The 112099-nt window shown below is 69.5% G+C and carries 107 protein-coding genes, 1 tRNA gene and 1 pseudogene (1 of these 109 cut by a window edge); 53 read left to right on the top strand and 56 right to left on the bottom strand.

Features of this window, described 5'->3' with window-relative positions:
- Positions 1-199, bottom strand: the start of a protein-coding gene (locus BLR02_RS08765; RefSeq protein ID WP_090662385.1) for an FAD-binding protein. The gene continues 965 nt to the left of window position 1, outside the view; the window shows 199 of its 1164 coding nt (coding positions 1-199); the start codon lies at positions 197-199; the stop codon falls past the left edge of the window.
- On the bottom strand, positions 196-1641 hold the full coding sequence (locus BLR02_RS08760) for an FAD-linked oxidase C-terminal domain-containing protein (protein WP_090662383.1): 1446 nt from the start codon (positions 1639-1641) through the stop codon (positions 196-198). Before BLR02_RS08760 ends, BLR02_RS08765 begins: the two co-directional genes overlap by 4 nt.
- Positions 1642-1758: 117 nt before the next feature.
- Here BLR02_RS08760 and BLR02_RS08755 point away from each other — a divergent pair, with 117 nt between their 5' ends.
- Entirely contained in the window at positions 1759-2118 is a 360-nt protein-coding gene (locus tag BLR02_RS08755; RefSeq protein WP_090563562.1) for a hypothetical protein, read from the top strand.
- Positions 2119-2225: 107 nt separating this feature from the next.
- Here the strand turns inward: BLR02_RS08755 and ykgO are convergent, their stop codons facing one another.
- From ykgO to BLR02_RS08740, 3 genes are all read right to left on the bottom strand, one after another.
- Positions 2226-2351: a type B 50S ribosomal protein L36 gene (ykgO, locus tag BLR02_RS08750; protein ID WP_043337704.1), complete on the bottom strand. Its 126-nt coding sequence runs from the start codon at positions 2349-2351 to the stop codon at positions 2226-2228.
- 106 nt (positions 2352-2457) lie between these two features.
- Positions 2458-3675, bottom strand: coding sequence for a 3-sulfinopropanoyl-CoA desulfinase (gene acdA, locus BLR02_RS08745; RefSeq protein WP_090563560.1), 1218 nt, complete (start codon positions 3673-3675; stop codon positions 2458-2460).
- Between the two features lie 30 nt (positions 3676-3705).
- On the bottom strand, positions 3706-4629 hold the full coding sequence (locus BLR02_RS08740) for a hydrogen peroxide-inducible genes activator (RefSeq protein ID WP_090563673.1): 924 nt from the start codon (positions 4627-4629) through the stop codon (positions 3706-3708).
- A 168-nt stretch (positions 4630-4797) separates the two neighbouring features.
- On the opposite strand from BLR02_RS08740, the gene BLR02_RS08735 reads away from it, so the two are divergent.
- The 3 genes from BLR02_RS08735 to BLR02_RS08725 all read left to right on the top strand — a co-directional run bounded on the left by BLR02_RS08735 (position 4798) and on the right by BLR02_RS08725 (position 7675).
- Positions 4798-5373, top strand: a complete 576-nt coding sequence (locus tag BLR02_RS08735; protein ID WP_090563558.1) for a peroxiredoxin — start codon at positions 4798-4800, stop codon at positions 5371-5373.
- A gap of 128 nt (positions 5374-5501) precedes the next feature.
- Entirely contained in the window at positions 5502-6032 is a 531-nt protein-coding gene (locus BLR02_RS08730; RefSeq protein WP_090563556.1) for a carboxymuconolactone decarboxylase family protein, read from the top strand.
- A 65-nt stretch (positions 6033-6097) separates the two neighbouring features.
- Positions 6098-7675 (top strand): EAL domain-containing protein, encoded by a 1578-nt coding sequence (locus tag BLR02_RS08725; RefSeq protein WP_090563554.1) that lies wholly within the window; start codon positions 6098-6100, stop codon positions 7673-7675.
- 10 nt (positions 7676-7685) lie between these two features.
- Here BLR02_RS08725 and BLR02_RS08720 read toward each other — a convergent pair whose 3' ends face one another.
- Both BLR02_RS08720 and BLR02_RS08715 read right to left on the bottom strand, forming a co-directional pair.
- A complete protein-coding gene (locus tag BLR02_RS08720) occupies positions 7686-8555 on the bottom strand; it encodes an MBL fold metallo-hydrolase (protein ID WP_090662380.1) in 870 nt (289 codons plus the stop codon).
- A gap of 16 nt (positions 8556-8571) precedes the next feature.
- Positions 8572-9549, bottom strand: coding sequence for a 2-hydroxyacid dehydrogenase (locus tag BLR02_RS08715; RefSeq protein ID WP_090662379.1), 978 nt, complete (start codon positions 9547-9549; stop codon positions 8572-8574).
- A gap of 105 nt (positions 9550-9654) precedes the next feature.
- Between BLR02_RS08715 and BLR02_RS08710 the strand changes: the two genes are divergently transcribed.
- From BLR02_RS08710 to BLR02_RS08695, 4 genes are all read left to right on the top strand, one after another.
- Positions 9655-10446: an SDR family oxidoreductase gene (locus BLR02_RS08710; RefSeq protein WP_090662377.1), complete on the top strand. Its 792-nt coding sequence runs from the start codon at positions 9655-9657 to the stop codon at positions 10444-10446.
- A gap of 71 nt (positions 10447-10517) precedes the next feature.
- On the top strand, positions 10518-11783 hold the full coding sequence (locus BLR02_RS08705; protein ID WP_090662375.1) for a hydantoinase/carbamoylase family amidase: 1266 nt from the start codon (positions 10518-10520) through the stop codon (positions 11781-11783).
- Positions 11780-13849, top strand: a complete 2070-nt coding sequence (locus tag BLR02_RS08700; protein ID WP_090662373.1) for a hydantoinase/oxoprolinase family protein — start codon at positions 11780-11782, stop codon at positions 13847-13849. Before BLR02_RS08705 ends, BLR02_RS08700 begins: the two co-directional genes overlap by 4 nt.
- Before the next feature lie 2 nt (positions 13850-13851).
- Positions 13852-15522 (top strand): hydantoinase B/oxoprolinase family protein, encoded by a 1671-nt coding sequence (locus BLR02_RS08695; protein ID WP_090662371.1) that lies wholly within the window; start codon positions 13852-13854, stop codon positions 15520-15522.
- A gap of 15 nt (positions 15523-15537) precedes the next feature.
- Here the strand turns inward: BLR02_RS08695 and BLR02_RS08690 are convergent, their stop codons facing one another.
- Positions 15538-16770: an ABC transporter substrate-binding protein gene (locus BLR02_RS08690; RefSeq protein ID WP_090662369.1), complete on the bottom strand. Its 1233-nt coding sequence runs from the start codon at positions 16768-16770 to the stop codon at positions 15538-15540.
- Between the two features lie 135 nt (positions 16771-16905).
- Between BLR02_RS08690 and BLR02_RS08685 the strand changes: the two genes are divergently transcribed.
- The 3 genes from BLR02_RS08685 to BLR02_RS30360 are packed head-to-tail and all read left to right on the top strand — an operon-like array spanning position 16906 to position 20459.
- Complete coding sequence (locus BLR02_RS08685) at positions 16906-18360, top strand: N-acyl-D-amino-acid deacylase family protein (protein WP_090662367.1); 1455 nt, start codon at positions 16906-16908, stop codon at positions 18358-18360.
- Positions 18357-18785: a hypothetical protein gene (locus BLR02_RS08680; RefSeq protein WP_090563537.1), complete on the top strand. Its 429-nt coding sequence runs from the start codon at positions 18357-18359 to the stop codon at positions 18783-18785. Before BLR02_RS08685 ends, BLR02_RS08680 begins: the two co-directional genes overlap by 4 nt.
- Before the next feature lie 60 nt (positions 18786-18845).
- Entirely contained in the window at positions 18846-20459 is a 1614-nt protein-coding gene (locus tag BLR02_RS30360; RefSeq protein ID WP_090662365.1) for a thiamine pyrophosphate-binding protein, read from the top strand.
- A 58-nt stretch (positions 20460-20517) separates the two neighbouring features.
- On the opposite strand, the pseudogene BLR02_RS08670 reads toward BLR02_RS30360, so the two are convergent.
- Positions 20518-21378, bottom strand: a pseudogene (locus tag BLR02_RS08670) (LysR family transcriptional regulator); the annotation flags it as partial.
- A gap of 136 nt (positions 21379-21514) precedes the next feature.
- Between BLR02_RS08670 and BLR02_RS08665 the strand changes: the two are divergent.
- Together BLR02_RS08665 and BLR02_RS08660 are read left to right on the top strand one after the other, a co-directional pair.
- A complete protein-coding gene (locus BLR02_RS08665; protein ID WP_176849446.1) occupies positions 21515-22684 on the top strand; it encodes an acyl-CoA dehydrogenase family protein in 1170 nt (389 codons plus the stop codon).
- A 1-nt stretch (position 22685) separates the two neighbouring features.
- Positions 22686-23813: a CaiB/BaiF CoA transferase family protein gene (locus tag BLR02_RS08660; protein WP_090662363.1), complete on the top strand. Its 1128-nt coding sequence runs from the start codon at positions 22686-22688 to the stop codon at positions 23811-23813.
- A 214-nt stretch (positions 23814-24027) separates the two neighbouring features.
- Here the strand turns inward: BLR02_RS08660 and BLR02_RS08655 are convergent, their stop codons facing one another.
- Positions 24028-24912 (bottom strand): N-formylglutamate amidohydrolase, encoded by an 885-nt coding sequence (locus BLR02_RS08655; RefSeq protein WP_090563528.1) that lies wholly within the window; start codon positions 24910-24912, stop codon positions 24028-24030.
- Positions 24913-25012: 100 nt separating this feature from the next.
- On the opposite strand from BLR02_RS08655, the gene BLR02_RS08650 reads away from it, so the two are divergent.
- Positions 25013-25087: transfer RNA gene (locus BLR02_RS08650), tRNA-Val, on the top strand.
- A 100-nt stretch (positions 25088-25187) separates the two neighbouring features.
- Here BLR02_RS08650 and BLR02_RS08645 read toward each other — a convergent pair.
- From BLR02_RS08645 to BLR02_RS08630, 4 genes are read right to left on the bottom strand one after another with little or no spacing between them, the layout of a single operon-like run.
- Positions 25188-26336, bottom strand: a complete 1149-nt coding sequence (locus BLR02_RS08645) for a thiolase C-terminal domain-containing protein (RefSeq protein ID WP_218127403.1) — start codon at positions 26334-26336, stop codon at positions 25188-25190.
- Positions 26336-26752: a Zn-ribbon domain-containing OB-fold protein gene (locus BLR02_RS08640; RefSeq protein ID WP_090563526.1), complete on the bottom strand. Its 417-nt coding sequence runs from the start codon at positions 26750-26752 to the stop codon at positions 26336-26338. Before BLR02_RS08640 ends, BLR02_RS08645 begins: the two co-directional genes overlap by 1 nt.
- Before the next feature lie 43 nt (positions 26753-26795).
- On the bottom strand, positions 26796-27665 hold the full coding sequence (locus tag BLR02_RS08635; RefSeq protein ID WP_090662362.1) for an MBL fold metallo-hydrolase: 870 nt from the start codon (positions 27663-27665) through the stop codon (positions 26796-26798).
- A gap of 51 nt (positions 27666-27716) precedes the next feature.
- Entirely contained in the window at positions 27717-30035 is a 2319-nt protein-coding gene (locus tag BLR02_RS08630) for a methyl-accepting chemotaxis protein (RefSeq protein WP_090563523.1), read from the bottom strand.
- 129 nt (positions 30036-30164) lie between these two features.
- On the opposite strand from BLR02_RS08630, the gene BLR02_RS08625 reads away from it, so the two are divergent.
- The 6 genes from BLR02_RS08625 to BLR02_RS08600 all read left to right on the top strand — a co-directional run bounded on the left by BLR02_RS08625 (position 30165) and on the right by BLR02_RS08600 (position 38478).
- Positions 30165-30803: a flavin reductase family protein gene (locus BLR02_RS08625; protein WP_090563522.1), complete on the top strand. Its 639-nt coding sequence runs from the start codon at positions 30165-30167 to the stop codon at positions 30801-30803.
- A 21-nt stretch (positions 30804-30824) separates the two neighbouring features.
- Positions 30825-32462 carry an ABC transporter permease gene (locus tag BLR02_RS08620; RefSeq protein WP_090662360.1) on the top strand — a complete coding sequence of 546 codons (1638 nt, stop codon included), beginning with the start codon at positions 30825-30827 and terminating at the stop codon, positions 32460-32462.
- A 223-nt stretch (positions 32463-32685) separates the two neighbouring features.
- Positions 32686-34224 (top strand): two-component system sensor histidine kinase NtrB, encoded by a 1539-nt coding sequence (locus BLR02_RS08615; RefSeq protein ID WP_176849445.1) that lies wholly within the window; start codon positions 32686-32688, stop codon positions 34222-34224.
- A complete protein-coding gene (locus BLR02_RS08610) occupies positions 34221-34604 on the top strand; it encodes a response regulator (protein WP_090662356.1) in 384 nt (127 codons plus the stop codon). Before BLR02_RS08615 ends, BLR02_RS08610 begins: the two co-directional genes overlap by 4 nt.
- A 56-nt stretch (positions 34605-34660) precedes the next feature.
- The gene (locus tag BLR02_RS08605) at positions 34661-36943 is read left to right on the top strand and encodes a penicillin acylase family protein (protein WP_090662485.1); all 2283 of its coding nucleotides are present in this window, start codon (positions 34661-34663) and stop codon (positions 36941-36943) included.
- Positions 36940-38478 (top strand): GH3 family domain-containing protein, encoded by a 1539-nt coding sequence (locus BLR02_RS08600; protein ID WP_218127893.1) that lies wholly within the window; start codon positions 36940-36942, stop codon positions 38476-38478. The genes BLR02_RS08605 and BLR02_RS08600 overlap by 4 nt, the downstream gene beginning before the upstream one ends.
- Before the next feature lie 19 nt (positions 38479-38497).
- Here the strand turns inward: BLR02_RS08600 and BLR02_RS08595 are convergent, their stop codons facing one another.
- A complete protein-coding gene (locus BLR02_RS08595; RefSeq protein ID WP_090662354.1) occupies positions 38498-39361 on the bottom strand; it encodes a universal stress protein in 864 nt (287 codons plus the stop codon).
- Positions 39362-39507: 146 nt separating this feature from the next.
- Here BLR02_RS08595 and BLR02_RS08590 point away from each other — a divergent pair, with 146 nt between their 5' ends.
- A complete protein-coding gene (locus BLR02_RS08590; RefSeq protein ID WP_090563512.1) occupies positions 39508-40533 on the top strand; it encodes a zinc-dependent alcohol dehydrogenase in 1026 nt (341 codons plus the stop codon).
- Between the two features lie 31 nt (positions 40534-40564).
- Entirely contained in the window at positions 40565-40714 is a 150-nt protein-coding gene (locus BLR02_RS29365; RefSeq protein WP_176849444.1) for a hypothetical protein, read from the top strand.
- Here BLR02_RS29365 and BLR02_RS08585 read toward each other — a convergent pair.
- The 5 genes from BLR02_RS08585 to BLR02_RS08570 all read right to left on the bottom strand — a co-directional run bounded on the left by BLR02_RS08585 (position 40701) and on the right by BLR02_RS08570 (position 44672).
- Positions 40701-42254 (bottom strand): serine hydrolase domain-containing protein, encoded by a 1554-nt coding sequence (locus BLR02_RS08585; RefSeq protein ID WP_176849443.1) that lies wholly within the window; start codon positions 42252-42254, stop codon positions 40701-40703. The genes BLR02_RS29365 and BLR02_RS08585 overlap by 14 nt on opposite strands.
- The gene (locus tag BLR02_RS29360; protein WP_176849442.1) at positions 42247-42465 is read right to left on the bottom strand and encodes a hypothetical protein; all 219 of its coding nucleotides are present in this window, start codon (positions 42463-42465) and stop codon (positions 42247-42249) included. The genes BLR02_RS08585 and BLR02_RS29360 overlap by 8 nt, the downstream gene beginning before the upstream one ends.
- 39 nt (positions 42466-42504) lie before the next feature.
- Entirely contained in the window at positions 42505-43221 is a 717-nt protein-coding gene (locus BLR02_RS08580; RefSeq protein ID WP_090662350.1) for a gamma-glutamylcyclotransferase, read from the bottom strand.
- A 79-nt stretch (positions 43222-43300) separates the two neighbouring features.
- Complete coding sequence (locus BLR02_RS08575) at positions 43301-44092, bottom strand: crotonase/enoyl-CoA hydratase family protein (RefSeq protein WP_090662348.1); 792 nt, start codon at positions 44090-44092, stop codon at positions 43301-43303.
- 97 nt (positions 44093-44189) lie between these two features.
- Entirely contained in the window at positions 44190-44672 is a 483-nt protein-coding gene (locus BLR02_RS08570; protein ID WP_090662346.1) for a MarR family winged helix-turn-helix transcriptional regulator, read from the bottom strand.
- A 59-nt stretch (positions 44673-44731) separates the two neighbouring features.
- Between BLR02_RS08570 and BLR02_RS08565 the strand changes: the two genes are divergently transcribed.
- The 5 genes from BLR02_RS08565 (at position 44732) to BLR02_RS08545 (ending at position 49201) form a co-directional block, all read left to right on the top strand.
- Complete coding sequence (locus BLR02_RS08565; protein WP_090662344.1) at positions 44732-45910, top strand: 4-hydroxybenzoate 3-monooxygenase; 1179 nt, start codon at positions 44732-44734, stop codon at positions 45908-45910.
- Between the two features lie 15 nt (positions 45911-45925).
- On the top strand, positions 45926-46372 hold the full coding sequence (locus BLR02_RS08560) for a DUF3237 domain-containing protein (RefSeq protein WP_090662341.1): 447 nt from the start codon (positions 45926-45928) through the stop codon (positions 46370-46372).
- Between the two features lie 31 nt (positions 46373-46403).
- On the top strand, positions 46404-46763 hold the full coding sequence (locus BLR02_RS08555; RefSeq protein WP_090662339.1) for a DUF2946 family protein: 360 nt from the start codon (positions 46404-46406) through the stop codon (positions 46761-46763).
- Between the two features lie 39 nt (positions 46764-46802).
- Positions 46803-48857, top strand: a complete 2055-nt coding sequence (locus tag BLR02_RS08550) for a TonB-dependent receptor family protein (RefSeq protein WP_090662337.1) — start codon at positions 46803-46805, stop codon at positions 48855-48857.
- Between the two features lie 89 nt (positions 48858-48946).
- Positions 48947-49201 carry a hypothetical protein gene (locus tag BLR02_RS08545; protein WP_090563489.1) on the top strand — a complete coding sequence of 85 codons (255 nt, stop codon included), beginning with the start codon at positions 48947-48949 and terminating at the stop codon, positions 49199-49201.
- 13 nt (positions 49202-49214) lie between these two features.
- Here the strand turns inward: BLR02_RS08545 and BLR02_RS08540 are convergent, their stop codons facing one another.
- From BLR02_RS08540 to BLR02_RS08520, 5 genes are all read right to left on the bottom strand, one after another.
- On the bottom strand, positions 49215-49733 hold the full coding sequence (locus tag BLR02_RS08540) for a chromate transporter (RefSeq protein WP_176849441.1): 519 nt from the start codon (positions 49731-49733) through the stop codon (positions 49215-49217).
- On the bottom strand, positions 49730-50308 hold the full coding sequence (locus tag BLR02_RS08535) for a chromate transporter (RefSeq protein ID WP_090563484.1): 579 nt from the start codon (positions 50306-50308) through the stop codon (positions 49730-49732). The genes BLR02_RS08540 and BLR02_RS08535 overlap by 4 nt, the downstream gene beginning before the upstream one ends.
- Positions 50309-50377: 69 nt before the next feature.
- On the bottom strand, positions 50378-50842 hold the full coding sequence (locus BLR02_RS08530) for a YybH family protein (RefSeq protein WP_090563482.1): 465 nt from the start codon (positions 50840-50842) through the stop codon (positions 50378-50380).
- A complete protein-coding gene (locus tag BLR02_RS08525; RefSeq protein WP_090563480.1) occupies positions 50842-51363 on the bottom strand; it encodes a demethoxyubiquinone hydroxylase family protein in 522 nt (173 codons plus the stop codon). Before BLR02_RS08525 ends, BLR02_RS08530 begins: the two co-directional genes overlap by 1 nt.
- Positions 51360-51884 (bottom strand): disulfide bond formation protein B, encoded by a 525-nt coding sequence (locus BLR02_RS08520; RefSeq protein WP_245704686.1) that lies wholly within the window; start codon positions 51882-51884, stop codon positions 51360-51362. Before BLR02_RS08520 ends, BLR02_RS08525 begins: the two co-directional genes overlap by 4 nt.
- Before the next feature lie 56 nt (positions 51885-51940).
- Here BLR02_RS08520 and BLR02_RS08515 point away from each other — a divergent pair, with 56 nt between their 5' ends.
- Positions 51941-52576, top strand: a complete 636-nt coding sequence (locus BLR02_RS08515; protein ID WP_090563478.1) for a glutathione S-transferase family protein — start codon at positions 51941-51943, stop codon at positions 52574-52576.
- Between the two features lie 10 nt (positions 52577-52586).
- On the opposite strand, the gene BLR02_RS08510 is transcribed toward BLR02_RS08515, so the two are convergent.
- From BLR02_RS08510 to cysK, 6 genes are all read right to left on the bottom strand, one after another.
- Positions 52587-53921: an alpha,alpha-trehalose-phosphate synthase (UDP-forming) gene (locus BLR02_RS08510; protein WP_090662481.1), complete on the bottom strand. Its 1335-nt coding sequence runs from the start codon at positions 53919-53921 to the stop codon at positions 52587-52589.
- Positions 53918-54661, bottom strand: coding sequence for a trehalose-phosphatase (gene otsB / locus BLR02_RS08505; RefSeq protein WP_090563476.1), 744 nt, complete (start codon positions 54659-54661; stop codon positions 53918-53920). Before otsB ends, BLR02_RS08510 begins: the two co-directional genes overlap by 4 nt.
- 60 nt (positions 54662-54721) lie before the next feature.
- Positions 54722-54934 (bottom strand): hypothetical protein, encoded by a 213-nt coding sequence (locus BLR02_RS08500; protein ID WP_090662333.1) that lies wholly within the window; start codon positions 54932-54934, stop codon positions 54722-54724.
- A gap of 102 nt (positions 54935-55036) precedes the next feature.
- Positions 55037-57052, bottom strand: coding sequence for a DUF4214 domain-containing protein (locus BLR02_RS08495; RefSeq protein ID WP_090662331.1), 2016 nt, complete (start codon positions 57050-57052; stop codon positions 55037-55039).
- A 109-nt stretch (positions 57053-57161) separates the two neighbouring features.
- Positions 57162-57956, bottom strand: coding sequence for an enoyl-CoA hydratase/isomerase family protein (locus BLR02_RS08490; RefSeq protein WP_090662330.1), 795 nt, complete (start codon positions 57954-57956; stop codon positions 57162-57164).
- Between the two features lie 5 nt (positions 57957-57961).
- Entirely contained in the window at positions 57962-58876 is a 915-nt protein-coding gene (gene cysK, locus BLR02_RS08485) for a cysteine synthase A (protein WP_090563466.1), read from the bottom strand.
- A gap of 124 nt (positions 58877-59000) precedes the next feature.
- Here cysK and BLR02_RS08480 point away from each other — a divergent pair, with 124 nt between their 5' ends.
- Positions 59001-59684 carry a DsbA family oxidoreductase gene (locus BLR02_RS08480; protein ID WP_218127892.1) on the top strand — a complete coding sequence of 228 codons (684 nt, stop codon included), beginning with the start codon at positions 59001-59003 and terminating at the stop codon, positions 59682-59684.
- 39 nt (positions 59685-59723) lie between these two features.
- Here BLR02_RS08480 and BLR02_RS08475 read toward each other — a convergent pair whose 3' ends face one another.
- On the bottom strand, positions 59724-60464 hold the full coding sequence (locus tag BLR02_RS08475; RefSeq protein WP_090662328.1) for an SDR family oxidoreductase: 741 nt from the start codon (positions 60462-60464) through the stop codon (positions 59724-59726).
- A 110-nt stretch (positions 60465-60574) separates the two neighbouring features.
- Here BLR02_RS08475 and parA point away from each other — a divergent pair, with 110 nt between their 5' ends.
- The 5 genes from parA (at position 60575) to BLR02_RS08450 (ending at position 64098) form a co-directional block, all read left to right on the top strand.
- The gene (gene parA / locus BLR02_RS08470) at positions 60575-61210 is read left to right on the top strand and encodes a ParA family partition ATPase (protein WP_090662326.1); all 636 of its coding nucleotides are present in this window, start codon (positions 60575-60577) and stop codon (positions 61208-61210) included.
- Positions 61211-61213: 3 nt separating this feature from the next.
- Complete coding sequence (locus BLR02_RS08465) at positions 61214-61675, top strand: CopD family protein (RefSeq protein ID WP_090662324.1); 462 nt, start codon at positions 61214-61216, stop codon at positions 61673-61675.
- Positions 61672-62118: a GNAT family N-acetyltransferase gene (locus BLR02_RS08460; RefSeq protein ID WP_245704685.1), complete on the top strand. Its 447-nt coding sequence runs from the start codon at positions 61672-61674 to the stop codon at positions 62116-62118. Before BLR02_RS08465 ends, BLR02_RS08460 begins: the two co-directional genes overlap by 4 nt.
- Before the next feature lie 547 nt (positions 62119-62665).
- Positions 62666-63052: a hypothetical protein gene (locus BLR02_RS08455; RefSeq protein ID WP_090563458.1), complete on the top strand. Its 387-nt coding sequence runs from the start codon at positions 62666-62668 to the stop codon at positions 63050-63052.
- Between the two features lie 14 nt (positions 63053-63066).
- Positions 63067-64098 carry a hypothetical protein gene (locus tag BLR02_RS08450; RefSeq protein ID WP_090662322.1) on the top strand — a complete coding sequence of 344 codons (1032 nt, stop codon included), beginning with the start codon at positions 63067-63069 and terminating at the stop codon, positions 64096-64098.
- Between the two features lie 7 nt (positions 64099-64105).
- On the opposite strand, the gene BLR02_RS08445 is transcribed toward BLR02_RS08450, so the two are convergent.
- Positions 64106-65041 (bottom strand): DMT family transporter, encoded by a 936-nt coding sequence (locus BLR02_RS08445; RefSeq protein ID WP_090563454.1) that lies wholly within the window; start codon positions 65039-65041, stop codon positions 64106-64108.
- Positions 65042-65078: 37 nt separating this feature from the next.
- Between BLR02_RS08445 and BLR02_RS08440 the strand changes: the two genes are divergently transcribed.
- From BLR02_RS08440 to BLR02_RS08420, 5 genes are all read left to right on the top strand, one after another.
- Positions 65079-65717, top strand: a complete 639-nt coding sequence (locus BLR02_RS08440) for an NUDIX domain-containing protein (RefSeq protein ID WP_090563453.1) — start codon at positions 65079-65081, stop codon at positions 65715-65717.
- Positions 65717-66439 (top strand): alanyl-tRNA editing protein, encoded by a 723-nt coding sequence (locus tag BLR02_RS08435; protein WP_090662475.1) that lies wholly within the window; start codon positions 65717-65719, stop codon positions 66437-66439. Before BLR02_RS08440 ends, BLR02_RS08435 begins: the two co-directional genes overlap by 1 nt.
- Before the next feature lie 5 nt (positions 66440-66444).
- The gene (locus BLR02_RS08430; protein ID WP_090563451.1) at positions 66445-67290 is read left to right on the top strand and encodes a sulfurtransferase; all 846 of its coding nucleotides are present in this window, start codon (positions 66445-66447) and stop codon (positions 67288-67290) included.
- On the top strand, positions 67290-68492 hold the full coding sequence (gene metC, locus BLR02_RS08425; protein ID WP_090662320.1) for a cystathionine beta-lyase: 1203 nt from the start codon (positions 67290-67292) through the stop codon (positions 68490-68492). Before BLR02_RS08430 ends, metC begins: the two co-directional genes overlap by 1 nt.
- Before the next feature lie 127 nt (positions 68493-68619).
- Positions 68620-69843, top strand: coding sequence for an MFS transporter (locus BLR02_RS08420; RefSeq protein ID WP_090563449.1), 1224 nt, complete (start codon positions 68620-68622; stop codon positions 69841-69843).
- A 70-nt stretch (positions 69844-69913) separates the two neighbouring features.
- On the opposite strand, the gene BLR02_RS08415 is transcribed toward BLR02_RS08420, so the two are convergent.
- The 3 genes from BLR02_RS08415 to BLR02_RS08405 form a co-directional block, all read right to left on the bottom strand.
- A complete protein-coding gene (locus BLR02_RS08415) occupies positions 69914-70630 on the bottom strand; it encodes a cold-shock protein (protein ID WP_090563447.1) in 717 nt (238 codons plus the stop codon).
- Positions 70631-70727: 97 nt separating this feature from the next.
- Complete coding sequence (locus BLR02_RS08410) at positions 70728-71987, bottom strand: NAD(P)/FAD-dependent oxidoreductase (protein WP_090662318.1); 1260 nt, start codon at positions 71985-71987, stop codon at positions 70728-70730.
- Positions 71984-72388 (bottom strand): AtzH-like domain-containing protein, encoded by a 405-nt coding sequence (locus tag BLR02_RS08405; RefSeq protein WP_090563443.1) that lies wholly within the window; start codon positions 72386-72388, stop codon positions 71984-71986. Before BLR02_RS08405 ends, BLR02_RS08410 begins: the two co-directional genes overlap by 4 nt.
- A 112-nt stretch (positions 72389-72500) precedes the next feature.
- On the opposite strand from BLR02_RS08405, the gene BLR02_RS08400 reads away from it, so the two are divergent.
- Positions 72501-73781, top strand: a complete 1281-nt coding sequence (locus BLR02_RS08400; RefSeq protein WP_090563441.1) for a family 1 glycosylhydrolase — start codon at positions 72501-72503, stop codon at positions 73779-73781.
- A gap of 27 nt (positions 73782-73808) precedes the next feature.
- On the opposite strand, the gene BLR02_RS08395 is transcribed toward BLR02_RS08400, so the two are convergent.
- The 17 genes from BLR02_RS08395 to BLR02_RS08315 form a co-directional block, all read right to left on the bottom strand.
- On the bottom strand, positions 73809-74777 hold the full coding sequence (locus BLR02_RS08395) for a Bug family tripartite tricarboxylate transporter substrate binding protein (protein ID WP_090563439.1): 969 nt from the start codon (positions 74775-74777) through the stop codon (positions 73809-73811).
- A 4-nt stretch (positions 74778-74781) separates the two neighbouring features.
- Positions 74782-75576 (bottom strand): FAD binding domain-containing protein, encoded by a 795-nt coding sequence (locus BLR02_RS08390; RefSeq protein WP_090563438.1) that lies wholly within the window; start codon positions 75574-75576, stop codon positions 74782-74784.
- Positions 75577-75591: 15 nt separating this feature from the next.
- A complete protein-coding gene (locus BLR02_RS08385) occupies positions 75592-77979 on the bottom strand; it encodes a xanthine dehydrogenase family protein molybdopterin-binding subunit (RefSeq protein WP_090563436.1) in 2388 nt (795 codons plus the stop codon).
- 96 nt (positions 77980-78075) lie between these two features.
- Positions 78076-78579, bottom strand: coding sequence for a (2Fe-2S)-binding protein (locus BLR02_RS08380; protein ID WP_090563434.1), 504 nt, complete (start codon positions 78577-78579; stop codon positions 78076-78078).
- 110 nt (positions 78580-78689) lie between these two features.
- Positions 78690-79031, bottom strand: coding sequence for a hypothetical protein (locus BLR02_RS08375; protein WP_090662316.1), 342 nt, complete (start codon positions 79029-79031; stop codon positions 78690-78692).
- Between the two features lie 3 nt (positions 79032-79034).
- Complete coding sequence (locus tag BLR02_RS08370; protein WP_090563430.1) at positions 79035-80075, bottom strand: ABC transporter ATP-binding protein; 1041 nt, start codon at positions 80073-80075, stop codon at positions 79035-79037.
- A complete protein-coding gene (locus tag BLR02_RS08365; protein ID WP_090563428.1) occupies positions 80072-81070 on the bottom strand; it encodes an ABC transporter ATP-binding protein in 999 nt (332 codons plus the stop codon). Before BLR02_RS08365 ends, BLR02_RS08370 begins: the two co-directional genes overlap by 4 nt.
- A gap of 3 nt (positions 81071-81073) precedes the next feature.
- Positions 81074-82000: an ABC transporter permease gene (locus tag BLR02_RS08360; RefSeq protein WP_090563426.1), complete on the bottom strand. Its 927-nt coding sequence runs from the start codon at positions 81998-82000 to the stop codon at positions 81074-81076.
- The gene (locus BLR02_RS08355; protein WP_090563424.1) at positions 82000-82941 is read right to left on the bottom strand and encodes an ABC transporter permease; all 942 of its coding nucleotides are present in this window, start codon (positions 82939-82941) and stop codon (positions 82000-82002) included. The genes BLR02_RS08360 and BLR02_RS08355 overlap by 1 nt, the downstream gene beginning before the upstream one ends.
- A 26-nt stretch (positions 82942-82967) precedes the next feature.
- The gene (locus BLR02_RS08350; RefSeq protein ID WP_342670564.1) at positions 82968-84605 is read right to left on the bottom strand and encodes an ABC transporter substrate-binding protein; all 1638 of its coding nucleotides are present in this window, start codon (positions 84603-84605) and stop codon (positions 82968-82970) included.
- A gap of 147 nt (positions 84606-84752) precedes the next feature.
- Positions 84753-86333: an ABC transporter substrate-binding protein gene (locus BLR02_RS08345; protein WP_090662314.1), complete on the bottom strand. Its 1581-nt coding sequence runs from the start codon at positions 86331-86333 to the stop codon at positions 84753-84755.
- Positions 86334-86397: 64 nt separating this feature from the next.
- Positions 86398-87969, bottom strand: a complete 1572-nt coding sequence (locus BLR02_RS08340; RefSeq protein ID WP_090662312.1) for an ABC transporter substrate-binding protein — start codon at positions 87967-87969, stop codon at positions 86398-86400.
- Between the two features lie 31 nt (positions 87970-88000).
- On the bottom strand, positions 88001-89578 hold the full coding sequence (locus BLR02_RS08335; RefSeq protein ID WP_090662310.1) for an ABC transporter substrate-binding protein: 1578 nt from the start codon (positions 89576-89578) through the stop codon (positions 88001-88003).
- On the bottom strand, positions 89575-91158 hold the full coding sequence (locus BLR02_RS08330; RefSeq protein WP_090563414.1) for an ABC transporter substrate-binding protein: 1584 nt from the start codon (positions 91156-91158) through the stop codon (positions 89575-89577). Before BLR02_RS08330 ends, BLR02_RS08335 begins: the two co-directional genes overlap by 4 nt.
- Positions 91159-91160: 2 nt before the next feature.
- Complete coding sequence (locus BLR02_RS08325; RefSeq protein WP_090662308.1) at positions 91161-92738, bottom strand: ABC transporter substrate-binding protein; 1578 nt, start codon at positions 92736-92738, stop codon at positions 91161-91163.
- A 98-nt stretch (positions 92739-92836) separates the two neighbouring features.
- Positions 92837-94444 (bottom strand): ABC transporter substrate-binding protein, encoded by a 1608-nt coding sequence (locus BLR02_RS08320; protein WP_090563410.1) that lies wholly within the window; start codon positions 94442-94444, stop codon positions 92837-92839.
- 101 nt (positions 94445-94545) lie between these two features.
- Positions 94546-95721 (bottom strand): GAF domain-containing sensor histidine kinase, encoded by a 1176-nt coding sequence (locus BLR02_RS08315; RefSeq protein ID WP_090662473.1) that lies wholly within the window; start codon positions 95719-95721, stop codon positions 94546-94548.
- A gap of 248 nt (positions 95722-95969) precedes the next feature.
- On the opposite strand from BLR02_RS08315, the gene BLR02_RS08310 reads away from it, so the two are divergent.
- The 6 genes from BLR02_RS08310 to BLR02_RS08285 all read left to right on the top strand — a co-directional run bounded on the left by BLR02_RS08310 (position 95970) and on the right by BLR02_RS08285 (position 100711).
- On the top strand, positions 95970-96434 hold the full coding sequence (locus tag BLR02_RS08310; protein ID WP_245704684.1) for a GtrA family protein: 465 nt from the start codon (positions 95970-95972) through the stop codon (positions 96432-96434).
- Positions 96435-96508: 74 nt separating this feature from the next.
- The gene (locus BLR02_RS08305; RefSeq protein ID WP_176849440.1) at positions 96509-98023 is read left to right on the top strand and encodes an exopolysaccharide biosynthesis polyprenyl glycosylphosphotransferase; all 1515 of its coding nucleotides are present in this window, start codon (positions 96509-96511) and stop codon (positions 98021-98023) included.
- A gap of 110 nt (positions 98024-98133) precedes the next feature.
- Positions 98134-99129 (top strand): glycosyltransferase family 2 protein, encoded by a 996-nt coding sequence (locus BLR02_RS08300; RefSeq protein ID WP_245704683.1) that lies wholly within the window; start codon positions 98134-98136, stop codon positions 99127-99129.
- Positions 99126-100169, top strand: a complete 1044-nt coding sequence (locus tag BLR02_RS08295; protein WP_090662302.1) for a glycosyltransferase family 2 protein — start codon at positions 99126-99128, stop codon at positions 100167-100169. The genes BLR02_RS08300 and BLR02_RS08295 overlap by 4 nt, the downstream gene beginning before the upstream one ends.
- Positions 100170-100216: 47 nt before the next feature.
- A complete protein-coding gene (locus BLR02_RS08290; RefSeq protein WP_090563400.1) occupies positions 100217-100507 on the top strand; it encodes a hypothetical protein in 291 nt (96 codons plus the stop codon).
- A gap of 6 nt (positions 100508-100513) precedes the next feature.
- The gene (locus BLR02_RS08285) at positions 100514-100711 is read left to right on the top strand and encodes a hypothetical protein (protein WP_090563398.1); all 198 of its coding nucleotides are present in this window, start codon (positions 100514-100516) and stop codon (positions 100709-100711) included.
- A 66-nt stretch (positions 100712-100777) separates the two neighbouring features.
- On the opposite strand, the gene BLR02_RS08280 is transcribed toward BLR02_RS08285, so the two are convergent.
- On the bottom strand, positions 100778-101527 hold the full coding sequence (locus tag BLR02_RS08280) for a WecB/TagA/CpsF family glycosyltransferase (protein WP_245704682.1): 750 nt from the start codon (positions 101525-101527) through the stop codon (positions 100778-100780).
- Positions 101517-102776: an outer membrane beta-barrel protein gene (locus BLR02_RS08275; RefSeq protein ID WP_143018075.1), complete on the bottom strand. Its 1260-nt coding sequence runs from the start codon at positions 102774-102776 to the stop codon at positions 101517-101519. The genes BLR02_RS08280 and BLR02_RS08275 overlap by 11 nt, the downstream gene beginning before the upstream one ends.
- A gap of 431 nt (positions 102777-103207) precedes the next feature.
- Here BLR02_RS08275 and BLR02_RS08270 point away from each other — a divergent pair, with 431 nt between their 5' ends.
- The 5 genes from BLR02_RS08270 to BLR02_RS08250 are packed head-to-tail and all read left to right on the top strand — an operon-like array spanning position 103208 to position 107946.
- On the top strand, positions 103208-103564 hold the full coding sequence (locus BLR02_RS08270) for a hypothetical protein (protein WP_143018074.1): 357 nt from the start codon (positions 103208-103210) through the stop codon (positions 103562-103564).
- 39 nt (positions 103565-103603) lie between these two features.
- The gene (locus BLR02_RS08265) at positions 103604-105331 is read left to right on the top strand and encodes a type I secretion system permease/ATPase (protein WP_090662295.1); all 1728 of its coding nucleotides are present in this window, start codon (positions 103604-103606) and stop codon (positions 105329-105331) included.
- Positions 105328-106737, top strand: coding sequence for an HlyD family type I secretion periplasmic adaptor subunit (locus tag BLR02_RS08260; protein WP_090662293.1), 1410 nt, complete (start codon positions 105328-105330; stop codon positions 106735-106737). Before BLR02_RS08265 ends, BLR02_RS08260 begins: the two co-directional genes overlap by 4 nt.
- A gap of 8 nt (positions 106738-106745) precedes the next feature.
- Positions 106746-107027: a hypothetical protein gene (locus tag BLR02_RS08255; RefSeq protein ID WP_090563386.1), complete on the top strand. Its 282-nt coding sequence runs from the start codon at positions 106746-106748 to the stop codon at positions 107025-107027.
- 4 nt (positions 107028-107031) lie between these two features.
- Positions 107032-107946 (top strand): cellulase family glycosylhydrolase, encoded by a 915-nt coding sequence (locus BLR02_RS08250; RefSeq protein ID WP_090563384.1) that lies wholly within the window; start codon positions 107032-107034, stop codon positions 107944-107946.
- Positions 107947-107990: 44 nt separating this feature from the next.
- Here BLR02_RS08250 and BLR02_RS08245 read toward each other — a convergent pair whose 3' ends face one another.
- Complete coding sequence (locus BLR02_RS08245; protein WP_143018073.1) at positions 107991-109109, bottom strand: acyltransferase family protein; 1119 nt, start codon at positions 109107-109109, stop codon at positions 107991-107993.
- A 148-nt stretch (positions 109110-109257) separates the two neighbouring features.
- Between BLR02_RS08245 and BLR02_RS08240 the strand changes: the two genes are divergently transcribed.
- Together BLR02_RS08240 and BLR02_RS08235 are read left to right on the top strand one after the other, a co-directional pair.
- The gene (locus BLR02_RS08240) at positions 109258-110688 is read left to right on the top strand and encodes an O-antigen ligase family protein (protein WP_090662291.1); all 1431 of its coding nucleotides are present in this window, start codon (positions 109258-109260) and stop codon (positions 110686-110688) included.
- A 5-nt stretch (positions 110689-110693) separates the two neighbouring features.
- Entirely contained in the window at positions 110694-111716 is a 1023-nt protein-coding gene (locus BLR02_RS08235) for an acyltransferase family protein (protein ID WP_090662289.1), read from the top strand.
- Positions 111717-112099 lie beyond the last annotated feature (383 nt).

The raw sequence follows: 112099 nt of genomic DNA, 5'->3' as shown, positions 1-112099 counted from the left end.
AGAGGATCAGCTCCTGCGGCCGGTAGAGGGTGATGCCGGAGAGGTTGCGGAGCGAGAGCGTTCGCGCTGCCTGCACCGGGCGCAGCAGGGCGCGCTTGGTACCGCGGCCCTCGATTGCCAGCGGCTCGCCGGCGGCGGCGGCCGCGGCAACGGCGGCCGCAACCCCGGCCTCATCGGCCGGTGCGATGACCTGCGTCATGCCGCCGGCCGCAGCGCCGGGTTGCCCTCGAGCGGAAAGACCTTGGCGGGGTTGAGCAGCCAGCCCGGATCGAAGGCCGCCTTCAGCGCCCGCATCTGGTCGAGCTCGAAGGGGGTGAACTGCACCGGCATCAGGTCCCGCTTCTCGACGCCGACGCCATGCTCGCCGGTCAGGCAGCCGCCGACCTCGACGCAGAGGGTCAGGATGTCGGCACCGAATTGCTCGGCATCGTGGAAGCTCTTGGAATCATTGGCGTCGAACATGATGAGCGGGTGGAGATTGCCGTCGCCGGCATGGAAGATATTGGCCACCTGCAGCCCGTAGCTCGCTGACATCTCGCCGATGCGCCGGAGGACGAAGGGCAGCTGGCCGGTCGGGATGGTGCCGTCCATGCAGAGGTAATCGGGCGAGATTCGGCCGACGGCGCCAAAGGCCCCTTTCCGCCCCTTCCAGATGGCCAGCGACTGCTCCGCCGTCTCGGCCACCTTCAGGCTGATCGGGTCGAACCGCTCGCAGATCGCCTTCAGCCGGCCGAGCAGCATGTCCTGCTCCTCCGTGCTGCCCTCGACCTCGATGATGAGCATGGCCTCGGCATCGAGCGGGTAGCCGGCATGGGCGAAGGCCTCGCAGGCATGGATCGCCGGCCGGTCCATGAATTCGAGCGCGACGGGGATGATGCCGGAGGCGATGATCGCATCCACCGCCTCGCCGGCGACCTCGTTCGAGCGGAAGGCGGCCAGCATGGCCCGCTGCCCTTCCGGGCTGTGCAGGATGCGCACCGTCACCTCCGTCACCACGACGAGCTGGCCCTCGGAGCCGGTCAGCAGGCCGAGCCAGTCATAGCCGGCGGCATCGAGGTGCCGGCCGCCGATCTCGATGATCTCGCCCTCGATGGTGACGGCCTTGAGGCCGAGCAGGTTGTTGGCGGTGACGCCGTATTTGAGGCAATGCGCCCCGCCCGAGTTCATGTTGACGTTGCCGCCGATCATGCAGGCGAGCTGCGAGGACGGGTCGGGCGCGTAGAAGAAGCCATCGGCCGCCACGTGGTTGGTGATGCCGAGATTGGTGACGCCGGCTTCCACCACCGCCAGGCGGTTGGCGTAGTCGACCTCGAGGATCCGGTTCATCCGCATCAGCCCGAGCACGACCGAGTCCTCGAGCGGCAGCGCCCCGCCGGAGAGGCTGGTGCCCGCCCCGCGCGGTACCACACGAACGCCGTTGCGGTGACAGAAGGCGAGCACCGCGGCCACCTGCTCCGTCGTGCGCGGCAACACCACCGCGAGCGGCGGCTGGCGATAGGCGGAGAGGCCATCCGTCTCGTAGGGGCGGAGGCGGGCCGGCTCGCCGATCACGCCGTCCCCTGGGACCAGGGCGTGCAGCCCGGCGAGAATCTCGCCACGGCGGGCCAGGACATCAGGCTTCGGGGCGGGCAGGTCGATCACGGCGCGCGGTCCTCCATGGCGTGAAAATGGGCGGCGGCTGGGCATCCGGCAAGCGTCAGGCTTGCCCCGGTCGAGCCGTGGCGCCACTCTCCGCCGCCTTTCGCCCCGGAGCCCCCTTTGTCCTTCCGACGTATCCTGTTGCTGGCCTTCAGCCTGCTGGCCCTTGCCCCCGCCGCCGCCTTCGCCCAGCTCCGCGAAGGCCGCTACGCGATCGACGGGCAGAATCCCGATGGCTCCCCCTATGAGGGCGGGTTCGAGCTGCGGGAGGGGCCGAACGGCGCCTGGCTTGCCCGCTGGCTGGTCGGCAATGCCCAGATCATCGGCCTCGGCCTGATCCAGAGCGGGATGCTGGCCATCTCCTTCGTCGTGGATGGCCGACCGGGCGTGGCGATCTACGGGGTGGAGCCGGATGGCAGCCTGCGCGGCACCTGGACCACGGGCGGTGGCCTCGGCACCGAGATCCTCAAGCCGCAATAGGCGCCGCAGACGCGAAAACCCGCCGCGGCAGGGCCAGCGGCGGGTTCCAGCAATCTCTGGCAGTTAACCTCACCGCCGGACCGGAACCTGGCCCCGCGGGCGGCCGATCAGCCCTGGCGGGCCTTCAGCCGGGGGTTCTTCTTGTTCAGGACGTAGAGCCGGCCACGGCGGCGGACGACCACGCAGTTCTTGTCGCGCGTCTTGGCGGTCTTCAGGCTGTTGCGGATCTTCATGACGCGGGACTCACCGGTTAGGCGTAAAGGGTTGCGGCGGCAGCTCGCGCCACCGCCGGGGAGCGCGGGGGATAGGCGAAGCACCCGGCCGAGTCAATCGCCGAGACTAATCGGCCGCCAGCCGTGCCGCTTCCAGCCGCAGGAAGCCGTCGCGCGTCTGCGGCAGCTTGCGGCCGAGGATCTGCTCCGCCACTTGGGTCCGCAGCACCTGGGCGGTGCCGCCGGCGATGGCGAACATCCGCGCATCACGCACCATGCGCTCCAGCGGGTTCTCCCGGCTGTATCCGGCCGCGCCCCAGATCTGCAACGCGGCATTGGTGACCTCGATGGCGGTATCGGCGGCCAGCACCTTGGCCTGGGCGGCGGCCAACCGGTCGGGGAAGCCCGCCGGCCCGGCGCTGCGGGCCGCGCGCCAGACGAGGGCGCGCGCCGCCTCCAGCTTGATCGACATATCCGCCAACATCCAGCCGAGGCCCTGGAACTCGGCGATCGGCCGGCCGAATTGCCGCCGCCGCTGGGCATAGTCCAGCGCATGCCCATAGGCGCCGGCGGCGATGCCGAGGGCGACCGTCGCGGCGCCGACGCGCTGGCCGTTATAGGCATCCATCAACCGGCCGAAGCCGCGGGCGAAGCCACCGGGCGGACGCAGCACCATGGCATCCGGCACTACCAGCCCCTCGAAACGGATCTCCGCCTCCGGCATGCCCTTCAACCCCATGGAGGGGATGCGGCGATGGATGACGAGGCCCGGCGGATCCCGCTCGCCCTCGCGCACCACGAGGAAGCCGCCGATGCCAAGATCCCGCCCATCCTCGAAGGCGCGGGCGAAGATGAGGTGCAGGCGGGAGACGCCGCCGCCGGTGATCCAGTGCTTGACGCCGTCGACCACCCATTCGTCGCCGCGGCGCACCGCGCGGGTGGTCATTTCCGTCGCGGCGGAGCCGGCCTCGGGCTCGGTGATGCAGATGGCGGGCTTGTCGCCCGCCAGCACCAGCCCGGCCGCGATCCGCCGCTGCTCCGGCGTGCCATAGGCCATGACGGCGCCAAGCGCGCCCATGTTGCTCTCGACCGCGATCCGCCCGCAGACGGAGCAGGCGGCCGAGAGTTCCTCGATCACCAGCACCGCATCGAAATAGGAGAGGCCCGGCCCGCCCTGGTCGCGCGGGATGGTCAGGCCCATCAACCCGGCCTCCTGCATGCGGCGCACCATGGGCCAGGGATACTGCTCCGTGCGGTCGGTCGTGGCGGCCTGCGCGGCGGCCTCCTGCGCGACCTCGCGCGCGCGGCCCAGCAGCCGCGCCTGATCCTCGGTCAGCCCATGCATCCGCTCTCTCCCCTGGACTTTGCCCCAGGGTTAAGCCGGCTGCAGCGCCGCCGCAATGGCGGGGGCGAGGCCGCGGAATTCCGCCGCGCGCGGGCTGCGGGCGCGCCAGGCAAGGGCCAGGCTGCGGCTCGGTGGCGAGCCGCCCTCGGACTCCAGCGGCCGGATCTCGACCTGCGCGCCCGCAAGTACCCCGCCCTCCAGGGCCAGCTGCGGCAGCAACGTGACACCGAGGCCACCGGCTACCATCTGCACCAGCGTATGCAGCGAGGTGGCGGCGATGCCATCCTCCGCCGGCATCGCCCCGCGGGCCAGGCCACAGACATCGAGCGCATGGTCGCGCAGGCAATGTCCATCCTCCAGCAGCAGCAGCCGCTCGGCGCCGAGGGCTGCGACCGGCACCCTCTCCCGCGACGCCAGCCGGTGATCGGCCGGAAGGGCGGCGAGGAAGGGGTCGGCCGCGATCGGCAGCGTCTCCACCTCGCCGCAGGCGCAGGGCAGCGCCAGCAGCAGCAGGTCGAGTCGCCCGGCCTCGAGCTGACCTACCAACCGGTCCGTCTGATCCTCCCGCAACCAGAGGCGGAGGCGGGGGAAGGCCTCACGCAGTGCCGGCATCAGCCGCGGCAGCAGGAAGGGCCCGATGGTCGGGATGACGCCGAAGCGGAGCGGGCCGGAAAGCGGGTCCCGCGCCGCAGCCACCGTCTCGGCCACCGCCTCCAATGCCGACAGGGCGGTGCGGGCCCGGCCCACCACCTCGAGCCCGAGGGGCGTGAAGACCGGGCGCTTGGCCGAGCCGCGCTCCAGCAGATGGGCGTCAAGCTGGCGCTCGAGGGCGATGATCCCGGCGGAGAGGGTGGACTGGGTGACGGCGCAGGAGGTGGCTGCCCGGCCGAAATGGCCATGGTCGGCGAGCGCCAGCAGGTAGCGCAGCTGCTGGGGGCTGGGGAGGGTGAGCATGGGGAAGGCATGCGCCGTTTGATCGATCCAGTCAATCAAACCGCCAAAAACTATTCATTAGACCGTTGTGAGCAGTTGCAGCATAACGGCATCCGAGCCTACGGCATCGCCCGTCGGGCTCCGGATCTGGCCGGTCATGCGCCGGTCGTAACCAGAGGGGATTTCTGCATGTTGACTGTCGGCGACAAGTTTCCGTCCTTCGCCCTGACCGCCGTGAAGGCGGGCCCCGAGGGCCTGGGTGGCCCCGGCAAGTCCTTCACCGAGATCACCTCCGCTTCCGATGCCGGCAAGTGGAAGGTCGTCTTCTTCTGGCCGAAGGACTTCACCTTCATCTGCCCGACCGAGATCGCCGCCTTCGGCAAGCTGGCGGGTGAGTTCGCGGACCGTGACACCGTGGTCTACGGCGCCTCGACCGACAGCGAGTTCGTCCACCTGAACTGGCGCGTCTACAACGAGGATATCAAGAACCTCGAGATCCCGATGCTGGCCGATGTGAAGCGCGAGCTCTCCGAGGCCCTCGGCATCCTCGACAAGGACGCGGGCGTGCCGCTGCGCGCGACCTTCATCGTCGATCCGGACGGCACCATCCAGTGGGCCTCGGTCAACGGCCTCAATGTCGGCCGCAACCCGCAGGAAGTGCTCCGCGTGCTCGACGCGCTGCAGACCGACGAGCTTTGCCCCTGCAACTGGAACAAGGGCCAGGAGGCGCTCGACGCCCAGAAGCTCTTCGAGAAGGCGGCCTGATCCCGGCCGAGGGGGGCATCCGCCCCCCTCGCCTCCCCTGCCCCGACCGGGCAGGGGGTTGGCCGAACGGATTCTCCGGGATCCGCTCCGCCCACCCCCTAGAATCGAAACCTTGGAAGGAGCCCGCCATGTCGCTGGAAGCCCTGCGCAACCGCCTGCCCGAATACGCCAAGGACCAGAAGCTGAACCTCGGAAGCCTCTCGACCGAGCCGACCCTGACCGAGCAGCAGCGCGCCGGCACCTTCATCGTCTCGGCGCTGGCCTCCCGCAACCCCGAGGTCATCCGCGACATCCTCGCCGAATTCGGCCCGAAGCTGAGCCCCGAGGCGCTGACTGCCGCCAAGGCCGCGGCCTCGATCATGGGCATGAACAATATCTACTACCGGTTCACGCATCTGGTCGTCGGCGATTACAACACCATGCCGGCCAAGCTGCGGATGAACATCATGGCGAAGCCGGGCGTCGAGAAGGTGGATTTCGAGCTTTGGTCGCTCGCCGTCTCGGCCATCAATGGCTGCGGCATGTGCATGGAAGCGCATGAGAAGACGCTGCTGACGCATGGCGTCTCGAAGGAGGCCATCCAGGCCGCCGTGCGCATCGCCGCCGTGGTACACGCGACCGCCGCGACCCTCGACGGCGAGGCTGCCCTCGCGGCCTGAGATTCACCGGCGCTTAACTCCGGCGGCCCCATCCTCCCATCGAATGAGGATGGGGAGCGGCCCGAGTGATTGTTGACGGCGCCGAGGTCTCCGCCCCGGCCACACCACGGCAAGGCGTGGACCGGGAGCGGTTCCTGACCTTCGCTCTGGCGGCGGCGGAGTTGTTGGTGGAAGTAACGCCGGAAGGCCGGATCGGCTTTGCCGCCGGCGCCTTCCGCAGCCGGCTGGGTCAGCCGCCCGAGGCCTGGATCGGCCGCCCCGTACGCGATCTGGTCGCCTTGAACGACCGCGCCTCCTTCGACGCGAATTTCAACCTGCTGCTGGCGCGCGACCGGATGCCCCCGACGGGGTTCCGCCTGAATGATCGGGCGGCGACACCGGTTTCGATCGGCGCGCTGCGCCGCCCCGGCCCACAGCAGAGCGCCATCTGCTTCAGCATAGCCACGACCCCGCAGCCGCCCGCCCGGCCCGCCGTCAGCGACTCCGCCGAGTTCAGCCGTGCGCTGGCAGCCGAGGCCACCATCGGGGGGGACACCACCAGCCTCGGCCTGATCGAGATCCGGGCCGAAGGCATATTGCCGGACGCGACGACGGCACTGATCCGCGAAGGCCTCGCCGAGGCTCTGCCTCCCACCAGCCAGGCAGGCGATTTCGGCGAAGGCCGGTTCGGCCTGCTCGGCGAAGCGGCAGCGGCGGAGGAACTGGCCCGGCAACTCGAAAGCCTGCTGCGGGGGGCCGGGCATGCCGCCTCGGTTGCCACGACCAGCCTGTCCATCGAGGCGCCGGGCCTCACTCCGTTGCAGGCCACCCGCGCGCTGCGCTACGCGCTCTCGGCCTTCAACCGAGGCGGCATCACGGCGGTGGAGGAGGCCGGCTTCGACAAGGGGCTGAACGGATTCATCGCCCATGCCTATGCGCGCGCCGCGGGGCTGCGGCAGGCCATTGCCGAGAATCGCTTTCGCCTCGCCTTCCAGCCCATCGTCGACCTGTCGGGCGGGGGCGCCCATCACTACGAGGCCCTGCTGCGCCCCGAGCCGGGCAAGGGCGAGGCGCCGCTGAACCCGCAGCAATTCGTCCTGCTGGCAGAAGCCCTCGACCTGTCCGCGGAACTCGACTGGGCGGTGCTGCGCAGCGTCTGCTCTGCCGCTCGCCTGACGCGGGATACCTGCATCGCCGCCAATATCTCCGGTCATTCACTCCAGAGTCCGAGCTTCCGCGAGGCCCTGCTCGCCATGCTCGATACCGAGCCGATGCTGGTGGAGCGCCTCCTGCTCGAAATCACCGAAACAGCCGAGATCGAGGACGAGGCGGAGGCCACGCGCAGCGTCGCTGCCCTCCGCTCCCGCGGCCTTCCGCTTTGCATCGATGATTTCGGCGCGGGTGCCGCGACCTTCCGCTACCTCCGGCTTCTGCGGGTGGACTATGTGAAGATCGATGGCGCCTACGTCACCCACGCCCATCGCAGCGAAAAGGACCGCGCCATCATCGCCTCCATGGTGGATCTGGCGCATGGCCTCGGCGCCCAGGTCGTCGCCGAGCAGATCGAGACCGAGGCGGAAGCGGCGATGATGCGGGAACTCGGGGTCGAGTACGGCCAGGGCTGGCATTTCGGCAAGCCCGGACCGCTCCCGGGCCGAGGCTAGCCCAGGCGCCTCAACTCCAGGCCTCTGCAATGTAGCGGTAGCCGTCGCCGTCCCGGCCGATATGCCCGGTGGCGGGAAAGGGGAAATGGTAGCCGATCACCTTGATGCGGTCCGTCGCCACCCGGTCCAGCACCCGCCGCCGTGTCGCCTCCGCAGCCACCGGGTCGAAGTCGAACAGCGCATGCAGTCCCGGACGGCGGGCGAAAAGCTCCGGCCGATGCGTGGTATCGGCCAGGATCATTAACTTCTCCCGCCCGCTCGCCAGGTGGAAGAGGCTGTGGCCCGGCGTATGGCCATGCGCGGGAATGGCATGAATGCCGGGCACCACCTCGGCATCCGGGGCGAAGCGGCGGATGCGCCCCTGATAAGGCGCGAAGCGGCGGGCGACGTTGGCGAAATTCACCCGCTGGCCCTCCGGGCTGCGGCTTTCATTGCCAGGATCGGTCCACCATGCCCATTCCGGCTCGGCCAGCGCCAGTTCGGCGGTGGGGAAAAAGGCCGCACCCTCCCGCGTCACCAGCCCGTGAATATGGTCCTGGTGGCAGTGGGTGAGAACGACGAGGTCGACCCTCGCCGGGTCGATCCCGGCCGCGGCCATGTTCGCCGGCAACAGTCCGGCCGTCGCCGCCATTTGGCCCCCGGTACCGGCATCGAAGGCGATAAGGTGCCGGCCGGTATCGAGGAAAGTGACGGTATAGGGCCCGTCATAGGTCTCGGTGGGCAGGAAGCTCTCGGCCAGCACCGCCTGCACCTCGGGCAACGGGGCGTTGCGCACCAGCCCCTGCACGGGCCGGCGGTTGTAGCCGTCGAAGGCCGTGGTGACGGTGAACTCGCCGAGGCGGAAGCGGAAATAGCCCGGCGCCTGCTGCTGACCCGCCATCCTGCTCTCCCGGCGCTCAGGCGACGCGATGTGGCGGCGCGGTGCCGGTCAGCAGCACGGCATCGAGGTTCTCGAGCGCGCGGTTGCCCATCGCGTCCCGTACCTCGATCGTGGCGCTGCCGAGATGCGGCAGGAGTGCGACATTCTCGAGGGTCAGGTAGCCCGGATTCACCTTCGGCTCGCCGTCATAGACATCGAGGCCGGCGGCGCGGATATGGCCCGACTTCAGCGCGGCGATCAGCGACTCGTCATGAACGGAGACGCCGCGGCCGCTGTTCACGACCAGGCTGCCCTTCTTCATCTTGGCGATGCGCTCGGCGTTCAGCCAATGGCGGTTGGCGTCGCCGCCCGGGACATGCATCGAGATGATGTCGATGGCGCCGAGGAAGCTGTCCTCGTTGTCGTGGTAGATGGCACCCTGCTCCACCTCGGGCGGCAGCTTCTGGATGTCGCGGTAGTGGATCTCCATGCGGAAGCCGCGGGCCATCGCCGCCAGCTCCCGCCCGATCCGGCCGAAACCGAGGATGCCGAGCTTCTTGCCCTCCAGCGTCACGCCGAGGAGCTGGGTCGGGGCCCAGCCCTTCCACTGGCCGGCGCGGACCATGCGCTCGCCCTCGCCGGCGCGGCGGGCAGCCATCAGCATCAGGGTGAAGGCGGTCTCGGCGGTGGCGAAGCTCAGCACCTCGGGGGTGTTCACCACGACGATGCCGCGGGCCTTGGCGGCGGCGATGTCGATATGGTCGAAGCCGACGCTGAAGGTGGCGATGACCTTCACGCTCTCCGGCAGGGCCTCGATGCAGGCGGTGTTCAGCGCGTCGCCGGCGGCGCCGAGGATGCCGGCGGCGCCGACCTCCTGCGCCCGGCGGGCGATCTCGGCGCCATCGGTCGCCCACATCTCGTCCTGCGGATTCAGCCGGGCGTCGTAGTCGCGGGAGGCGCGGGCCTCGATGGCATCCGGCAGTTTGCGAGTCACCAGCAGGACGGGCTTCGGCATGATCGGCGTCTCCTCGATTGTACCCGTCTTACCACCAGGGCGGCGTCTTGCCAGCCAGGACGGCCAAAGGCAGGGTCACGCCGGAAATTAAGGGAGCGCAGGCATATGGATCTCGGGTTGAAGGGCCGTCGCGCCCTGGTCATGGGCGGTACCAAGGGGCTCGGCCGGTCGATTGCCGATGCGCTGGCGGCCGAGGGCGCGGCGCTGGTCATCAGCGGCCGCGACCAGGCACGGCTGGACGAGGCGGCGGCGGCGCTGAAGGGTGCCGGCGCCCCCTCCGCCACCGGCATCGTCGCCGACGTCGCCTCCTCCGATGACATGGACCGGCTGGCCGATGGCGCCCTCGCCGCCATGGGCGGGGTCGACATCCTGGTGCTGAACCATGGCGGCCCGCCGCCCTGCACCGCCAGCCAGATCACCGAGCCGGCGCTGCTGGAATGGTTCCAGCACATCGTCGTCTCGCCCATCCGCATCACCAACCGGCTGCTGCCGGCGATGCGGGAGCGGGGCTGGGGCCGCGTCATCGTGGTGGGCAGCACGGGAATGCAGCACCCGATCCCGACGCTGGCGCTGTCCAACACGCTGCGCGCCTCGATCTGGGGCTGGCTGAAGACCCTCTCGGGCGAGGTGGCGAAAGACGGGGTGACGATGAACGTCCTCGCCCCCGGCACGATCCAGACCGACCGGGTGACCCAGACCAGCACGGCACGCGCCAAGCAGAAGAACATCAGCCTGGAGGAGGCGCTGGCCGAGGCGGCCGCCGAGATCCCGGCCGGACGGCTCGGCACGCCTGCTGATTACGGGCCGATGGGCGCTTTCCTGGCCAGCGAGCGCGGCGCCTACATCACCGGCAGCATGATCCGGGTGGATGGCGGCCGCGTGCGGGGCATGGTCTGATCGCCTGCTGAGGGAACGGCGCGGGACTTGCATCCCGCGCCGCGAAGGCCGTGCTGCCGAGGAATGTGCCGATGCTGCCGAATCTGACTCCCGATCTGGAGCTTGCCGACAGGCTCTTCGCTGATCTGCGCGCACGGAGCTTCGACGGGGTCGGCGTCACCCGCGAGGCCTATGGGCCGGGCGAGCGGATGGCCCATGCCCTGGTCAAGGAAGCGGCAGAAGCGATCGGGCTCGAGACCAAGGCCGACCCGGTCGGCAACCTCTACCTCACCCTGCCTGGCGCGGACCGCAAGGCGCGGCAGGTCATCCTTGGCAGCCATTTGGATAGCGTGCCGCAGGGCGGCAATTACGACGGTGCGGCGGGGGTGCTGGCCGGGCTGGCCGCCGTCGCGGGGATGAAGCGGGCCGGCTTCACCCCGGCACGGGATGTTACCGTCATGGCGATCCGTGCGGAGGAGGCGGGGGCCTGGTTCCCCACCAGCTATCCCGGCAGCCGTGGCGCTCTCGGGATGCTGGCGGCCTCCGAGCTCGCTGTGAAGCGGATGGACAATGGCCGCCCGCTCGCCGACCACATGCGGGAGGAGGGCTTCGACCCCGGCTTCGTCGAGCGCGGCGAGCGGGTGCTGGGGCCGGAGAATGTCGCCGCCTATCTCGAGGTGCATATCGAGCAGGGGCCGGTGCTGGATGCCGAGGAGATCCCGGTCGGCATCGTCACCGGCATCCCCGGCAGCCGGCGGCTGCGGGCGGCGCGGGTGCTCGGCGAATACAACCATTCGGGCGGCACGCCGCGGAAATACCGGCGGGATGCAGCCATCGCCCTTGCGGAGCTGGCCGTGGCGCTGGACGAGGGCTGGTGCCGGATGGAGGCGCAGGGCCACAGCATGGTCTGCACCTTCTGCACCCTGGCGACCGCCGCCGAGGCGGGCTTCACCAAGATCGCCGGCGAGGCGAGCTTCATGCTCGATGTCCGCAGCACCAACCTGCGCAGCTGCGACATGCTGTTCGAGCTGCTCTACGCTAAGGTCGCCGAGATCGAGGCGCGGCGCGGCGTGCGCTTCGAGCTCGGCGCCGAGGGCGGCAGCCAGCCGGCGCTGATGGATGCGGGCGTGCAGGAGGGGCTGCGGCGCGCGGCTGGGGCGCTCGGCATCCCGGCCAAGGTGATGGCCTCGGGCGGCGGGCATGATGCCGGCGCCTTCGCCAATGCCGGCATCCCGGCGGGCATGCTCTTCGTCCGCAACCAGCATGGCAGCCACAATCCGCATGAGGCCATGCGGATGGAGGATTTCGAGAAGGCGTGTGCGGTCACGCAGCGCTTCGCAGCGGAGTATGGCTCTTGAGTGCAAAGCTGGCCGTCGATATCGGCGGTACGTTCACCGACCTCGCTGTCGAGACCGAGGATGGGCGCTGGACCGCCAAGGTACTGACCACCCCCGCCGCCCCGGAGCGCGGCGTGCTGGAGGGCGTGCGGGTGGTGCTGGAGCGGGCGGGCCTCGCCGCCGCCGATATCGCCCTCGTCATCCATGGCACGACGCTCGCCACCAATGCCGTCATCGAGCGCAAGGGTGCCAGGACCGCGCTGCTGACCACCGAGGGCTTCCGCGACGTCCTCGCCCTCGGCAATGAGAGCCGCTACGACCAGTACGACCTGAATATCGAGCTGCCGCAGCCCCTGGTGCCGCGCCGCTGGCGCCTGCCGGTGACGGAGCGGCTGGACAATACTGGCAAGGTCCTGCTCCCGCTGGATACGGCGGCGGTCGAGCGGCATGTCGCCTTTATGCAGGCCGAAGGGATCGAGTCGGTCGCCATCGGCTTCCTCCACGGCTTCGTCAATCCGCTGCATGAGCAGCAGGCGGCCGAGATCGTCCGGCGCCTCTGGCCGGAGGTGCGCGTCTCGCTCTCCTCCGAGGTCTCGCCCGAGATGCGGGAATGGGAGCGCTTCTCCACCACCGTCGCCAATGCCTATGTGCAGCCGCTGATGGCGAGCTACCTAAAGCGCCTCGAGGTCGGGCTGCGCGAGGCGGGGCTTGCCTGCCCGCTTTTCATGATGCTCTCGGGCGGCGGGCTCACCTCGCTCGAGACGGCGGCGCGCTTCCCGATCCGGCTGGTCGAGAGCGGCCCGGCGGGTGGCGCCATCTTCTCCGCCCATGTGGCGAAGCAGCGCGGCCTGACCGAGGTGCTGTCCTTCGACATGGGCGGCACCACGGCCAAGGTCTGCCTGATCGATGCCTACCAGCCGCAGGCCAGCCGCACCTTCGAGGTGGCGCGCGTCGGGCGGTTCAAGAAGGGCTCCGGCCTGCCGCTGCGCATCCCGGTGATCGAGATGGTGGAGATCGGCGCTGGCGGCGGCTCCATCGCGGCCGTGGACAGCATGGGCCGCATCACCGTGGGGCCGGAGAGTGCGGGGGCCGATCCGGGCCCGGCCTGCTATGGCCGGGGCGGCAGCAAACCGGCGGTGACGGATGCCAACCTCACCCTGGGGCGCTATGACCCGCTGCTGTTTGCCGGCGGCAACCTCCGCCTGCATCCGGAGCCGGCGCGGGATGCGCTGGCGGCGGCGGTCGGCGGGCGGCTTGGGCTGTCCGCCGAGATGGCGGCGCTCGGCGTGATCGAGATGGTCGACGAGAACATGTCGAACGCGGCGCGTGTCCATGCGATCGAGAGCGGCAAGGGCTTCGGCGGGCGGACCATCATCGCCTTCGGCGGCGGCGGGCCGGTGCATGGCTACCGCGTGGCCGAGAAGATCGGGGTGAAGCGGCTGCTGGTGCCGAGCGGGGCGGGCGTCGGCAGCGCCATCGGCTTCCTCCGCGCGCCGGTCGCCTATGAGGTGGTGAAGAGCCTCTACCAGCGCTTCGCCAGCTTCGACGTGGCGGCGGTGAATGGGCTGCTCGCCGGCATGTCGGCCGAGGCGGCGCGAGTGGTGGCGGAGGGCAGCTTCGGCGCGCCGACCACCGAGGGGCGCATCGCCTACATGCGCTATGTCGGCCAGGGCCATGAGATCGCGGTGACGCTGCCGGCGCGTGACCTGACGCCAGCAGACGTGCCGGCGATCCGGGCGCTCTACGATGCGGAGTATTCCCGCTTCTACGACCGGCCGGTGCCGGGGAGCGATGTGGAGATCATGAGCTTCGCCGTCACCGTGGCGACGCTGGCCGATCCGGTGGAGCCGGCGGCGGAGGTCGAGGACTCACCCGCCCCCTCCCCCATCCGCCACCAGGCGGTACGGGATACGGCGACGGGCGAGGTGGAGGACTGGGCGGTCTACGACCGCGAGGCCATGGCGCCGGGGGCCACCGTGCGTGGCCCCTGCATCGTGGCGGAGGCGGAGACGAGCACGCTTGTTGGCCGCGGCTGGACCTGCCGCATGGATGGGCTCGGCTATCTCGACCTGGTGCAGGAGGCGTGACCATGAAAGAGACCGGGGCACTTGCAACGATCCAGCGCCAGATCCAGTGGAACCGCCTCATCGCGGTGGTCGAGGAACAGGCGCAGACCATGATCCGCACCGCCTTCAGCACCACGGTGCGCGAGGCGGGCGACCTCTCGGCCGGCATCTTCGACCTGCAGGGCCGCATGCTGGCCCAAGCGGTGACGGGCACGCCGGGGCACGTCAATTCCATGATGGAATCGGTCGGGCATTTCCTGGCGAAGTTCCCCGCCGAGGGGATGCAGCCGGGCGATCACTACATCACCAACGACCCCTGGCTCGGCACTGGGCACCTGCATGACCTCACCGTGGTCACGCCGGCCTTCCGCAACGGGCGCATCGTCGGGCTCTTCGCCAACACCGCGCATATCATCGATATCGGCGGGCTCGGCATGGGGCCGGAGGGGCGGAGCGTCTTCGAGGAAGGGCTCTACATCCCGATCGTGAAGTGCTTCGACCGGGGTCGGCCGAACGAGACCTTCTTCGACTTCCTCCGCGCCGGCAGCCGCACGCCGGTGGAGCTGGAGGGTGATGTCTACTCCCTCTGCGCCTGCAACGATGCCGGCGCCAAGCGGCTCGTCGAGATGATGGACGAGTTCGGCATGGAGAGCATTGACCCGCTCGCCGAGTACATCTTCGAAAGCTCGCTGCATGCGACGCTGGAGGAGATCAGGAAGCTCCCGAAGGGGACCTATGGCGGGCAGATCAAGTCGGACGGCTATGAGTTCGAGGTCACGCTGCAGGCGTCGATGACGATCGAGCAGGACCGGATTGTTGTGGATTATGCCGGCACCTCCGGCCTCTCGACCCGCGGGATCAACGTGCCGCCGGCCTATTGCCGGGCCTATTCCTGCTTCGGGATCAAATGCGTGGTCGCGCCCGAGATCCCGAACAACTGGGCCTCGCTCAGCCCCTTCCACATGGTGATCCCGGAAGGCTGCATCCTGAATGCGCCGCGGCCCTACCCGGTCTCCGTCCGCCATGTCGTCGGCCAGCTGCTGCCGGACCTGATGATGGGCTGCCTGCACCAGGCGGTGCCGGAGCGGGTGAATGCGGAGGGCTCCTCGGCGCTGTGGAACCCGCCGCTGCGGGGCGGCAGCCAGGTCTCCGGCCAGAATGCCGAGACCGAGGATTTCGAGATCATCACCTTCAATTCCGGCGGCACCGGCGCGCGCCCGACCAAGGACGGGCTGGACGGCATCGCCTTCCCGAGTGGTGTCCGGACCATGCCGGTGGAGGCGACAGAGAATGTCGCGCCGGTGATCTTCTGGAAGAAGGAGCTGCGGCCCGATTCCGCTGGTGCCGGCCGCACCCGCGGCGGCTTCGGGCAGGTGATGGAGATCGGCGCCAAGGGCGATGCCGAATTCGCGGTCAACGCCATCTTCGACCGCGTCGCCAATCCGCCCAAGGGGCGTGAGGGCGGCGGCGAGGGCGCGGGCGGCTGGGTCGGGCTGAACGATGCCAATGGTACGCCGCTCAGGACCAAGGGCTTCCAGGTGATCCCGAAGGGCCGGAGGCTGCTGCTGAAGCTGCCGGGCGGCGGTGGCATGGGTGACCCGAAGGCGCGCGACCCGGCGCTGGTGCGGCGCGACGTGGCGGATGGGCTCATCACCCGCCAGGCGGCGCGGGAGATCTACGGCGTCGAGGTGTGACGCCGCAGCCACAGGTCAGGTGCGGACCAGCGGGCAATTGCCCTCGCTGAGGGGCCGGAAGGCCTCCTCGGCGCCGACGCTGCCGACCAGCCGGTAGTAGTCCCAGGCGCCCCGGCTCTCGCCGGGCGCCTTGACCTCGAAGAGATGCGCCGGGTGGATCTTCCGCCCGTCCTCTCGCAGCTTGCCGGAGCCGAAGCAGTCGTCGTCGGTCGGCATCGCCTTCATGCGCTGAACCACCTCGAGGCCGCTCGCCTTGGCCCGCTCCAGGCCGAGATCGGCCACCGCCTTCAGGTAGTGCAGCACGCCGGAATAGGTGCCGGCATGTTCTTGATTTGGAGTGTTGGTCGGCGTCTTCGGCTTGACCCGCGCATTGAAGGCGCGGGTGCGGTCGTTCAGGTCCCAGTAGAAGGTCTCGCAGACCGTCAGCCCCTGCGCCGTCTCCAGGCCCATCGCATGGATGTCGGTGATGAACATCGGCGTCCCGACCAGCCGGGCGCGGCGCGTCACGCCGAACTCGCGGGCCTGCTTGATGCAGTTGATCATGTCGGCGCCAGCCATCAGCAGCCCGACCACCTTGGCCCGGCTGGACTGCGCCTGCACCAGGAAGGAGGAGAAATCCGAGGTGCCCGGGAAGGGGAAGCGCGCGGCGCCCATCACCCGGCCGCCGGCGGCGCCGATGAAGCGTGTCAGGTCCCGCTCCATCTGATGGCCGAAGGCGTAGTCGGCGGTGATGAAGTACCAGCTGTCGCCGCCGCTCTTCACCGTCGCCTGGCCGACGGAATTCGCCAGCATCCAGGTATCGGCGGTCCAGTGGACCGTATTCGCCGAGCAGCGCTCACCGGTGATCACGGCGCTCAGCGCGCCGCTGTTCATCTGGACCTTGTTCTTCTCCTGCACCAGCCCGGCGACCGCCAGGGCGATGGCGGAGTGGTTGACCTCGCAGATCATGTCGACGCCGCGCTGGTCGATCCATTGCCGGGCGATGGCCATGGCGATGTCGGGCTTGTTCTGGTGGTCGCCCTGCAGCACCTCGACCTGGATGCCGCGGGCGGCGAGGCCGGAATCCTCGATGGCCTGCTGCGTGCAGGCGACGGAGGTGGGGCCGGAGGTGTCGCGGTAGGAGCCGGAGAAATCGGCCAGCACGCCGATGCGGATGGGGTTGGCCGCGGGCTGCGCCCGAGCCCCGGATGGCAGGGCCAGGGCGGCGCCGAGGCCGGCCAGCACCTGCCGGCGGTCGAGTTGGGTCATGGTCGTTCCTCCTGTTTGGCCGTCAGGCTGCCGCCGGCCCAGGCGATTGGCAACCGCCACCCCGGCATGGCCTTCCCCCCGGCCCGGCGGAGGCGTAACCCTGGGGGGACCGAACCGATCAGGAGCCCCGCACCGATGGCCCTCCGCTGCGACCTCATCATCCGCGACGCCACCCTCTTCGACGGCACCGGCGGGCCGCGCATGGTCGGCGATGTCGGCGTCACCGGCGAGCGGATCGTCGCCGTTGGCGACCTCGGCAGTGCCAGCGCCGACCGGGAGGTGATCGCCACCGGCCGGGCCCTCGCCCCCGGCTTCATCGATGCCCATACGCATGACGACCGCGCCGTGCTCTGCGGCCCGGCCTGCCTGCATTGCAAGTCGAGCCAGGGCGTCACCACCGTCGTCGTCGGCAATTGCGGCGTGTCGCTGGCGCCGCTGCGGATTACGGGCGATCGGCCGCCGCCGCCGCTCGACCTGGTGGGCGACAGCGGCTTCGCCTTCGACAGCTTCGGCGAGTACGCGCAGGCGCTGAAGAAGACCCCGGCCGCCGTCAACACCTATGCCCTGGTGGGCCACCAGACACTGCGCTACCGCGTCATGGGCGAGGACCTCTACCGCCCGGCGCGGGATGCCGAGATCGCCAGGATGCGGCAGATGGTGGCGGAGGCGCTGGCCGAGGGCGCCTCCGGCTTCTCGACCGGCCTCTGGTACAAGCCCAACATGCATGCGACGACCGAGGAGGTCATCGCCGTCGCCGAGCCGCTGCGCGCCGCAGGGGGGATGTACTTCACCCATATGCGGGACGAGGCCGACCGGGTCTGCGCCTCCATCGAGGAGACGCTGAAGATCGGCAAGCGCGTCGGCGTGCCGGTCTGGATCAGCCACCACAAATGCTCGATGCCGGAGAATTACGGCCGCAGCGTGCAGACGCTGGCGCTGCTGGAAGCCAGCGCCTCGCTGCAGGAAGTCGCCTACGACATGTACCCCTATCCGGCCGGGTCCACCGTGCTGATGCCCGACCGGCTGCGCGAGGACGTGCGGGTGATCATCACCTGGTCGGTGCCGCATCCGGAATTCGCCGGCAAGGATCTCGCCGAGGTGGCCCGGAACTGGAACATGGACCAGCGCGCGGCGGCCGAGAAGCTGAGCCCGGCCGGCGCCATCACCTTCCAGATGGATGAGGAGGATGTCCGCCGGATCATGGCGCACCCGATGTCGGTCATCGGCTCGGACGGCATCCCGCATGACGAGCATCCGCATCCGCGGCTCTGGGGCACCTTCCCCCGCGTGCTCGGATTCTATTCGCGCCAGCTCGGCCTGCTCGACATGGAGACGGCGATCCACAAGATGACCGGCCGCACCGCCTCGCTCTTCGGCATGGTGGACCGCGGCGTGCTGAAGCCAGGGGCCTATGCGGACCTCGTGCTGTTCGACCCGCACAAGGTCATCGACCGCGCGACCTTCGAGAACCCGAAGCAGGAGTCGGAGGGGATCGAGGAGGTCTGGACCAATGGCGTCCCGACCTTCCGCGCCGGCACCGGCCTCACCGGCGAGACGCCCGGCCGTCTGGTGCGCCGCCACCGCGCATGACCGGGCCGGGGGTGGGGCCGAGCGCCGGCGAGTCGCCGGTGCAACCGGGCACCCTGGCCCGCGCCGCCCTGGTGGGTGGCGCGATCCTGGCCACGGTCGGGGTGGTCGCCTGGTTCGGCTTCGCGCGCGAGGCGCCGTCGCCGCTGGAGCGCTTCCAGCGGCTCGGCCCGGCCGGCGCCGCGGCGGCGCTGAAGGCGGAGCTGGCGCGGGACTTCCCGCTCGGCTCCCCGGTAACGCCGGCGATCCAGCGCCTCCAGGGCCTCGGCATGCTCTGCACCCCGCCGACCGGGGAGCGGACGCAGTGGGATTGTGCCCTCGCCCTGCGGTCCGAAGGCCAGCGGGTGCTGCAGCTGCGCGCCGGCATCGGTGTCACCGCCGACCGGATCCTCGCCATCGACACGGCGGTGGAGACCCGCGGCCCCTGAGCTTGGCGCGGGCCGGCGGTGGCGCTACCCAGGATGGAACCACAAGGAGACGTCCCAGCGATGGCCACCGCCGCCGAACGCATCGTGGAATTCCTCGCCGCCCAGGGCATCGACCGGGCCTTCTGCGTCCCCGGCGAGAGCTATATCGCCCTGCTCGATGCGCTGCATGGCTCCGCCATCGACCTCGTCACCTGCCGGAGCGAGGGCGGGGCGGGCTTCATGGCCGTGGCCGATGCCAAGCTGACGGGGCGGCCGGGGGTGGTGCTGGTCTCGCGCGGGCCGGGCGCCTGCAATGCCTCCATCGCGGTGCATACGGCGGAGCAGGATGCCGTGCCGCTGATCCTGCTGATCGGCCAGGTCGAGAAGCGGGACCTCCGGCGGAACGCCTTCCAGGAGGTGGACTATGCCGGCATGTTCGGCGGCATGGCCAAATGGGTTGGCGAGGCGACCGACCCGGAGCAGGTGCCTGAGCTGATCGCCCGGGCCCATGCGATGGCCATGGGCGGCGTGCCGGGGCCGGTGGTGCTCTCCCTGCCGGAGGATGTGCTGGCGATGCCCTGCACCGCCCCCACCTTGCCGGCGACACGGCCAAGCCCCCTCCCCCCCTCTCCCGCCGATGCGGCGCGGCTGGCGGCGCTGCTGCGCGGGGCGGAGCGGCCGATCCTGCTCGCCGGCCACGGTTTCGAGGCGGAGGCCGGGCGGGAGGCGCTGCTGGCCTTCGCCGAGGCATGGCAGCTGCCCGTCGCCGTCTCCTTCCGCCGGCAGGACCTCTTCCCCAACAGGCATCCGCTCTATGCCGGGGATCTCGGCCTCAGGAACCCCGATGCGCAGCGGGCGGCCTTCGCCGAGGCCGATTTGGTGCTCGCCCTCGGCACGCGGCTGACCGACATCACGACCCAGGGCTGGTCCTGGCCGGCGCCGGGGCAGCGGCTCGTGCATGTCTGCGCCGATCCGCGCTTCCTCGGCTGGCTCTTCCCGGCGGAGCTGGCGATCGCCGCCGATGCGCGGGCGACCATCGCGGCGCTGGCGGGCGAGGCGCCGGGCGCGCCGGCCGGGCGCGGCGCCTGGGCGGCGCGGCTGCACGACCTGCACCTCTCCGACTGCCAGGTGTCGCAGCGCGCCTGGCCGGATGGCGTCGCCTTCGCCGAGGTGGCGAAGCTGATCGAGCGGGTAGCGCCGGCGGATGCAATCGTCACCCTCGATGCCGGCACCTTCGGCGCGCCTTTCTACCGCAAGGCCGGCTGGACGCCGCCGCAGCGGCTGCTGGTGCCCGTCTCCGGGGCGATGGGCTTCGGCGTGCCGGCCGCGGTCGCCGCCGCGCTCCGCCACCCGGAGCGGCGCGTGATCGGGCTGGTCGGCGATGGCGGGGCGCTGATGACGGGGGGCGAGTTCGCCGTCGCGGTCGCTCGCGGGGCGCCGATGACGCTCATCCTCTCCGACAATGGCAGCTATGCCAGCATCCGCATCCACCAGGAACGGGCGCATCCCGGCCGGGTCTCCGGCACCAGCCTCATCAATCCGGACTTCGCCGCCTGGTGCGCCGCCTTCCGGGTGCCGGTGACGGTGGTGGAGGGCCAGGATGACCTGCCGGCGCTGGAGGCGGCGCTGCGGGAGCCAGGGCCATCGGCCGTGATGGTGCGGACCTCGCTGGAGGCGGTGCTGCCTCAGCAGTAGCGCCCTCCATCCGGTGCCAGTCGCCCGCCGCAGCGCGGACCGTCACCTCCTGGGCGAGCAGCTCCAGCACCAGGGCGACGGCGCGCGAGGGCGCGCGGTCCGTCGGCAGGGCCAGCACCACCTGGCGGCGCGGCACCGGCCGGACCAGCGGGGCCGAGCGCAGGCGGCCGGCGGCCTCCTCCTCGCGGATCGCCGAGCGGGGCAGCACCGCCTCGCCGATGCCGCTGACCACCAGTTCCTTCAGCACGCCGAAGCTGTCGGCCTCGAAGGCGACGTTGAGGCCGATGCGCGCCCGCCCGGCCGCCGCCTCGACGATGCGGCGGAGGCCGTGCTGGCGGCTCGGCATCACCAGGCGCCGGCCGGCGAGGCTGGCGAAGGCCACCGCCTCGGGCCCGATCCCACTCCCGGCGGCGCCGACGAGGACCATCTCCTCGATCAGCAAGGGCGTAACGCGGAGGTGCAGCGCCGGCGCCGGGCCGTAGAGCAGGGTCGCATCGGTGACGCCACGCTGGACCCATTCCACGAGGTGGCCGGTATAGCCCTCGACTATGCGGAGCGAGAGGCCGGGATGATCGAGCGCCACCCGCCGCGCCAGCGGCCCCGCCAGGACCGAGGCGATGGTCGGCATCATGCCCAGCGCCACCTGCCCGGCCACGGCGCCGGCAAGGCCGCGGACCTCCTCCACCGCGCGCTCCAGCTGGCGGACCGGGCCGTCGATGCGCTCCAGCAGCGCCGTCCCAGCCTCGGTGAGCTGCATCCCTCGTCCATGCCGGGCGAAGAGCGGCAGGCCGATCTCCGCCTCCAGCAGGCGAATCTGGCGGGAAAGCGCCGGCTGGGCCAGGTGCAGCCGGTCGGCGGCGCGGCTGAGCGAGCCGGAATCGGCGACCTCGCGGAAGGTGCGGAGCTGCTTCAGGTCCATCCCATGAAGCTATAGCAGCCGGTTATGGGTGCCATTGCTGATTTCGAATTACCTGAAGCCTCGGCGGAGCCCATCTTACCCCTAGCTTGTCAGGGCTCAGACCGGGCCCTAATCCCGATTCCCGGAGGAACACGCCATGGATCAGTCGATGCCGATCGCCGACCCGCATGCCGAGATCCGCGAGGAGGTGGCAAAGCTCTGTGCCCGCTTCCCCGGCGAGTATTGGCGCCAGGTGGACCGTGACCGTGCCTATCCGACCGAATTCGTGAGGGCGCTGACCGAGGCCGGCTATCTCGGCGCGCTGATCCCGGAGGAGTATGGCGGGGCGGGCCTGCCACTTTCGGCCGCCGCGGCGATTCTCGAGGAGATCCACCGCTCCGGCGGCAATGCCGGCGCCTGCCACGCCCAGATGTACATCATGGGCACCATCCTGAAGCATGGCAGCCCGGAGCAGAAGCAGCGCTACCTGCCCGGCATCGCCTCCGGCGAGTTGCGGCTGCAGGCCTTCGGCGTGACGGAGCCGACGAGCGGGACGGACACCACCGCGCTGCGCACCTTCGCCAAGCGCGAGGGCGACAAGTACATCGTCAACGGCCAGAAAATCTGGACCAGCCGGGCGGAGCATTCCGACCTGATGCTGCTGCTGGCCCGCACCACGCCGCGCGGCGAGGTGGCGAAGAAGACGGATGGTCTCTCGACCTTCATCGTCGACATGAAGGCCGCGCTCGGCAACGGCCTCACCATCCGCCCGATCCGGACGATGATGAACCACAACACCACCGAGGTCTTCTTCGACAACATGGTGGTGCCGGCGGAGAACCTGGTCGGCATCGAGGGCAAGGGCTTCCGCTACATCCTCGACGGGATGAATGCCGAGCGGCTGCTGATCTCCTCCGAGAGCATCGGCGACGCCAAGTGGTTCATCCACAAGGCGGTCGAGTACAGCAAGGAGCGGGTGCTGTTCGGCCGGCCGATCGGCCAGAACCAGGGCGTCCAGTTCCCGATCGCCAAGGCCTATGCCCAGATGCGCGCCGCCGAGGCGCTGCTGCGCCAGGGCCTCGGCAAATTCGAGCGCGGGGAGCCCTGTGGCGAGGAGGCCAACATGGGCAAGATGCTCGCCGCCGATGCCGCCTGGGCAGCGGGCGAGGCCTGCATCCAGACCCATGGCGGCTTCGGCTTCGCCGAGGAGTACGATGTGGAGCGGAAGTACCGCGAGGCGCGGCTCTATCAGGTGGCGCCGATCAGCACCAACCTGGTGCTGAGCTATGTCGGCGAGCATGTGCTCGGCATGCCGCGGAGCTACTGAGATGGCGTCGCAGCCGCTCCAGGGCCTGCTCGTCGTCTCGATGGAGCAGGCCGTCGCCGCGCCCTACTGTGCCTCGCGCCTCGCCGATGCCGGGGCGCGGGTGATCAAGATCGAGCGGCCGGAGGGCGACTTCGCCCGCGCCTATGATGCGACGGCGCGGGGTCTCTCCTCCTATTTCGTCTGGCTGAACCGCGGCAAGGAGAGCCTCTGCCTCGACATCAAGGCGCCCGACGACAAGGCGCTGCTGGAGCGGCTGGTCGCCCGCGCCGATGTCTTCATCCAGAACCTCGCCCCGGGTGCCATGGCACGTGCCGGCTTCGGCTCGGCCATGCTGCGGGACCGCCATCCACGCCTCATCACCGTCGACATCTCCGGCTATGGAGAGGAGGGTGAATACGCGACGATGAAGGCCTATGACCTGCTGGTGCAGGCCGAATCGGGCCTCGCCAGCATCACCGGGCGGGCCGAGGGGCCCGGGCGCGTCGGCGTCTCCGCCTGCGATATCGCCTGCGGGATGCATGCCCATGCGGCGGTGCTGGAGGCGCTGATCGAGCGCGGCATCACCGGCCGGGGGAAGGGAATCGCCGTATCGCTCTTCGACGGCATGGCGGACTGGATGACGGTGCCGCTGCTGCAATACGAGGGCACCGGCCGCAACCCGCCGCGGATAGGCCTCGCTCACCCCTCCATCTGTCCCTATGGCGCCTTCGAGACCTCGGGCGGGCAGCCGGTGCTCATCTCCATCCAGAACGAGCGGGAATGGGCCAATTTCTGCACCCATTTCCTGGAGGAGCCGGACCTGCCGCAGCGCGAGGGCTTCCGCAACAACAATGAGCGGGTGGCGAACCGGCCGATGGTCGATGCCCATATCGCACGCGCCTTCGCCGCGCTCGACCGCGCGGCCTGTGCCGAGAAGCTGCAACGGGCGAACATCGCCTTCGGCTTCGTCAATGACTGCGAAGGGCTGCGCACCCACCCGGCCTTCCGCCGCATCGCTGTTGAAACCGAAGCGGGCCCGATTGGCGTCGGCGCCCCGCCGGCGCGGCTGTCGGATGGCGCGCGGAGGCTCGGCCCGGTGCCTTCCCTGGGCCAGCACAGTGCAGCGATCAGGGCAGAGTTCGCGCCCTGATAACCCATGCGTCCATTGCGATGCTGCACTGCAAAATAGCGCTTGCAGTCCGGCCGCGCCGGACCTAGATTGTGCATCGCAGCAACACGGCGTTGCCGGGTTGTTGTCTTTCTTGGACGTTTCCTCCCTAAACTCGGCGGTGGCGCAAGCCACCGCCCTTTTTTTGTCTGAAGCCCGGTTCGTCCGAACCTGCCGGAATGCATCCGGTGAAGCTTCAGCCGAGGAAGTTCCAGTCCAGCTTTGCCAGGTCGCCGATCAGGCGGGTGATGTCGGCCTGGAGGGCAGCCATACGGGGCAGCCGCTCGATTCTCGTCTCATCCATGTAAAGCGGCCGGGCGATCTCGATCTGCAGCGCATGGACCCGTTCCCGGGGCCGGCCGTAATGCCGGGTGACGTAGCCGCCCGCATAGGGGTCGTTCCGCCGCACCCGGTAGCCGAGCCCCGCCAGGACCTCCTCCACCAGCCGGGTCGCCCGCGGGGCGCAGGCTGTTCCATGCGCATCGCCCAGGACGAAATCCGGTGGATTCGCCGCCTGGGCCGGATGGGTCGGCATGGAATGACAGTCGATGAGGAGACAGGTGCCGAATTCGGCCCGGGTCTCCGCGATCAGCGCCGCGAGAGCGGCATGATAGGGCTGCCAGAAGCGGCGAATCCGGTCCTCGGCTTCGGGGAAGCTCAGCTTACGGCGATAGACCGCCTCCCCCGTCGCCACCACGCGGGCGATGGTGCCAAGCCCGGCGCCAACGCGCGGCGAGGCGGTGTTCACCCAGGGCGGCAGCGGTCCGTCGAACATGCCCGGGTCGAGTTCCCAAGGCTCGCGGTTCACGTCGCAGAAAACCCGGGGAAAGGTAGCCGCCAATAGCGGCATCCCCTCCGCCGGAGCCGCGCTGAACAACTCGTCGACGAAGCCGTCCTCGGATTTCCGCAGGGCCACGGGGTCGAGTCGCGCGGCCGCGACGAAATCGGCCGGGTAGGCCCGGCCCGAATGAGGCGAGGCAAAGATGACCGGCACGCGATGCGTAGCGGGGCGGATCAGGCAATAGGGCGCCAGCTCTTCCTCGAGCGGCGGCCCGGATTCCGGGTTCAGGGGGAGGTCCATCAACCCCGATCAAGCCATAGCTGCCAGGAAGTGTCATCATCCGCTGCAGGATGGCTTGCCGTGACGGCAATGCCGGGGTAGATAGCCGCTCCGCAGGCGTGGGCGCATAGCTCAGCGGTAGAGCACTACCTTGACACGGTAGGGGTCACAGGTTCAATCCCTGTTGCGCCCACCACGCCTCCTTCCAAATCAATGGTTTAGCTGTCGGCGCAAGGTCGGCCTTTTTGAGCCTTTGCAGTGTCTGGGGCGGCGCCGAAGCACCGCCCCGTCCTGGCTCAGGGCTGTTCGTTCGAGAAGACGACAGTACCGGAGGCGCTGAACATGCCGCCGACGCCGTGGCAGACCGAAATCTTCGCGCCCGGCACCTGCGCCGGCGCCGTGCCACGCATCTGCCGGATGCTCTCCTGCAGGGCGAACATGCCGTACATCCCGGTATGGGTGTAGGACAGGCCGCCGCCATTGGTGTTGAGCGGCAGCTTGCCCCCCGGCCGCGTGTTGCCCTCGCGAATGAAGCCCGCCGCTTCGCCCGGCTTGCAGAAGCCGAGATCTTCAAGGCCATAGAGCGGCAGATGGGCGAAGGCGTCGTAGATCATCATGTGATCCACCGCTGAACGGTCGATCCCCGCCGCCTCGATCGCGGTCGGCCCCGCCACGCGGAAGGCAGAGGAGGAGGTGAAGTCCTTCATCTGCGAGACCATGTTGGTCTCGACCGATTCGCCGGTGCCGAGGATGTAGACCGGCTTGGTCGGGAAGTCCTTCGCCCGGTCGGCGCTGGTCAGGATCAGGGCGCCGCCGCCATCCGTCACCAGGCAGCACTGCAGGATGCGGAACGGGTAGGCGATCATCCGGCTGTTCAGCACGTCATCGACCGTGATCGGGTCGCGGAACATGGCGCGCGGGTTCCGGCCCGCCCATTCCCGCTGCACCACGGCGACCATGGCCAGGTCCTCGTGGCTGACGCCGCGCTCCTTCATGTAGCGCAGCACCGGGATGGGGAAGAGCGTCGGCGGGCCGAAGGGGCCGTAGGGCACCTCGAACTGGCCGTTCAGGCTCTCCGGCTCGGGCGGGCGGGGCGTGGCGTTGATGCGGGACTTGCCGCTCTCACCATGGGTGATGAGGATGGTCTTGGCATAGCCGGCATGGATGGCCGCCGCCGCATGCCGCACATGCAGCATGAAGGAACAGCCGCCGACGCCGGTGCCATCAACCCATTTCGGCGTGATGCCGAGGTAATGGGCGATCTGCTGGGGCATCATCGGGCCGACGCAGGCGACGCCGTCGATGTCGCCCGGCTTCAGCCCCGTCTCCGCCATGGCGTTCAACGCGGCATCCGCGTGCAGCATGATCTGCGACATGCCGGGCACGGCGCCGATCTTGGTCGATTCCGCAGCGCCGACGACGGCAATCTCTCCGGGACGGATCATCACTTGGACTCCTTCGCCGGACGGAACAGGGGCAGCGTGACCTCCTCGTCGAGCGGCGTGAAGGCAACCTCCATCTTCATGTCGAGCTGGAGCGCCTCCGGCGTCTGCTCGCAATCGATGATGTTGGTCATCATCCGCGGACCCTCCTCGAGCTCCACCACCGCAATCGCGTAGGGCGGGGTGAAGCCGGGGACGGGACGGTGGTGGATGACGTAGCTATGGAGCGTTGCGCGGCCCGAGGCCTCGAAGACCTCGACATTGCGCGTGCCGGTATAGGGGCTGAAGGGCCGCGGCGGGAAATAGGCCTTCCCCGTATCGCCGCAACGCTGCAGCAGCAGCTTGCCTTCCTTGCAGCCATCCCAGAAATGCTGGGTTTCCGGCGTTGGTTTCGGCTTCGGCCGACCTGGTGCGAGCATGCGCCATTCCTCCCTTGCGATGGTGGCGCGGCACCCTGCCACGCTAAAGGGCGGTCGCCCAGGCCTCCGGGATCAGGGCAAAGCCGCTGCCGCGCCGGGCGAGGTGGAGGAAGCCCGGGAAGTGCATATGCATCCCGGCCGCGGCCAACCCCTCGCTCGCCACCATCTCGAAAACCCGGCGGCGCGTCGCCTCGGCCTGCGCCGGGTCGACGTCGAAAGCCATGGTCACTTCCGGCCGCGGCACCTGGATCTCCGGCAGATGGATGATGTCGCCCCAGATCAGCAGGCTCTCGCCGCCCGAGGCGAGCAGGTAGCCGCTATGCCCCGGCGTATGGCCCGGGAAAGGCATGACGGTGACGCCCGGGAAGACCTCGCCACCGGAGAAGAGCCGCAGCCGGTCCCGGTAGGGTGCCGACTGGTCCCGGCAGGCCTGGAAGTTGCGCTGGCGGCTGGTTTCATCCGCCCGCGCCATCGCCGCATCGTCGTGCCAGAAGCGATGCTCGGCCTCATGCATCGCCAGCTCCGCCCGTGGAAAGAGCGCCTGCCCGTCGGATGAGAGGCCGTTCGAATGGTCAGGGTGCATATGGGTGAGCAGCACGGTATCGACCGCTCCCGGATCGACCCCGGCCGCCGCCAGGTTCCGGAACAGCTTGCCGGCGCTCGCCGCCATCGCCATTCCGCAACCTGTATCGACCAGGGCAGTGCGGCCACCGGAGCGGATGAGGAAGGTGTTCACCGCCGTCCGCCGCGGCACCGGCCGGAAGGCCTCCCGCAACATCCGAGCCGCCTCGTCGGGCTCAATGTTCTGGATCACTGCCATCGAGCCGTCGAGATGCCCGTCGCCGATGGCGGTGATGGTGATGTCGCCGACACGACGGTGATACACCGCCGCGACCTGTTCGATCGGCTGCATGGCACGTTCCTCCAATCCCGGGCGCAGGCTATCCGGCGCCCGGGCCGGCGGCTATGCCCGCCGGATATTCTCGAGGAACTCGCCGGCCCGGGCCTGCAGGGTGGAGGCATGGCCGGTCAGGCCATCGGCCGCGCCGAGCAGCCCCGACGAGGCCTCGCCTGTCTCGCGCGCGGCGCTCTGCACATCCTGGATACGGCGGGCGACGGCGGCCGTGCCGGAGGCGACCTGACCGGCACTGCGGGCGATCTCCTGCGTGGCGCTGCCCTGCTGCTCCACGGCCGCGGCAATCGCGGCAGTTACCTCGTTGATCCGCTCGATAATCCCGCCGATGGAGCGCAGCGCCGTCACCGCTTGAGCGGTCGCCGCCTGAATGCCGCCGACCTGAGAGGCGATCTCCTCCGTGGCCTTGGCGGTCTGGCCGGCGAGCTGCTTCACCTCGCTCGCCACCACGGCAAAGCCCTTGCCCGCCTCGCCGGCCCGCGCTGCCTCGATGGTGGCGTTCAGCGCCAGCAGGTTGGTCTGGCCGGCGATGTCGCCGATCAGCCGGACCACGTCGCCGATGCGCTGCGCCGCCTGGGCAAGTCCCTGCACCGTCTCGTCGGTCGCCTGCGCCTCGGCCGCGGCATTCCGCGCGATCGCGGCGCCATCGGTCACCTGACGGCTGATCTCCGCCACGCTCGCCGCCAATTCCTCGGCGCTGGCAGCCACCGCCTGCACATCGGCCCCGGCCTGCCGGCCGGCTTCGGCCACCGCCTCCGCCTCCCGCCCGCTGGTCTCCGAGGCGCCGGTCAGCGCCTGGGCGGCTGCCTGCATCTGGCTCGCTGCAGCGGCTACCGCCTGGACGACGCCGCCGATCTCCGCCTCGAACCGGTCGGCCAGCCGGGCCTGGCTCGTCGCCAGGGCCCAGACCAGCATGGCACTGACGTAACGGCCCTCCGCATCACAGATCGCGTTGATGCTGAGGTCGAGCACCTCGTCACCGAGCCGGATGCGCGCCTTGTAGGGCAGCCGGGCTGGATCACTCAGGATCTTCCGCTGATGCCCGGGGTTGCGATGCAGGATGTCGATGCTCTGGCCCTCCATCTCCTCCACCGGGCAGGGCAACAGATGGGCAATGCGGACAAGCAGGCTGCGGGTCGCAGGATTCATGTAGCCGATGCGGAACTCGTCCTTCGGGTCCGCCGTCATCACCGCCAGGGGCAGCTGTTCCAGCATCTGCTGCTGGGCGAAGGCGCGTTGCACCGTGGCGCGCAAATCCTCAAGCGCGGCGGCGATGCCGCCGATCTCGTCGCCACGCGCCTGGTCGGGCACGGCGACGATCGCGTCGCCTGCGGCGATGGCCCGGACGGCGCCGGCCAGCCGCCGGAGCGGCGCCCCGATCAGCCGGGCATTCGCCCAACCCGACAGGGCCAGCAGCAGCGCAACCGCCCCGCCGATCCAGAGCACGTTCTGCTCGACCCGAAGCGCCGCACGACCGCTGGCCTCGGCGCGCGCCGAGGCCTCCGCTGCCAGCAGCGTGTCGGCCGCGCTCATCGCCTCCTCCAGCCGCATGCGGATCGGCCCGCCACGTTCGTCACGGAGCGTCGCCGCAGACTCGGACAGGCGCACGATCTCGAGCGCGGCCCGGCTGATGGTCTGCGCTACCGTCCTCAGCCGCTGCAACGGCTCGCCCACCTGGCCAGCCGGCGTGATCGCGACGAGGCTCCGCTGATGCACCGTGAGCTGGGCGGCCGCACGCTGCACTCGCCGCGTTTGGGCGGGATCGGCGGTCGCGAGGAAACGCTGGATGGCGAGCCGCAGCTCGTTCAGCGTGGCGTGGAAGGTGCCGAGGCGCTGGCGGGCTTCCTCCCGCAATTCGGCGGCGACGTCGAAATCGACCAGGGAGACAGCGGCCTCATGGGCTTGGTCGTATTCCGTGCTGGCCGTCAGCAGCGGGCCCTCCCGCTCCACGATGACTTGCCGGCGCTGCTCGCCCATCTCCCCGGTGACCGCGTCATACTCGGCGAGGGCGAGGAGCGCATCCTCGATCCGTGCCTGAGCCGCGGACCCGGCTGCGCCGGCACTGGCGGCCTTCAGGGCGTTCCGCGCCAGGGTCGACTGCTCGGTCGAGAATTGGATGTCCCGCGCCAGGGCATCAGGTGTCTGCGCCATCAACATGCTCTGGCGCGCGCCGGACATGCGCGCCACGTGGATAGTGGCCTGCTGCGCCGCCCGGGCGGCCTCGATGGCGACATGCTCGGCCGATTGCTGTGTTCGGGCGAAGCCGAGGTCGTGGCGCACGGCCGCGACCAGTCCGGCTAGCAGCAGCAAGGCCAGCAGGGCGCTGGCGGCGAATTTTCGGCCCACGGAAAGGTCGCGGAACACGCGCATGAGATCGATCCTCCTGATCAGGGAAGACCTTGGCCGGACAAGCTTTAAGAACCCGCAAACGCCCCACTCGACAGTATCGCCGCCGCAGGTCACGTTCCGCCCGTCGCCGCGACAGAGGATGTGCCCCCGATGCTGTTCGATTTCGAGACGCTGGCTCCCCAGGACTGCTACAAGCTGATCGTGTCCTCCGTGGTGCCCCGGCCGATCGCCTGGGTCGTTACCCAGGACGCGGCGGGCGTTACGAATGCGGCGCCTTACTCGTTCTTCAACGCCTTCTCGTCCAACCCGGTCGTTGTCGGCATCGGCTGCGGCCCGAAGGCGCCGGACGCGCTGAAGGACACTTGCGCCAATATCAAGGCGACCGGCGAGTTCGTCGTCTGCCTGGTGCCCGAGGAAGCGGTCCACCAGATGAACGCGACGGCGGTCGATTTCCCCGCCGGGGTCGACGAGATCGCCGAGGCCGGGCTGACCCGCCTGGCCTCCTCCAAAGTGAAGCCGCCGCGCATTGCCGAGAGCCCGGTGGCGCTGGAATGCGTGACTTATCAGCTGGTCCCGGCGGGGGAGCACACCATCGTCCTCGGCCGCGTGGTCGCGGTGCATATCCAGGACGACTGCGTGCTGGATGCGGCCAAGTACTATGTTGACACGCCGAAGCTGAACCTCATCGGCCGCATGCATGGCCGTGGCTGGTACTCCCGCACGACCGACCGTATCGAGGTGCCGCGCATCACCGTCGCCGAGTGGGAGGCGAAGAAAGCCGCGGGGTAACCACCCAGGTCCCTTCCGATCATGGCCCGTCGCCCGGGCCCAGGCCGTGCGCCGGCCTGGGCCTTGCTCGCCCTGCCGCTCGCCGCGCTGGTCGCCGCCCCGCTGCTCGCCGTGCTGGCCGCAGCAGCGGTGCCTTCGGGCGCGGCCTGGCGCCACATCGCCGGCACCACCCTACCCGAGATGCTGGCCAATTCGGCCCTGCTCGCGCTTGGCGTCGGGGCGATCGCGGCCAGCATTGGCACGCTTGCGGCCTGGCTGGTGACGGCTTGCCGGTTTCCCGGACGGCGGGTGCTCGAGGTCGCCCTGCTGCTGCCGATGGCGATGCCGGCCTATGTCTGCGGTTATGCCTATACCTGGTTGCTCGACGTGGCGGGGCCTGTGCAGACCGCGCTGCGTGCCGCGACCGGTCTGCGTTGGGGCGGGTACTGGTTCCCGGAGATCCGCAGCCTGCCGGGGGCGGCGATGATGCTCGGCCTCGTGCTCTATCCCTATGTCTACCTGCTCTGCCGCAACGCCTTCCAGCAGCAGAGCCTTGGGCTGATCGAGGCGGCGCGGACGCTCGGCCAGTCCCTCACCGGCTGCTTCTTCCGGCTGGCTCTGCCGATGGCGCGGCCGGCCATCGCCGGCGGTGTCGCGCTGGCGCTGATGGAAACCCTGGCCGATTTCGGCACGGTGCAGCATTTCGGCGTCCGCACCTTCACCACCGGCCTCTACGAGGCCTGGTTCGGCCTCGGCGACCGCGGCGCCGCCAGCCAACTCGCCGCCTGCCTGATGGGGCTGGTGGCGCTGCTCCTCGCCTTCGAGCACCTGTCGCGCGGCGGCCGTCGTTTCCACCCGACCACGGCGCGGCAGCAGGGGTTACGGCCGGTGCCGCTGCGTGGCTGGTGGGCGGCGGCGGCCCTCATCGCCTGCGCCCTGCCGGTTGCGCTTGGTTTCCTGGTGCCGGCCGGCACGCTGCTGGTGCTGATGCTGCAGGTGGGCGATCCGCTGGCGCCCGACCGTTTCCTGCCATTTGCGCGCAACAGCCTCCTGCTCGCGGGGCTGGCGGCCCTGCTGGCGGTGGCGCTGGCGGCGTTCCTGGCCTGGGCGGCACGGCTGCATCCGGGTGGGCCGCAACGTGCCGCGCTGCGCGTTGCCGGGCTGGGCTATGCGATTCCGGGATCGGTCATCGCGGTCGGGACGCTGGTGCCGCTCGGCCTGTTCGACAATGCGCTGGATGGGTGGATGCGGGCCCGCTTCGGCCTGTCCACCGGACTGCTGCTCTCGGGCGGCATCGCGGCGCTGGTCTTCGCCTATCTGGTGCGCTTCCTGGCAGTGGCACTCTCCGCGGTGGAGGCGGGGCTGGCCCGGCTCCGGCCCAGTCTGCGCGAGGCGGCGCGCATCCTCGGCACCGGGCCAGCCGGCGCGGTGCTGCGGGTGGAGTTGCCGCTCGCCCGCGGCAGCCTCCTCACCGCCGGCCTGCTGGTCTTCGTCGATACGATGAAGGAGTTGCCGGCGACGCTCATCATCCGCCCCTTCGACTTCGATACCCTGGCGGTGCGGGTCCACAACCTCGCGGCCGATGAGCGGTTGGCGGAGGCGAGCACCGCGGCCCTGCTCATCGTCGCCGCGGGCCTTCTCCCGGTCCTGGCGCTGACCCGCGCGTTGAGGAAAGCCTGATTCACCCCGCCCTTCACAAGCGGTCCGCAGTTTTGTTGACGCGCGGGCCGATAGCATGGTTTCCAGCGCTCAACTCACGCGTTTCGCCAGCCTTCACGCGTCCATTATTCCATCTCTTTCTCTCTGTAGCGCACTTGTCTACACGCCAAAGTTGTACCCACTTGCCTATGTCGTGCAGTCCGCTGCACCTCACTGGCCCGTACCGATCGGTGGTCCGAATTCAATGCCCAACCTGGCCACACTCTTCGATTCCGATGCGCTGGCACCGCATGGCGTCTGCCTGTTGTGGCGGCCTGAACTGCTGTGGCTGCATGTCGTCTCGGATGCATTGATCGGTCTCGCCTACTGGTCCATCCCGATCGTGCTGATCGTCATCGCGCGGCGCCGGCGCGACCTGGCCTTCCCCTGGACCTTCGAGCTGTTCGCGCTGTTCATCCTGGCCTGCGGCGCGACGCATTTCCTCTCGATCTGGACGCTCTGGTACCCGGATTACGGGCTGGAAGGTGCGGTGAAGGCGGTAACGGCGGTGGTCTCGGTCGTTACCGCCATCGCCCTCTGGCCCCTGCTGCCGTGTGTCCTGGCCCTGCCCTCCTCCGCGGATCTCGCCCGCGCCAATACCGCGCTCTCGCGCGAGGTGGCGGAGCGGCGGGAAGCCGAGGCGCGCGCCCGCCAGAGCGAGGCACGCCTCGCCGGTTTCTTCGAGCATATGTCGGACGCGCTCTTCGTGGTCCGGGCGGAGCGCGGTGGCTTCGTTTTCGAGACAGTGAATCCGAGCTTCGTCCGGCTGTTCGGCCGGCCGCGCGAGGCGATCGAGGGCAGCGGCCCGGACGTCCTCCTCGACGCCGTCCCGGCGGCCGAGCTGACCAGCGCCTTCGCCACCTGCTTCGGCACCGGCGCGCCGCGGGATTGGGAGAGCACGATCACCGGGCCCGAGGGCATCCGCCACTGGCACACCGTCCTCGCCCCCCTGCCCGACATCCAGGGCGAGCCGCGCCGGCTGCTCGGCAGCCTGCGGGATGTGACGGAGCTGCGGCGACTGCAGACCGACCTGGTGGAGGCGGCCCGCCGCGCCACCATCGGCGCCATGTGCGCCGGTGTCGCGCATGAGATGAGCCAGCCGGTGAACATCATCAGCCTCTGGGCCGATCGCGCCCGGGCCACGCTCGAGGTCGGCACCGGCGCCCGCCGTGCCATCGAGGTCATCCTCGGCCAGACGCGCCGCCTCGGCGCGCTGCTCGAGCGCATGCGCGAGCTGGCACGCGACACTCCGGGCGAGGCCGAGACCTTCGATGCCGCCGAAGCCGCCGCCGCTGCGGTCGAGGTTGCCCGCCGGTCCTGGTCCCTCGACCGGATCGAGGTCACGCTCGACGCATCGGAGCCCGCGCCGGTGCTCGGTCGCCCGGCACAGTTCGAGCAGGCGCTGCTGCACCTGCTGGAAAATGCGCGGGATGCCGTGCTGCGCCGGCGCCGGCAGGAACCGGATGCGCTGGCGCAGATCCAGGTCACCCTCCGCGCCGGGCCGCAGCCGGGGCAGATGACGCTGGCCGTGCAGGACACCGGCGGCGGCGTCCCGGCCTCGCTCGGTGCGCGCATCCTGGAACCCTTCGTCACCAGCAAGGATCCCGGCGAGGGTACCGGCCTTGGCCTGCCCATCGCCGCAGGCATCCTGCGCGGCATGGGCGGACGGCTTGCCTGGCTCAACCGCGGCGCAGGCGCGGTGTTCCAGGTTGCGCTGCCCCTCGTCAGGGAGCACCCGGCATGAATGACACGCATCCGCTTCGTGTGTTGATGGCCGAGGATGAACTCCTGGCCGCCGAGGTGCTGGAGGAGGGCCTCCTCGATGCCGGGTTCGAGGTGCTGGCCGCACCGGATGGCGAGGCGGCTCTGGAAATCGCCAGCACCGGCGCTTGCTTCGACGTCTTGCTGACGGATCTCCGCATGCCTCGCCTGGATGGGCGGGAGTTGATTGCCCGATTACGGGCCGGGCGGCCCGACCTGCCGGTGGTGGTGATGACCGGCTACCCGCCCAACGGGGGAACGAGGGCGCTGCATGACGGCACCGCTCCCCTTGAATTGCTCACCAAGCCGGTCGAACTCAGCCGGTTGGTCAGCGCCATTCGCCAAGTGGCCGGCCAGGCCTGACGCAAGGCTTCGTTTCCGCGGCTTGTGTGCGGGACCGGGCGGCCAATCTGGCTGGCATGGCGAAGCAGCGGCACCGACTGAATTCGAAGCGCAGCCCAAGGGGGGTGTCGCTGGCACTCGCCATGCTGGCCTTGCTGCCGGGATGCGGGGCGCTGGCGCCACGCCCGACCAGCATCGACCAGCGCCTGGCCACCCTCCCGCAGGAGGGTCTCGGCCTTGCCGGCCCGGTCACCATCCGCTGGAACGAGCATCTGGTGCCCTGGATCGAGGCCGGGTCGGATACGGACCTCGCCTATGCTCTCGGCCTGGTACATGGCCATCTGCGGGGTGGCCAGATCGCTCTGTTGCGAATGGTTGCTCGTGGCCGCCTGTCCGAGATGGCCGGGCCGCTGGCACGGGATTACGACCATGCGCTCCGCATCCTCGACTTCGCCCATGCGGCGCCGGAGATCGAGCGCCGCTGGCCGCCCGAGACCCGCGCCTTCATGACGGCCTTCCTGGCCGGGCTGAACCGCGTGACGCTGGAAGGGCCGCGGCCGCCGGAATTCGGCCTGCTCGGCCTCCGCCCGGAGCCTTTCACCACCACCGACCTGCTGGCGATCGGCCGGCTCGCGGGGACGGATGTGAATTGGCTGTCTTATTTCTCGTTGCTGGCCGAGCGCGGGAAGCCGGGCTTCGCCGCCGCCTGGCGCCGGACGCTCGAGGCCGGGGCCAACATGACACCGCCCGCACCGCGCGAGGCGAACCTGCCTGGCCTGCTGGCCGGCCTCTCCCGCGCCGGCAGCAATGCCGTGGCGGTAGCGCCGACCCACAGCGCTTCAGGCGCGGCGATGCTCGCCTCCGACCCGCATCTCGGCCTGTCGCTGCCCAATCTCTGGCTGCTGGTCGGGATGCGCTCGCCCTCCTTCCACGCGGTCGGGATGATGGTGCCGGGCCTGCCGATCATCGGCCTCGGCCGCAACCCGGATGTAGCCTGGGGCGGCACCAATCTTCGCGCTGCCTCCTCGGATCTGTTCGATGTCTCCCGCCTGCCGCCCGGGGCCTTCACCGAGAGCGAGGCCACCATCCGCCAGCGCTTCTGGTTCCCCACCACGCGCCGGGTGCGGATGACGCCGCAAGGCCCGGTGCTGACCGATGCGAGCGTGGTGCCCGGCCGGCCGGGCGAGGCCCTCGCGCTCCGCTGGGCCGGCCAGGAGCCGGCAGACGAGATCACCAGCCTGCTGCACGCCGCCCGCGCCCGGAACGGCGCCGAATTCCGCGCGAGCTTCGCAAGTTTCGCCGTCTCGCCGCAGAATTTCCTCTATGCCGACCGCGGCGGCACGATCGGCCGGCTGACGGCGGCCATCCTCCCCTCCCGCACCGGCTTCCCCGCCGAAGGCCCCGTGCTCGATGCCACAAACCCGGCCGCCACGGCCCCCTGGGCGCGGTTGCTGCATGCCGGGGACCTGCCCGCGCTCGAGAATCCGCCGGACGGGGTGCTTGCCTCGGCCAATGAGAACCCGGACCTTTGGGCGCGGCAGCCGCCGCCCGTTGGCTATTTTTTCAGCGATGGCGACCGCGTCGCCCGGCTGCGGGCGCTGCTGCTCGCCCGGCCGAAGCTGACGCCGGAGGATCTGGCCATGCTGCAGCGGGACACACTGGCCCCCAAGGCGGCGGTGCTGGCCAAGGGTCTGCTGGCCCATCTCGACGCGCTGCCAGGTGGCCCGCCAGAGCCGGCGCTGCTCGCTGCGCTGCGCGGCTGGGATGGCGACTACGCGGCGGACAGCCGCGCCGCCCTGGTCTTCGAATTGATCCTTGCCCGCCTGCTGCCTACTCTCCTGCCGGAAGGCCGCAGCGGGCGCGGCCCGGAGACGGGGTGGAATTTCATTACGACCTTCCTGCTCCGCGACCTCGACGCGCTGCCCGAGGCACGCCGGACGGAGTTGCTGCGCCGGGCGCTGACCGAGGCCGCGCCGCTTGCGGGCCGCTACCGCAGCTGGGGCGATGTCCATCGCCTTCGCGCGGCCCATTGGCTGGTGAACCTGCCGGTGCTCGGCCGCGCCTTCGTGCTCGGGGACATGCCGGTCGGCGGCTCCCGCGAGACGCCGATGAAAACGGGCCATGGCCTCGTCGGCGGCCCGCACGAGGTGAGCTTCGGCTCCATGGCGCGCTATGTGTCCGACCTCGGCGATCCGGATTCCAACTGGTTCACTCTCTTCGGCGGCCAGGATGGCTGGCTCGGCAGCGCCGCCTTCGCCGACCAGATCCCGCTCTGGCGCGAGGGCCGCAGTATCCGCCTGCCGCTGCGGCCGGCGACGGTCGCCGCTGAATTCCCCCGCGTGACGGTGCTGCGGCCATGATGCCGCCCTTCGATGCGACGCCGCCCCTGCGTGCCACCACCGCGCTCCGCCTCAGGCAGCTGCAACGTCTCGATCCGGCCGCAACCCAGTCCCGGCTGCTGGCCCGGCTGCTGCGCCGCGCGGCCGGCACGCGCTTCGGCCGGGCGCATGGCTTCGCCGGGATCGGCGGCGTCGCCGACTACCAGGCCCGCGTGCCGATCCGGCGCTACGAGGACTTCTGGCGCGACTGGTGGCAGCCGGCCTATCCGGTCCTGGTGGATGTGAGCTGGCCCGGGCGGGTGCCCTATTTCGCGCTCTCCTCCGGTACGACCTCCGGCACCACGAAATACATCCCGGTCACCGCGCCCATGATGCGGGGCAACCGTCGGGCGGCGCTGGACGTGCTGGCCTGGCACCTGCACCACCATCCACAAAGCCGAATTTTCGGCGGGTCCTCCTTCATGCTCGGCGGCTCCACCGCGCTGGAGCGGGTTGCCTCCGGTGTTCGCCAGGGCGACCTGTCCGGCATCGCGGCGGTGGGGGTGCCGGCCCCGCTCCGCCCCTGGAGCTTCCCGCCGCCACGGCTGGCCCTGATCCCCGACTGGGACCGGAAGCTCGATGCCCTGGTCGAGGCGACGCCGGCCAGTGCGATCCGCATCCTCTCCGGCACGCCGAGCTGGCTGCTGGTGCTGCTGGAGCGTCTGGCCGCGCGGCATGGCATGCCGCCCCTGCCGGCGCTCGAATTGCTGGTGCATGGCGGCGTCCCCTGGGCGCCCTATCAGGACAGGCTTCGCCCCTTCCTGCCGCCCGGCTGCGCGACGCGCGAGGTCTATGCCGCCAGCGAGGGCTTCGGGGCGCTTGCCGATCGCGGCAATGGCGAGGGCATGCGCCTCACCCTCGATGCCGGCGTCTTCTGGGAATTCGTACCGGTGGAGGAACTCGGCCTCGCGGCACCGACCCGTCACTGGGTGGCGACGATCGAGACCGGCATCGACTATGCGGTCCTCGTCACCTCCTGCGCCGGGCTCTGGTCCTATGTGCTCGGAGATACCGTGCGCTTCGTCGACCGCTCTCCGCCACGGCTGCTGGTCACCGGGCGTACCTCCTACAGCCTCTCGGCCTTCGGCGAGCATCTGGACGGGGAGGAGATCGAGGCGGCACTGCTCGGCGTGGCCCGGGCCCGGGGCCTGACCATTGCAGATTACACGGTGGGGCCGGTCTTTCTCGGCGCGCTCGGCGCGCATCGCTGGCTGGTGGAGCCCGATGCACCGGCCGATCCGGCGCTGGCGGACCATCTCGCCCGCGCGGTGGATGCGGCCTTGATCGCGGCGAACGAGGATTACGCCGCGCATCGCCGTGGTGGCCAGATGGCGCCGCCCGAGATGGTACTGCTGCCGCCAGGCGCCTTCGCCGCCTGGATGCGAGCCCAGGGCAAGCTCGGGGGCCAGCACAAGGTGCCGCGTGTCCTGGCCGATCCCGAACGCTTCGCCGCCGCCGAGGCGGCGCTGCGTCGGACCAGTCAGGGCGATCTCAGTCGGGCAGAAAGCGCCCTCTGAACCCGGCACTCCGTTCGCTTCAGTGGCTCAGCAGGCAGCAGAGCGGGCTCTGCTGCAGCAAGGCCCGCGTGACGCCGCCGAAGACCCATTCGCGCAGCCGGGAATGGCCATAGCCACCAGCCACGATCAGGTCCGCCCGCAACGCCTCCGCCGCCTGCTGCAATTCCTCTGGCACTGTCGCGGCACGGAGGGCGATCGCCTTGCTGCGGATGGCAGCGACGCCATGGCGCCCGAGCCAGCGGGCGACACCTTCGAGCCGGATCTGCGCCGTGGCCAACTCCTCCGTGGTGGCGCCACGATCTGTGATCTCCAGGAGCAGGACCTGCTCGGCCTGGACGAGGAAGGGCAGCGCATCCGCCGCCGCGCGCCGGGCCTCCCGGGATTCCTTCCAGGCCAGCACGATGCGCCGCGCCGTAAGGGTCTCGACCTCCGGTGGAACCACCAGCACCGGCCGCCCCGCCTGCATGAGCACATCACCCGGATTGGGTGCGACGAGATCTGTTTGTTCACCATTTGCCTGGGCGCGGCCGATGATAACGAGATCGGCTGCTGCCGCCTCGTGCAGCAGGGCCGCAACCGGGGATGCGAGGAAACCGCCCCATTCGCATTGGGCCTCGGCCAGCGGAGCCGCGGCGGCGCGGAAGGACCGCTCGGCTTTGGCCAATTCGGCACGCACCCGTGCCTCGGCCTCGTCCAGCAACTGGGCGATGAGCCTGCCATCGGCTCCGGCCGCATCGGCCAGCATCGGGATCACCGGATCGCCCGCGGCAAACCCGGTCAGGGACGCATCGAAGCGCCGTGCGAGGCCCGTGGCCAGGCGAAGGCGACCGGAAGCAGCGGGATCGGACTCGGCATGGACGAGGATGGTTGCGATAGTCGACATCGTGGAGCCTCCACGGGTTCGGGCGGACCGGTCTGTCCCGGATGCCTGCCCATGGTCGTCCCGGATAGCCAGACGCGCCTTGCGCTGGATCAAGGTACCGGCCGGTATTATGCTGGAATATGCCACGGCATTCGCTGGAGTTATCCATGGCAGGCATGATGCGTGCGGCGGTCGTCCGTGAATTCGGCCAACCGCTCCTGATCGAGGAGCGGCCCATCCCGCAGCCCGGACCGGGCCAGATCCTGGTGCGGCTGCAGGCGACGGGCGTCTGCCATACCGATCTCCATGCCGCCCGCGGCGACTGGCCGGTGAAGCCGAAGCTGCCCTTCATCCCTGGCCATGAGGGCGTCGGCTATGTCGCCGCCTGCGGCCCTGGCGTGGCTCGGCTGCGCGAAGGCGACCGGGTCGGCATCCCCTGGCTGCACAGCGCCTGCGGCTACTGCCCGCATTGCCGTACGGGGTGGGAGACGCTGTGCGGGACGCAGACGAATACCGGGTATTCGGTCGATGGCAGCTTCGCCGAATACGCGCTGGCTGACCCGAACTATGTCGGCCTGCTGCCGGAGGGCCTCGAGATGGGCCCGGCCGCGCCGGTGCTCTGCGCCGGGGTGACCGTCTACAAGGGATTGAAGGAGACGGAGGCGCGGCCCGGCGAATGGGTGGCGATCTCCGGCATCGGCGGGCTCGGCCATATGGCAGTGCAATACGCCAAGGCCATGGGGATGCATGTCGTCGCGGTGGATGTGCTGCCGGACAAGCTCGCCACCGCCCGCGCCCTCGGTGCCGATGTCGCGCTCGATGCGCGGGATCCGGACGCCGCGGCGGGTTTCCTGCGCGAGACGGGCGGCGCGCATGGCGCGCTGGTGACGGCCGTCTCTCCCGGCGCCATCGAATTCGCCTATGGGCTGCTGCGCTCGCACGGGACCATGGCGCTGGTCGGGCTGCCGCCGGGCCGTTTCAGCCTGCCGATCTTCGATACCGTTCTCAAGCGGATCACGGTCCGCGGCTCGATCGTCGGGACGCGGCAGGATCTCGAGGAATCCCTCGCTTTCGCCGCCGAAGGCAAGGTGGCCGCACGCTTCTCCTGGGGGAAGCTCGAGGATATCAACGCGGTCTTCCACACCATGGAGGCCGGCGGCATCGATGGCCGCGTGGTGCTCAGCCTCGGTTGATCCACCGACGGGGACCTGAACGATGGGTGTGGTGATCCGACTTCTGCTGGCAGTGTCCGGCGTCCTCGCCGGGGCGCTGGTCGCCCGGGACGCGCCGATCTTCGGCGTCGTCCAGGCGATGCTCGCCATCTGGGTCGTAGTGGTCGTGCTGCTGACAGGTGCCTGGCTCAGCCGACGCTGACGGGGCGGCGGAATTCCAGCACGCGGCAGCGGTTCGTCACCATCCGCGCCATGCCGTCGCGGAACATGAGGCAGGGTTGCTGCGTCCAGGGGCCGTCGGCCCGGCGGAACAGCGCCCGGCCGGAGCCGAGCGGGGTGAGCGGCAGCGTGGACCGCAGCGGCCCCGCCCCCACTGCGATCGAACGGCCATCATCGCCGATGGTGAAGCCGCTGCCGACAAGAGCGTCACGCCACTCGCCAGCCCAGGCGGGGTCGCAGGCCGCATCTTCCACGGGCAGGAAGCGATAGGCGGCATGGTTCACCTCGCCGATGATCTCCGCACCGTCCTGACGAAGCTTGATCCACATATAGGGGCTGCGGGAGACGGCCCAGCCATCTTCGCCCTGGTACAACCGCTCCCGCGTGCCGAGAAAGGTCACGGAACCCTCCGCCACCTCGATCCAGAACGGCCTCCCATCCGCCGAGGCGTAAAGGCCGGGCGGCAGCGCATCGGGGGCGACCGGCGGCGGCTGCGACGCCCCGAGGCCCGCCGCCATGACCGAGAGCGCAAGGCCGAGGCTGTCGATCTCCTCCCGGTTCGACAGCAGCACGACGCCCGTCCCGGCTTCCCGGCTGAGCAGGACGTGGTTCTTGTAGCCCGGCAACGATCCGCCATGACCCAGCAGTTGGTGCCCGCCGAGCGGCGTCAGGCCGAGGCCAAGGCCATAGGCGGTTTCGCGCCCATCGGTGAGCCGACGTGGCGCACCCAGCAGATCGAGCAGGCCCGCCAGCGGGCCGCTGCCGGCGAGCAGCCCCGCGAGCCACCCGGCAAGGTCGCGCGCTGAGCCGGCGAGGCCGCCCGAGGCGGAGAGATGCGGACCATACCATCCCTCATGCCACCCCCCTCGCCCATCGGCCCAGTAGCCGCGGGCGAGGCCGGGCACCGGATCCGTCCAATTCTCCGGAAAGCGGAGGGAGGCGAGACCGAGCGGCTGGAAGAAGGCATCCCGCCAAACTTCACCAAGGGCGCCCAGGCGAGCCTCCAGCAGGTGCTGCACCAGGCGGTAGCCGGTGTTGGTGTAGCTGATCTCGGTTCCCTGCGGATAATTCAGCCCCGGCAGCCGCGCCACGAAATCGAACAGCATGATGCGGGACATGGCCGTCGAGGGCGGCACCTGGGTCTGCCAGGCCGCCTCCATCGCATCGGGCAGACCGGAGGTCATGCCCAGTGCATGATCGAGGGTCACCGCGCCGAGTTCAGGCTGAAGCTCCGGGATATGCCGCCCAAGCGTCTCCTGAAGGTCCAGGCCGGCCCGCAGCACCAGGGCGGCCAGCACCTGCTTGGTGATGGAGGCCCAGCGGAAGGTGGTGTCCGGCGTGACCGGCAGGCCCTGCGCCAGATCGGCGAGGCCGCCGCAGGCGGCATGGATGGGGCCATCCCGGTCGAGCAGGAGGACGGCGCCGCCAGGACCGCCTGCGGCCTCCCATCCGGCGCAGATCAGGTCAGCCTGGGCCGCGGCGGCCCGGCGGTCGAAGCGCAGCGTGCCGCCCGCCTCAGCCACGCCGGACGCCCCAGGCCAGTAGCGCCGGAGCGCGGATGAAGCCCTGCAGCTCGCGGCAGATGCGCTGCTGCGGTGCGAGATCCGACGCATCGAACCTGGTGGCGCGAAGCGCCTCCCGCAGCTCGCTTTTTTCCCCGCTCCCCCGCCGCTGCACCACGGTGCCACAATCGGCGGCGACCTGGCTGGGATTGTCGGTGGTCATCATCTGCACGACCCGTTCGTCCTTGTAGCCGCCCTGCTCGATCAGCCGCTATGCCTGAGCGACCTCGACGGACTGCGCCAGCGCCTCCAGCGCCTCATCCCGGATGCCGCAGCCCCGCAATCCGTCGCGGGTCCGGTAGAGGTAGTCGGCCGAGCTGCCGAGCGAGCCGCGCCCGGTGGCGATGCGCCGCACCACTTCCTCCGGCGACAGCGCCCCGGCATATTGCTCGCTGGCCTGGTTCATCACGAAGGTGATCGCCTCGCCTATCGGCTGGCCCGCGGCGTCGAGCATGGTCACCCAGCGCGGCTGATAGGCTCCGGTGATCATCTCCCGTTGCCAGAGCAGCCGTAGCTCGCCCTCGGCCCTGGCGCGCGGCAGCCGCAGGGCCTGCCCCTCGCAATGGCCGCCCGGCTCGAGCGCGAGGACCAGCCCCGGATGCGCGAGCGAGCCGCGCCCGGCCACGGTGCTGAGGCAGAAGGAGCGGTGCCAGCCCTCGATGCACACCCGCCGCCGCTCGACGATCTCGATCAGCGGGTTCCAGATCAGCGAGCCATAGGCGAAGACCCAGATCTCCTGCCCTTGCCGCCCGGCCAGCATCGCCTGCAGCGAGGCCTCGCGCTCCTCCCGTGTCGTCATTCGGAGGGACGGGGCTTCGCGTGCGATGATGTCCTGCAGGCTGCCCGATTCCAGCAGGGCCCGGTGAAGTCCCGGCGCGGGGCCGCTCTCGGCGGAGGATGCGCCGTCTCCGGGATGTGCTGGATCCATGTCGGGTTCCTTACCGTGGCGCTGCATCATGCCTGATATGGCGAGCGGGATAACCCCGGTTGCGGCGGTTCCCTCCGCGCTACGGCCCGCCGCCTTCGCCCGGCTCCGCCACCTTCGCGCCGCGCTTGGCGACGAAATCGCCGAGCCGCTCCGCCGCCTCGGGCCCGGTCTGGGCCAGCGCCGCCATCAGGCTCTCGACGAAGAGCCCATCCTCCTCGCTCATATCCTGGATGCGCGGCAGGGCCTGCAGCACGCCGAGCACGGTGAGCGGCGCCATATCGGCAAGCCTGGCGGCGAGCGCCTCCGCCTGCCCGATCGCCCCGCTCTCGGCAACCTGATACTGCACGAGGCCCCAGCGCTCGGCCGTGGCGGCATCCACCACCCGACCGGTGAGCATCATGTCCATCATCCGCGCCGCACCGATCAGCCGCGCCACATGCACCGAGGCGCCGCCGCCGACATAGATGCCGCGGCTGCCCTCCGGCAGGGCAAAGAAGGCCGTGGCATCCGCGACACGCAGATGACAGGCCGCTGCCAGCTCCAGCCCGCCGCCGACCGTCGCACCATGCAACGCGGCAATGGCCGGCACCGGGCCGCGGCGGATGAGCGAGAAGACCGCATGCCAGGCGCGGGAATGCTGGAAGACCTCGGCCGCCTCGCGGCTGCGATGCTCGGCGAGGTCGAGACCGGCGCAGAAGCAGGGGCCATGGCCGAACAGGACCATCGCCCGCGCCTCCCGCCGGGCCTGGAGCACGGCGGCTTCGAGCCCCGCAAGCAGCGCTTCGTTGATGGCATTGCGCTTCTGCGGCCGGTTCAACCCGATCCAGGCGATGCGGTCACGCAGTTCATAGGTGATAATCCGGGCATCCATGCTGCGCCTTCCGCCGAGGCCGCTTGCCCCGATTGTTAAGGCGCATAATAATCGCCCCCTGGCCTGCCGCAAGCGGCCGGGCGCCGCGGAGGGCCGGTCAACGATGCAGCAGCTTCCGCAGCAGCGCCACGAATTGCCCACGCTCCTCCGGCGTCAGCGCCTCGGTGAAGCGGGCATCGGTTTCACGCTGGGTTTGCTCCATATCCTGCCAGAGCGTCTGGCCCGCCCTGGTCGGGTGGAGCAGGCTGGCCCGCAGCTCCGCCGGGTCCGGCTCCCGCCGCACCAGGCCGGCGGCGACCAGCCCGTTCACCAGCACCGCCACATTGGAGGGCTTCACCCGCAATTCCTCGGCGATGGCGCCCGGGCGCAGGCCAGGATTGGCGATCACCAGCGCGAAAACGGAGAAGCCGGCCGGCGTCACCCCGAAATTGGCGAATTGGCGGTGGAACTCGTCGAAGGCCCGAAGCTGCGCCAGCCGCACCAGGAAGGCCGGACTCCCAGCCAGTGGCGAGGCCAGGGCGCCGCCCTTTCCAGCGGCCGGCGCCGGCATCATCTCGGCTGCGGGCGAAGGTTTCGGCATCTCCGTCCTCTATCGCGGACGCCCCGCAACCGGAAGCCTGCCGGGCGAGGAGAGGCTTGATGCGGACGCAGGTCGGAATCATCGGCGCCGGCCCCGCGGGCCTGCTGCTGGCGCTGATGCTGGAACGGCGCGGCATCGCCTCCGTCATCGTCGAGGTGCGGGAGCGGGCGGCGATCGAGGCGACGATCCGTGCCGGCATCCTCGAGCAATCGACCGTCGACCTGATGGTGGAGCTTGGTGTCGCCGACCGCCTGCGGCGCGAGGGAGTCGTGCATCACGGCACCATCCTGCGCTTCGGCGGGCGCAACCACCGAATCGACTTCGCCGACCTGACCGGGGGCCGCGTCGCCACCCTCTATCCGCAGCACGAGGTGCTGAAGGACCTGATCGCGGCACGCCTCGCCCAGGGTGGCCATATCCTCTTCGGCGCCAAGGTCACGGAGATAGCGGATCTCGCCTCCGATGAACCCCAGCTGCACTTCACCGATGCGGCGGGCCTGGCGCAGACGCTGCGATGCGACATCATCGTCGGCGCGGATGGCTCCTACGGGGCAGGCCGCGCCGCCATCCCGGCAGACCGGCGCAAGGATTTTCTCCGCATCTATCCCTTCGGCTGGTTCGGCATTCTTTGCGAGGCGCCGCCCTCCTCGGCGGAGCTGATCTATGCGCGGCACGCACGCGGCTTCGCCCTCATCAGCAACCGCACGCCGGAGGTGCAGCGCATGTACTTCCAATGCGACCCTGATGACCGTGTCGAGCACTGGTCCGAGGACCGGATCTGGGCGGAGCTGCAGGCGCGCCTTGCGGGCGAGGATGGCTTCCGGCTGAAGGAGGGCCGCATCTTCCAGAAGACCATCGTACCGATGCGCAGCTTCGTCTGCGAGCCGATGCAGCATGGCCGCCTCTTCCTCGCCGGCGATGCCGCGCATGTCGTACCACCCACCGGAGCCAAGGGGCTGAACCTTGCCGCCAGCGATGTCTGGCACCTCGACCGCGCGCTCGGCGCATTCTTCGCAGGTGGTGATATGACGGCGCTCGAGGCCTATACCGCGACGGCTCTGCGCCGGGTCTGGCGGGCGCAGCATTTCTCCTGGTGGATGACCTCCATGCTGCACCGCTTCGAGGGCGCCAGCGAATTCGACGAGCGCCGCCAGCTGGCCGAATTGGAGCATGTCACCACCTCCCGCGCCGCCGCCACGGCCCTGGCCGAAACCTATGTCGGCCTGCCCTATGCCTGAGCCGAAGCACGGATCATGATCGAGACGCCGCCCCCGCCCCGCCTGGACTTCGTCTATGAGGCTGTGGTCGACATCGCCCCCACCGCGCTGCTCGGCGAGGGGCCGCTCGGCGAGCGGCGCATCGTCCCCATCCTCGGTGGACGCTTCGAGGGGCCACGCCTCCGTGGCCGGGTCCTGCCCGGCGGTGCCGACCGCCAATTGCTCCGCCGCGATGGCATCCTCCGCCTTGATGCCCTCTATGAGATGGAGGCGGCGGATGGAGCCGTGCTGACGGTCCACAACCGGGTGCTGATCGACCCCCTGCAGGAGGGCGGGCCCTACCGCTTCTCCACCCTCGAGGTCACCGCGCCCGAGGGGCCGCATGGCTGGCTGAACAGGCTGGTCCTAATCGGCACGCTGCAACCGCTGCGGCCGGCGCAGGAGGCGGTGCGGATCCAGGTCTTCAGCCTCGCAGCGGGGTGACAGAAGGGACATCCTGCGGCAAAGGGGCAGGATGGTCCGGCGCTCGCCCCTGCTGACGGTGGTGCTCGCCCTGCTGCTCATCCTGCAGTGGGGTGGCGCCTTCGCGCATTGCCTGGCGGCGCTCGGTGCCGGTGAGGGCATCGAGATCTGCACCGCGGATGGCATCCGCGTGCTGCATTTCGACGCCGAGGGACAGCCCCTGTCGCCGGATATGGCGGCCCATGACAGCTGCCCGCTCTGTCCTGGCGGCGCCGCGCCGGTGCCGCCGGAGCCGCTGCTGCCGGCCCTGCGAGTCGCCTATGCGCCCCTATTGGTGCCGCCCAAGGCGGGCATGCCCCCTGCCCCGGCACGCGCGCCACCCCAGCAGCCCAGAGCCCCGCCCCGCGCCTGACGTCAGCGTCCCTTCGCTCTCGTCAGGAGTTCACCCATCATGTCCACGCTTTCGCGCGTCACGCGGCGCGCCCTGTTGCTCGCCGTCATCGCCGTACCGGCCTTCGGCCAGGTTACCCTGCCCGACCTCGTCATCACCGGCCAGGCGCCGGGCTCCCTCACCGCCCCCTCCGTCAGCGAACAGCGCGAGGCGCTGGAGCGCAGCCCCGCCGCCACGCACTTCGTCGATGGGGAGGCGTTCGCCAACCGCTACGCCTTCACCCTGCGCGACATGCTGGCCGATACGCCGGGCGTTTTCGTCCAGAGCCGCTATGGGCAGGAATTGCGGCTCTCGATCCGCGGCTCCGGCATCGCCCGCGGCTTCCACCTCCGGGGAGTCGAGGTGCTGCAGGATGGCGTGCCGGTGAACCTCGCCGATGGCAGCGGCGACTTCTACCAGATCGACCCGAGCGCGGTGCGCGCCGCCGCCGTCTATCCCGGCGGCAATGCGCTGACCTTCGGGAGCTCCACTCTCGGTGGCGCCATCAATTTCATCACCCCGACCGCCCATACGGTGACCGAAGCCAACTCCCTCCGCATCGAGGGCGGCACCTATGGCACCGGGCGCCTCTCCGGCCAGGTCTCGGCGGCTTTCGGCGAGTGGGATGCGCTGGCGGCCGGCAGCGTCACCCATTCCGATGGCTGGCGGCAGCACAGCCGCAGCCAGTATGAGCAGTTCAATGCCAATCTCGGCTACCGGCTGAACGACCGGGTGGAAACACGCTTCTATGCGGGTGCCTATATCGTCCGGCAGCAGCTCCCAGGCTCACTGACCCTCGCCGATGCGCTGAACCGGCCGCAGGCCGCCGCCGCCGCTCTCAGCGGCAACCAGGCGCGCAACGTCTGGGCCGAGCGCTTCGCCAACCGCACCACCATCCGGCTCGATGCGGGGCAGGTCGATGTGGATAGCTGGATCACCCACAAGCAGCTCTACCACCCGATCTTCCAGGCGATCGATCAGGATGGGCTGACCTGGGGCATCGCGCCGCGCTGGACGCAGCGCTACGAGATCGCCGGCCTGCAGGGCGAGCTGGTGCTTGGCGGCCGGTATTTCGCCGGCACCAATGACGCCTTGCAGTATGTCAATCTCCGGGGCTCGCGCGGGGCACTGACGGCGAATGGCGTGCAGCGGGCGCAGAATTACGAGGTCTTTGCCGAGAACCGGCTCTGGCTCCTGCCAGGCCTCGCCCTCGTTACCGGCGCCAAGGCGCTGCGCAACGAGCGGGATTACGAGAATCGCCTCACCGGGCAACGCTTCGGCCGCGCCTATGAGGGGCTGAACCCGAAGCTGGGCATCCTCTGGCAGCCGCGGCCACAGGTGCAGGTCTTCGCCAACATCACCCGCAGCCAGGACGTGCCGGATTTCTCCGACCAACTGCAGACAGTGAACAACCGGCCCTTCTGGGTGCCGCTCCAGGCGCAGCGCGCCTGGACGGTGGAGGCCGGCACCCGCGGCCGCTACGAGGGCCATGGGTGGGACCTGACGCTGTTCCGATCCACCATCCGCGGCCAGTTGCTGCAATTCACGGTCGACCCGAGCATCCCGGCGAGCACCTTCAATGCCGGCGCCACGGTGAACCAGGGGGTGGAGTTCGCTGGCCATCTCGACCTCGCCCGGGGCGCCCTGGCCGCCGGCGACCGCATCACCCTGCGGCAGAGCTGGACCTGGAACGACTTCCGCTTCCGCAGCGACCGGCAATATGGCAACAACCGAATTGCCGGCCTGCCGCCACATGTGCTTCGCACCACGCTCACCTATGCCGCACCGGAGGGCCGTGGCTTCGTCTCGCCGGTGCTCGACTGGGTGCCGGAGGGCGCCTGGGCGGATTACGCCAATACCCTGCGGGCCAACCGGTATTTCAAGCTTGGGCTCGAGGCAGGGGTGCGGGTCGCGCCGAACCTCTTCGTTTTCCTCGACGTGCGAAACCTGACGAACAAGCGGTTCGTCAGCGATCTCGGCACCATCCAGAACGCCCGGGCCGAAGGGGCCAATACGGCGGTCTTTTACCCCGGCGAGGGGCGGAGCCTCTATATGGGCGTGCGGATGAGTTTCTGAGCCGGGAGTTTAGCGGGACCTTAACTGAAGCCGGCCAAACCTGGCGCCGGCCGCAAGGTCCCGCGGCCGGAACCGGAGCCCGATCACCCGTGCACCATCGCGCATTCGCCGCCACCCTTCTGCTCGCCGGCCTCACCCTCGCACCGGCAGCCCAGGCCGCCTGCACCGACCAGATCATGGAGGCCAAGACCATTCAGCTCACCAACCTGCTGATGCCCCTGATGCAGCGGAATGCGGCGGAGGCACACAAGATCAGCGAGGAGATGACCACCACCATGGGCCGGCCGGCCAGCGACCAGACCTGCGCCATCTATGACCGGCTGATCGCCCGCGCCAAGCGGTGACCAAGTCGGCAGGTCAGCTGAGGAAGACCGCTCCCAAAACCCCGCCCCCGGCCAAAACCCAGAGCGGGCTGAAATCTGTCCGCCAGACGACAAGGGTCGAGATCGCCACCACGATCAGCGGCATCACCCCATGGCTGTGCGCCGCCTCCGCCATGGTGATGCCGGCGGCCAGGATCAGCCCGATCGCCACCGGTACCAGCCCACCCTGAGCCGGCTTCAGCCAGGGCGCGCCGCGCAGCCGGTGCATCAGCCCGGCCACGAACCAGGCAAGCACCGCCGCCGGCACCAGCATGCCGAAGGTCGCCGCCGCCATGCCGCCGGCGCCGGCAATGCGCCAGCCCATGACGCTGGCCACCAGGATGTTCGGCCCTGGCGCCGCCTGGGCCAGCGCGTAGAGCTGGGAGAAGGTCGCATCGTCCAGCCAGCCATGCAGCTCGACGAGCTGCCGGTGCATCTCCGGCAGCACCGCATTGGCGCCGCCGATCGCCACCAGGGACAGGACCGAAAAGGTGAGGAGAACCTGGAGGATCACCGTGCCGGAACTCCGCCGAGCAGCCCGGCCCGCCAGAGCGACAGGGCTATGGAAACCGGCGCCAGGATCAACACGATGACCGGCAGGGGCAGGCCGAGCCAGGCGGCGCCCAGGGTGGCCAGCAACAGGATCGCCACCGCCTCCGGCCGCAGCTTCAGCTTGCCGGTCATCTTGAAGGCCGTGCCGATCACCATCCCCGCCGCCCCGGCGGCGATGCCCGCCATCACCGGCGCGACGGCCGGCAATTGCCCGTAGCGGTCATAGAACAGGCAGAGCATCACCAGGATGATGAAGGGCGCGCAGTAAAGCCCGCCGGTCGCCAGCAGCGCCCCGGCAAGGCCGTGGAAGCGCCGCCCGATCATCACCGCCGCATTGCCGACATTGGGGCCCGGCAGCACCTGCCCGAGGCCGAGCACCTCGGCATAGTCCCGCTCGGTCAGCCAGTGGCGCTCCTCGACGATGACGCGCCGGGCCCAGGCCGCCACCCCGCCGAAGCCGAACAGGCCGATCTTGAGATAACCCATGAAGAGGGCGGAACGGCCGGGGACGACTGTGGGCGGTGGGGCATCGGACAAGGCGGCGATTCTCCGGACGGGCCGCCATGCTCGCGCCGAACCGCCGCCCGGTCCAGGCGGGGTGGGCTCCTACCGGGCTTTCACCGCACGTTGGCCATGGCTGTCCTGCGGCACGCCGCGCTGCAGCGACATATGGCTGTGCACGCCGACCCAGCGGCCATCCGGCTGCCGGGCCAGCACGATGGTCGCCCGCCCCGGCCGGGGGAAGGGCGTGCCGTCCGGGTGGAAACCGGTGCTGTCCCAGGGGGTGACCGCCACCGCCATGGCGCCGTCCGGCGAGGCCAGCACCAGCGTGTTCGCCAGGTCGAAGGCGAAGCCCTCCGTACGGGGCCAGACATTGCTCCATTGCGTGTCGGTCCAGGCCTGCCGGCTCCGCACCAGCTCCTGATAGGTGCCGAAGATGACGATGGCGTCGTGCCAGAAGGGGTAGGCAGCGGCGTAGTCCACCTCCCGCACGCAGGCAGCGAACCGCCCCAGCCAGTCCTTCACCGCGGCAGTGGTGGCGGCGTCGGCTTCGGGCAGGGGCAGGTCCATCAGATCTTCTCGCTCACCTTGATCGCCACCTTGCAGCCCGCCTTGATGGCGGCGCTCAGCAGCCGGTAGGCGGGGGCCTGCTCCGCCTCATGCTCGAGGCCGATATCGCGGTGCTCCAGCTCCTCGGCCCGGAATTGCACGATATGGGCGCGCAGCGCCTCCTCGTCCTCGCCGAGCGCGGCCTCCTGCGCCTGGTAATGTTCGTCGATCGCCTCCTCCACCGCAACGGTGCAGGCCATGGCGGCGCGGTGGCCGAGCATCGCGGTGGCCGCGCCAAGGGCGAAGCCGGCGACATGCCAGACCGGCAGCAGCGCCGTCGGCCGCACCCGGCGCTCCGCGATGAGGCGGGAGAAGGTGTCGAGATGCACCTGCTCCTGCTCCTGCATGTGGCGGATCAGCCCCTCCCATTTCGTCCCGCGCAAGACGGCGAGCTGGCCCTGGTAGATCCGCTTCGCCCCGTATTCCCCGGCATGGTCCACCCGGATGGTCTCGGCGATCATCCGTCGGTCGGTCTTCGTCATCGGCGTGCTCCTCTTCGTATCCAGATGGCCGCCAGGGCCGAAAGGCCAAGCGCATAGAGCAGGTTCATCGCCGCCATCGAGACCGGCAGGCCGGGAATGAGGTAGGTCGGCGCGTCGCAGGGCTTGGACGGGGCCGCGTTGAGCGAACGCATCAGGTCATCGACGCTCGCCCCACCGGCCGAGCGCGGCGCCTGGCAGCCCGGCAGGGGCGAGGGCCACCAGCCCTGCTCCACCCCGATATGGAAGCCGGCGATGGCGCCGGAGACGAGCACGGCAAGGATCGCCAGGCCCGCCAGCGGCCGCCTGGCGCGCGGCAGGAGGGCCGCGGCGAGCGCCAGGGCCGCCGCCACCCAATAGGGTGTCCGTTGCCAGAGGCACAACTCGCAGGGGGCGATGCCCCAGAGGTCCTCGCTGGCGCGGGCGAAGAGCGGCGCGCCGGCAGCGGCGGCAGCCAGGAACAGCATGGCGATCATGCCGCCTGTGTCGCGCCGCACGGCCTCCGGCGCAACTGGACCCGGCACGATCCCCGCCATAGGCTCCGCCGGCGCCTCGCCACATCTTTCGCGGTACCATTGCCATGAACCATCCACCGATCACCGTCTGGGGCCGGGCCAATTCGGTCAATGTGATGAAGGTGCTCTGGCTGCTGGACGAGCTGACCATCCCCTATCACCGGATCGATGCCGGTGGTGCCTTCGGCCGCACGCGGGATGCGGATTACGCGGCGATGAACCCCAATGCGACCGTACCGACCCTGGTGATGCCGCACGGCTATACCCTCTGGGAAAGCCACGCCATCCTCCGCTACCTCTGCCGGACACAGCCGGGCGGCAATGCCTTCTACCCGGAAGCGCCGGAGGCCCGCGCCGATGCCGAGCGCTGGATGGATTGGACGCTCGCCTCGATGAACGAGCCCATGCGCATCATCTTCTGGACCTATATCCGCACCCCGGAGGCGGAGCGCGACCTAGCGGCGGCGGCCCAGGCCCAGGAGGCGACGGCGCGGCTCTGGCGCATCGCGGATGCCGCGCTGGAGGAACGGGAGCATATCGCGGGCGCCTTCGGCCTCGCCGACATCGCCCTCGGCGGCTTCCTGCACCGCTGGTACCACCTGCCGATCGAGCGTCCGGAACTCCCCCGCCTGCGGCGCTGGTACGACCGGCTGCGCGAACGCACGCCCTACAGGACCCAGGTCGCGGTACCGCTGAGCTGAGATGGGCCTGTCAGCCCTCGAGGGCTGACAGGAAGGACCGGCTCCAGGCGCGTGCGCTGGCACCCCAGACCGCGTCATGATTCGCCTGCCAGCGTGCCACCCGCTCCTCACGCGGCATGCTGAGTGCCGCGTCGAGGCTCTCGGCGATCTCATCCGGGTCGAGCGGATTGACCAGCACCGACCCGGGCATGGCGGGCGATGCGCCAGCGAAGCGGGACAGCACCAGTACACCAGGATCGGCCGGATCCTGCGCCGCGACATATTCCTTGGCGACCAGATTCATCCCATCCCGCAACGGTGTCACGAGACCAACCCGTGCAAGGCGCATGAAGCCCGCCAGCACCGGCCGTTGCACCGGCCGCGTCATGTAGCGGAGCGGCACCCAATCCGGCTCAGCATATTGGCCGTTGATCCGGCCGGCCCATTCGTCGAGCTCCCGCCGCAGGCTGCGATACTGCGCCACGTCGCCGCGTGAGACGGGTGTGACCTGGAGATAGGTCGCGCGCCCCCGATGCGCGGTGAAGCGCGCCAGGAGCTGGGCATAGCCGGCGAAGCGCTGCGGCAGGCCCTTGGTGTAGTCCAGCCGGTCCACACCCATCACCAGGGCGCGCCCGACCAGGCTCTGGTGGAAGCGGCGCGTCTCGGCCCGGGTCAGGGCGCGCTCGGCGAGGCGACGGAAGGCATCGGCATCGATCCCAACCGGGAAGGCGGCGACCCGCGCGGCGGCCTCCCCCTGCCCTACCGCCTCCAGGGCATGGCGGAGATTGATGGCATCATCCTCGGTCTGGACACCGATCACGTCATAGGCGGCGAGGTCGGCCAGCAATTCCTCCGCCCGCGGCAGGGCAAGGAACAGACCATAGGGCGGAAAAGGCACATGGAGGAAGAAGCCCTGCCGCTGGGTACAGCCGAGCCGCCGCAACTCCCGCCCGAAGGGGAACAGGTGGAAGTCATGGGTCCAGACCAGGTCGTCGGGCCGCAGCAGCGGGGCGAGCGCGGCGGCGAAGGCGGCATTCACCCCGCGATAGCCGACATAATCCTCGCGCTGGAAACGGGCGAGACCGAGCCGGTAGTGCAGCGTCGGCCAGAGCACGCCATTGGCGAAGCCCTGGTAGTAGCGGGTGTAGTCCTGCCGCCCGAGATCGAGCGTGGCATAGGTCAGCCGGCCCTGCACGACCTCGGTCGGCCGCTCGGCGGTGGACTCGGCGGTCTGGCCAGACCAGCCGAACCACATCGCCTCACGCTGGGTGACGGCATCCTGCAGGGCCACCGCCAGCCCGCCGGCGGTGGCGCCGCGTTCCTTCGGATTGGGAACGCGGTTGGCGACGATGACAAGGCGGCTCATCGGCTCGACGCGGCCTCGGCCAGCCATTCGCGGAGCGCCTGGGGCGTGCCGAACATGTCATCGAGCCGCCAACCCTGGCCACCGAAGCTACGGGCGGCATCCATGCCTTCCTCATCGGTCACGTCGTCACCGATAAAGACCGGAACCCGGCCGGTAAAGGGTGCCTCCGCCATCAGTGCCCGCACCGCTGTGGCCTTGGAGGCGCCGCGGGGCCTGATCTCCCAGGCCATGCGGGCCTCGAGCAGGGCGAAAGCATCCGGGTCCTCGGCGACGAAGCCGGCAAGCAGCGCCCGCGCCGCATCCTCCAGCTCCGGAGCCTGGCGGTAATGAATGACGAAGCCATGCGCCTTGTCCTCCACCAGCGCCCCCGGGTGGCGCTCGGCCAAAGCATCCGCTTCGGCGCGCCAGGCGGCGGGAACCTTGGGGAGGGAAGGCAGGACGGACGGCGCCAGGGGATCCGGCCGCAGGGAGGCACCATGATCCCCCGCTTTCGGGATCGGCACCGGGAGGAAATGGTCGAGGTCGGACAACGCACGGCCGCTCACAACCGCTAGGGCCCCACCCAGCCCCTCAGTCAGACGGTGCAGGAGACCCGGCAAGTGGTCCGGCACCACGACAGCATCCGGGCGCGGTGCGATCTCAACCAACGTCCCGTCGAAATCGAGGAAAAGTGCCGCGCCGGCAATCGGCCCCAGGCCGGGCACGAGGGGCGGCGGCGGCAAGGTGATAAGGTCTGGCATGCGATCGCAACAAGCAGAGTTCGCGGCCCCAGTTGCGTCACGGATGCGTGACCTACACTCTCAGGCCTTGGATGGGCCTGTTTCCGTCTGCCACAGCGAGAGCGCCGGCGGGAGTACGCCGACCAGCAACCAATGCACCAGCGCCGCCTGGCGCGTCAGCCAGCCGCCATCCCACAGGGCGACGCAAATGAGTTGCAGTGCCAACATCCAGAGCATGGCGATGGCGAGGGCATAGGTTTCGAGGCGCCACTGGCCCTGGGAGTTGCCGCGCATGCGGTGCGGTCCTTCTGCGGAGTTCGAGGCTCCCGCTGGAGGCTCGCCGCATATAGGATACACGATATCGCGATTATTGGATCTCGAAATCGTGATTGTAGCCTAAACGAAGGTGATTCCGCCGTCGATGAGGGGCAGGGTCCTGTGGATGAACTCCTGGCTGTCGGCGAAGAGCTGCAGTAGCTCGACCCGGCTATGGCCCTGGTTCATGTAGCCGAGCCAGCCGTCATAGCCGCCCTGGTCCGGCTCCCGCCCCAGCGTATTCTCGTAGAGCAGCCGGACATAACCGGCATTGTCGACGCTCGGGTAGCGCGCCTGGAACTCGGCGCTGGCCGGGAAGGCCGCCGCCAGCTCCGACAGCGAATGCCCGCCCTTCACATAGTCGGTCCAGCCCTGCCAGCCGCCGGCATCCGGCGCCCGGCCGAGAGCGGCGTAGTAGAGCCGCGCCACCGCCGCCCCGGTCTCGTCCATGTCCCAGATGCCGTTGGTCCAGAGCGAGGCGGTGCGGCTGTAGTGCTCGGCGCTCTCGGAGAAGAGGGTCAGCAGCTCGACCCGGCTGTGGCCCTGGTCCATGTAGCTGGTCCAGCCGGCGAGGCCGCCGGCATCGGGCTCGCGCCCGAGGGTGTTCTGGTAGAGCAGGGTGACGAAGCCGCTGTTGCTCACCGCCGGATAGCGGGCGTTGAACTCGGCGCTGCTGACGAAGGCTCCGGCGAGGTCGGCGATGGAGTGGCCGCTCTCGACATAGCTCGACCAGCCATTCAGCCCGAGCGTGTCGGGCGCGCGGCCGAGGGCGGCGAGGTACATGCGCGTCACCTGGCCGATCGGGTCGCCGGCATCGAAGACCAGGCGGCCATCGGCGAAGTGGATGCTCTCGATGCCGCTGAAGCGGTCCGTCTCGCTGCCATGGCTGATGCTGCCCGAGAGCGAGAGCGGGCTGTAGGCGACGCCGGTCGGCGACACCACGCTGCCGCCCGCGCCGGTGCTGGCCGTGAGCGCCAGCAGGTGCCGCGGCAGGTCCACCACCATCACATCGATGCCGGCGCCACCGCTCAGCGTGTCATTGCCAGCACCGCCCCACAGCACATAGCGGCCATTGTCGCCGGATTCGATCGAGTCGTCGCCGATGCCACCCGACAGGCTCGCTTGCGCAGCAGCGGCATCGACAGCGGAGATGTTGTCATTTCCGCCGCCTCCGTCGACGACGAAGCGCATCTCGGGCGATCCGGCCGCCATGACGATCTGATCGTCACCAAGCCCGCCCCGGATGGTGGCGCTGTCGAAGGCATCGATGGTGTCGTTGCCGTCACCGCCATCCAATGTCGCGCGGCCAGTGAGGTGCCGCAGCGAGTCCGCGCCGGCCCCGCCGTCCAGCGAATCCAGCCCGCCTTCACCGTTCAGGCTGTCGTCGCCGTCGCCGCCAAGCAGCGTATCGTTACCAGGGCCGCCGAGCAGGGAATCGTTCCCGCTGCCGCCATCGAGGCGGTCATTGCTGCCGAGCCCCTTGAGAACGTCGGCGCCCCCGAAGCCGCTGATTATGTCGTCCTCGGCATCGCCGGTGAGCGTTTCAGGCCCGTCGCTGCCGTTCAGCGTCAGCGGCATGACGGAGCCGCCATGCGGGTCGAATCCGAGATTGGCCGCCACCAGCGCCGAGGCTGCGACCCCGCGCAGCACGACCATGGGGACGAAGTCATTCGCCCCGCCATCTGCGTCCAGCTCGATGACGGCGTCGGCGCCGACCTGGCGTAGCCATAGGTAGCCGGAGGCGCCGAAGGGGTTCGAGCGCTCATACCCGGTGAGCAGGCCAGAAGTCAGCAGGAGCCCGAGATCGAGCCTGTCCCCGCCTGCGCCCGCAGCGAAATCCAGCACGACAACCGCGTCATTGAGACCACGACTCATGAAGTAGGGGAATGCCAGGCTGATGACATCCTGCCCCTCTCCGCCGATGACGGTACTCGGGAAGCCGGTGACATGGAAGGTATCGTTGCCGGACCCGCCATCCATGACGAGGTCGAAGCCGGTGTTGCCACCGTAGAGGATGTCATCGCCACCAAGACCCTCCAGGGTCTCGTTGGGGCCGGTCGCGGTCAGCGTATCCGAACCGGTGGTTCCTGTAGCCATGGTGGTTCCACATTTTGTGCACAGGTCCAGGGAGAGGCGTCCCTCTCCCTCAACCTCAAACGCTGGAACCAAGCCTTAGTATGCAACCCGTGAACGAAATATGGAAAGCTCAAGCTGCCCAGACGGGCTTCCGTCTCGCCTTGAAGGCGGCGATGCCCTCGGCCGCCTCCTCGCTCGACGCAGTGCGGGCGAAGGCGGCCGCCCCTGCCTCGGCATAGCCGTCGGGCGAGATCGGCCCAAGCGCAGACAGCAGCCCCTTGGTCTCGGCCAGCGCCCCCGGTGCGCCCTCCAGCACGGCGGCGATGGTCCGCTGCAGCTGCGCCTCGAGCGCCGTCGCATCGGCCAGCACCTGATGCACGAGGCCAATTCGCCCGGCCTCCAGGGCGTCGATCACCGCCGCTTCCAGCACCAGCCGGGTCGCGGCCGGGCGCCCGGCGCGACGCACGAGCCAGGGCAGGATCTGCGCCGGCACCAGCCCGCGCCGCACTTCGGGTGCCGCGAAGCGCGACGTGGCGGAGGCCAGGGCGATATCCGCCGCGCAGGCGAAGCCAAGCCCGCCAGCATGGCAGGATCCCTCGATGGCGGCGATCACCACCTGCGGCAGCGCCGCGATGTCGCCGAAGCGGGCGCCGGTGCGGCGGTTGCGTGCCTGCTGCCGTGCCAGCTTTTGCTCCGGCGTCTCGTCCGAAGCCACCTCGGTCAGGTCGAGCCCGGCGCAGAAATGCCCACCCGCGCCGGAGATCACCAGCACCCGGGCGCTGCGATCGGTGGCAAGCTCGGCCAGCAGCCGGTCCCAGGCCTCGCCCATGGCGGTGCTGAGGGCGTTGCGGCGCTCAGGGCGGTTCATGATGGCGCGGACCACAGGGCCTTCGCGCGTCACCAGCAGCGGGTTCTCGTCAGTCATGAGTATTACTCCGGCAGGAAGTCCGCGACCGAGAAATAGCGTTCGCCGGTATCGTAGTTGAAGCCGAGCACCCGGGCGCTTGCCGGCAGTTCCGGCAGCTTCTGCGCGATGGCGGCCAGCGTTGCGCCTGAGGAAATGCCGACCAGCAGACCCTCCTCCCGCGCCGAGCGCCGCGCATACTCCTTGGCGTCATCGGCCTGCACCTTGATGACTCCGTCCAGCAGCCCGGTCTCGAGATTGGCCGGGATGAAGCCGGCGCCGATGCCCTGGATCGGATGCGGCGAGGGCTCGCCCCCGGAGATCACCGGCGAGGCCGCCGGCTCCACCGCGAAGACCTTGAGACCCGGCCAAGCCCCCTTCAGCACCCGCGCGCAGCCGGTGATGTGCCCGCCAGTGCCGACACCGGTGATGAGGGCATCCAGCCCCTCCGGGAAATCCTCCAGGATCTCCTGGGCCGTGGTGCGCATATGCACCTCCGGATTCGCCGGATTCTCGAATTGCTGCGCCAGCCAGGCGCCGGGCGTGGCGGCGACGATCTCCTGTGCGCGGGCGATCGAGGCCTTCATGCCGCCGGCCCGTGGCGTCAGCTCGAAGCTCGCCCCATAGGCCAGCATGAGCCGCCGCCGCTCGACCGACATGCTGTCCGGCATGACGAGGACCAGCTTGTAGCCCTTCACCGCCGCGACCATGGCGAGGCCGATGCCGGTATTGCCCGAGGTCGGCTCGACGATCGTGCCGCCGGGCTTGAGCTGCCCCGCCGCCTCCGCCGCCTCGACCATGGAGAGCGCGATTCGATCCTTGATCGAGCCGCCGGGATTGGCACGCTCCGACTTGATCCAGACCTCCGCCGCGCTGAAGAGCCGGTTCAGACGGATATGCGGCGTGCCGCCGATGGTGGCGAGGACACTCTGAACCTTCATCGCTGCGATCTCCCTTTCGGCGCAGATGAGCGGAGCCGACGCTCGCCGTCCAGCGGCAAAGCCGCCCGGGCTTGCGCCGGCACCACCCGAGGCCAACCTAGCCCAGAGAGCGAGGAGAGACAGGATGGAGCAAAGCGAGATGGCCCCGACGGCCCGGATCGATGTCGTCTCCGACGTGATCTGCCCCTGGTGCTGGATCGGCAAGCGCAACCTCGAGGGGGCGCTTGAGATGCTCGCCGCCGAGGGGCAGCGCTTCGAGGTCCATTGGCGGGCCTTCCAGCTCAACCCGGACATGCCGGCCGAGGGCGTCGAGCGCGCCAGCTACCGCGCCGCCAAATTCGGCAGCGAGGCGCGCGGGCGGGAGCTCGACGCCCAGGTGGCCGAGGCCGGCCGCGCCGCCGGCCTCGAATTCCGCCACGACCTGATGCGGCGCACGCCGAACACCGTGGAGGCGCACCGCCTCATCCACTGGGCCGGCGAGCGCAGCCTGCTCCTGCAATCCGCGGTGCAGGAGGCGATCTTCCGCGCCTATTTCCAGCAAGGCCGGGATACCGGCCAGCAGGCGGTGCTGGCGGAACTGGCCGGCGAAGCCGGGCTCGATGCCGCCGATGCCGCAGCCTTCCTCGGGAGCGGCGAAGGCGCCGAGGAGATCCGTGCCGAGGATGCGGGCTTCCGCCGCGCGGGCCTGTCGGGCGTGCCGACCTTTGCGCTCGACGGCCATGTGCTGTTCAGCGGTGCGATGCCGGCGGAGCGGATCGCCGAGGCGCTGCGGCGCGGCCTCGCCATCCTGCGCCGCGAGGCGGCCTGACATGGAGCGGGGGCGGGCCCTGCCGCCCCGCGCCCGGCCTCAATAGGTCGCCCGGCCGCCCGACACGTCGAAGACGGCGCCGGTCGAGAAGCTGCAATCCTCGGTCGCCAGCCAGCAGGCGAGCGCCGCGATCTCCTCGACCTCGACGAAGCGGTTCGCCGGGATCTTGCTGAGCATGTAGGCGATCTGCGCCTCGGTCATCTGCTGGAAGATGTCCGTCTTCGCCGCCGCCGGGGTCACGCAATTCACCCGCACCCCCGTCGTCGCCAGCTCCTTGCCGAGCGACTTGGTCAGGCCGATCACCCCCGCCTTCGCCGCCGAATAGGCCGCGGCGTTCGGGTTGCCCTCCTTGCCCGCGACCGAGGCGATGTTGACAATCCGGCCGTAATTCCGCGCCCGCATCCCCGGCACCACCGCCCGGCAGCAGAGGAAGACGCCGGTGAGGTCGATCTCGATCACCTGCCGCCAGGCATCGACCGGGTAGCTCTCGACCGGCGCGTTCGGCCCGGTGATGCCGGCATTGGCGACGAGGATGTCGAGCGGCCCGAGCGCCGCCTCGGTCGCCGCGAGCGCCGCCTCGATCGCCGCGAAATCGGTCACGTCCACCCGCGACGCGAAGCCACCGAGCCGGGCCGCCTGCCGCTCCGCCTCGACGAGGTCGACATCCCAGAGCGCGACGCGCCCGCCGCTCGCCACCATCCGCTCGGCGATGGCGAGGCCGATGCCCCGCGCGCCACCGGTGATGGCCGCGACCCGGCCCTTCAGGTCAAGCTGGTTCATGGCGATTCTCCCATAGGGATTACAGGCTAAACGGGCCGTCCCCGCATGGCGATGCTGGCCTCCGCGCCGATCCGGGCTAGGTTGCCCGCTTCGCACGGGAGGTGGCAGGCATGGCGTTCGTGGTGGCGGTGGCGCAGCAGAAGGGAGGTGCGGGGAAGTCGACCGTCGCGGCCAACCTGGCGGCGGCGCTGGCGGCCGAGGGCCATCGGGTGGCACTGCTGGATACCGACCCGCAGCAATCCCTGGTCCGCTGGCACCAGGAGCGCCAGAAGCAGGGTATTCGTGCCCGGCCACTCAGCTTCGACAGCCCATCCGGCTGGCGCGTCCCCGGCGCGCTCGACCGGCTGCGCCGGGACCAGGACTTCGTCATCGTCGACACGCCACCCCATGCCGAGACCGAAGCGAAGCAGCTGATCCGCGCCGCCGACCTGGTTTTGATGCCGATGCAGCCCTCGCCTGCCGATTTCTGGGCCAGCGAGGCAACGGTGAAGCTGGCGGTCGAGGCCCATCGCCGCGTCACCGCCGTGCTGAACCGCGTTCCCGCGCAGGGGCGGCTGAAGGAAAGCATCCGGGCCGCGCTCGCCGAACGCGGCGTGCCGGTGCTGGAGGGCGGCCTTGGCAACCGCGTGGAATTCGTCACCGCCTTCCTCGACGGGCTCGCGGTGACGGAATCCGCGCCGAAGAGCCTGGCTGCGGCCGAGCTGCGGGCGCTGGCCGCAGCCGTGACCGCCATCTCCAAGGAATGATCGATGCTGGGTAGCCTGTTCTACGCCCTCCACGTGCTGGGGGCTGTGCTGTGGGTCGGGGGGATGGTCTTCGCCATCCTGGTGCTGCGCCCGGCCCTTGCGGTGCTGGAGCCGCCACAGCGGCTCGCCCTGCACGAGGCTGTGCTGAAGCGCTTCTTCCTTCTTGTCTGGCACGCCATGCCGGTGCTGCTCCTGACCGGCTACCTGCTGCTCTTCGGCTGGTATGGCGGCTTCCGTGGCGCCGGCTGGCATATCCACCTGATGCATTTCACCTCGCTGCTGATGGCGGCCGTGTTCGTCACGGTGGTCACCGGCCCATGGCGGGAGTTCCGGGCGGCCCGCGGCAAGGGCGATGCCGCCGGCGCGGCGCTGCAGGTCAACCGCATCCGCCAGCTGATCACCATGAACCTGGTGCTCGGCCTGCTGACGGTCGCTGTTGCGGCCTGGGGGCGGTTCGGCGGATGAGCGAGGCAGAGCGGACTGGCCGGCCGGCCATCGAGATCAGCGAGGACGACTATCCGGAGATGGAGGCCGTCGCCGCCATCCAGCGCGGCCTCCATGCCTATAACCAGGAGATGGGCGGCCCCTATGACCGGGAGCCGGTGACGGTCCTCGCCCGCGATGCCGGGGGCGAGGTACGCGGCGGGCTGCTCGGCCTCACCTACTGGAACTGGCTCTTCATCGACTGGCTCTGGATGGCCTCCGACCAGCGCGGCCAGGGGCTTGGCGGCCAGTTGCTGGAACGGGCCGAGGCCATCGCCCGGGCCCGCGGCTGTACCCATGCCTATACGGACACCTTTAGCTTCCAGGCGCCGGGCTTCTGGTCCCGCCATGGCTATGCTGAATTCGGCCGGCTGGAGGGCATGCCGCCGGGCCATGCCCGCATCTGGTTCCAGAAGGCGCTGTGAGCCTCACGCTCGAGATCAGCGCCCGGCCTCCGCTCGGCCTACCGCAAGGCGATCGGCCGCGGCCTCACCGCCGATAGCCGCGCCGCCCATCGCCGCCTGCACGGCACCGGCGGTGGATCCAGGCGCGGGACCTTGCCGGTGCGGTGCCGGCCGAGGCAATATGCGAACTCGCCTGGGGCTGGCTCCATCTCGATGAGTTCCGGGTCGCGGAGGCCTGGCAGGCCAGGACCGAGGCACCCGGCTGCTCGCCAAGACCGAAGCCGTGGCGCGGAAGCCCGGCTGCCTCGGCGTCCACCTCAATGCCTGGCCGTCCAGGCGCCGGAATTCTACCGCCGCCAGGGCCATGCGGAGGCCGGCCGCATTGCGGACATGCCTCCGGGCACCACCCGCTACTGGTTCGCCAGCGCTTTGACGCAGCGCCGCGCCGATCCGGCGTTTTCCCGCTGACAGATGCAATCCAGGCGCTAGAAGACGGCAGTGCGGTCAGCATTCCGGCAAGCTTGCTCCGGCATGATGCGGCGCTTCGCGGTGGAGGGGGTTCGGGGCCTTGGCTGAGCAGCAGGATCTGGCCGAGGCAGCGCCCGCGGCGGAGTTGGCGCTGCTGCGGTCCCTCGCTTTGGCCCTGGCCGAGGTAAGGGCCCAGGGTACGGACCTGCCGGCCACACTCGGGGCCGGCCTCGACACTTGGCTGGAGGGCCGGTGGCTGGCCACCTCCCCGCCCAGGCAGGACCAGGATTTCGCCCAGGGCTACCTCGCCGCCCTGGAATCCGCTGCCACGCAATGCGATGCCGCCGCGGAGCGCCGCACCATGCAGCGCCGGGCCAGCTGGAATCCGCTGCGCCGGCGCCGCCTGCGTCAGGGCGCCGCCGTGCTCGGGGCCATGGCAGCCAGCCTCCGGCTGATGGCAGCCGGCATCCGGCCCCAAGGCGGATGAACAGGACGGGATCGATGCTCGAACGGGTACTGAAACCGGCCAGGCGGCAGATCGAGGCGGAGCGCGACAGCTATCGCGCCGAGTACGAACGGGTCTTCGCCCAGGTCGGCCGGGCGGAATATGAGCGCGTGCTGGTTCAGCGTCATGCCGATGCGGCCCTGGCCGAAGCAGCGCGGCTGCGCGCCGAGTGGGATGCCCATGCGGCCGCCCGTGACGCCGCCGTCGCCGCCGCCGCCCAGGCGGCCGATGAGGCCGCCACCATGCGCGCCGATTGGTCCCAGCATCAGATGGCCCTGGAGGCGGCCGAAGCCCGTGCCGCTCAGGCGGAAGCCGAGGTCGCCACACTCAAGGCCGAATGGGCCGAGCACCTCGCTGCCCGCGAGGCGGCCGAAGCCGGCCGAAAGACCGCCGAATCCCGCTTCAACGAATTGCGCACCGCCGCCCTCCGGGTACGCGCTGAGCGTGACACCGTGCGGAAGGCCTACCAGGCGAGCGAGGCGGCCCGCACCGCTGCCGAAACCCGCGCTGCAGAGACCCTCGCCCAGGTCGAAGCAGCCCAGGCCAGCGAAGCCGCCGCCCGCCAGGCGGCCGAGACCGCCCGCGCCAAGGCCGAGCAGGATATCGTCACACTCCGCACTGAGCGGGATGCCGCTCGCCACTCCAAGACAGAGGCCGAGGCGGAGGCCGCCAGCCTGCGCCTTGAGCGGGACACGCTCGGCGCCGAACTCGCCAGCCTCACCACGGTACGCAACGAGGCGGAAAACGCAAGGAATCACGCGCTGGAAGCCGTGATGATGCTGCAGATCCAGCTCCTCCGCCTGCGCGCCGAAACCGGTCGCCTCGTGGTGCAGGAGCCGGAGGAGGAAACCTCCGAACCGGAGGAGGAATTCGAGTTCGACGAGGCCTGGTACCTTGAGCGCTATCCGGATGTGCGCGCCGCGATCCAGGCGGAGTTGATCCCATCCGGACGCGAACATTACCGCCGGCACGGGCGCGGCGAGGGCCGCAAGCCGGTGCCGGACAAGGTTGCTGCCCCGGCCGGCTGAGCCGGTGCTAACGCCGCAGCCCCAGCACCACCTCGCGCCGCCAGATATAAAGCCCGCTCGCCACCAATACGGCGATGCCGGCGGCGTCCCACCCATCCGGCAATTCGCTCCAGACCAGCCCCCCCATCAGCGTCGTCCAGAGGATGGCGGAGTATTCGAAAGGCGCGAGCAGCGTCGCCTCGCCGCGCCGATAGGCTTCGGTCATCATCACCTGCGCCAGGGCGGAAAGCAGCCCGGTGCCGATCAGCATCGCCCATTGCAACGGGCTCGGCGCCACCCAGACCGGAAGGGCGACGATGGCCGACACCAGCGTCGCACCGAGGGCAAACCACAGCACGATGGCCGCATTGCTCTCCCCGGCATGCCCCATGCGGCGGATGGTGATCATCGACAACGCCCAGCATACGGCACCGCCAAGCACCGCCAGCATCCCCGTCCCATGGGTCGCCCCGCCCCCGCCGCCCGGCAGCGCGACCAGCAGCACGCCGCCGAAGCCCACCAATACCGCCAGCCCGCGCCGCGGCCCGACGCGCTCGCCGAGCAATGGGATCGAGAGCAGCGTGAGGAAGAGCGGCATGGTGAAGCCGAGCGCCGTCACCAGGGCCAGCGGCAGCACCGCATAGCCATAGAAGGCGCCCGCCATGCCGCCCAGCCCGCTCAACATGCGGGCGGCATGAAGCGCCGGGTTCCGCGTTCGTAGCGCAGCGAGGCCACCAGCCTGCCAGAGCAGGGGCAGCAGCGCCGGGATGGCGAAAAGATTACGGCACAGCACCACCTGCGCCAGCGGCAGCGCCCCACCCATTCCCTTCACCAGGGCCCCGGCGATTGAGAAGACGGCGGCTGCGGCAAGCACGCCGATCACCGCGCGCCGCTGACGCGCGGCAAGCTCCGGGGCGGCCTCGGTCCGGTCTGGCGGGGGGTGGGTTTCGGTCTGGGTGTCCATGGACGGCGTTTCCCGCCAAGGGTAGGGTCACCGGCGCATGAAAGCCAGATCACCCAAGGCGCCGCCCATCCCGGCGCATCCCGGACTCGATGTGCAGGCGGATGAGGTCGTCTGGGATGGCCGCTTCCCCGTGCAGCGAGTGCGCTTCACCTATCAGCGCTTCGACGGCGCCCGTTCCGCGGAGCTGACCTGGGAGCTCTGGCGCCGTGGCCGCGGCGTCGCCGTTTTGCCCTACGATCCCGCAGCGGACGCCGTGGTGCTGATCGAGCAATTCCGTCTTCCTGCACTGGCCGCCGGCTTCCCCGGCATCATGACCGAATGTCCCGCCGGGCTGCTTGAGCTGGGCGAAGATCCGGAGGCGGCGGCATGGCGGGAGCTGGAGGAGGAGACGGGCCTCCGCCCTGAGCGGATGGAAGTCATCAGCCGCACCATGCTGATGCAGGGGGGCTGCGACGAGGTCATGTTCCTCTACGCCGCCCGCGTCACCCTGCCCGAGGCCGCGGCCACGGGCACCCATGGCCTCGTTCATGAGGGCGAGGATATCCGCGTGCTGGTCCTGCCGGCCGAGGAGGCCTTCGCCCTGCTCGACCAGCACCGCATCGAGAACGCGACCGCCGGGCTCTGCCTGTGGTGGCTCCGCCATCATCGCGCCCGGCTGCGCCAGGAATGGGCCTGATGCCGACAGAACTCCTCTACCGCGACGATGCCTACCGGACCGAAGCCACCGCCACGGTCCTGGCGGCGGGGCCGGAGGGTGTGATGCTCGACCGCTCGCCTTTCTACGCCCAGGCCGGCGGCCAGCCCGGCGATGCCGGATGGCTTCGTTGGGAGGGCGGCGAGATGGCCGTGACGAAGGCGGTGAAGGGGCCGGAGGACAGCGTTCTCCATCTCCCCGCCGAGGGCGCGGCGCTGCCGCCGGTGGGCGCCACCGTCACGGCGGTGCTCGATTGGGCGCCGCGCCACCGGCACATGCGGATGCACACCGCCCTGCACCTGCTGTGCAGCCTGATCCCCGGCGCCGGCGTCACTGGCGGGCAGATCGGCGCGGACCGCTCACGCCTCGATTTCGACCTCGCCGCGCCGCCCACCAGGGAGTCGCTGACCGAGGCGCTGAATGCGCTGATCGAGGCGGACCACCCTGTCGGTGAGCGCTGGATCAGCGAGGCGGAGCTGGATGCCAACCCGTCCCTGGTCCGCACCCTGTCCGTCCAGCCGCCACGTGGCGCCGGGCGCATCCGGCTGGTGCGCATCGGGCCGGAGGAGGCGCCGGTCGACCTGCAGCCCTGCGGCGGCACGCATGTGCGCCGCACCGGCGAGATCGGCCGCGTCGAGGTGACGAAGCTCGAGAACAAGGGCAAGCAGAACCGCCGGGTCTACCTGGTTCTGCAAGGGGAGTAGGCGCCATGGAGAATCTGGTCTCGACCGAATGGCTGGCCGCCGAACTCGGCAAGCCGGACCTGATGGTCTTCGACACCACCAAATACCTCCCCAACGAGCCGCATGACGGCAAGGCCAAGTACGCCGAGGCGCATGTGCCCGGTGCCGACTACTTCGACATCGACCTGATCGCCGATCCCGAGGCGACCCTGCCGCACATGATCCCGACCGCGGCGCGCTTCGAGAAGCTGATGGGGCTGCTCGGCGTCTCCAACGGCGCGCGGCTCGTCTTCTATGACCAGAAGGGCCTCGCCTCGGCGGCACGCGGGTGGTGGCTGATGCGGCTATTCGGCCACCATCAGGCGGCGGTGCTGGATGGCGGGTTGCCGAAATGGCTGAAGGAAGGCCGGCCGACCGAAGCAGGCCCGCCCCCGGGCCGAGACCCCGCGCAGTTCACCGCCGATTTCCAGGCGGAGCTCGTACGCGGCATCGGCGATGTGAAGCGCATCGTGCGCCAAGGCGGCGGCGGGGCGCTCATTCTCGATGCCCGCAGCAAGGGCCGCTTCGACGGCACGGCGGCGGAGCCTCGTCCTGGCCTGCCTTCGGGCCACATGCCGGGTGCAGCCAATGTCCCCTATTCGGAGCTGCTGAGGCCCGACCAGACCATGCTGGACCCGGCCGCTTTGCGCGACCGCTTCACGGCGGCGGGCGTCACCATGGAGCGGCCGGTGGTCACCTCCTGCGGCACCGGCGTCACCGCCTGCATCCTCTCGCTCGGCCTGGTGCAGGCCGGCTTCCCCGAACCCGCCGTCTATGACGGCTCCTGGACCGAATGGGCCGGCCGGCCCGAGACCCCGAAGGTGCATGGCTGATGCCGGACGATTCCATCCCCACGACGAAGAAGCAGGGCTTCGCCACCCGCCTCAGCCATGCCGGCCGGGCGGGCACGCATGTGCATGGTTTCGTCAACCCGCCCGTACATCGCGGCTCGACCGTGCTCTTCCCGAATTGCGAGGCGCGGCGCGAGGGCGCCAAGCACCGATTCGAGCAGTACATGACCTACGGGACGCAGGGCGGCCCGACGCATTACGCCTTCGAGGATGTCATCGCCGAGATCGAGGGCGGCACGCGATGCCTCGTCGTCGGCACCGGCCTCGCGGCGGTCGCCGTGCCCCTGCTCGCCTATCTGAAGGCGGGCGACCACTGCCTGATGCCGGACAGTGCCTATGGCCCGGCACGCAACATCTGCGAGGGGCTGCTGAAGGGCTGGGGGATCGAGACCACCTATTACGACCCGACCGTGGACGAGGCCGCCGCCGCCGCCCTCATCCGCCCCAACACCCGCGTCTTCTACACCGAGAGCCCGGGCAGCCACACCTTCGAGGTGCAGGACATCCCGGCCATCGCCCGCGCCGCCCATGCGCGCGGGGTGAAGGTGCTGATGGACAATACCTGGGGCATCCATCACTTCATGCCCTTCCAACATGGCGTCGATGTCTCGATCCAGGCGCTGACCAAGTATGTCGGCGGGCATTCCGACGTGCTGCTCGGCAGCGTCACGGTGAATGACGAGGCGGACTGGCAGGCGGTGCGCACCGCCGGCTCGCTGCTCGGCCAATATGCCTCGCCGGATGATGTGTGGCTGGCGCTGCGCGGCGTCCGCACCATGGCGGTGCGCCTGAAGCGCCAGGAGGCGAGCGGAATCGAGGTCGCCCGCTGGCTAGAGGGACGGCCGGAGGTAAAGCAGGTGATGCATCCGGCCCTGCCGAGCCATCCGCAGCACGCCCTGTGGAAGCGCGACTTCACCGGCGCCTGCTCGCTCTTCGGCGTCGTCTTCCAGCCGCGCTATGCGATGGAGGATGTGATGCGGCTCATCGACAGCCTCGCCCTGTTCGGCATCGGCGCGAGCTGGGGCGGCTTCGAGAGCCTCGCCATCCCGACCACCGGCTTCATCACCCGATCGGCCGGCACTGGCAGTTTCGGTGGGCCGATGGCCCGGCTGCATATCGGCCTCGAGGAACCGTCCGACCTCATCGCCGATCTGGAGCAGGCGCTGGCAACGCTGCCGCGCTGAGGCGAGCAAGGCGCGTCCCGCATGGCTCGCATGTCCCCCGCTCATCGGGCCGGGGCCAGTATTGGGTAGACCTCGGCTCCATCCGGAGGTCTGCTGACATGGCAGATCTCGGGGAACGGGCAAGACGATGGCGGACCTCCGCAGCCTCAGGCCGGTCGCGCCGATCCTGATCGGTGCCTCGGTGATGCTGAGCCTCGCCATGGGGCTCCGCCAGAGCCTTGGCCTCTTCATGCAGCCGGCGGTGCAGGATCTCGGGATCGCCGTGTCGCAATTCACCCTCGCGGTCGCGGTGCAGAATCTGGCCTGGGGCTTCCTGCAGCCCTTCGCCGGCGCCATCGCAGGACGCTATGGCTTCCGTCCCGTGCTGGTGGTTGGCGTGCTCTCCTATCTCGCCGGGCTGGTCCTGCTGGGCCTCGCCCAGTCTGCGCTGGAGGTGACACTCGGCGCCGGTGTGCTGATCGGCCTGGCGCTGGCCTGCACGGCCTCGGGCATGGCGCTATCGGTCGCCTCGCGGCCCGTACCGGCGGCGATGCGCAGCACGGTGCTCGGCATCGTCTCGGCCGCTGGCTCGCTCGGGGCGCTGATCGCGGCGCCGATCGGGCAGTATCTCTCGGCAGGCTATGGCTGGCGGATCGGCGTGGCCGGTTTCTTCCTGCTCGGCCTCGCCATGCTGCCCGCCGCCTGGTCGGCCGGGCGCGTCGACAAGGTGGCGCTGCCCCCGGCGCGAGACGATGCCACCACCGCCGGCGCCGCCTTTGGCCTCGCCATGCGGCACGGACCCTTCCTGGTGATGTCGGGGGCCTATTTCATCTGCGGCCTGCAGCTCGTCTTCCTCACCACCCACCTGCCCTCCTACCTGCAGCTCTGCGGCATGGACCCGATGCTGGCGGCCCAGGCACTGGCGGCGATCGGCGGCTTCAACGTGCTGGGCAGCCTGTTCTTCGGCTGGGCCGGGGGGCGGTGGTCGAAGCCGGCCCTGCTGGGCGGCATCTACCTGACGCGCTCGCTCGTGCTCGCCTGGTATTTCGCCGTGCCGCCGACGCCGGGCAGTACGCTCGTCTTCGCCTCCATCATGGGCTTCCTCTGGCTTGGCGTGGCGCCGCTGGTCGGCGGCATGACGGCGGAGATGTTCGGGCTGCGCTGGCAGGCGATGGTGCAGGGCCTTGCTTTCACCAGCCACCAGGTCGGCAGCTTCCTCGGCGCCTTCGGCGGCGGGCTGATCTTCGACCGGCTCGGCTCCTACGACCTTGCCTGGCAGCTCGGGGTCGGGATGGGCGTGGTGGCAGGCACGATCCAGATGCTGGCCGCCCTGCCCCGCCGGCCAGGGGCGCCGCGGCCCGCGCCAGCCTGAAACGAGAAAGGGGCCCCAGCCTTCCGGCCAGGACCCCTTCCAACCCCTGCCGCGCCGAAGCGCGAGGATCTTATTCCTTGAGGCTGACCGCCTGCCGGCCGCGCTGGCCGTCGCGCACATCGAGCGCGACCTTCTCGCCCTGCTGCACATCGGCACGGCCGGCGCGCTGCAGTACGGAGGAGTGCAGGAACACATCCTGCCCGCCATCATCCGGGGTGACGAAGCCGAAGCCGCGCACCTGATCGAACCACTTCACCGTGCCATTGACTGCATAGGTCGGACCACCGGCATCGCGGTCACCGAAGTCGCGACGCGGCGGACGGTCGCCGAAGCTGGGACGGGGTGCACCGAAGCCACCGGCGGCACCGCCGAAGTCGCGACGCGGCGGACGGTCGCCGAAGCCACCACCGCCGAAATCACGCCGCGGCGGACGATCACCAAAGCCGCCACCGCCGAAGTCGCGCCGCGGCGGACGATCGCCGAAGCCACCTTCGCGGAAGGGCCGGCGGGCTGCACCAGCGGCGGCCGCGCCACCCCCGTCGCCCAGCCGACGCTCCGTGATGCGGGTGACCAATCTGCGGCCCTGCCGATCCGTGCCGATTTCGCACACCAGGGTGTCGCCAGTTTCAGGCGGTTCGATGCCGGCCTCGGTCAGGGCCGAAGCATGGAAGAACACGTCCTGGCCGTCGGGCCCCAGCACGAAGCCGAACCCCTTGCGGGCGTTGTACCATTTCACCTGGGCCTCGACGGGCCCGGTGCCGCCCTGGATGTCGCTGTCGGAAGGCACTTGCTGATTGATCCGTATCTAGGTCGAACGGCCCACGAAGGTGCAGGACCGCTATCAGGAAGGATGACACCGGCGCTGCGACAAAGCGAGCATGAAATCATTCGAATCGACGCGGGTCGAAGGGCCTCACATCAATCTCGGTCGGTTGTCCAGTCAGCATTTGTACAACCAGACGAGCCGAACGTGGCGCCGAGACCAGCCCTACATGGCCATGCCCGAAAGCGTACACGATATCGGCGCTGGCGCGCGCCGGGCCGATACAGGGCAGGCCGTCCGGCATGCTTGGCCGGTGCCCCATCCAGAACTTCACCCGTTCCGCCGGCAGGGCGCGCGGCAGGGCGGGGAATGCGCCGATCAGATGGTCACGCAGGATCTCGGCGCGCTTCCAGTTCGGCGCCGCCTCGAGCCCGGCGATCTCCACCTGCCCGGCGCAGCGCAGCCCGCGCGCCGTCATGGTGACGGACATCTTGCCGTCGGAGGGCATCAGCGGTGTGCGCGGCCCGACCTCCACCCCCTCGATCATCGCGTGGTAGCCGCGCTCCGTCTCGAGCGGCACCGCATCCCCCGCTGCGGCAGCGAGCGCCCTGGAATATGCACCGGCGGCTATGACGGCCTGGTCCGCCGCCAGCTCGCCCGCATCCGTCCGCACCGCTCGCAACCGCCCGCCCTCGATGCGGAAGCCGGTCGCCCGTGCCATGACGCGCCGCGCACCCTCGGCCTCGGCCAGCGCCACCAGCGCCGCGACATAGGCACCGGGGTCGCGGCAATGCCCGCCCTCCTCGACCAGTACGGCGAAGCCATAGCGGCGGTCGAGCTCCGGCTCACGCTGGCGCAGCTCGTCGGCGGAAAGCTCGATCCAGTCGATTCCCACCTGCCGGCGGATGCGCCAGGCCATTGCCTCCGCCTCGAATTCCGTGCGGGAGGGATAGATGTACATCAGCCCGCGCCGCTCGATGAGGTGGCCGACACCCGCTGCCTCGGCCAGTGCCGCATGCAGTGCGGGTGAGTCCTGCAGCAGGGTGCGGAGAGCCCGGGCCGTACGCAGCACCCGTGCCTCGGTCCAGCCGGAGGCGAGGTAGCGCGTCAGCCAGGGCAGGACCTTCGGGAAATAGCGCCAGCGGATGGCGAGCGGACCGAGCGGATCGGCAAGGAAGCCCGGCACCTTGCGCCACAGACCGGGCATGGCGGGCGGGATGACGGACATCGGGCTCAGCCAGCAGCCATTGCCGTAGCTGGCCGCCTGCTCGCCGCCCGGCAGTCCGGGCTCGACGATGGTCACCTGATGTCCGGCCCGCAGCAGCTCCAGCGCCGTGCAGGCGCCGAGGATGCCGGCCCCGATGACGATGCTCCGTGTCATCCCTTCTGCACCCGCCCGGGGTCGCCGGCCGCCAGCAGCGAGACATGGGCGGAGACGACCCGCCAGCCCAGCTCCGGCAGGCGTGCCATGATCTTCGTCTCTCGCCCGATCAGCCCGCTATCGGTCCGCTCATATTCCAAATGGGTGCAGGCGAAGTCCTGGCCGAAGCTGGTGATCTGCACCCGCCGCGTCGCCCGCGGCGCGTAGCGGGCGACGCTGGCCCGGAAGGCCCGGATCGCCTCGATCCCGTAGAGGATCTCGGTGATGCCGAAGCGCACCGTACGCGGGTCGGCCCAGAAGCAGGCGTCCAGTATGGCGCCGTCATTGGTGGCGATGGCCTGCTCGTAGCGGTCGAACAGGGCGCGGGCTTCGGCGAGGACCGCCGGGTCGTCGATGTGCATGTGGCAAAGATGCAGCGCTGGCGCTTGGCAGGCAAAAATGACAATCTGTTAATGTGCAGCCACTCACGGAATACTGAATACTGCCCTGATCACGCTTTCGTGGGATAAAGTGATGTTGGACGCCCTGCCCTCTCGCCCCTCTACGCCTGCATCGCTCGGCCTCCACTCCCTGGCTGAACAGGGCTTCCTGTTCGCCACCGGGATCGAGAACAGCGCACCCACCATCGAGGGCGGCCGGATCCGTCGCGACCAGATGGCCGAATGCGGTCATTACGACCGGTGGCGCGAGGATCTGGCGCTGGTGAAGGAGATCGGCTGCGGCGTGCTGCGCTACGGCCCGCAGCTGCATACCACCCTGCGCGGCCCGGGCCTGCATGACTGGTCCTTCGCCGACGAGACCTTTGCCGAGGTCCGTCGCCTCGGCATCCTGCCGGTCGTGGATCTCTGCCATTTCGGCGTGCCCGACTGGATCGGCGACTTCCAGAATCCGGAATTCCCGGAGCTCTTCGCCGCCTATGCCGAGGCCTTCGCCCGCCGCTTTCCCTGGGTGCAGCTCTACACGCCGGTGAACGAGATGTTCATCACCGCCGTCTTCTCGGCCAAGTATGGTTGGTGGAACGAGCAGCGGACCGATGACCGCAGCTATGTCACCGCCATCAAGAACGTCGTGCGCGCCAATGTCATGGCGATGCAGGCGATCGTGCGGGTGCGGCCGGACGCCATTTTCATCCAGTCCGAATCGACCGAGCAGTTCCACCCGGAATGCCCGGATTCGCTGATCCATGCGGAGCACCGCAACGCCGAGCGCTTCCTGACGCTCGACCTCAACTACGGCCACCGCGTCTGCTCCTCGATGTATGAGTACCTGATGGACAACGGGATGACGCGGGAGGAGTACCACTTCTTCCAGCGCTCGGCCCCTGCCCTGAAGCGCCACTGCATCATGGGCAACGACTGGTACGCGACGAACGAGCACATCATCGGCGCCAGTGGCCAAAGCCGCTGGGCCGGTGAGGTCTTCGGCTACGACACGGTGACGCGCGACTACTTCACCCGCTACGGCCTGCCGATCATGCATACCGAGACCAACATGGACGAAGGTCCGCGTGGCGACGAGAGCGAGCGCTGGTTGTGGAAGCAGTGGTCCGGCCTGATGCGCCTCCGCCGCGACGGCGTGCCCATCCTCGGCTTCACCTGGTACTCGCTGACGGACCAGATCGACTGGAACACTGCGCTGCGGGAGAAGAACGGCACGGTGAACCCGCGCGGCCTCTATGACCTCAACCGTAATATCCGCGCCGTGGGCCGCGCCTATCAGCGGCTGATCGAAGGGTGGAAGCCGGTGCTGGCGCAGCAGGGGCACTGCCTCCGCCTGCCCGTCACGGCCGCCTGACCTGACCCGGCCGGGGCTGCGGGCCGCCTATTCGGGCCGCAGCCCCATGCGCTGGACCACCTCGGTCCATTTCCGGACCTCGGCGGCGACATAGGCGCCGAAGGCCTCGGGTGGCCCGCTTTGCGGCTGGATGCCCTGCCGCGCCAGCGCCCCGCCGACATCCGGCCGCGCCATGGCCTCCCGCATCGCGGCGTTCAACCGGGCGATGACCGGGGCCGGAGTGCCGGCGGGGGCGAGCACGCCGCCCCAGCTTACCGTCTCGAAGCCCGGTACCGTCTCGGCGATGGCCTGCAGCTCCGACGCTTCCGGCACCCGTTGCAACGAGGTGACGGCAATGCCCCGCACCCGCCCCGACTGCACATGCGGCAACAGCACAGGGACGGTGTCGAAATTCACCGGGATGACACCGGCGATGAGGTCGGCGGTCGAGGGCGCGCTGCCGCGATATGGCAGATGGGTCAGCTGGATGCCGGTGAGGCTCTTCAACAATTCCATGGCCATATGGCCAGCCGAACCTATACCGGCGGAGCCGTAGCTCAGCCTACCCGCCTGCTCGCGGGCATAGACGAGGAATTCCGGGAAGCTGCGGACCGGCACGGCCGGATTCACCGCCATGATCTGCGGCACGACGGATACCGCCATCACCGGGGTGAAATCGGCGATCGGGTCGAAGGGCGTGCGGCTGCCATACAGGGCCGGGCCCATGCCATTCGGCCCGGCATTGCCCATCAGCAGCGTGTAGCCATCCGGTGCGCTGCGGGCGACCAGCTCCGCCGCGATGAAGCCATTGGCACCGGGCCGGTTCTCCACCACCAGGGTCTGGCCCAGCGAGGCGGTGAGGTGAGGCGCCATGAGGCGGGCGATGATGTCGCTCGCCCCGCCCGGCGGATAGGGGATCACCATGCGGATCGGCCGCTGCGGCCAATCCCCCTGCCCCAGCGCCGGGCTCGCAAGCGCCAACCCGCCGAGGACCAGGCCGCGACGGGTGGCGCCCACCGCCTCAGCCCGCCGCGGCGATGGCGCGCTTCGCCATCACGGTTACCAGATGGGCGCGGTACTCGGCGCTGCCATGGATGTCGCTGTTCAGCCCATCCGCATCCTGCTTGATGCCGGCCACGGCCTCCGGCGACCAGTTGGTGGAGAGCGCCGTCTCCATCTCCGTCTGGCGGAAGACGCCGGGGCCGGCGCCATTGATCGCCACCCGCACGGTGCCGCCGGTCTTGGCGACGAAAGCGCCGGCCATGACGTAGCGGCTCGCCGGGTTGCGCATCTTGGCGTAGCCGGCCTTCTCGGGAATCGGGAACTCGATCGCCACCAGCAGCTCGCCAGGCTCCAGCGCCGTGGTGAACATGCCCTGGAAGAAGTCGTCGGCGGCGATGCGGCGCTTGTCGGTGACGATGGTGGCGTTCAGCCCGAGTACGGCCGAGGGATAGTCCGCCGCCGGGTCGTTATTGGCGACGCTGCCACCGATGGTGCCGCGGTTACGCACCTGGGTGTCGCCGATGGTGCCGGCCATCTGCGCCAGCGCCGGGATCGCCGCCTTCACCACCTCGCTCGTCGCCACCTCGAAATGCTTGGCGAGCGCGCCGATGACGAGCTTGTCGCCCTCCTTCCTGATCCCCTTGAGCTCGGTGATGCCGGAGAGGTCGACCACGGAGGTCGGCTTGTTCAGCCGGTGCTTCAGCGCCGGCAGCAGGGTCTGGCCGCCCGAGATCGGCCGCGCATCCGGGTCGGCCGAAAGCAGCTTCACCGCATCCGCCAGCGAGCCGGGCTTGTGGTATTCGAAGTCATACATCGCTCGATCCCCTGATCATTCCGCGGCCATGGCCGGCCGGCTTGCGTTGATGATGCCCCAGATCTTTGCGGCCGTCGCCGGCATCTCGATATGGCGGACGCCGTAATCCTTCAGCGCGTCGACCACCGCATTGATCACCGCTGGCGGCGAGCCGATCGCCCCCACCTCCCCGCAGCCCTTCACCCCAAGCGGGTTGTGGGTGCAAAGGGTGGTATGCGTCGCCACGCTGACCGGCGGCAGGTCGTTGGCGCGTGGCATCTGGTAGTCCATGAAGCTGGCCGAGACGAGTTGGCCCTCATTGTCATAGACGCAAGCCTCGAGCAGCGCCTGGCCGATGCCCTGGGCGACGCCGCCCTGGACCTGCCCCTCGACGATCATCGGGTTGATGACCCGCCCGACATCGTCGACCGCGGTGAAGTTGACCACGGTCGTGATGCCCGTCTCCGGCTCGATCTCCACTTCGCAGATATGGCAGCCGCCCGGATAGGTGAAGTTCTTCGGGTCGTAGAAGGCTGTCTCGTCGAGGCCTGGCTCCAGCTCCTCGATCGGGTAGTTGTGCGGGACATAGGCGGTCAGCGCGATCTCGCCCCAGGACTTGGTCTTGTCCGTGCCTGCGACGCGGAAGGTACCGCGGTCGAACTCCACATCCTCGACCGAGGCCTCCATCAGATGCGCCGCGATCCGCCGGGCCTTGGCAACGATCTTGTCCATCGCCTTCACCATGGCCGAGCCGCCGACCGCGAGGCTCCGGCTGCCATAGGTGCCCATGCCGAAGGGGATCTTGGCGGTGTCACCATGCACGACATCGACCTGCGCCAGCGGCACGCCCAACCGGTCGGTGACGAGTTGCGCCAGCGTCGTCTCATGCCCCTGGCCGTGGCTATGGGTGCCGGTGAGGACCGTCACGCTGCCTGTTGGATGCACGCGGATGGTACCCACCTCATACAGCCCCGCCCTCGCCCCGAGCGAGCCCACCACGGCCGAGGGCGCGATGCCGCAGGCCTCGATATAGGTGGAGATGCCGATGCCGCGGAGGCGGCCGCGCGCCTTGGCCTCCGCCCGCCGCGCCTCGAAGCCGGCCCAGTCGGCGGTCTTCAGCGCCTGCTCCAGCGTCGCCGTGTAATCGCCGCTGTCGTACTGGAGGGCAACCGGGGTCTGGTAGGGGAAGGCGTCGTTCGGGATGAAGTTGCGCCGGCGGATCTCGATCCGGTCCATCCCCGTCTCGGCCGCCGCCACATCGACCAGCCGCTCTAGCAGGAAGGTCGCCTCCGGCCGCCCGGCGCCGCGATAGGCATCGACCGGGACGGTATTGGTGAAGACCGCCTTCACCTCCGCATAGACGGTCGGCGTGGTGTACACGCCGGCCAGCAGCGTCGCGTAGAGATAGGTTGGGACACTCGTGGCGAAGGTCGAGAGATAGGCGCCCATATTCGCAAGCGTCTGCACATGCAGCGCGAGGAATTTGCCATCGGCATCCATGGCGAGCCGCGCCTTGGTCACATGGTCCCGGCCATGCGCGTCGGTCATGAAGCTCTCGGTGCGCTCCGCCGTCCATTTCACCGGCCGCCCCAGCTTCCCCGCCGCCCAGGTGACGATCGCCTCCTCGGCATAATGGAAGATTTTGCTGCCGAAGCCGCCGCCCACATCGGGTGCCACGACCCGCAGCTTATGCTCCGGGATGTGCAGCACGAAGGCGCCCATCAGCAGCCGGATGACATGCGGATTCTGGCTGGTGGTGTAGAGGGTATATTCATCCGTGGTGCGGTCGAAATCGCCGATGGCAGCGCGGGGCTCCATCGCATTCGGCACCAGCCGGTTGTTCACCAGCTCGAATTCCACGACCTTCGCCGCCTTGGCGAAGGCCGCCTCGTTCACCGCCCTGTCGCCGATATGCCAATCGTAGCAGACATTCCCGGCGACGCCGTCATGCACCAGCGGCGCGCCTGGGGCGAGCGCCGCCTCCATGGTGGCGGCTGCCGGCAGCACCTCGTACTCGACCTCGATCGCCTCGGCCGCATCCCGTGCCTGGGCCCGCGTCTCGGCAATCACCGCCGCGACGGCATCGCCCACGAAGCGGGCCTTGCCCACGGCGAGAACGGGGTGCATCGGCTCCGCCATCGGCGTGCCGTCCTTGTTGTGGATCTGCCAGCCACAGGGGATGCCGCCGAGATCCGGCATGTCCGCCCCGGTGAAAATCGCCACCACACCCGGCATGGCAGAGGCCGCCGCGGTATCGATGGAGACGATGCGCGCATGCGCATGCGGGCTGCGGAGGATCGCCGCATAGGTCTGGCCGGGCCGGTTGATATCGTCGGTATATTGGCCACGGCCGGAGAGGAAGCGCAGATCCTCCTTGCGCTTCACGCTGGCACCGATGCCTTCGAACGGGGTCACGACATTCATCTGCAACGCCTCCCTGGGTGCTGCGCGCCCCGCCTTTTGCGGCAGGGTCTGTTATGGGGCGCGCGGGGGATGCCGCGCGCCCGGTAGCGGCCTGACCTATTCGGCTGCCGGCGCCAGGGCCTGGGCCCGGCCGTGCATGACCTCCTGCGCCGCGGCGATCGCCTTGACGATGTTGTGGTAGCCCGTGCAGCGGCAGAGGTTGCCCTCCAGCCCCTCGCGGATCTCCTTCTCGGAGAGGCCGTCCGGGTGCTTCTTCACCAGGTCGATCGCCGACATGACCATGCCCGGGGTGCAGAAGCCGCATTGCAGGGCATGGTATTCGCGGAAGGCCTCCTGCATCGGGTGCAGCGTGCCGTCCGGCTTGGCCAGGCCCTCGATGGTGGTCACCTGGCTACCATTGGCCTGGAGAGCCAGGATGGTGCAGGCCTTCACGCTCTCGCCATCCACATGGACGACGCAAGCGCCGCACTGGCTGGTGTCGCAGCCGACATGCGTGCCGGTCAGCCGCAGCTTCTCCCGCAGCAGCTCCACCAGGAGCGTGCGGCCCTCGACCTCGACCGTGCTCGTCTTCCCGTTCACGGTCAGCGTTACCTGCGGCATGCCGCGCCTCCCCCAGATCCATTGGAAATCCGGCGCCCCGCGCAACGAGGGACGCCCATGGGTGGAAAGGTCGCCTCGCACCCGGCTTCCGTCAAGGACCAGAGCGGGGCTCAGCCCCGGCCGCCAGCCTCGGGAGGGCTGGCCCGGGCGGCGGAGGCCTCGGGCAGGGCCTGGATCAGCCGCTTCCGGCCCCGCGTCAGCAGCAGGAGCAGGCCAAGCACCACGGTCCCCAGCGGCCAGAGGGTCCAGAGCGTGCCGATGGCCATGGCGCCGAACATCCCCGCCCCGATGGCCACCTCGGGGTCCGGCCCTGCAAGGAAGGGGGTGACGGCCGCGCAGGTCCCGAGGCTGCCGAGCAGCATCAGCAGCTGGAAGCCCCAGAAGCTCCATTTCACCACCCGGCCGAAACGGCTGCGCCGCTCCCGGACCTCAAGCAGTACCGGCTCGGCCACCGGCTAGACGGCCAGTAGGGCCTGCCCCTTGGCCACGGCCAGCGGGTTCCGGTCGGCCGGCAGGTCGTGCAGATGGCAGGCCGCCGTATGCCCCGCCTCGAGCGCTGTCGGGATGGGGCGGAGCGGCGGCTCCTCCGTCCGGCAGCGGTCGAAGGCATAGGGGCAGCGGGTGTGAAAGCGGCAGCCGGTGGGCGGGTTGATAGGGCTCGGCACATCGCCCTTGAGAAGAATCCGCTCCCGCTGCTTTCCCGGCATCGGCACCGGCACGGCGGAGAGCAACGCCTCGGTATAGGGATGCTTCGGCGCGGCGAAGAGGCTGCGCTTCGGCGCCACCTCGACGATCTTGCCGAGATACATCACCGCCACCCGGTGCGTCATATGCTCGACGATGGCGAGGTCATGGCTGATGAAAAGCAGCGCAAGGCCCAGCTCGCCCTGAAGGTCCTGCAGCAGGTTGACGATCTGTGCCTTCACCGAGACGTCGAGCGCCGAAACCGCCTCGTCGCAGATGATGAGGTCGGGCTCCGCCGCCAGAGCGCGGGCGATGCCGATGCGCTGGCGCTGGCCGCCGCTGAATTCATGCGGCCAGCGGTTCACCGCGTCCCGCGGCAGCCGCACCGTGTCCATCAGCTTGGCCACCTTGGCAGTGAGCTCGGCGCCGTTGCGCGCCAGGCCGAAATTACGGATCGGCTCGGCCAGGATGTCGCGCACCCGCATGCGCGGGTTCAGCGAGGAGAAGGGATCCTGGAACACCACCTGCATGCGCCGGCGCATCGGCCGCAGCGAATTGGCAGGCATGTCGTCGATTCGCTTGCCATCGAGCACGACCTGCCCATCGGTGATCCCGAAGAGTTGCAGGACGGCTTTCCCGACCGTCGACTTGCCGCAGCCGCTCTCGCCGACCAGCGAGAGCGTCTCGCCCTTGTTGATATGGAAGGAGACACCGTCCACTGCGTAGACATGACCGGTGACGCCGCCGAAGAACCCGCCCCTGATCGGGAAATGCTTCTTCAGGTCCTGAACATCGAGCAGCGGGGAGCTCATGCGGCAATTGCCCCTTCCTTGAGAGCGTAGTGGCAGGCGGCGACATGGCCCGGCGCCTTCGGCTCCAGCGCTGGCGCCACCTTCACGCAGAAATCCGTCGCATGCGGACAGCGCGAGGCGAAGACGCAACCGGGGATCTTCTGCTTGAGGCTTGGCACCAGGCCGGGGATCTCGGCCAGCCGTGTCTCGGTGCCGGTAAGGGAGGAGCCGAGCTTCGGCATCGAGCCGAGCAGCCCCTGGGTATAGGGATGCCGCGGCGTGTTGAAGAGCTCGACGACGGGCGCCTCCTCCACCTTCTTGCCGGCATACATCACCACCACCCGCTCGGCGACCTCGGCGACGACGCCGAGGTCATGGGTGATGAGCACGATGGCGGCGCCGACGGTGCGCTTCAGGTCGCGCATCAGCTCAAGGATCTGCGCCTGGATGGTCACATCGAGCGCCGTGGTCGGCTCGTCCGCGATCAGCAGCTTCGGGTTGCAGGCGAGCGCGATGGCGATCATCACCCGTTGCCGCATGCCGCCCGAAAGCTGGTGCGGATATTCCCGCACTCGCCGCCCCGGCTCCGGAATGCCGACCAGCTTCAGCATCTCCACTGCCTTGGCCTCGGCCTCCCTGGCCGAGAGCCCTTGATGGAGGCGCAGCGTCTCGCCAATCTGCCGACCGATATTCAGCACCGGGTTCAGCGAGGTCATCGGCTCCTGGAAGATCATGCTGATGTCGTTGCCGCGGATGCTGCGCATCTCCGGTTCCGACAGCTTCAGCAGGTCCCGCCCCTGGAAGCGGATGGAGCCGGCGATCTTGCCCGGCGGCTCCGGGATCAGGCGGAGTATCGACATCGAGGTGACGGACTTGCCGCACCCCGACTCGCCGACGATCGCCACGGTCTCTCCGGCATTGACATGGAAGCTGACGCCATCCACCGCACGGTTGATGCCGTCCGGCGTGCGGAAATGCGTCTGCAGGTTCTCGACGACGAGGAGCGGTTCCGCCATGGCTCAGACCCTCTTTGCCATGCGCGGGTCGAGCGCATCGCGCAGACCGTCGCCGAGCAGGTTGACCGCGAGAACGGTGATGGAGAGGAAGATCGCGGGGAAGAAGACGATATAGGGCTTCACCTGCCAGAGCGCCCGCCCCTCCGCCATGATGTTCCCCCAGGAGGGGATGATCGGCGGCGTGCCGGCACCGATGAAGGAGAGGATGGCCTCGGTGATCATCGCCGCGGCGCAGACATAGGTTGCCTGCACGGTGATGGGCGCGAGGGTGTTGGGCAGGATGTGCCGCAGGATGATGCGCGGCGTCCGCGTTCCGGCGGCGACGGCGGCATCCACATAGGGCTGCTCACGGAGCGAGAGCACCACGCCCCGCACCAGGCGGGAGACGCGCGGGATCTCGGCGACGGTGATGGCGAGGATCACGTTCTGCACGCTGCCACGGGTCAGCGCCATCAGGGCGATGGCCAGCAGGATCGGCGGGATGGACATCATGCCATCCATGATCCGCATGATGATGCTGTCCGCCCAGCGCACATAGCCCGAGATCATGCCGATGGTGAGGCCGATGATCGAGGAGCAGAAGGCCACCGAGAAACCGACCATCAGCGAGATCCGCGCGCCGTACAGGACACGGGAATAGACGTCCCGCCCCAGCATGTCGGTGCCGAACCAGTACATCGCCGAGGGTTCGCGTGTCCGGCGGGCCGGCGCCAGCGCCGTTGGATCGACCGTCCAGAGCAGGGGCGCGAAGACCGCGATGCAGAGCATCAGCAGCAGCAGGCCACCGCCGATGGCGATCGTCGGGTTGCGCCGGAGGAAGCCGAAGAAGCCCTTCTTTGGCTTCACCGGGGGCAGCACATCCGGCATGGGGGGCGCCGCCGCCACATCCTGCGGCAGGCTGGCGGAGGAGAAGGCCGCGGCGGAGGACATCAGTAGCGGATCCTCGGGTCGAACAGGGTGTAAAGCAGGTCGATCAGCAGGTTCACCAGCACGTAGACGAAGCTGAACAGCAGCACCACGCCCTGGATCACCGGGTAGTCACGCCGCAGGATCGCATCCACCGTCAGCCGGCCGAGGCCGGGGATGGCGAAGACGCTTTCCGTCACCACCGCGCCGCCGATCAGCAGCGCGATGCCGATGCCGATGACGGTGACGATCGGCACGGCGGCATTCTTCAGCGCATGCAGGAACAGGATGCTGGTCTGCCCGGCGCCCTTGGCGCGCGCCGTGCGGATGTAGTCCTGCTGCAGCACCTCAAGCATCGTCGCCCGGGTGATCCGGGCGATCAACGCGATATAGACCCCGCCCAGCGCGATGGCTGGCAGGATCAGGTTCTCGAGCCAGGGGAAGAAGCCTTCCTCGAACTTCGTGTAGCCCTGCACCGGCAGCCAGTCGAGTTCCAGCGCGAAGATATAGGCCAGCACATAGCCCACCACGAAGACGGGCACCGAGAAGCCGAGCACGGCGAAGCCCATCACCGCGCGGTCGATCCAGCTGCCCTGCTTCCAGGCGGCGACGACGCCCATGGGCACGGCGATGGAGACCGCGAGGCAGAGGGTCAGGATCATCAGCGAGAGGGTCGGCTCGATCCGCTGCTGGATCATCGTCGTGACCGGCAGGTTGGTGAAGATCGAGACGCCCATGTCGCCCCTCAGGATGTTCCACACCCACTCCCCGAACCGCACCAGGAAGGGGCGGTCGAGGCCGAGCGAGGCACGGATCCGCTCCACATCCTGCGGCGTCGCCTGGTCGCCCGCGATCACCGCGGCCGGGTCTCCCGGCGCGATGTAGAGCAGGCTGAACACGAAGAGCGCCACGATAGCCATCACCGGAATGGTGGCCAGGACGCGCCGGACTACATAGGCGAACATGGCGCCTCCTTTTTCCTAAACCGTCGTCAAGACTTCGATACGCCCCAGAAGAAGGGCAGTGGTCCCTTCACGATGCCAGAGACGTTGGATCGCCAGGCCTGGTAGCTGAGGAAGAAGCCGGTCGGCGCATAGACGACATTGTCGAGCGCGGCCTTGTTCAACCGGCCGATCACCGCCTTCTCCGTTGCCAGGTCAGGCGCGTCGAACCAGTTCGCCACCTCGGTCTCCACCGCCGGCACATCCGGCCAGCCGAACCAGGCGCCGGCGCCATTGCCGCGGATGGCATTGTAGACGGCGGGATTGATGCAGTCGGCACCAGCATGCCAGCTATGGAACATGCTCCAGCCGCCCTGGCCAACCGGGTTTTTCATGGCGCGGCGCTGACCGGTGGTGCCCCAGTCGGTTGCGACGAAATCCACATTGAAACCGATCCGCTTCAGCAGGTCGGCGGTGACGTCGCCCTGCGCCTTGGTGATCGGCTGGTCCTGCGCCACGATGCAGGTAACCGGGGAGCCGTTGTAGCCGCTCTCGGCCAGCAGCCGCTTCGCCGCGTCGAGGTTGCGCGGCCCCTTCAGGATCTCGCCGCCCTCCTCCGAATACAGCGGCGTGCCCGGCGTGAAGTAGCCGGGCAGCGGCTTCCACAGGTTGTTGTCGTCGCCGACCAGCGCCCGCATGTAGTCTTCCTGGCTCAATGCCGTCAGGACCGCGCGCCGCGCCTTCAGGTCGTTGAAGGGCGTTGTCGTGTGGTTCATGCGGAAGGTGCCGACATTGCCCAGCGGGTCGGCGATGTCGACGCGGATGTTGCGGTTGCGGCGGAGCTGCGGCACCAGGTCTGTGATCGGGTTCTCCCACCAGTCGATCTCGCCGTTCTGCAGCGCGACCGAGGCGGTGGCCGGATCCGGCATGATGATCCACTCGATCCGGTCGACGCCCATGCGCTTGCCCCCGGCCAGCCAGGAGCTGGGCTCGTCGCGCGGCACGTAATCGGCGAATTTCTCGAAGACCGCCCGCGCGCCCGGGTTCCACTCGTCCCGCTTGAAGCGCATCGGGCCGCTGCCGATGAACTCGCTCACCTGCTGGAAAGGGTCTGTCTTCGCCAGCCGCTCCGGCATGATGAAGCCCATCGGCGTGCTGTTCTTGCCGAGCGCCATCAGCAGCTTCGGATAGGGCTTCTTCAGCACCCAGCGGAAGTTGCGGTCGTCGACGGCCACCAGCTCGTTCTGCAGCGCCTTCAGCATCTGGCCCATCGGGTCACGCGCCGACCAGCGAGTGAGGCTTGCCACCACGTCCTTGGCCAGTACCGGGGTGCCGTCATGGAATTTCAGGCCGGGGCGCAGGCGGAACTCCCAGGTCAGCCCATCGGCGGAAACCTGCTCCGCCTCGACCATCTGGCGCTTCGGCGTCAAGGTCTCGTCGAAGCCGTAGAGCGTGTCCCAGACCATGGCCGCGGCATTGCGGACGACGTATTGCGTGCCCCAGATGGGGTCGAAATTGGCCAGATTGGCCTGCGGCACGAAGCGCAGCGTGCGCGCTGCGGCTCCTTGCGCGAGCGCCGGCCCTGCCAGCCCGCCCGTCAGCCCAACAGAGGCGCCCACCAGGCCGGCGGCGGCCGTCCCCTTCAGGAAATTCCTGCGATCCATCTTTTGTCTTCCCCCAGCTCCCATCCGCGCAGGTTGCTCACCCGCCCGGTTATCCATCAGCCTGCCTCAACCTTGGGCATTGCGCCAGCGTACTTACGCTGCCCTGGGCCTCGGCCGCGGTCCGGCCAGAACCGCGGCCGGGTGACTTGCACGGGCCGTGCCAGCGGTGGATCAACCCCGCCGGACGTTCCAGAACAGCGGCGGGCCGCCGGTGACGATATTGGTCAGGCTGCGCCGGTAGGCCTGCGGCGGCCGCAGCAGGCCAAGCGGGATGAAGGGCGCCTCCTCCCAGACCAGGGCCTGCAGTTCCTCGGCGATCCTCCGCTCCGCTGCCTGGTCGGGCGCCTCGAACCAAGCCTCGCGCAGCGCCTCCCGCCGCGGGCTGGTGGACCAACCGATCCAGCCCTGCGCCCCATTGCCGCGGATCGGCTGATGGCTGCCAGGGACGGAGACATCGAGCCCCTCCCAGGTGGTGCAGAAGATGTTCCAGCCGCCCTGCGCCGGCGCCTCGCGCTTCGCCCGGCGCTGCACCAGCGTACCCCAGTCCATGGTCTGCAGGTCGACGGTCATGCCGGACCGCCGCAGCGTATCAGCCGTGACCTCCGACAGCGCGTTGATGGTCGGGAAGTCGCTCGGCGAGAGGATCACCACCGGCTCGCCCTTGTACCCGGCCGCGGCCAGCGCCCGCTTCGCCGCCTCTGGGTCGCGCGGCCCCGTCATCACCTCGAGGCCCACGCTGTTGGACAGCGGCGTCCCCGGGGTGAAGGCGCCCGCCGGCACCTGCCATAGCGCCTTGTCCTCGCCGAGCGCCGCCTGCATGAAGGAGGTCTGCTCGATCGCCGGGAACAGCGCGCGGCGGATCTCCGGTTTGTCGAAGGGCGGATGCAGGTGGTTGAAGCGGATCATCGCCAGGGCGCCGGCCGTGTTGACCACTTCCACCGCGATGTCGCGGTTCCGCCGCAGCACCGGCAGCAGGTCGGCGAGCGGCGTCTCCCACCAGTCGATCTCGTTGTTCTGCAGCGCGGCTGCGGCCGTCGCCGGGTCGGGCATCACATGCCATTCGACACGGTCGAAATAAACTGCCTTGCCGCCGGCCAGGAAATCCGCTGGCTCGTCCCGCGCAACATAGCCCGCGAAGCGCTCATAAGCGGCGACGCTGCCCGGCACCCATTGCGAGGCACGGAAGCGGAAAGGGCCGCTGCCGACATAGTCGGTGATCTGGGTGAAGGGATCGGTCTGCGCCACCCGCTCCGGCATGATGGCGCAGATATTGGCGGAGGGTTTCCCGAGAGCCCAGGCTAGGCCCTGCCAGGGCTTCTTCAGCACGATCTCGAAGCGATCATCGGCCGTCGGCCGCATCTCCTCGAGCAGCACGGTGAGGCGCTGGCCCAGCACGTCCCGCTTCGACCAGCGGGCGATGGAGGCGATGCAGTCCCGCGCCAGCACCGGCTGGCCGTCATGGAAGCGCAGGTCGGGCCGCAGCGTGATGGCATGGGTCAGCCCATCGGCCGAGACCTCATGCCCCGCTGCCATCTGCGGCTTCGGCTTGAAATCACGTCCGAGACCGAAGAGCGTATCGTAGACCATCAGCCCGTGGTTGCGCGCCAGCGTCGTCGTCGTCCAGATCGGGTCGATATTGGCCAGATTGCCCTGCGGTACGAAGCGCAGGGTCCGCGCATTTCCCTGGGCCCGGGCAAGGCGCGGCGCGGCCAGGGCGAGGCCGGTGCCCTGCAACAGGGTGCGACGATGCATGCGGCGTTTCTCCCGGTGCGGTCGGCTGTCCTTGCCCCAGCCCGCGTCCTCGTGCAACGGGGAGTTACGCTTTCGACATGTTCCAGAAGACCGTCGCCGGCGCCTTGAAGGCGCCGGTCACGTTGCGCCGCCAGGCGGAGGGCTGCCAGTAGAAGCCGAGCGGGATATAGGCCATCACCTCCAGCGCACGCCGGTTCAACGCCTCGGCCACGCGCCGTCCCTCGGCGGGATCCGTGGCTTCCACCCAGGCATTGCGCAGCCGCTCGATCTCCGCATCCTCGGGCCAGCCGAACCAGGCCTGCGGCCCGTTGGCACGCAGGAAGAGGTGATAGACCGGCAGCGAGAGGGACTGGCCCGAGGCGGTGGTGTGGATGATGCTCCACCCACCCCGCTCCACCGGCTCCTTGCTGGTCCGGCGCTGCACCAGCGTGCCCCAGTCGGTCGAGACCAGTTCGAGATTCATCCCCAGCCGACGCAGGATATCGGCCGTGACGAGGGAGAGTGCATTGATCTGCGGATAGTCGCCGGGTGCGACGAGCACCACCTTCTCGCCCTTGTACCCGGCTTCGGCGAGGGCAGCCTTCGCGCGTTCGATACTATGGGTCTTCAGGATCTCGCTGCCGACGTCATTCGCCAGCGGCGTACCGCAGGTGAAGACGCCTTCGCAGGCTTCCCAGCCACCTGGCTCGTTACCGGCAACGGCGCGGAGATAGTCGCGCTGGTCCACCGCCATGGCGACGGCGCGACGGATGGCAGGGTTGTCGAAGGGCGGTTGCAGGCAGTTGAAGCGGCAGACGCCATAGGTGCCATCGAGCAGCCGCTGCTCCACGACGACCTGCCGGTTCCGCCTGAGCAGCGGCAGCAGGTCGTGCAGCGGGTATTCCCAGTAATCCTGCTCGCCCGTGGTCATGGCGGAGGCGGCGGTGGCGGGGTCGGAGATCACCGTCCACTCGACGCGATCGAGCTTCGGGGTCCGCCCGCCGGCCAGCCCGTCCACCGGCTCCGCCCGCGCCTCGTAGCCATCGAATTTCGCCCAGACCGCCCGCTGGCCGGGGTTCCACTCATCCGCGACGAACCGGAACGGACCGCTGCCGATGGCGTCGCGGATCTGCTGGAAGGCATCGGTGGCGGCAAGGCGCTCCGGCATGACGAAGCAGGGGAATTGCGTCTGCCCGAGCGCCATGGTGAGCAAGGGCACCGGCTTCCGCAGGCGGAAGCGGAAGCGCCGGTCATCCAGCGCCTCCACCTCGGCGATGCTCGGCTGCAGCACCTGCATGAAGGGGTCGCGCCGTGCCCAGCGCCAGATGCTGGCCACGCAATCCCGCGACGTCACCCGCTCGCCGTCATGGAAGCGCAGCCCGGTGCGCAGGGTGAAGGTGACGGTCAGGCCGTCCGGCTCCGTCGCCCAGCCCTCCACCATCTGCGGCCGGATCTCGCCCCGGGCATCCTGGGCAAGCAGCTGGTCATAGACCATGAAGCCGTGGTTGCGGGTGACGACGGCGGTGGTCCAGACCGGGTCGAGGCTGGTGAGATTGGCCTGCGGGATCACCCGCAGCGCCCGGGACGCCCCCTGTGCCAAGGCCGGAGCCGGAAGCGCCGCGATTACGGCGCCCTTCAGCAGGCTGCGACGATCCATCCGCCGATCCTCCCTATGCTTGGTACAGCACTCAGTCCCGCTTTATGCCCCAGAAGATGGCGAAGCCCTTCACCCGGTCGAGCAGGTTCCGCCGCAGTGCCGTGATCGAGTAGTAGGCCCCGGTCGGGATATAGGGCAGCCCCTCCATCGCCGCGGCCTGGATGCGCCGGGCGATGGCCTGCTGCGCCGCGAGATCCGGCGCGTCCAGCCATTCCGTCCGCAACCGCTCCACCTCGGGCAGGTTCGGCCAGCCCGGTGCTGCCATCGCCCCATCCGAGCGGAGCTGCGCATGCGTCACCGGGTTGATGAAATCCATCCCCGAACTGGCGAAGCAGGCGATGGACCAGCCACCCTGCTCCAGTGGCCCCTTGTTCATGCGCCGCTGCGCGACCGTCCCCCAATCCGTCAGCACGACGTCGAGGTTGAGGTCGAGACGCCGCAGCAGATCGGCCGCTACCTGCGCCTGCGCGGTGGTAGAGTTGATGTCGGTGGTGCCGAGCAGCCGCACCCGCTCGCCCTTGTAGCCGGCCTCCTTCAGCGCCTGCTTCGCCCGCTCAATGCTGCGCGGCCCGCGCAGTGGCGCCAGCGCCTCGTCATTCGCCATCGGCCCGTGCGGGGTGAAGAAGCCGCAATCGATCTCGTACCTCTTCGGATCGGGCCCGACGATCGCCGTCATGAAGTCCTCCTGGCTGATGGCATGCAGGAAGGCGCGGCGGATGGCGGGATTGTCGAAGGGCGGCTGCAGATGGTTGAAACGGAATTGCCCTGGCAGCGGCAGCGGGTCGATCGGCTCCAGCACCAGATTCCGGTTCCGGCCCAGCATCTGCTGGATTTCCGGCCCCATCTGTTCGAACCAGTCGATCTCGCCGCTGGTCAGCGCCGCCGCCGCGGTCGCCGCATCGGGGATGATGTTCCACTCGACGCGATCGAAATGCACCAGCTTCGGTCCGGCGGTCAGCCCACGGCCGCCGCCATTGGTCGGGACATACCGCTCGTTGCGCATATAGACGACGCGGTTGCCCTGGCGGAATTCCTCGGCGACGAAGCGGAAGGGCCCGCTGCCGATCGCCTCCCTTACCTGCTGGAAGGCATCCGTCCGCGCCAGCCGCTCCGGCATGATGAAGAGCGTTGGGTTGGCCGGCACCGCCAGCGCCTCCAGCAGCAGAGGGAAACGGCGCTTGAGGCGGAAGCGGAAGCGGCGGTCATCCACCACCTCCACCGCATCCGTCCGCGCGGCGAGCGCCTGGCCCATCGGGCTCCGCCGCATCCAGCGCTGGATGCTGGCGACGCAATCCGTGGCACGCACCGGCTCGCCATCATGGAAAAGGAGGCCGGGCCTCAGGGTGATGGTGCAGCGGAGCCCGTCATCCTCCAGCAGATGTCCCTCGGCCATCTGCGGATGCGGGCGGAAATCGCTGTCGGTTCCGTAGAGCGTGTCCCAGACCATGTAGCCATGGTTGCGGATCACGTTGGAGGTGACGGCGACGGGATCGAGCCCGCCGAGATCGGCCTGCGGCACGAAGCGCAGCACCCGCGCGGCGCCCTGGCCGAGCGCCGGTGCGGAAAGCCCGGCCCCCGTTGCGATGAGAAGCCCGCGCCGGCCGATCATGCCCGCCTCAGGTTCCAGAAGAGGGCGAAGCCCGGCACACGGCCGGTGAGGTTGCGCCGGTGCGAGGTCATGGAGAGATAGGCGCCGACCGGGATATAGGGCACCTCATCCAGGGCGGTGAGCTGAATCTCCCGCGCCAACCGCTGCTGCGTCGCAAGGTCCGCGGCATCGAACCAGGCATCGCGCAATTCCTCGAGCTTCGGGACGGTCGGCCAGCCGAACCAGCCCGCCGCGCCATTGCCCCGCAGGGGGAAATTGCCCGAGGGGTCGGCGAATTCGAAGGAGGCGAAGGCGGTGAGGAAGGTGCTCCAGCCCCCCTTCTCCACCGGCTCCCGGCTGGCGCGGCGCTGGATCACGCTGCCCCAGTCCGTCAGCACGAAATCAAGGTTCACCTCCAGCTTGCGGAACATGTCACCCGCCACCTGGGTCATCGCCGCCGGCGCCAGGATGTCGGTCGGGCCGATCAGCCGAATCAGCTGGTTGCTGTAACCCGCCTCCTTCAGCAGGGCCTTGGAGCGGTCGATGCTGCGCGGGCCGAGCAGCGCCTGCATCCCGGCATCATTCGCCAGCGGCGTGCCGGGGGTGAAGATGCCCATATTGGCGAAGCCCGCCGGGTCCGGCCCGACGATCGAGGTCATGTAGTCCGTCTGGTCGATGGCGGGCAGCAGGGCCTGCCGGATCTTCTTGTCGTTGAAGGGCGGGTGCAGGTGGTTGAAGCGGAGGATGGCCGGATTCGGCAGGTTGTCGATCGGCTCCACCGTGATCTGGCGGTTGCGGCGGAAGAGCTGCTGGATCTCCGGCGGCGGCTGCTCGTACCAGTCGATCTCGCCAGCCTGGAGCGCCGCGGCCGCCGTCGCCGCATCGGTGATGATGTGCCACTCGACGCGCTCGAAATGCGCCACCTTCGGCCCCGCCGTCAGGCTCGGCGTGCCCGCCTGCACCGGCTGATAGTCCGGATTGCGCTCATAGGCGACGAAGCTGCCGGAATTATATTCGCGCGGCAGGAAGCGGAAGGGCCCGCTGCCCACCGTCTCCCGGATCTGCTGGAAGGGATCCGTCCGGGCGATCCGTTCCGGCATGATGAAGGCAGCCGGGTTGGATGGGTTGGCGATCGAGGCCAGCAGCCGCGGGAAGGCGCGCTTCAGCCGGAAGCGCAGCCGCTTGTCGTCGAGCGCGACCAGCTCATCGACCAGCGGCTCCATCTTCTGGCCGTTGGAGTTGCGCTTCATCCAGCGCCGGAGGCTGGCGACGCAATCCGTGGCCCGCACCGGCTCGCCGTCATGGAAGCGCAGGCCGTCCCGCAGGGTGAAGGTCCAGACGCGGCCCTCATCCTCCACCGTATGCCCTGCCGCCATCTGCGGCTGCGGCTGGAAGCGCCCATCCATGCCATAGAGCACGTCATAGACGAGCCAGGCATGGTTCCGGGTGACGTTGGCCGTGGTCCAGATCGGGTCGAGGCTGGTGAGATTCGCCTGGGGGACGAATTTCAGCACCCGCGCATTGGCGGGCTGCGCCAGGGCGGCGCTCGAGAGGGCGGCGGGCAGTGCGGCGGCGCCGGCGAGCAGGCTGCGGCGTTGCATGGTCAGACTTTCCTCGCATTCCAGAATAGCGGCGGTCCCTTCGGCACATCGACCAGGTTCCGCCGATAGGCCGTGGTGGTGTAGGCCTGACCGAGCGGCAGCGTCGGCACCTCCTCGAAGGCGATCTCCTGCTGCTCCCGCGCGGCCTTCTGCTGCGCGGCGAGGTTGGGCGCATCGAACCACTCGGCGCGCTTCGCCTCCAGCCGCTCCGAGGCCGCCCAGCCGAACCAGCCATTCGTGCCGTTGCCGCGGATGGTCTGGTTCACCCCCGGGCTGAGCGTGTCGAAGCCGGCCCAGTAGGTGAAGAAGATGCTCCAGCCGCCCTTGTCCGGCGGCTCCCGGTTGTTGCGCCGCTGCACGACCGTGCCCCAGTCCGAGGCCACGAAATCGACATTCAGCCCGACCTGCTTGAACAGGTCAGCGCCGACCAGGCAGAGGGCGTTGATGATCGGGAAGTCGGTAGCGCCGAGCAGCACCACCGGCTCGCCCTTGTAGCCGCTCTCGGCCACCTCCCGCTTCACCTTCGCCAGGTCGCGCGGGCTGGTCAGCGCCAAGAGGCCGGCATCGCTGGCGAAGGGCGTGCCGTCCGGGAAGAAGCCCACCTTGTCACGCCAGGCGCCCCGCTCGCTCCCGAAGGCCGCGGTCATGAAATCGGCCTGGTTGATCGCGCCGAGCAGGGCCTTACGGAGCTTCGGATTGTTGAAGGGCGGGTGCAGGTGGTTGAACCGGCCGAAACCCATCTGGCCGGTCGGGTCCGGCAGGTCCACCACAATGTCGCGGTTGCGGCGAAGCGGCGGCACCAGGTCGTTTGGCGGGTTCTCCCACCAGTCCACCTCACCCGATTGCAGTGCGGCCGCCGCCGTCGCGCTGTCCGGGGTGACGCGCCACTCGACCCGGTCGACGAAGGCGCGCTTCGGGCCGGAGGTCCAGGCCGGCGTCCCCTCGCGCGGCACATAGCCGTCGAAGCGCTCATAGACGAAGCGGCTGCCCTGCACCCGCTCATCGGCCTTGAAGCGGAAGGGGCCGCTACCAACGAACTCCGTGATGGCGCGGAAGGGGTCGGTATTGGCCAGCCGCTCCGGCATCATGAAGGGCACCGGGGAGCCGATCTTGCCAAGCGCATCCGGCAGCAGGGCAAAGGGCTTCTTCAGCCGGAAGACGATGGTCCGGTCATCGGTGGCGAGCAGGTCGTCGGTCCGGGCGGCGAGTTCCTGGCCCAACGGGTCGCGCCGCTGCCAGCGCTTGATCGAGGCGACGCAATCCTGCGCCCGCACCGGCTCGCCATCATGGAATTTGAGGCCGGGGCGGAGCGTCAGCGTCCAGCGCTTGCCATCGTCCTCGACCCGATGGCCCTCGACCATCTGCGGCTGCGGCTTGAGCTCGGCATCCAGCCCGTAGAGCGTGTCCCAGACCAGAAAGCCATGGTTCCGGCTTACATAGGCCGTGGTCGTGATCGGATCGAGCGTGCCGATATCGGATTGGGGAATGAACCGCAGAACGCGGCTACTGGCCGGCTGCGCGATCGCGAAACGGGCGAGAGGCGCCGCCGCTGCGGCGCCCAGCACAGTACGTCGGAACATCGTGGTCTCCCCGGAAGCCGGTCCCGCCGGCCGTTCCGGGGAGTGAAGCGCGGATTGCCGCAGTGCCGCAAGCCGCGTGAAGGGAATTGGGCCGGGGGTTAGCTTTTCTGGACATTCCAGAAGAGTGGCATGCCCCCGAGCACGCCGGTCAGGCCACGGCGATAGGACCAGGGCTGAAAGTACTGGCCGACCGGCAGGTATGGCGCCTCCTGGAAACCCTCCGCCTGGATCTCGGCCGCCAGCTTCTGCTGGGCGGCCAGGTCAGGCGCCTCGAGCCAGGCGCTGCGCAACTCCTCCAGCTTGGGCATGGTAGGCCAGCCAAACCAGGCATTCAGCCCATTGCCGCGCAGGCCGAGATGCGTCGCCGGAGAGAAGAAGTCGAGGCCGGTGAAGAAGGTGAAGAAGACGCTCCATCCCCCCTTATCCGCCGGCTCGCGGCTGGCGCGGCGCTGAACCACGCTGCCCCAGTCGGTCGAGACGTAGTCGACATTCATGCCCGCCTTCACCAGCATGTCCCGCCCAACCTGGGCGAGCGCGTTGAGCGAGGGGAAGTCGGAGGCGGCGATCAGCACCACCTTCTCGCCCTTGTAGCCGGCGGCGGCGAGGTCCCGCTTCACCTTGTCGTAGTCGCGCGGGCCCTTCAGCACCTCGGTGCCGATGGCGGTCGCCATCGGCGTCCCCGGCGGGAAGAAGCCGACGCCGTCACGCCAGTTGGACGGGTCCGTACCGATCACCGCGCTCATGTAGTCGGACTGCTCGACAGCCCCCAGCAGGGCGCGGCGAATCGCCGGATTGTTGAAGGGTGGGTGCAGCGCGTTGAAGCGCATCAGGCCGAGCAGCCCGGTCGGATCGTAATTCTCGACCACGAGGTTGCGGTTCCGCCGCAGCAGCGGCAGCAGATCCGCGGTCGGCTGCTCCCACCAATCCACCTCGTTGTTGCCAAGCGCGGCGGCGGCGGTGGAGGCGTCGGGCACCACCTGCCACTCCACCCGGTCGAAGAAGGCGCGCTTCGGGCCCGAGGTCCAGGCCGCCGTACCGCCCTCGCGCGGCACGTACTGGGCGAAGCGCTCGTAGACCAGCCGGCTGCCGGGCACGCGCTCATTGGCGACGAAGCGGAAGGGGCCGGAGCCGATATTCTCGCGGATCGGCGTGTTCGCGTCCTGACTCGCGATCCGTTCCGGCATCATGAAGGGCACCGGCGTGGAAGGCTTGGCCAGGGCGTCGAGCAGCAGGGCGAAAGGACGCTTCAGGCGGAAGGTGAGGTTGCGGTCGTCATCGGCGACCAGCTCCTCGGTTGCTGCCATGAGCGCCTGGCCGAGCGCATCCCGTTGCGCCCAACGCTTGATCGAGGCAACGCAATCCCTGGCCCGCACCGGCTCGCCATCATGGAAGGTAAGGCCGGGGCGGAGGGTGATGGTCACCCGCCTGCCGCCATCCTCCACCTTGTGGCCCTCGGCCATCTGCGGCTGCGGCCTGAACTCGGCATCCACGCCATAGAGCGTGTCGTAGATCAGGAAGCCATGATGGCGGGTGACATAGGCGGTGGTGACGATGGGGTCGACCACCGCCACATCCGCCTGCGGGATGAACTTCAACACCCGGCTGCCGGCCGGCTGGGCGAGAGCCGGGGCGGACAGGAAGGGAGAGGGCAGGAATTGCGTGGCGCCAGCAGCCGCGGCGCCGGCCAACAGGATACGACGTTGCAAGGGCGGGGTCCTCCCGTGTGCGAAACGGGCTGGACAGTACCGGTTTCCGCAGGCGGGTGAAGCACCCTATCGCAAAGCAGCCAAGCGGGTGCCGGCAGGCCTTACTCCGGTATCGGCATCACCAGGGTGAAGCGCGTCTCCGCCGGGGTGGATACCACCTCGATCCTGCCACCATGCGCCTCGGCGATCTGGTGGGCGATGTAGAGGCCAAGACCAAGGCCTTCCCGATTCGGGCGATGCGTGCCGCGCGAGAAAGGCTGGAACAGATTGCCGAGGATGTCTGGCGGAATGGGTTCGCCCCCATTCGCCACGGAAAGCTCGAAGCACCGCCCTTCCGTCCGGGCAGCCACCCTGATCGGCTGGTCGGGCGCGCCATGGCTGAAGGCATTGCCGAGCAGGTTGGAGGCCAGTTGCGCCATGCGCCGGCCGTCGCAGACGATCGGCGCATCGAGGCGGAAGGCGGTCTCGACGACCCGCCCGGGCCGGCCCGCCTGCAACTCACGGATGATTTGTTGCAGGATGTTTTCCATCTGAACCGGCCCCTTTTCGAGCCGCAGTCCGCCGCCGAGGCGGAACCGTGCGAAGTCCACGAGATTGTCGACCAGCCCACTCATCCGGCCGACGCTCCCCTGGATCAGTTCCGTCAATTCCAGCGCCTGGCTGTTCAGTGGCGTCTTGCGCAGGAGCCGCATGCCGCCGGCAATGGCGGCGAGCGGATTGCGCAGGTCATGCCCGAGCACGGCAATGAACTCCTCCCTGAGGGCCGCCACCCTGCGCTCGTCAAGCAGGCTCGCCTCCTGCGCCTTCACCTGGTCCACCGCACTGAGATGGTGCCCGATGACGTTGGCGAACATCTCGAACATGTCGATCGTCTCGGGGGTGTTCAGCCGGCGCGGATCCGGGTCGATGGCGCAAAGGGTGCCGAAGACGCTGCCGTCGATGCGGCGGATCGGCACCGAGATGTAACTCCGGAAGCGGTAGATGGCGGGGGTGTGATGGCAGCCATAGACCGGGTCTGCGGCCACATCGTCGATGACGATGGGCGCGGCGGCGGCGCGGACCTCATGGCAGAGGGTCGACTCGACAGGCAGCTCACCACCCGGTGCGAGGCCGAAATCGATCGCATCACGAACGGCACAGGCCACCCAGCGGCGCTCCGTGACACGGGCAACGGCGGCGAAGCGCATTCCGGTGGTGCGGCAGACGATATCGAGAATCGTCGGGATGACCAGGATGCTGCCGATTGCGTCCAGATCGGCCGCAAGGTCTTCACTCATGGCATCACGCATCCGGACATGCCGCATAGGCTAACGATTCCGAGACTGGGACGAAACCCATCTCCACGTCATGGCAACGACAAACCCCGCTTGTGCCGCCCGCGCCAGGGAACGTGACAGGAGAAGCCGCTTTTCGGCGGGTCGGTGCGCCGTTGTCACCGCGCCGTGGTTTGTCGTGACGCGCTGCAGCGCGTAAGGCTTCAGCATACAGGATGCCTTGAATGACGACTGCTCTGACCGGCCCCCATTTGACCGATCCGCCGCTGGACGCGCCCGTGGCCTCGCCTGAGCGTGGCCGGCTCTTCGGCGAGTTCCTGCGCTTCGGCGTCGTCGGCGTCGCTGGCTTCGTCGTCGATGCAGGCGTGCTGATGGCGGGGATCGCGCTCGGCACCGGTCCCTGGCTCGGCCGCGTCATCTCCTATATCGCGGCGGCGAGCGCCACCTTCGCCCTCAATCGGGCCTGGACGTTTCGCAATGCGGCCCAACGCGATGGGCTCGGGCGGCAGTGGGTGCTGTTCCTGCTCGTGAACCTCCTCGGTTTCCTGTGCAACTACGGAACCTATGCGGCGCTGGTGACTGGCCTGCCGCTTGTTGCGACCTATCCGGTCATCGGGGTCGCAGCCGGCTCGCTGGCTGGACTGGCGGCCAATTTCCTGATGTCGCGGCGCTTCGTCTTCGGAGCCCGGCCCGACCCCCGTCCCTCCAGAGCGTGAAGGCAAGCGGGAGCCATGCCCATCGCAATCGATAGTCTCAACCCGAGCCCTGGGCGGTCAGCATGCAGGATGTGATGCCCCCTGAGCACCGAGCTGGCGATCGCCGGCTGCTGACAGCAGTGGCCGAGGCCGGCTGGGGCGGCCTCTCCAGCGAAGCCCGGCCCGTCATCGCGCGCCGGGACCGCTGGGCGAAAGTTGCCCCGCTTCCTCCGGTGCTGCTCGCCATGGCCGTGGCGGTGCTGGACGCCGTGGGCCTCGTCCTGGCCGGCCTTGCCGTACAGGCCCTGCCTTTGCAGCCCGCCGAGGGCCCGGCCCTCCGGCTCATCGGCTTCGTGGCGGTGCTGGTGCCCTGCCTGATCGCCGCGGCCGGCGGCTATGGCCATGCCGCGCTCTTCGGCGGCAAGCGGGCAGCGCTCGGAGCGCTGGCAGGGCTGGTGCTCGGCATCGGCGGGCTCGGGCTGGCGGCCGTGGCGCTCGGCGCACGTGGCGCCTTTCCGCCCGGCCTCGCCCTGCTCTGGCTGGGACTTGCCACACCACCGCTCCTCGCGGGCCGGCTGGCGGCCGCGGTCGCGTTGCGTGCGGCGGCGGAGCGTACCCGGCAACGCGCCGTGGTGATCGGGGATGGCCCACAGGCCGCCCGTCTGGTGGCGGCACTCGGCGCCCGGCCCGACCGCAGCTTCGACCTGATCGGCCTGGTCGATGACCGGCGGGTGCATCAGGCCGGCGGGCTCCGTAATGGCCTGCCCTATCTCGGCTCGATGGAAACCCTCGCCGCCATGATCCGGAGCGGCGAGGTGGATCAGGTGATCCTCGCCCTTCCCTGGGCCGCGGAGGCGCGGCTGCAATCCCTGCTGCGGCATTTCGCCGATTTCCCGGTGGATGTGCGGCTGGCGCCCGATCTGATGGCCTATCGCGGCCTCGGCACCGCCGGGCCGGAGGGCGAGCGGCTGCATTTCCTCCGCCTTGCGGACCGGCCGATCCGTGGCTGGGGCGCGGTGGTGAAGACGATCGAGGATTACGGCCTGGCGCTGCTGGCGCTCGCCGTGGCCGCGGTGCCGATGGCGCTGATCGCCTTGGCGGTCAAGCTCGACAGCCCGGGCCCGGTGCTGTTCCGCCAGCGGCGGACCGGCTTCAACAACCAGCCCTTCTACGTGCTGAAGTTCCGCACGATGTACCACGAGGCGGCGGACTACACCGCGGCGCGGCAGGTCTCGCTCGGCGATAAGCGGGTGACGCGGGTCGGCGCCATCCTCCGCCGCACCTCGCTCGACGAGCTGCCGCAGATCTTCAACATTCTTCGCGGCGACATGTCCTTCATCGGACCGCGGCCGCATGCGCCGGGCACCCGCGCCGGCGGCCGGCCCTTCGAGGAGGTGGCGGCCCGCTATGCGGCACGGCATCGGGTGAAGCCCGGCCTCACCGGCCTCGCCCAGGTGCGTGGCTGGCGCGGCCCGACCGAGACCGAGGACAAGCTGCTGCGCCGCGTCGAAAGCGACCTCGAATACATCGATACCTGGTCGCCCTGGCTCGACTTCACCATCCTGGTGAGGACCCTGCTGGCGGTTGCCCGGATGCGGAACGCCTTCTGAACCTGCGGGGGGTCACTCCCCCGCCATATTCGCCGTCTAACGGAAGGGCCGGAGCGGCTTCCCCGGTCCGGAAGCCCAGGACGGAAGCCTTCGTCATGCCGGAGAGCGCCTTGCCCGACACACATCTGACGCCCGGAGCGAATCTGCTGCCGGGCTACAGCACCGCGCCGCGCATTGCCGTGCTGATCCCCTGCTACAACGAGGAGGTGGCGGTCCCCCGCGTCGTCACCGCCTTCCGGGCCGCCCTGCCCGGGGCGACCGTCTATGTCTATGACAACAACTCGAAGGACGGCACCGTCGCCGCGGCCCGCGCCGCCGGCGCCGTGGTCCGCACCGAGACGTTGCAGGGCAAGGGCCATGTCGTGCGGCGGATGTTCGCCGATATCGAGGCCGACGCCTATGTGCTGGTCGATGGCGACGACACCTACGACGCCTCTGCCGCGCCCGAAATGCTGCGGCTGCTCTTCGGCCAGCGCCTCGACATGGTCACCGGCGTGCGCCGCACCCCGCAGGAGATCGCCGCCGCCGCCTACCGGCCGGGCCACCAGCTCGGCAATGCGGTGCTGACGGGGATGGTTCGCTGGGTCTTCGGCGACCGGATCTCCGACATGCTCTCAGGCTACCGGGTCTTCTCCCGCCGCTTCGTGAAGAGCTTTCCGGCGCTGGCCGCCGGTTTCGAGACCGAAACCGAGTTCACCGTCCATGCGCTCGAGCTGAAGCTGCCCGTCGGCGAGGTGGCGAGCACCTACAAGGAGCGCCCGGCCGGCTCGACCAGCAAGCTCAACACCTATCGCGATGGCTTCCGCATCCTGCGGACCATCGTGACGCTGGTGCAGCGGGAGCGGCCGCTCATGTTCTTCTCGGCGGCCGGTGCCGTGCTGCTGCTGCTGGCGGTGCTGCTGGCCGTGCCGCTGCTGCAGACCTTCCTCGCCACCGGCCTGGTGCCGCGCCTGCCGACAGCGGTGCTGGCGACCGGCCTCGTGCTGCTCTCCTTCCTCAGCTTCGTCTGCGGGCTGATCCTCGACACGGTGACGCGCGGGCGGCAGGAGGCCAAGCGCGTCGCCTACCTGTCCCTGCCCGCGCCGGATTTCGAGGAGGGCGCATGAGCCTCGGCCCCTATCCCGCGCCGGAGCATGTCGCCGGGGCCCGCGGGCCGGCAGGCGAGACGGATGCCGATGTCATCATCCTGGCGCTCGACCGGGCGGAGGAGACGATAGCCGCCATCGCCTCGGCGCGGGCCCAGACCGGCATCGCCAGGCATGTCTGGATCACGGACCAGGGCAGCAAGCCGGAGAATCTGGCGCGGCTGGCCGCAGCTGTGGAAGGCGCCCCGGATGCGACGCTGGTGCGGCTCGACCGCAACTGGGGTGTCGCCGGTGGGCGCAACCGCGCGACGGCGCTCGGCCGCGGCCGGGTGGTCTTTGCCCTCGACAACGATGCCGAGTTCAGGGACCCGGACACGCTGGCCCGTGCTGTCCGGGCCATGGATGCCGAGCCGGATATCGCCGCCATCGCCTGCCGCATCCTTGTCTTCGACTCCGGGGCGGACGACCTTTCCTCCTGGGGCTATCCGCAGGGGCTGCTGCCGCGATCGGCCGAGAGCTTCGACGTGGCGACCTTCGTCGGCGCCGGCCATGCCATCCGAAGGCGGGATTTCGAGCGGACAGGCGGCTATGACGATGCCCTGTTCTTCGCCTGGGAAGAGTTCGACTTCGCCCTCCGTGCGATCAATGCCGGGCAGCGCATCCGCTACCGGGGTGATATTGCCGTCCGCCACAAGGTCAGCGGCGAGCACCGCTTCGCCTGGTCGGGCACCCGCTGGTTCCACTTCGTCCGCAACCGCCTCTATATCGGGCTGAAATACGGGCTGGCCCCGGCCAGTCTGCTGCCTCGCTTCCTCGCTTATCAGGTGAAGGGGGCACGGAACGGGGTGCTCGCGCAGGGTCTCCGGGCGGGACCGGCGGCGCTCGGCCTGTGGCGGGCCTTCCGTCCGGCGCCGGGCACCGAGTCCCTCTATCGTCTCACCCCTGCGGCGCGCGACTACCTGGCCCGCAATGACGCCGCCCATCGCGGCGGGCTCGGCCGGCGGGTGCGGGCGGAGATCCTGGCGGCCCTGCCGGGCGCGAGCGGCGCCAAGGCCGGTTGAGGCCTGGCCCGGGTAACCCCACCTTCCACCCTTTCGGTGGACCGCTGATGCCCGAGGACAGGACCGATGAGTTGCGCGGCGAGATCGTCGCGCTGGAGACGGCACTGGCCGCGGCTTTCGGCGAGATCGCCGTGCTGCGCGCCGCCGCGGAGGGCAGCGGGGCCGAAGGGGCAATCGCGGCCATGGAGGATATGGCGCAACAGCTCGAGGCCTCCGTGCTGCGCGGCGTGGTCGGGGCCGAGGAGGCTGGGCGGCCTCGGGCGGCAGCGGGATTCGAACGGCGGATGGAGCTCATCGTGCATGCCTTGCGCAACGCCATCGCCTTCCGGGCCGGGTAGGCGCTGATGGCACGGCTTCTCTGGGGTATCGGCACGCTGCTGGTGCTGGTCGGCGTGCTGGCCCATCTCTTCGGCTGGGACGCGCTGCTCTGGATCCCCGAGGCGGCGCTCGATGCCTTGCGGGCCGATCCGCGGACCTACGGGGTGATCCTGCTCGGTGCCGTGCTGATGCTGGTGGCCCGGGTGATCAGCCGGCGGGGATAGGGCACGGAGGGGGCTGGAGCGGGTTTCGCCAGCCGGGGCGAATGCTGGCCGCAGGAGCGGCCGCCCTCACCCTTTCCGCTGCCGCGCCTCGCGCCGAAGCAGTGCGATGATCGCCGGGCTGTCCACGAGGTAGCGCCGCGCCAGCCGCTTCGGGTCCTGCAACATGCGCCAGGCCCATTCCATGCCGGCCCGCTGCACGAGCCCGGGCGCCCGCCGCTCCTCCCCGGTGAGGAAGAGCAGGCTCGCACCGATGCAAAGACCGACGCCACGCCCCCTGCCCCGGGCCGCGACCGCCTGCGCCACCCGCTCCTGCCGGGGCGAGCCGACGGCAAGGAAGCTGTAGCGGGCCGGATTCTCCTCAATGAAGCGCACCGCCGCCTCGAAGGCGGCCGGATCCCGGTCGAAGCCCATGGGCGGGTTGTGATGGGCAATCCGGCGAAGGCCGGTACGAGAGGCCAGCTGCTCCAGCGCCGTCGGCGGCAGGCCGAGCACGGTCACCTTTTCATCCGGCGGCAGGCTGGCGATGAGGGCAGCGGTCAGGTCGCTGCCCGGCACCACGGCGGGCGCATCGAGGCCCAACAGCCCGGCGATGCGTGCCACCACCCGGCTGTCGAGCAGGCGCAGCATCGCCTCGTCATAAAGCGGCCGCAGCGCCGGGTCGCGCGAGAGGCGGACGAGATGGTCCGCATTCGGGGTCACGATATAGCCGAAAGGCGCTTCCGCCGGCCGCTTCGCCAGCAGGGCGAGCATGCCCTGCAGCGGGAGGTCGGCGAAATCGAGGTCGAGCAGGCGCCGGACAGGAAGGCTAGATGGCAAGGCGGAGCCGGAGCTGGAGCAGGTTGCGATCGAACTCCTGGAAGCCGCCCGTCGCCTCGATGCGCCGGCGATAGCCATAGCTCGCGACCACCGTGGCATTGCGGTTCAGCAGGTAGCGGGCGGTCAGCGTCAGCACGCCATCGCTTGCCGTCTGGTTCGGGCTTTCATACTCGCGCCGATCATAAAGCAGGTCGGCCTGGAGCAGGACATTCCGCAGGTACTCATGATCGAGGGTCAGGCCGATCTGGGTCCGTTGGTAGCTGACCGCGTCCTGGCGGATGGACTCCTCGATGGTACGCGTCAGCCGGAACCGGGCGGTCGTCAGCTGGGTCGGCGCATAGGTGACGGCGGCCTCGACCGCGGGGCCTTCCAGGGTCTTCAGGTTCGGGCCGCTATACTCGCGCTGGCGCCAGCCGAGGGCCACGCGGGCCTGCCAGACGCCGTCGAAATCATAGTCGAAGCCGGCCAGCGCCTCCCAGGTGAAGCTGTCGCGGCGGCTCGAGATGTTGTCGGTGTACTTGATGTCCTGAACCCGGACGATCGTCGTGATGTTGCGGCCCGGCGCCAGGGAATAGCTGCCGCCGACCGCGCCGATCGCCGTGTTGAAGCTGTTCTGCGACACCGGAGTCAGGGTGTTGCGGATGACGGTGTCCTCGAAGTCGAAGGTCCGGTAGACGCCCTGGGCGATCAGCCCGAGGCGGTTCAGCCGGGTATTGCCGACGACCGAGACCTCATCCGAATTGTAGGCGACGGGCTGGACGATGCCGGCGCTCTGCACGTCGAAATTATAGACGTCGAGATGCGCCCGGTAGTGGCGGTAGGCGGCCTGGAGGGCGGTGTCGGCCGAGAAGTCGTAGCGGCCGAAGCCGCCGAGGTCCCAGTCGTTCCAGTCCTGGCGGCTCTCGCTGAAATACTGACGGTTGACGGAATTGGCCGAGATGCCGGCCGCATGGGTCGTCCAGTCGCTGCGTAGGCTCAGATTGCCCCGCTCCTCGACGAAGCCATCCGAGACCACGTTGCGGCGCCGGCCGAAGATGTTGCTGTCCCAGCCAGGCCCGGCCTCCACCGCGCCGTTCAGCCGGAAGCCGCCGAGGCGGACGCCGAGTGGGTCGAAATCCGGCCGCTGCCGGTTCACGACGGTGATGCCGCGGGCCACCTCCGGCGAATCACCGAGCTGGGCACGGGCCTCGCCCACCGGCAGGGCCGCCACCATCAGTCCCAGCAACCCCCAGCTTGGAAAGCTTTTCACCACTGTTTCCCCGTCATGATGAACCCCCGGCCTCCCTAGCACGGGTCGCTGCGGGAGTGTGCATGCAACGATCACATACTGCCATCCCTGCCGCCTGCCGCGCCATTTCACGGTTGAGGTGTGGCTTGGCCGCCGCGGATGACCACGTGACAGGATCGATACGGGATGATAATTTTTTTGGTAGTTACCCTGGGGAAACTTGGGCGGATTGGGGTTGCAATTCACGGAAGGCGGAGTGCGTATTCGATCAGGCGCCGCCCCAGGCGCTGCGGCCCCGAGGTGTTCGGCCCGGGGCGATCGCGTAGCAAGCCGTGCGGGATATTCACCCCGATACGCCGGATCCGGCGTATCATGGGTACCCCATGGCCGGCCCAGGATGGAGCCTATCAATGGCCAATGTCGAGACTCTCAGGCAGGGCCCAGCCCCGGCCGTGACAGCCCCCACCGACCCGGCGGCCTTCCGCTCGGAGGACCGGCTGACCGGGCTGCTGGCCTTCGCCCTCGCCGCCGAACGGCAGGAGGAGGCCAGCCCCGAGACGGTCGCACTCCGCCAGCGCGAGGCAGAGGCGGCACTCTGCGACCACGCGCTGCGCTACCTGCACAACAACATCGAACGGCTGCGGCAGGAAGCGGTGGCCGAGCAACTCGGCCGGCTCGGCCGCCCGCCGAGCTTCCTTCGCCTGGTGGCCGCCAACCTCGTGGCCCTGGCGATCCTCGTCGCCGCCGGCGGCTGGCTCGCGCTGCACCCCGAAACCCTGGCCGGTGTCACCGGCCTCCTCGCAGGCTGACGCATGTCCCATTCCCGCACACTTCTTCCTGGGACCGAAATGGCAGCGGATACCCCGCTGCGCCGGGCGCTGCAGGCATGCCGCAGCCAGTTCATCCTGGTCGGCGTCTTCAGCGGCGTCGTGAACCTGCTGCAACTCACCACCTCAGTCTACATGATGCAGGTCTTCGACCGCGTCCTGTCGAGCCGGGCACTGGATACCCTGCTCTATCTTTCGCTCATCGCCATCGCTGCCATCGCGGTGCTGGCAGTGCTCGAGGGAGTGCGAGGCAAGGTGATGCAGCGGATCGGTAGCTGGATCGAGCACCGGGTGGCGCCCGAGGGCTTCGTCCGCGCGATCGAGAGCACGCTGCGCGGCCGCCCCTACCGGATGGAGGCCCTGCGGGACCTCGCGGTCTGCCGCGGCTATCTCGGCTCGCCCGGTGCGCTCTCGCTCTATGACGTGCCCTGGGTGCCGATCTATATCGGCGTCATCTTCCTCCTCCACCCCATGATGGGCTTCATCGCCCTCGGCGGCGCTGTGGTGCTGTTCGGCCTGACGCTCGCCAGCGAGGTCTCCACCTCCGCCCTGCTGAAGGAAGCCAATACCGCCGCCATGGCCTCGCAGCGCCGGGCTGATGCCATCTCGCGCAATGCCGAGGTGATCGACAGCATGGGGATGCTGCCCTCGGTCATCGGCCGCTGGCGGGAGTCGGTCGCGGCGATGACGGGGCCGCAGCAGCGCGCCGCCGACCGCGCCTCCTTCCTCGTCGCCATGACCAAGTTCTGCCGCCTGGCGGTGCAGATCGGCATCCTCGGCGCCGGTGCCTACCTCGTGCTGCAGCAGGAGCTGACCTCGGGCGCCTCCATCGCCGGCTCGATCATCATGGGCCGGGCGCTGGCGCCGGTGGAGCAGATGATCGGCGGCTGGAAGCAGCTTGTCTCCGCCCGGCAGAGCTTCCGCCGGCTGCAGAGCTTCCTCGCCATGCCGCGCCTGCGCCCGCCCGGGCTGCCGCTGCCGGAGCCGGTGGGCAAGGTCTCGGTCGAGCGCGTCTCCTATGCCTTCCCGGGCCAGGGCGTCGCCATGATCAAGGGCGTGAACTTCACCCTCACCCCGGGCGAGAGCCTGGCCGTGATCGGCCCCTCGGCCGCCGGCAAGACCACGCTGATCCGCCTGCTGATCGGCACGCTGGCGCCGACCGCGGGCACCGTCCGGCTCGACGGCGCCGATGTCTACCAGTGGATGCGCGAGGATTTCGGCCGCCATGTCGGCTACCTGCCGCAGGATGTGGAGCTGTTCGACGGCACCGTCTTCCGCAACATCGCCCGCATGGCCGAGGCCGAGCCGGAGGCCGTGTACGAGGCGGCGAAGCTCGCCGGCTGCCACGACATGATCCTCCGCCTGCCGAATGGCTATGAGACCGAGATCGGCGACAGCGGCCAGTACCTCTCGGGCGGCCAGCGCCAGCTGATCGGCCTGGCGCGGGCCATGTTCGGCCGGCCGAAGCTCGTCGTGCTGGATGAGCCGAACAGCAATCTCGACGGCGACAGCGAAGCCGCGCTGACCCAGGCGCTGGAACGGCTGAAGGCGCAGGACACCACCGTGATCCTCGTCTCCCACCGGCCGACCCTGGTGCAGGGCGTCGACAAGGTGCTGCTGCTGAAGGATGGCGCGATGGAGATGTTCGGCCCCCGCACCGAGGTGCTGAAGCGGCTGATGACGCCGCCTCGCCCCGCCGAGGTCGCCAATGCGCCCGTTGCCCGCCTGGAAGGGAGCGCCGCTCGATGAGCGTCACCACGCAGGATGCCAAGCTGCCCGCCATCACCACGACCGGACGGGCGCTGGCGCCGATCCGCTCCGATCTGGGCGGTACGCTGCCGCCCTTCCCCTTCGACCCACTGCTCGACGCCCCGGCGCCGCGCACCCGCGGTGCGATGGTCTTCGGCCTGATCATCTTCCTGGTCTTCGTCGTCGGTGGCGGGGCCTGGGCGGTCTTCGCGCCGCTGGCCGAGGCATCGATCGCCGCCGGCACCATCCGCGTCGAGGGCACGCGGCGGACCATCCAGCATCTCGAAGGCGGCATCGTCCGCGAGATCCTGGTGCGGGACGGCGACAAGGTCGAGAAGGGCCAGGTCCTAGTGCGCCTCGACGACATCCAGGCGGATGCGACACTCGAGACGCAGCGCGCCCAGCGCTGGGCGCTGATGGCGCAGGATGCGCGCCTCACCGCCGAACTGGCCCAGGCGCGGGAGGTGACGTTCCCCGCCGCGCTGACCTCCGCCAGCAATGCCCGCGCGCTCGACAGCATGGCCGGACAGCGCGCCCTGTTCGAGGCGCGGACCGCCAGCCTGAACAGCCAGATCCAGGTCTTCCAGGCACGGATCGACCAGCAGCAGGCGGTCATCGCCGGCGCCCGGGGCCAGCTCGCCTCCACCCGCCGCCAGCTCGCGCTGATCAAGCAGGAGGAGGAGATGACGCGGACCCTGGTGACCCAGGGCCTGCAGCGCCTGCCGCAGCTGCTCGCCCTGCAGCGCAGCTTCGCCGGGCTCGAGGGCAGCATCGAGGACCTGAACGGGCAGATCGAACGGGCCAATGCCGCGATCACCGAGGCCCGCAAGCAGATCCAGCAGACCACCGAGCAGCGGATGCAGGACAATTCGCAGGAGCTGCGCGAGGTCCGCGGCAAACTCGCCGAGGCGGAGGAAAGGCTCCGCGCCGCGACCGATGTGGTGACGCGGCGGGACATCACCGCGCCCGAGGACGGCACCATCGTCAACATGCGCCTCTTCACCCTGGGTGCCGTGGTGAAGCCGGGCGATCCGGTGATGGACCTGGTGCCGGAGCATGACCGGCTGGTGGCCGAGGTGAATGTCCAGCCGAACGACATCGACGTGGTCTATCCCGGCCTCCATGCCGAGGTGCGGCTGCCCGCCTTCAAGCAGCGGTTGGTGCCCTACCTGCACGGAGAGGTGACCTGGGTCGCTGCGGACGTGACCACCAATGAGCAGACGCGTCAGCAATACTACCGCGCCTTCATCCTGATCGAACCGGAGCAGCTGGCTGCTCTGTCCAATGTCTTCCTCACCCCCGGCATGCCGGTGGAGGCGCATATCAAGATCGGCGAGCGGACCTTCTTCCGCTACGTCACGCAGCCGATCCGTGACAGCTTCCACCGCGCCTTCCGCGAACAGTAGGATCCATGATGAGCGACGCCCGCCTGACCATCTTCGCCGACGGTATCCTCGACGCCAGCGTGACCTATGGCGTTGCCCGGCTCACCTTGGCGCAGACCGGGGCTGAGGGGAGGCCCCTCCCCTGCGGCCAGCTGGTGGTGCCGCTCGTCCAGCTACCCTCCTTCGTCAACAGCCTCGCCGGGTTGCTGAAGCAGCTCGAGGCGAAGCTGAAGGAGCAGCAGCCGCAACCCCAGGCGGAGGCGCCCGAGGCGGCTCCGCCGAGCGTGCCCGGCGCCTTCCGCTTCGGCTGAGCCCATGCCGACGCGCCGTGGCCTCCTGGCCCTGCCGCTGGCCGGCGCCCTCGCGGGCCCGGCCCTGGCGCAGGACCTTTCGCCGATCCGGAGGCGCATCGCCAACCTCCGGCTCGGTGCCAATCTCGAGCGCTGGTACACCATCAGCAAGGACAACCAGCCGCGCCGGCTGGGGGCTGGCTGGTGGCGTGGCTTCCGGGCCGCCGGCTTCGACCATGTGCGGATCTTCCTGCCCGAGGTCGGCCAGACCGGCACCGGGCTCGAAATCCCCGGCATGTTCCTGAACGCCGTGCAGGATGCGGTGGCCGCGGGCCTGCCGGTGCTGCTCGGCATGGCGGACTTCTACTACCAGAAGAAGCCCTGGTCGGAGCGCGACTGGGCCGGGCTGCGCAGCCGGGCGCAGTTCTTCGGCGCGCGCACCGACCCGAGCATGGTGGTGCTCGCCGCCATCAACGAACCCGTCTTTGACGACACGGCGAGCTGGATGCCGGTCCGCGACCGGCTGCTCGCCGAGATGCGCCGGGCAGCGCCGCGCCACCTGCTGATGTGGGGTGGGCGGGAATGGAACAGCGCGCCCTCGCTGCTCGAATGCAGCCTGCCCGAGGACCCGAACACCATCGCCGAGGTGCATGACTACCAGGGCACCGGCAACCCGAACCGCTTCCAGGCCGTGGCCGCCTGGCGGGACCGCAACCGCATGCCGGTCATCGTGAGCGAGCTCGGCGGCGCCTTCGGGCATGAGACCAACCGTGCCGCCTGGGCCGCCGACCTGGCCCGCGTGCTGCCGGAATTGCGGCGGCTGCATCTGCCGGCGACGCTCTGGTCCTACAGCCATGGCAGCCATTGGCGGATGCAGAACGGCGACGAGCCGATGCCGAAGCCCGACCTCATCCCACCCGCGATGCTCTCGGCGCGCTGATCCCTGGCGCCCCCCGCGCAGGGGGGCGCCGGCCAATCTCGGGATCAGGCCTTGCCGGAGGCCACCCGCGCGCCCTCGGCCGGCACCGCGGCCGGACGGGCGCGGCGCCGCAGCAGCCAGCGATTGGCCGGCACCTCGACGAAGCGCCAGGCGAGCCAGCCGGCGACGAGGCTGGCGAGGAAGCCGGCGACCATCAGCCCGGCGCGGCCGGCGAGGCCTGGGTCGATGCGGCGCAGCACCAGCACCAGCCCGGCCTCGATGAAGACCCAGCACAGATAGACGCCGAAGGAGGCCTCGCCGAGCCGCAGCAGCAGGTCCGGCCGGGATGGCGCGGCGGTGGCCGGGACCGGGCGGCGCAGCAGCGGGATCAACGCGGCGAGGCCGAGCACCGTCACCGCATCCCATTCGAGCCAGAGCCCGATGGGCAGCGCCAGCAGCGCCGCCCAGAGCAGCCCGCGCGGCAGCAGCCCCTCGGTGATCAGCCGGCCGATGCCAAGCCCGGTGGCGAATTCGAGGAAGAAGCGCAGCAGGCCGAGATGCAGCGTGTAGTTCATCCCCACCGCCGGGTCCCGCATGTCGAGCAGGAAGATGCCGGCGAAGCCGAGCAGCGGCACGGCGGGCAGCAGCAGGCGCGGCAGGCGGATCAGCGCGGCGAGCACCAGGGGAAAGGCCAGGTAGCCGGCCCATTCCACCGAGAGCGCCCAGGAGGGGTAGTTCCAGGCATGTCGGGTGGTGGTCTCCCAGGCATTCAGCAGGAAGAGCTGGAGAAAGAAGTCGTCGAGGCCGAAGCGCTCCGGGTCGCGGATCGTGGCGCCGGCGGCGGCGGCGAGGCCGACCAGCAGCGCCAGCGCGACGAGGGCCAGCGCATGCAGCGGCCAGATCTTGGCGAAGCGGCGGCGGAGGAAATCCGCGATGCCGGCACGCCCCCAGGGCGGCCTGGCGCCATAGCCGAGCCAGAGGGCGAAGCCGGAGAGCAGGAAGAAGCCGTCCACGCCGAGATAGCCATGGCGGAAGACCGGCCCCAGCGCCGGCACCCCGGCGCTGACCCGGAGCGGCAGGTCGAGGTGGTAGAGGATCACCCAGCCGATCAGGAAGAAGCGCAGCCGCGTCAGCGCCGCGTCGCGCGGTGCGCCATGGGCCACGCCCTGGGATGTACCCTGCATCGATCCTTGCCTCTCCGTTCGTCCGGCGCATCGCTGCCACAACCGGTGCCCTGGATGCATCCCCCGTTGCGGTCACGCTTTCGGGCGGCAGGCGGCATGACGGAACGCTGATTGGCGATCGCCTGGGGGTCATGACAGAACCGTTGTCATGCCGAGCCTCACCTCTCCCCTCGCCCAGATCCTGATCGCGTTGTTCGGGGCGGGGCTGATGCTCCTCTTCGCGCTCTTCCTGCCAGGGACGCTGCTGCTGCTGCTGCCGGCCATGGTGCTGATCCTGGGCGGCCTCATGGCCTACCAGTTCCCCATGGTAATCGCCGTCGGGCTGGTGCTGACCTACGGGCTCGGCATCGACATCCAGCTCGATGCCGGCTTCCTGGCCATGGGTGGCGGCGGCCGCGGCGTGGCGGCGCTCGGCGCGGCGGTGGTGAAGGTGGTGCCCTTCGCCCTCGCCGCGGTGCTGCTGCTGCGCTACGGGCCGAGCAATGCCATCAACTGGCCCTTCCTCGCCTATACCGTCATCGCCACCATCAGCATCGTCGTGCTGCCGGTCGGACGGATCGTGAGCACCGGCGAGATGATCCGCAGCTTCATCGGCTCCACCGCGCCCTTCGTGCTGGCCTTCGCGCTGGCGCCGAAGCGGATCTGGACGACGCTGATCCGCGGCGCGGCCTTCGTGCCGATCATCAGCGCCTTCGGTGTCCTGTTCACCCAGCTCGCCGGCGTCTATCCGGCGCTCGACCAGCTCGGCCGCTTCCAGGGGCTGCACAGCGCGCCCTTCCTGGCCGGCTTCTGCGTCACCGCCATCTTCGCCGCGGTGATCGAGTATATGCGCGGCTTCAAGCTGATATGGCTGGTCGTCGGCGGGCTGGACATCGCCGTGCTGCTGGCAACGCAGGCGCGGGCGCCGCTCGGCGCGGTGCTGCTCTTCCTGCTGCTGGTCTTCCTGCTGTCGAACAAGCAGATTTTCCCGCTGCGGCGGAAGGTCGACCTGGTGATGGGCGGCGCCGTGCCGGGGCTGCTGCTGCTGAGCCCGGTGATCGCCTTTGCCATGCAGCGCTTCATCAGCCAGGGCACCGACACCTCCGGCCGCGACCTGATGTGGCCCTACTTCCTCGATGCCATCCGCGACCGGCCGCTCTTCGGCTACGGGCTCGGCGCGGGCAAGCTGCTGGTGAACCCGGACGACCCGCTGATCAAGCTGCTCGGCAGCACCGCGGCGCATAACGAGTACCTCCGCCTCTCGGTGGATGGCGGGATCATCGGCTGCGCCGCCATCTTCATCTCGCTGGTCGCCTGGCTCTGGTGGGGCTCGCGCAACCTGGGCTCGATCGAGCGGCTGGTGCTGCGTTCGGCGCTGGTGGCGGTGCTGCTGCATAGCGGCTTCGACAACACGCTGATCGCCACCACCTCGGTCATGCAGTTCATCACCCTCGGCGCCATCCTGGCGCGCGGCCGGGCCGAGGCCAAGGAGGCCGGGCACCGGCGGACGCATGGGCGGCGCTCCTCGCATGGCGGCGAGAGGGTGGCCGTACCCGGAACGGCCAGTGGCTATGCCTGGCGGCAGTCGCGGGCGGGTTGACGGCGATGCCCGATCAGACGGTGGGGACCGCCGGGGCGACGGTGCGCCCGGCGCGCCGGCTGGATCTCGACCGGGCGCGGGGGATCGCTATCCTCCTCGTGGTCTTCGGCCATGTCGTGGCGCAGCAGGTGCCGCCCGGCGTCGAGTGGTACGAGCCGATCCGCTACCTCCTCTATCGCTTCCACATGCCCTTCTTCCTCTATCTGAGCGGCACGGTGGTGGTGCTGTCGGGCCTGCTGGCGAAGCCGCCGGGGCGCGTGGTGCGGGGCCGGGCGGAGCGTCTGCTGGTGCCCTTCTTCGGCATCGGGCTGCTGATCCTGGCCGCCAAGCTGATCGCGTTGCAGCTGGTGCATGTCGACAACCCGCCGGAAGGGCTTGCCGGCGGGTTGCGTGACCTGTTCTGGACGACGCGGCACAGCCCGGCCACCTCGGTCTGGTACCTGCTGGTGCTGTTCCTCTGCACGCTGGTGGCGATGGGGCTGCGGCGGGTCGGCGTCGGGGCAACCGGGCTGGTGGCGCTCGGCGTCGCGCTGCAATTCCTCGATGTGCCGCCGGTCGCCTATCTCGATCGCTTCGCCTCGCATTTCCTGTTCTTCGCGGCCGGCCTCTGGGTGGCGGAGAGGGAGGATGGGCTGCTGCCGGCCTTCGAGCGCTGGCAGCCTGGCTGGTGGGTGGCCTTCGCCGCCGGGCTCGCGCTCGCCGCGCTCGGCTGGATCGGGCCGCGCTGGTCGATGGTGCTGTGCGGGCTGCTCTGCATCCCGGCCCTGCATGGGGCGATGCGGGTGGCGCCCATCGCGCGCTGGCACTGGCCGCTGGTGCTCGGCAGCTTCTCGATGGCGATCTACCTGTTCAACACGCTGGCGATCGGCGGGACCAAGGCGGTGCTGATGAAGGCCGGCATCGGCTGGACCGAGGCCTGGTTCCCGTTGCATGTGGTGGCCGCCATGGTGGCGGGCGTGGCGCTGCCGGTGCTGCTGAAGGTGCTGGTGCTGCGGCGGGTGCCGGCGGTGGACCGGCTGACGGATTGAGCCGGGCGGGGAGTGGGCGGCCGAGGCGCCCTTCCCTGCCCCCTCGGATCATGGCGTGACCTGGATCAAGCAGTCGCCCCTGGACCTGCGGGTCCAGGCCATGGTTCCACCTCCCCGGGCATGCTGGCGCCTGGGGTGATCCCGGCCGCATCCTGGACGCCGATGCCGCGACCATGGCCCCAGAGGCCAGGTGCCCGGCCGCCCTGGACCGGGCCTGGCTGGTGACACCGGATGCCGCAGGGCGCCTACCGGCCTCCGGGCGCTCTTCAATCCGGCTCAATTCCGGGCTGGCCGAACAGGCCCAACCCGTTGATGCGGAACGATCTTGCGGGGCGGATTTGAAGTCTTGAGGGGTTGAGGCCGGAGATGGCCAGGACCGGGCG

The organism is Belnapia rosea (assembly GCF_900101615.1).
GTDB lineage: Bacteria > Pseudomonadota > Alphaproteobacteria > Acetobacterales > Acetobacteraceae > Belnapia > Belnapia rosea.
The sequence above is the reverse complement of the archived record's forward strand: the minus strand, read 5'-3'. Positions and strand labels throughout refer to the sequence as shown.

Coding starts and splice junctions, on each gene's coding strand:
- BLR02_RS08625 (WP_090563522.1), top strand. CDS start 30,165: ATGCTGTTCGATTTCGAGACGCTGGCTCCCCAGGACTGCTACAAGCTG.
- BLR02_RS08450 (WP_090662322.1), top strand. CDS start 63,067: ATGCTCGAACGGGTACTGAAACCGGCCAGGCGGCAGATCGAGGCGGAG.
- BLR02_RS08565 (WP_090662344.1), top strand. CDS start 44,732: ATGCGGACGCAGGTCGGAATCATCGGCGCCGGCCCCGCGGGCCTGCTG.
- BLR02_RS08325 (WP_090662308.1), bottom strand. CDS start 92,738: ATGTTCCGACGTACTGTGCTGGGCGCCGCAGCGGCGGCGCCTCTCGCC.
- BLR02_RS08510 (WP_090662481.1), bottom strand. CDS start 53,921: ATGAGCCGCCTTGTCATCGTCGCCAACCGCGTTCCCAATCCGAAGGAA.
- BLR02_RS08355 (WP_090563424.1), bottom strand. CDS start 82,941: ATGTTCGCCTATGTAGTCCGGCGCGTCCTGGCCACCATTCCGGTGATG.
- BLR02_RS08315 (WP_090662473.1), bottom strand. CDS start 95,721: ATGAGTGAAGACCTTGCGGCCGATCTGGACGCAATCGGCAGCATCCTG.
- BLR02_RS08605 (WP_090662485.1), top strand. CDS start 34,661: ATGGCGAAGCAGCGGCACCGACTGAATTCGAAGCGCAGCCCAAGGGGG.
- BLR02_RS08420 (WP_090563449.1), top strand. CDS start 68,620: ATGGCGGACCTCCGCAGCCTCAGGCCGGTCGCGCCGATCCTGATCGGT.
- BLR02_RS08600 (WP_218127893.1), top strand. CDS start 36,940: ATGATGCCGCCCTTCGATGCGACGCCGCCCCTGCGTGCCACCACCGCG.
- BLR02_RS08710 (WP_090662377.1), top strand. CDS start 9,655: ATGGATCTCGGGTTGAAGGGCCGTCGCGCCCTGGTCATGGGCGGTACC.
- BLR02_RS08330 (WP_090563414.1), bottom strand. CDS start 91,158: ATGCAACGCCGCAGCCTGCTCGCCGGCGCCGCCGCACTGCCCGCCGCC.
- BLR02_RS08640 (WP_090563526.1), bottom strand. CDS start 26,752: ATGCTCGCACCAGGTCGGCCGAAGCCGAAACCAACGCCGGAAACCCAG.
- cysK (WP_090563466.1), bottom strand. CDS start 58,876: ATGAAGGTTCAGAGTGTCCTCGCCACCATCGGCGGCACGCCGCATATC.
- BLR02_RS08730 (WP_090563556.1), top strand. CDS start 5,502: ATGTCGCTGGAAGCCCTGCGCAACCGCCTGCCCGAATACGCCAAGGAC.
- BLR02_RS08480 (WP_218127892.1), top strand. CDS start 59,001: ATGGAGCAAAGCGAGATGGCCCCGACGGCCCGGATCGATGTCGTCTCC.
- BLR02_RS08735 (WP_090563558.1), top strand. CDS start 4,798: ATGTTGACTGTCGGCGACAAGTTTCCGTCCTTCGCCCTGACCGCCGTG.
- BLR02_RS08715 (WP_090662379.1), bottom strand. CDS start 9,549: ATGCCGAAGCCCGTCCTGCTGGTGACTCGCAAACTGCCGGATGCCATC.
- BLR02_RS08530 (WP_090563482.1), bottom strand. CDS start 50,842: ATGGACCTGCCCCTGCCCGAAGCCGACGCCGCCACCACTGCCGCGGTG.
- BLR02_RS08380 (WP_090563434.1), bottom strand. CDS start 78,579: ATGCCGCAGGTAACGCTGACCGTGAACGGGAAGACGAGCACGGTCGAG.
- BLR02_RS08620 (WP_090662360.1), top strand. CDS start 30,825: ATGGCCCGTCGCCCGGGCCCAGGCCGTGCGCCGGCCTGGGCCTTGCTC.
- BLR02_RS30360 (WP_090662365.1), top strand. CDS start 18,846: ATGGCCACCGCCGCCGAACGCATCGTGGAATTCCTCGCCGCCCAGGGC.
- BLR02_RS08610 (WP_090662356.1), top strand. CDS start 34,221: ATGAATGACACGCATCCGCTTCGTGTGTTGATGGCCGAGGATGAACTC.
- BLR02_RS08740 (WP_090563673.1), bottom strand. CDS start 4,629: ATGCTCACCCTCCCCAGCCCCCAGCAGCTGCGCTACCTGCTGGCGCTC.
- BLR02_RS08570 (WP_090662346.1), bottom strand. CDS start 44,672: ATGCCGAAACCTTCGCCCGCAGCCGAGATGATGCCGGCGCCGGCCGCT.
- BLR02_RS08285 (WP_090563398.1), top strand. CDS start 100,514: ATGGCACGGCTTCTCTGGGGTATCGGCACGCTGCTGGTGCTGGTCGGC.
- BLR02_RS08345 (WP_090662314.1), bottom strand. CDS start 86,333: ATGCATCGTCGCACCCTGTTGCAGGGCACCGGCCTCGCCCTGGCCGCG.
- BLR02_RS08235 (WP_090662289.1), top strand. CDS start 110,694: ATGCCCGATCAGACGGTGGGGACCGCCGGGGCGACGGTGCGCCCGGCG.
- BLR02_RS08685 (WP_090662367.1), top strand. CDS start 16,906: ATGGCCCTCCGCTGCGACCTCATCATCCGCGACGCCACCCTCTTCGAC.
- BLR02_RS08690 (WP_090662369.1), bottom strand. CDS start 16,770: ATGACCCAACTCGACCGCCGGCAGGTGCTGGCCGGCCTCGGCGCCGCC.
- BLR02_RS08665 (WP_176849446.1), top strand. CDS start 21,515: ATGGATCAGTCGATGCCGATCGCCGACCCGCATGCCGAGATCCGCGAG.
- BLR02_RS08490 (WP_090662330.1), bottom strand. CDS start 57,956: ATGACTGACGAGAACCCGCTGCTGGTGACGCGCGAAGGCCCTGTGGTC.
- BLR02_RS08390 (WP_090563438.1), bottom strand. CDS start 75,576: ATGTATGACTTCGAATACCACAAGCCCGGCTCGCTGGCGGATGCGGTG.
- BLR02_RS08350 (WP_342670564.1), bottom strand. CDS start 84,605: ATGGGAGCTGGGGGAAGACAAAAGATGGATCGCAGGAATTTCCTGAAG.
- parA (WP_090662326.1), top strand. CDS start 60,575: ATGGCGTTCGTGGTGGCGGTGGCGCAGCAGAAGGGAGGTGCGGGGAAG.
- BLR02_RS08635 (WP_090662362.1), bottom strand. CDS start 27,665: ATGCAGCCGATCGAACAGGTCGCGGCGGTGTATCACCGTCGTGTCGGC.
- ykgO (WP_043337704.1), bottom strand. CDS start 2,351: ATGAAGATCCGCAACAGCCTGAAGACCGCCAAGACGCGCGACAAGAAC.
- BLR02_RS08440 (WP_090563453.1), top strand. CDS start 65,079: ATGAAAGCCAGATCACCCAAGGCGCCGCCCATCCCGGCGCATCCCGGA.
- BLR02_RS08435 (WP_090662475.1), top strand. CDS start 65,717: ATGCCGACAGAACTCCTCTACCGCGACGATGCCTACCGGACCGAAGCC.
- BLR02_RS08400 (WP_090563441.1), top strand. CDS start 72,501: ATGTTGGACGCCCTGCCCTCTCGCCCCTCTACGCCTGCATCGCTCGGC.
- BLR02_RS08430 (WP_090563451.1), top strand. CDS start 66,445: ATGGAGAATCTGGTCTCGACCGAATGGCTGGCCGCCGAACTCGGCAAG.
- BLR02_RS08560 (WP_090662341.1), top strand. CDS start 45,926: ATGATCGAGACGCCGCCCCCGCCCCGCCTGGACTTCGTCTATGAGGCT.
- otsB (WP_090563476.1), bottom strand. CDS start 54,661: ATGCCAGACCTTATCACCTTGCCGCCGCCGCCCCTCGTGCCCGGCCTG.
- BLR02_RS08305 (WP_176849440.1), top strand. CDS start 96,509: ATGCCCCCTGAGCACCGAGCTGGCGATCGCCGGCTGCTGACAGCAGTG.
- BLR02_RS08465 (WP_090662324.1), top strand. CDS start 61,214: ATGCTGGGTAGCCTGTTCTACGCCCTCCACGTGCTGGGGGCTGTGCTG.
- metC (WP_090662320.1), top strand. CDS start 67,290: ATGCCGGACGATTCCATCCCCACGACGAAGAAGCAGGGCTTCGCCACC.
- BLR02_RS08385 (WP_090563436.1), bottom strand. CDS start 77,979: ATGAATGTCGTGACCCCGTTCGAAGGCATCGGTGCCAGCGTGAAGCGC.
- BLR02_RS08575 (WP_090662348.1), bottom strand. CDS start 44,092: ATGGATGCCCGGATTATCACCTATGAACTGCGTGACCGCATCGCCTGG.
- BLR02_RS08255 (WP_090563386.1), top strand. CDS start 106,746: ATGAGCGACGCCCGCCTGACCATCTTCGCCGACGGTATCCTCGACGCC.
- BLR02_RS08445 (WP_090563454.1), bottom strand. CDS start 65,041: ATGGACACCCAGACCGAAACCCACCCCCCGCCAGACCGGACCGAGGCC.
- BLR02_RS08630 (WP_090563523.1), bottom strand. CDS start 30,035: ATGCGCGTGTTCCGCGACCTTTCCGTGGGCCGAAAATTCGCCGCCAGC.
- BLR02_RS08550 (WP_090662337.1), top strand. CDS start 46,803: ATGTCCACGCTTTCGCGCGTCACGCGGCGCGCCCTGTTGCTCGCCGTC.
- BLR02_RS08340 (WP_090662312.1), bottom strand. CDS start 87,969: ATGGATCGTCGCAGCCTGCTGAAGGGCGCCGTAATCGCGGCGCTTCCG.
- BLR02_RS08290 (WP_090563400.1), top strand. CDS start 100,217: ATGCCCGAGGACAGGACCGATGAGTTGCGCGGCGAGATCGTCGCGCTG.
- BLR02_RS08475 (WP_090662328.1), bottom strand. CDS start 60,464: ATGAACCAGCTTGACCTGAAGGGCCGGGTCGCGGCCATCACCGGTGGC.
- BLR02_RS08680 (WP_090563537.1), top strand. CDS start 18,357: ATGACCGGGCCGGGGGTGGGGCCGAGCGCCGGCGAGTCGCCGGTGCAA.
- BLR02_RS08250 (WP_090563384.1), top strand. CDS start 107,032: ATGCCGACGCGCCGTGGCCTCCTGGCCCTGCCGCTGGCCGGCGCCCTC.
- BLR02_RS08410 (WP_090662318.1), bottom strand. CDS start 71,987: ATGACACGGAGCATCGTCATCGGGGCCGGCATCCTCGGCGCCTGCACG.
- BLR02_RS08580 (WP_090662350.1), bottom strand. CDS start 43,221: ATGGATCCAGCACATCCCGGAGACGGCGCATCCTCCGCCGAGAGCGGC.
- BLR02_RS08695 (WP_090662371.1), top strand. CDS start 13,852: ATGAAAGAGACCGGGGCACTTGCAACGATCCAGCGCCAGATCCAGTGG.
- BLR02_RS08705 (WP_090662375.1), top strand. CDS start 10,518: ATGCTGCCGAATCTGACTCCCGATCTGGAGCTTGCCGACAGGCTCTTC.
- BLR02_RS08365 (WP_090563428.1), bottom strand. CDS start 81,070: ATGGCGGAACCGCTCCTCGTCGTCGAGAACCTGCAGACGCATTTCCGC.
- BLR02_RS08335 (WP_090662310.1), bottom strand. CDS start 89,578: ATGATCGGCCGGCGCGGGCTTCTCATCGCAACGGGGGCCGGGCTTTCC.
- BLR02_RS08660 (WP_090662363.1), top strand. CDS start 22,686: ATGGCGTCGCAGCCGCTCCAGGGCCTGCTCGTCGTCTCGATGGAGCAG.
- BLR02_RS08405 (WP_090563443.1), bottom strand. CDS start 72,388: ATGCACATCGACGACCCGGCGGTCCTCGCCGAAGCCCGCGCCCTGTTC.
- BLR02_RS08265 (WP_090662295.1), top strand. CDS start 103,604: ATGGCAGCGGATACCCCGCTGCGCCGGGCGCTGCAGGCATGCCGCAGC.
- BLR02_RS08515 (WP_090563478.1), top strand. CDS start 51,941: ATGAACCATCCACCGATCACCGTCTGGGGCCGGGCCAATTCGGTCAAT.
- BLR02_RS08525 (WP_090563480.1), bottom strand. CDS start 51,363: ATGACGAAGACCGACCGACGGATGATCGCCGAGACCATCCGGGTGGAC.
- BLR02_RS08615 (WP_176849445.1), top strand. CDS start 32,686: ATGCCCAACCTGGCCACACTCTTCGATTCCGATGCGCTGGCACCGCAT.
- BLR02_RS08595 (WP_090662354.1), bottom strand. CDS start 39,361: ATGTCGACTATCGCAACCATCCTCGTCCATGCCGAGTCCGATCCCGCT.
- BLR02_RS08655 (WP_090563528.1), bottom strand. CDS start 24,912: ATGGACCTCCCCCTGAACCCGGAATCCGGGCCGCCGCTCGAGGAAGAG.
- BLR02_RS08295 (WP_090662302.1), top strand. CDS start 99,126: ATGAGCCTCGGCCCCTATCCCGCGCCGGAGCATGTCGCCGGGGCCCGC.
- BLR02_RS08720 (WP_090662380.1), bottom strand. CDS start 8,555: ATGGCGGGTCAGCAGCAGGCGCCGGGCTATTTCCGCTTCCGCCTCGGC.
- BLR02_RS08360 (WP_090563426.1), bottom strand. CDS start 82,000: ATGTCCTCCGCCGCGGCCTTCTCCTCCGCCAGCCTGCCGCAGGATGTG.
- BLR02_RS08460 (WP_245704685.1), top strand. CDS start 61,672: ATGAGCGAGGCAGAGCGGACTGGCCGGCCGGCCATCGAGATCAGCGAG.
- BLR02_RS08645 (WP_218127403.1), bottom strand. CDS start 26,336: ATGATCCGTCCCGGAGAGATTGCCGTCGTCGGCGCTGCGGAATCGACC.
- BLR02_RS08500 (WP_090662333.1), bottom strand. CDS start 54,934: ATGCGCGGCAACTCCCAGGGCCAGTGGCGCCTCGAAACCTATGCCCTC.
- BLR02_RS08555 (WP_090662339.1), top strand. CDS start 46,404: ATGGTCCGGCGCTCGCCCCTGCTGACGGTGGTGCTCGCCCTGCTGCTC.
- BLR02_RS08590 (WP_090563512.1), top strand. CDS start 39,508: ATGGCAGGCATGATGCGTGCGGCGGTCGTCCGTGAATTCGGCCAACCG.
- acdA (WP_090563560.1), bottom strand. CDS start 3,675: ATGCATGGGCTGACCGAGGATCAGGCGCGGCTGCTGGGCCGCGCGCGC.
- BLR02_RS08370 (WP_090563430.1), bottom strand. CDS start 80,075: ATGAGCTCCCCGCTGCTCGATGTTCAGGACCTGAAGAAGCATTTCCCG.
- BLR02_RS08240 (WP_090662291.1), top strand. CDS start 109,258: ATGCCGAGCCTCACCTCTCCCCTCGCCCAGATCCTGATCGCGTTGTTC.
- BLR02_RS08260 (WP_090662293.1), top strand. CDS start 105,328: ATGAGCGTCACCACGCAGGATGCCAAGCTGCCCGCCATCACCACGACC.
- BLR02_RS08245 (WP_143018073.1), bottom strand. CDS start 109,109: ATGCAGGGTACATCCCAGGGCGTGGCCCATGGCGCACCGCGCGACGCG.
- BLR02_RS08495 (WP_090662331.1), bottom strand. CDS start 57,052: ATGGCTACAGGAACCACCGGTTCGGATACGCTGACCGCGACCGGCCCC.